This is a genomic window from Pseudomonas koreensis (assembly GCF_036668835.1).
Classification (GTDB): Bacteria; Pseudomonadota; Gammaproteobacteria; order Pseudomonadales; family Pseudomonadaceae; genus Aquipseudomonas; species Aquipseudomonas koreensis_I.
The window spans coordinates 55,617-167,506 of record NZ_JAZEVW010000009.1 but is presented as its reverse complement, the minus strand read 5'-3'; the positions used below and the strand labels follow the sequence as shown (position 1 = coordinate 167,506).

106 protein-coding genes (2 of these 106 cut by a window edge) are annotated in these 111,890 nt (G+C 60.5%); 60 read left to right on the top strand and 46 right to left on the bottom strand.

The features are described from left to right. The 4 genes from V6F91_RS22785 to V6F91_RS22770 form a co-directional block, all read right to left on the bottom strand. Window positions 1–480, bottom strand: partial view of a tetratricopeptide repeat protein gene (locus V6F91_RS22785; protein ID WP_093098052.1) — the 5' portion only. The gene continues 75 nt to the left of window position 1, outside the view; 480 of the gene's 555 nt are visible here — the first part of the coding sequence; it begins with the start codon at window positions 478–480; its stop codon lies off the left edge, out of view. Window positions 481–705: 225 nt separating this feature from the next. Then, a complete protein-coding gene (gene hemL, locus V6F91_RS22780) occupies window positions 706–1,989 on the bottom strand; it encodes a glutamate-1-semialdehyde 2,1-aminomutase (protein ID WP_090286579.1) in 1,284 nt (427 codons plus the stop codon). A 17-nt stretch (window positions 1,990–2,006) separates the two neighbouring features. After that, the gene (thiE, locus tag V6F91_RS22775; RefSeq protein WP_332768385.1) at window positions 2,007–2,630 is read right to left on the bottom strand and encodes a thiamine phosphate synthase; all 624 of its coding nucleotides are present in this window, start codon (window positions 2,628–2,630) and stop codon (window positions 2,007–2,009) included. Window positions 2,631–2,648: 18 nt separating this feature from the next. Further along, a complete protein-coding gene (locus V6F91_RS22770) occupies window positions 2,649–3,446 on the bottom strand; it encodes a hydroxymethylpyrimidine/phosphomethylpyrimidine kinase (protein ID WP_090288646.1) in 798 nt (265 codons plus the stop codon). 303 nt (window positions 3,447–3,749) lie between these two features. On the opposite strand from V6F91_RS22770, the gene V6F91_RS22765 reads away from it, so the two are divergent. The 4 genes from V6F91_RS22765 to V6F91_RS22750 all read left to right on the top strand — a co-directional run bounded on the left by V6F91_RS22765 (window position 3,750) and on the right by V6F91_RS22750 (window position 10,248). Next, window positions 3,750–6,101, top strand: coding sequence for a 7TM diverse intracellular signaling domain-containing protein (locus V6F91_RS22765; RefSeq protein ID WP_332768382.1), 2,352 nt, complete (start codon window positions 3,750–3,752; stop codon window positions 6,099–6,101). A 98-nt stretch (window positions 6,102–6,199) separates the two neighbouring features. Further along, window positions 6,200–7,849, top strand: a complete 1,650-nt coding sequence (locus V6F91_RS22760) for an acyl-CoA dehydrogenase family protein (RefSeq protein WP_332768380.1) — start codon at window positions 6,200–6,202, stop codon at window positions 7,847–7,849. A 192-nt stretch (window positions 7,850–8,041) separates the two neighbouring features. Beyond that, complete coding sequence (amn, locus tag V6F91_RS22755; RefSeq protein ID WP_208939649.1) at window positions 8,042–9,541, top strand: AMP nucleosidase; 1,500 nt, start codon at window positions 8,042–8,044, stop codon at window positions 9,539–9,541. 71 nt (window positions 9,542–9,612) lie between these two features. Beyond that, window positions 9,613–10,248 carry a pseudouridine synthase gene (locus V6F91_RS22750; protein ID WP_332768378.1) on the top strand — a complete coding sequence of 212 codons (636 nt, stop codon included), beginning with the start codon at window positions 9,613–9,615 and terminating at the stop codon, window positions 10,246–10,248. Here V6F91_RS22750 and V6F91_RS22745 read toward each other — a convergent pair. Next, window positions 10,243–10,452, bottom strand: coding sequence for a DUF2788 domain-containing protein (locus V6F91_RS22745; RefSeq protein ID WP_007909655.1), 210 nt, complete (start codon window positions 10,450–10,452; stop codon window positions 10,243–10,245). The genes V6F91_RS22750 and V6F91_RS22745 overlap by 6 nt on opposite strands. 281 nt (window positions 10,453–10,733) lie before the next feature. Next, a complete protein-coding gene (locus V6F91_RS22740) occupies window positions 10,734–11,213 on the bottom strand; it encodes an Lrp/AsnC family transcriptional regulator (RefSeq protein WP_007909658.1) in 480 nt (159 codons plus the stop codon). Window positions 11,214–11,664: 451 nt separating this feature from the next. Here V6F91_RS22740 and V6F91_RS22735 point away from each other — a divergent pair, with 451 nt between their 5' ends. Further along, window positions 11,665–12,684: a DUF6515 family protein gene (locus tag V6F91_RS22735; protein WP_332768376.1), complete on the top strand. Its 1,020-nt coding sequence runs from the start codon at window positions 11,665–11,667 to the stop codon at window positions 12,682–12,684. Between the two features lie 27 nt (window positions 12,685–12,711). Here the strand turns inward: V6F91_RS22735 and V6F91_RS22730 are convergent, their stop codons facing one another. Together V6F91_RS22730 and V6F91_RS22725 are read right to left on the bottom strand one after the other, a co-directional pair. After that, window positions 12,712–13,614: a cation diffusion facilitator family transporter gene (locus tag V6F91_RS22730; protein ID WP_332768374.1), complete on the bottom strand. Its 903-nt coding sequence runs from the start codon at window positions 13,612–13,614 to the stop codon at window positions 12,712–12,714. Window positions 13,615–13,626: 12 nt separating this feature from the next. Then, the gene (locus V6F91_RS22725; protein ID WP_332768372.1) at window positions 13,627–14,046 is read right to left on the bottom strand and encodes a polyribonucleotide nucleotidyltransferase; all 420 of its coding nucleotides are present in this window, start codon (window positions 14,044–14,046) and stop codon (window positions 13,627–13,629) included. 101 nt (window positions 14,047–14,147) lie between these two features. On the opposite strand from V6F91_RS22725, the gene hrpB reads away from it, so the two are divergent. The 3 genes from hrpB (at window position 14,148) to V6F91_RS22710 (ending at window position 17,808) form a co-directional block, all read left to right on the top strand. Continuing rightward, the gene (gene hrpB / locus V6F91_RS22720; RefSeq protein WP_332768370.1) at window positions 14,148–16,667 is read left to right on the top strand and encodes an ATP-dependent helicase HrpB; all 2,520 of its coding nucleotides are present in this window, start codon (window positions 14,148–14,150) and stop codon (window positions 16,665–16,667) included. A 129-nt stretch (window positions 16,668–16,796) separates the two neighbouring features. Next, a complete protein-coding gene (locus V6F91_RS22715) occupies window positions 16,797–17,369 on the top strand; it encodes a hypothetical protein (RefSeq protein ID WP_332768368.1) in 573 nt (190 codons plus the stop codon). A gap of 13 nt (window positions 17,370–17,382) precedes the next feature. Beyond that, entirely contained in the window at window positions 17,383–17,808 is a 426-nt protein-coding gene (locus V6F91_RS22710) for a hypothetical protein (protein ID WP_332768366.1), read from the top strand. Window positions 17,809–17,820: 12 nt separating this feature from the next. Here the strand turns inward: V6F91_RS22710 and V6F91_RS22705 are convergent, their stop codons facing one another. The 3 genes from V6F91_RS22705 to V6F91_RS22695 form a co-directional block, all read right to left on the bottom strand. After that, entirely contained in the window at window positions 17,821–18,741 is a 921-nt protein-coding gene (locus V6F91_RS22705; protein WP_332768364.1) for a hypothetical protein, read from the bottom strand. A gap of 56 nt (window positions 18,742–18,797) precedes the next feature. Next, window positions 18,798–19,877: an endonuclease/exonuclease/phosphatase family protein gene (locus tag V6F91_RS22700; RefSeq protein ID WP_332768362.1), complete on the bottom strand. Its 1,080-nt coding sequence runs from the start codon at window positions 19,875–19,877 to the stop codon at window positions 18,798–18,800. A gap of 75 nt (window positions 19,878–19,952) precedes the next feature. After that, window positions 19,953–20,627, bottom strand: a complete 675-nt coding sequence (locus tag V6F91_RS22695) for a YciC family protein (protein ID WP_332768360.1) — start codon at window positions 20,625–20,627, stop codon at window positions 19,953–19,955. A gap of 177 nt (window positions 20,628–20,804) precedes the next feature. Here V6F91_RS22695 and V6F91_RS22690 point away from each other — a divergent pair, with 177 nt between their 5' ends. From V6F91_RS22690 to V6F91_RS22670, 5 genes are all read left to right on the top strand, one after another. Continuing rightward, a complete protein-coding gene (locus tag V6F91_RS22690) occupies window positions 20,805–21,542 on the top strand; it encodes a DUF2076 domain-containing protein (RefSeq protein WP_332768359.1) in 738 nt (245 codons plus the stop codon). A 139-nt stretch (window positions 21,543–21,681) separates the two neighbouring features. Continuing rightward, window positions 21,682–22,161, top strand: coding sequence for an NYN domain-containing protein (locus V6F91_RS22685; protein ID WP_332768357.1), 480 nt, complete (start codon window positions 21,682–21,684; stop codon window positions 22,159–22,161). Window positions 22,162–22,196: 35 nt separating this feature from the next. Next, the gene (locus V6F91_RS22680; RefSeq protein WP_332768355.1) at window positions 22,197–22,802 is read left to right on the top strand and encodes a 3'-5' exonuclease; all 606 of its coding nucleotides are present in this window, start codon (window positions 22,197–22,199) and stop codon (window positions 22,800–22,802) included. A gap of 273 nt (window positions 22,803–23,075) precedes the next feature. Further along, complete coding sequence (gene yedA, locus V6F91_RS22675; RefSeq protein ID WP_332768353.1) at window positions 23,076–24,011, top strand: drug/metabolite exporter YedA; 936 nt, start codon at window positions 23,076–23,078, stop codon at window positions 24,009–24,011. A gap of 52 nt (window positions 24,012–24,063) precedes the next feature. Then, window positions 24,064–25,401: a DEAD/DEAH box helicase gene (locus tag V6F91_RS22670; protein WP_332768351.1), complete on the top strand. Its 1,338-nt coding sequence runs from the start codon at window positions 24,064–24,066 to the stop codon at window positions 25,399–25,401. Between the two features lie 69 nt (window positions 25,402–25,470). Here V6F91_RS22670 and V6F91_RS22665 read toward each other — a convergent pair whose 3' ends face one another. Both V6F91_RS22665 and V6F91_RS22660 read right to left on the bottom strand, forming a co-directional pair. Then, window positions 25,471–26,718, bottom strand: a complete 1,248-nt coding sequence (locus tag V6F91_RS22665) for a TIGR03862 family flavoprotein (RefSeq protein ID WP_332768349.1) — start codon at window positions 26,716–26,718, stop codon at window positions 25,471–25,473. A 293-nt stretch (window positions 26,719–27,011) separates the two neighbouring features. Continuing rightward, window positions 27,012–27,932, bottom strand: coding sequence for a histone deacetylase (locus tag V6F91_RS22660; protein WP_332768347.1), 921 nt, complete (start codon window positions 27,930–27,932; stop codon window positions 27,012–27,014). A 96-nt stretch (window positions 27,933–28,028) separates the two neighbouring features. Between V6F91_RS22660 and V6F91_RS22655 the strand changes: the two genes are divergently transcribed. From V6F91_RS22655 to V6F91_RS22645, 3 genes are all read left to right on the top strand, one after another. Further along, window positions 28,029–28,598: a GNAT family N-acetyltransferase gene (locus tag V6F91_RS22655; RefSeq protein ID WP_332768345.1), complete on the top strand. Its 570-nt coding sequence runs from the start codon at window positions 28,029–28,031 to the stop codon at window positions 28,596–28,598. Between the two features lie 109 nt (window positions 28,599–28,707). After that, on the top strand, window positions 28,708–29,577 hold the full coding sequence (gene tesB, locus V6F91_RS22650; RefSeq protein WP_208939671.1) for an acyl-CoA thioesterase II: 870 nt from the start codon (window positions 28,708–28,710) through the stop codon (window positions 29,575–29,577). After that, the gene (locus V6F91_RS22645) at window positions 29,574–30,167 is read left to right on the top strand and encodes an HAD family hydrolase (protein WP_332768343.1); all 594 of its coding nucleotides are present in this window, start codon (window positions 29,574–29,576) and stop codon (window positions 30,165–30,167) included. Before tesB ends, V6F91_RS22645 begins: the two co-directional genes overlap by 4 nt. A gap of 37 nt (window positions 30,168–30,204) precedes the next feature. Here the strand turns inward: V6F91_RS22645 and V6F91_RS22640 are convergent, their stop codons facing one another. Both V6F91_RS22640 and ypfJ read right to left on the bottom strand, forming a co-directional pair. Further along, window positions 30,205–31,158 carry an alpha/beta fold hydrolase gene (locus V6F91_RS22640; protein ID WP_332768339.1) on the bottom strand — a complete coding sequence of 318 codons (954 nt, stop codon included), beginning with the start codon at window positions 31,156–31,158 and terminating at the stop codon, window positions 30,205–30,207. After that, the gene (gene ypfJ, locus V6F91_RS22635; RefSeq protein ID WP_258447935.1) at window positions 31,159–32,043 is read right to left on the bottom strand and encodes a KPN_02809 family neutral zinc metallopeptidase; all 885 of its coding nucleotides are present in this window, start codon (window positions 32,041–32,043) and stop codon (window positions 31,159–31,161) included. It abuts the gene before it with no gap. 375 nt (window positions 32,044–32,418) lie between these two features. On the opposite strand from ypfJ, the gene V6F91_RS22630 reads away from it, so the two are divergent. Then, a complete protein-coding gene (locus tag V6F91_RS22630; protein WP_090286526.1) occupies window positions 32,419–33,297 on the top strand; it encodes a DMT family transporter in 879 nt (292 codons plus the stop codon). 142 nt (window positions 33,298–33,439) lie between these two features. Here V6F91_RS22630 and V6F91_RS22620 read toward each other — a convergent pair whose 3' ends face one another. Beyond that, window positions 33,440–34,777 carry an MFS transporter gene (locus V6F91_RS22620; protein WP_332768335.1) on the bottom strand — a complete coding sequence of 446 codons (1,338 nt, stop codon included), beginning with the start codon at window positions 34,775–34,777 and terminating at the stop codon, window positions 33,440–33,442. A gap of 272 nt (window positions 34,778–35,049) precedes the next feature. On the opposite strand from V6F91_RS22620, the gene quiC reads away from it, so the two are divergent. Together quiC and V6F91_RS22610 are read left to right on the top strand one after the other, a co-directional pair. Further along, the gene (quiC, locus tag V6F91_RS22615; protein ID WP_332768333.1) at window positions 35,050–36,951 is read left to right on the top strand and encodes a 3-dehydroshikimate dehydratase QuiC; all 1,902 of its coding nucleotides are present in this window, start codon (window positions 35,050–35,052) and stop codon (window positions 36,949–36,951) included. A gap of 101 nt (window positions 36,952–37,052) precedes the next feature. Beyond that, complete coding sequence (locus V6F91_RS22610) at window positions 37,053–37,730, top strand: TetR/AcrR family transcriptional regulator (RefSeq protein ID WP_332768331.1); 678 nt, start codon at window positions 37,053–37,055, stop codon at window positions 37,728–37,730. Window positions 37,731–37,760: 30 nt separating this feature from the next. Here V6F91_RS22610 and V6F91_RS22605 read toward each other — a convergent pair whose 3' ends face one another. From V6F91_RS22605 to V6F91_RS22590, 4 genes are all read right to left on the bottom strand, one after another. Next, complete coding sequence (locus V6F91_RS22605; RefSeq protein ID WP_332768329.1) at window positions 37,761–38,615, bottom strand: shikimate dehydrogenase; 855 nt, start codon at window positions 38,613–38,615, stop codon at window positions 37,761–37,763. Next, window positions 38,602–39,060 (bottom strand): type II 3-dehydroquinate dehydratase, encoded by a 459-nt coding sequence (gene aroQ, locus V6F91_RS22600; protein ID WP_332768327.1) that lies wholly within the window; start codon window positions 39,058–39,060, stop codon window positions 38,602–38,604. The genes V6F91_RS22605 and aroQ overlap by 14 nt, the downstream gene beginning before the upstream one ends. Before the next feature lie 193 nt (window positions 39,061–39,253). Beyond that, entirely contained in the window at window positions 39,254–40,333 is a 1,080-nt protein-coding gene (trmA, locus tag V6F91_RS22595; RefSeq protein ID WP_203419580.1) for a tRNA (uridine(54)-C5)-methyltransferase TrmA, read from the bottom strand. After that, window positions 40,330–41,625: an NCS2 family permease gene (locus V6F91_RS22590; RefSeq protein WP_090286510.1), complete on the bottom strand. Its 1,296-nt coding sequence runs from the start codon at window positions 41,623–41,625 to the stop codon at window positions 40,330–40,332. The genes trmA and V6F91_RS22590 overlap by 4 nt, the downstream gene beginning before the upstream one ends. A gap of 222 nt (window positions 41,626–41,847) precedes the next feature. Here V6F91_RS22590 and V6F91_RS22585 point away from each other — a divergent pair, with 222 nt between their 5' ends. After that, entirely contained in the window at window positions 41,848–42,297 is a 450-nt protein-coding gene (locus V6F91_RS22585) for a DUF4879 domain-containing protein (RefSeq protein ID WP_332768323.1), read from the top strand. Between the two features lie 66 nt (window positions 42,298–42,363). Continuing rightward, window positions 42,364–42,915 (top strand): DJ-1 family glyoxalase III, encoded by a 552-nt coding sequence (locus tag V6F91_RS22580; protein ID WP_332768321.1) that lies wholly within the window; start codon window positions 42,364–42,366, stop codon window positions 42,913–42,915. Window positions 42,916–42,920: 5 nt separating this feature from the next. On the opposite strand, the gene V6F91_RS22575 is transcribed toward V6F91_RS22580, so the two are convergent. Further along, window positions 42,921–43,208: a HigA family addiction module antitoxin gene (locus tag V6F91_RS22575; protein WP_090288641.1), complete on the bottom strand. Its 288-nt coding sequence runs from the start codon at window positions 43,206–43,208 to the stop codon at window positions 42,921–42,923. A 115-nt stretch (window positions 43,209–43,323) separates the two neighbouring features. Beyond that, window positions 43,324–44,562, bottom strand: coding sequence for an MFS transporter (locus V6F91_RS22570; protein WP_332768318.1), 1,239 nt, complete (start codon window positions 44,560–44,562; stop codon window positions 43,324–43,326). 392 nt (window positions 44,563–44,954) lie between these two features. Here V6F91_RS22570 and V6F91_RS22565 point away from each other — a divergent pair, with 392 nt between their 5' ends. From V6F91_RS22565 to V6F91_RS22555, 3 genes are all read left to right on the top strand, one after another. Next, window positions 44,955–46,400, top strand: coding sequence for a cytochrome ubiquinol oxidase subunit I (locus V6F91_RS22565; RefSeq protein WP_208939685.1), 1,446 nt, complete (start codon window positions 44,955–44,957; stop codon window positions 46,398–46,400). Between the two features lie 3 nt (window positions 46,401–46,403). Beyond that, entirely contained in the window at window positions 46,404–47,411 is a 1,008-nt protein-coding gene (gene cydB, locus V6F91_RS22560; protein WP_332768315.1) for a cytochrome d ubiquinol oxidase subunit II, read from the top strand. Window positions 47,412–47,495: 84 nt separating this feature from the next. Beyond that, on the top strand, window positions 47,496–47,663 hold the full coding sequence (locus V6F91_RS22555; protein ID WP_150706869.1) for a DUF2474 domain-containing protein: 168 nt from the start codon (window positions 47,496–47,498) through the stop codon (window positions 47,661–47,663). A gap of 74 nt (window positions 47,664–47,737) precedes the next feature. On the opposite strand, the gene V6F91_RS22550 is transcribed toward V6F91_RS22555, so the two are convergent. Both V6F91_RS22550 and V6F91_RS22545 read right to left on the bottom strand, forming a co-directional pair. Beyond that, window positions 47,738–48,865: a class I SAM-dependent methyltransferase gene (locus V6F91_RS22550; protein WP_332768311.1), complete on the bottom strand. Its 1,128-nt coding sequence runs from the start codon at window positions 48,863–48,865 to the stop codon at window positions 47,738–47,740. A 174-nt stretch (window positions 48,866–49,039) separates the two neighbouring features. Further along, window positions 49,040–49,753, bottom strand: a complete 714-nt coding sequence (locus V6F91_RS22545) for an autoinducer binding domain-containing protein (protein WP_332768309.1) — start codon at window positions 49,751–49,753, stop codon at window positions 49,040–49,042. Between the two features lie 319 nt (window positions 49,754–50,072). Here V6F91_RS22545 and V6F91_RS22540 point away from each other — a divergent pair, with 319 nt between their 5' ends. Then, window positions 50,073–50,849, top strand: coding sequence for a ferredoxin--NADP reductase (locus tag V6F91_RS22540; RefSeq protein WP_332768307.1), 777 nt, complete (start codon window positions 50,073–50,075; stop codon window positions 50,847–50,849). A 46-nt stretch (window positions 50,850–50,895) separates the two neighbouring features. On the opposite strand, the gene mscL is transcribed toward V6F91_RS22540, so the two are convergent. Continuing rightward, complete coding sequence (gene mscL, locus V6F91_RS22535) at window positions 50,896–51,309, bottom strand: large-conductance mechanosensitive channel protein MscL (RefSeq protein WP_203419572.1); 414 nt, start codon at window positions 51,307–51,309, stop codon at window positions 50,896–50,898. A gap of 286 nt (window positions 51,310–51,595) precedes the next feature. Between mscL and katB the strand changes: the two genes are divergently transcribed. The 3 genes from katB to radA all read left to right on the top strand — a co-directional run bounded on the left by katB (window position 51,596) and on the right by radA (window position 55,157). Further along, the gene (gene katB / locus V6F91_RS22530) at window positions 51,596–53,137 is read left to right on the top strand and encodes a catalase KatB (protein ID WP_332768304.1); all 1,542 of its coding nucleotides are present in this window, start codon (window positions 51,596–51,598) and stop codon (window positions 53,135–53,137) included. 61 nt (window positions 53,138–53,198) lie between these two features. After that, entirely contained in the window at window positions 53,199–53,744 is a 546-nt protein-coding gene (locus V6F91_RS22525) for an ankyrin repeat domain-containing protein (protein ID WP_332768302.1), read from the top strand. 45 nt (window positions 53,745–53,789) lie between these two features. After that, window positions 53,790–55,157: a DNA repair protein RadA gene (gene radA / locus V6F91_RS22520; RefSeq protein WP_095181861.1), complete on the top strand. Its 1,368-nt coding sequence runs from the start codon at window positions 53,790–53,792 to the stop codon at window positions 55,155–55,157. Between the two features lie 118 nt (window positions 55,158–55,275). Here radA and V6F91_RS22515 read toward each other — a convergent pair whose 3' ends face one another. Beyond that, window positions 55,276–55,644 carry a PilZ domain-containing protein gene (locus tag V6F91_RS22515; RefSeq protein ID WP_332768297.1) on the bottom strand — a complete coding sequence of 123 codons (369 nt, stop codon included), beginning with the start codon at window positions 55,642–55,644 and terminating at the stop codon, window positions 55,276–55,278. A 161-nt stretch (window positions 55,645–55,805) separates the two neighbouring features. Between V6F91_RS22515 and V6F91_RS22510 the strand changes: the two genes are divergently transcribed. From V6F91_RS22510 to yjiA, 3 genes are all read left to right on the top strand, one after another. After that, complete coding sequence (locus V6F91_RS22510) at window positions 55,806–57,872, top strand: carbon starvation CstA family protein (RefSeq protein ID WP_332768295.1); 2,067 nt, start codon at window positions 55,806–55,808, stop codon at window positions 57,870–57,872. Between the two features lie 15 nt (window positions 57,873–57,887). Further along, window positions 57,888–58,085, top strand: coding sequence for a YbdD/YjiX family protein (locus V6F91_RS22505; RefSeq protein WP_003228401.1), 198 nt, complete (start codon window positions 57,888–57,890; stop codon window positions 58,083–58,085). A gap of 160 nt (window positions 58,086–58,245) precedes the next feature. Continuing rightward, complete coding sequence (gene yjiA, locus V6F91_RS22500) at window positions 58,246–59,217, top strand: GTPase (protein ID WP_332768292.1); 972 nt, start codon at window positions 58,246–58,248, stop codon at window positions 59,215–59,217. A gap of 110 nt (window positions 59,218–59,327) precedes the next feature. Here the strand turns inward: yjiA and V6F91_RS22495 are convergent, their stop codons facing one another. The 5 genes from V6F91_RS22495 to morA all read right to left on the bottom strand — a co-directional run bounded on the left by V6F91_RS22495 (window position 59,328) and on the right by morA (window position 67,722). Continuing rightward, a complete protein-coding gene (locus V6F91_RS22495) occupies window positions 59,328–60,026 on the bottom strand; it encodes a GntR family transcriptional regulator (RefSeq protein WP_332768290.1) in 699 nt (232 codons plus the stop codon). Window positions 60,027–60,047: 21 nt separating this feature from the next. Beyond that, the gene (locus V6F91_RS22490; protein WP_332768288.1) at window positions 60,048–60,752 is read right to left on the bottom strand and encodes a FadR/GntR family transcriptional regulator; all 705 of its coding nucleotides are present in this window, start codon (window positions 60,750–60,752) and stop codon (window positions 60,048–60,050) included. A 49-nt stretch (window positions 60,753–60,801) separates the two neighbouring features. Beyond that, the gene (locus V6F91_RS22485) at window positions 60,802–62,115 is read right to left on the bottom strand and encodes a C4-dicarboxylate transporter DctA (RefSeq protein ID WP_332768286.1); all 1,314 of its coding nucleotides are present in this window, start codon (window positions 62,113–62,115) and stop codon (window positions 60,802–60,804) included. A gap of 276 nt (window positions 62,116–62,391) precedes the next feature. Beyond that, window positions 62,392–63,645 (bottom strand): serine hydroxymethyltransferase, encoded by a 1,254-nt coding sequence (glyA, locus tag V6F91_RS22480; RefSeq protein ID WP_332768284.1) that lies wholly within the window; start codon window positions 63,643–63,645, stop codon window positions 62,392–62,394. Window positions 63,646–63,873: 228 nt separating this feature from the next. Further along, window positions 63,874–67,722: a cyclic di-GMP receptor MorA gene (gene morA / locus V6F91_RS22475; protein ID WP_332768282.1), complete on the bottom strand. Its 3,849-nt coding sequence runs from the start codon at window positions 67,720–67,722 to the stop codon at window positions 63,874–63,876. A 287-nt stretch (window positions 67,723–68,009) separates the two neighbouring features. Between morA and ettA the strand changes: the two genes are divergently transcribed. Together ettA and gdhA are read left to right on the top strand one after the other, a co-directional pair. Beyond that, entirely contained in the window at window positions 68,010–69,674 is a 1,665-nt protein-coding gene (gene ettA / locus V6F91_RS22470; protein ID WP_003228391.1) for an energy-dependent translational throttle protein EttA, read from the top strand. A 350-nt stretch (window positions 69,675–70,024) separates the two neighbouring features. Next, complete coding sequence (gene gdhA, locus V6F91_RS22465) at window positions 70,025–71,362, top strand: NADP-specific glutamate dehydrogenase (protein ID WP_332768280.1); 1,338 nt, start codon at window positions 70,025–70,027, stop codon at window positions 71,360–71,362. Here the strand turns inward: gdhA and V6F91_RS22460 are convergent. The 4 genes from V6F91_RS22460 to V6F91_RS22445 all read right to left on the bottom strand — a co-directional run bounded on the left by V6F91_RS22460 (window position 71,359) and on the right by V6F91_RS22445 (window position 74,935). After that, entirely contained in the window at window positions 71,359–71,853 is a 495-nt protein-coding gene (locus V6F91_RS22460) for a GreA/GreB family elongation factor (protein WP_332768278.1), read from the bottom strand. The genes gdhA and V6F91_RS22460 overlap by 4 nt on opposite strands. A 68-nt stretch (window positions 71,854–71,921) precedes the next feature. Further along, window positions 71,922–72,278, bottom strand: coding sequence for a hypothetical protein (locus V6F91_RS22455; protein WP_332768276.1), 357 nt, complete (start codon window positions 72,276–72,278; stop codon window positions 71,922–71,924). Window positions 72,279–72,496: 218 nt separating this feature from the next. Continuing rightward, entirely contained in the window at window positions 72,497–74,350 is a 1,854-nt protein-coding gene (locus V6F91_RS22450) for a DUF4105 domain-containing protein (protein ID WP_332768274.1), read from the bottom strand. A 96-nt stretch (window positions 74,351–74,446) separates the two neighbouring features. After that, on the bottom strand, window positions 74,447–74,935 hold the full coding sequence (locus V6F91_RS22445) for a DUF3015 domain-containing protein (RefSeq protein WP_007909797.1): 489 nt from the start codon (window positions 74,933–74,935) through the stop codon (window positions 74,447–74,449). Between the two features lie 300 nt (window positions 74,936–75,235). On the opposite strand from V6F91_RS22445, the gene V6F91_RS22440 reads away from it, so the two are divergent. After that, window positions 75,236–77,674 (top strand): Lon protease family protein, encoded by a 2,439-nt coding sequence (locus tag V6F91_RS22440; RefSeq protein WP_332768273.1) that lies wholly within the window; start codon window positions 75,236–75,238, stop codon window positions 77,672–77,674. Window positions 77,675–77,997: 323 nt separating this feature from the next. Continuing rightward, window positions 77,998–78,318, top strand: coding sequence for a hypothetical protein (locus V6F91_RS22435; RefSeq protein ID WP_090286459.1), 321 nt, complete (start codon window positions 77,998–78,000; stop codon window positions 78,316–78,318). Here the strand turns inward: V6F91_RS22435 and V6F91_RS22430 are convergent. Beyond that, window positions 78,315–80,144: a hypothetical protein gene (locus V6F91_RS22430; RefSeq protein WP_332768271.1), complete on the bottom strand. Its 1,830-nt coding sequence runs from the start codon at window positions 80,142–80,144 to the stop codon at window positions 78,315–78,317. The genes V6F91_RS22435 and V6F91_RS22430 overlap by 4 nt on opposite strands. A gap of 161 nt (window positions 80,145–80,305) precedes the next feature. Here V6F91_RS22430 and V6F91_RS22425 point away from each other — a divergent pair, with 161 nt between their 5' ends. The 3 genes from V6F91_RS22425 (at window position 80,306) to V6F91_RS22415 (ending at window position 81,974) form a co-directional block, all read left to right on the top strand. Then, window positions 80,306–80,794: a TIGR00645 family protein gene (locus V6F91_RS22425; protein WP_090286455.1), complete on the top strand. Its 489-nt coding sequence runs from the start codon at window positions 80,306–80,308 to the stop codon at window positions 80,792–80,794. A gap of 134 nt (window positions 80,795–80,928) precedes the next feature. After that, window positions 80,929–81,234 carry a DUF6482 family protein gene (locus V6F91_RS22420; protein WP_090286453.1) on the top strand — a complete coding sequence of 102 codons (306 nt, stop codon included), beginning with the start codon at window positions 80,929–80,931 and terminating at the stop codon, window positions 81,232–81,234. Window positions 81,235–81,356: 122 nt separating this feature from the next. Beyond that, window positions 81,357–81,974 (top strand): FKBP-type peptidyl-prolyl cis-trans isomerase, encoded by a 618-nt coding sequence (locus V6F91_RS22415; protein WP_093098187.1) that lies wholly within the window; start codon window positions 81,357–81,359, stop codon window positions 81,972–81,974. Window positions 81,975–82,108: 134 nt separating this feature from the next. Here the strand turns inward: V6F91_RS22415 and V6F91_RS22410 are convergent, their stop codons facing one another. From V6F91_RS22410 to V6F91_RS22400, 3 genes are all read right to left on the bottom strand, one after another. Then, window positions 82,109–82,366: a hypothetical protein gene (locus V6F91_RS22410; RefSeq protein WP_332768267.1), complete on the bottom strand. Its 258-nt coding sequence runs from the start codon at window positions 82,364–82,366 to the stop codon at window positions 82,109–82,111. A gap of 192 nt (window positions 82,367–82,558) precedes the next feature. Then, the gene (locus V6F91_RS22405; RefSeq protein ID WP_332768265.1) at window positions 82,559–82,900 is read right to left on the bottom strand and encodes a zinc ribbon domain-containing protein YjdM; all 342 of its coding nucleotides are present in this window, start codon (window positions 82,898–82,900) and stop codon (window positions 82,559–82,561) included. 183 nt (window positions 82,901–83,083) lie between these two features. Next, window positions 83,084–84,052: a polyprenyl synthetase family protein gene (locus V6F91_RS22400; RefSeq protein ID WP_090286445.1), complete on the bottom strand. Its 969-nt coding sequence runs from the start codon at window positions 84,050–84,052 to the stop codon at window positions 83,084–83,086. Between the two features lie 241 nt (window positions 84,053–84,293). On the opposite strand from V6F91_RS22400, the gene rplU reads away from it, so the two are divergent. The 5 genes from rplU (at window position 84,294) to V6F91_RS22375 (ending at window position 88,049) form a co-directional block, all read left to right on the top strand. Then, the gene (rplU, locus tag V6F91_RS22395) at window positions 84,294–84,605 is read left to right on the top strand and encodes a 50S ribosomal protein L21 (RefSeq protein ID WP_007924746.1); all 312 of its coding nucleotides are present in this window, start codon (window positions 84,294–84,296) and stop codon (window positions 84,603–84,605) included. A 35-nt stretch (window positions 84,606–84,640) separates the two neighbouring features. Further along, entirely contained in the window at window positions 84,641–84,898 is a 258-nt protein-coding gene (gene rpmA, locus V6F91_RS22390) for a 50S ribosomal protein L27 (protein WP_016773121.1), read from the top strand. 193 nt (window positions 84,899–85,091) lie between these two features. Beyond that, the gene (gene cgtA / locus V6F91_RS22385) at window positions 85,092–86,315 is read left to right on the top strand and encodes an Obg family GTPase CgtA (RefSeq protein WP_332768261.1); all 1,224 of its coding nucleotides are present in this window, start codon (window positions 85,092–85,094) and stop codon (window positions 86,313–86,315) included. A 137-nt stretch (window positions 86,316–86,452) separates the two neighbouring features. Further along, the gene (gene proB, locus V6F91_RS22380; RefSeq protein WP_090286441.1) at window positions 86,453–87,571 is read left to right on the top strand and encodes a glutamate 5-kinase; all 1,119 of its coding nucleotides are present in this window, start codon (window positions 86,453–86,455) and stop codon (window positions 87,569–87,571) included. A gap of 10 nt (window positions 87,572–87,581) precedes the next feature. Next, complete coding sequence (locus tag V6F91_RS22375; RefSeq protein WP_166216509.1) at window positions 87,582–88,049, top strand: CreA family protein; 468 nt, start codon at window positions 87,582–87,584, stop codon at window positions 88,047–88,049. Window positions 88,050–88,152: 103 nt separating this feature from the next. Here V6F91_RS22375 and V6F91_RS22370 read toward each other — a convergent pair whose 3' ends face one another. After that, a complete protein-coding gene (locus V6F91_RS22370; RefSeq protein ID WP_332768259.1) occupies window positions 88,153–88,506 on the bottom strand; it encodes a helix-turn-helix domain-containing protein in 354 nt (117 codons plus the stop codon). Window positions 88,507–88,609: 103 nt separating this feature from the next. Between V6F91_RS22370 and V6F91_RS22365 the strand changes: the two genes are divergently transcribed. Then, a complete protein-coding gene (locus tag V6F91_RS22365; RefSeq protein ID WP_332768258.1) occupies window positions 88,610–89,362 on the top strand; it encodes an NADPH-dependent F420 reductase in 753 nt (250 codons plus the stop codon). 128 nt (window positions 89,363–89,490) lie between these two features. Here the strand turns inward: V6F91_RS22365 and rpsT are convergent, their stop codons facing one another. Beyond that, complete coding sequence (gene rpsT / locus V6F91_RS22360; protein WP_003228351.1) at window positions 89,491–89,763, bottom strand: 30S ribosomal protein S20; 273 nt, start codon at window positions 89,761–89,763, stop codon at window positions 89,491–89,493. Between the two features lie 252 nt (window positions 89,764–90,015). Here rpsT and murJ point away from each other — a divergent pair, with 252 nt between their 5' ends. The 6 genes from murJ (at window position 90,016) to ispH (ending at window position 97,521) form a co-directional block, all read left to right on the top strand. After that, entirely contained in the window at window positions 90,016–91,554 is a 1,539-nt protein-coding gene (murJ, locus tag V6F91_RS22355) for a murein biosynthesis integral membrane protein MurJ (protein WP_332768256.1), read from the top strand. Window positions 91,555–91,683: 129 nt separating this feature from the next. Continuing rightward, on the top strand, window positions 91,684–92,622 hold the full coding sequence (gene ribF, locus V6F91_RS22350) for a bifunctional riboflavin kinase/FAD synthetase (RefSeq protein ID WP_332768254.1): 939 nt from the start codon (window positions 91,684–91,686) through the stop codon (window positions 92,620–92,622). Window positions 92,623–92,635: 13 nt separating this feature from the next. Further along, window positions 92,636–95,467 (top strand): isoleucine--tRNA ligase, encoded by a 2,832-nt coding sequence (gene ileS, locus V6F91_RS22345; protein ID WP_332768252.1) that lies wholly within the window; start codon window positions 92,636–92,638, stop codon window positions 95,465–95,467. Then, the gene (lspA, locus tag V6F91_RS22340; protein WP_332768250.1) at window positions 95,460–95,972 is read left to right on the top strand and encodes a signal peptidase II; all 513 of its coding nucleotides are present in this window, start codon (window positions 95,460–95,462) and stop codon (window positions 95,970–95,972) included. The genes ileS and lspA overlap by 8 nt, the downstream gene beginning before the upstream one ends. Continuing rightward, window positions 95,965–96,417: an FKBP-type peptidyl-prolyl cis-trans isomerase gene (fkpB, locus tag V6F91_RS22335; protein ID WP_090286424.1), complete on the top strand. Its 453-nt coding sequence runs from the start codon at window positions 95,965–95,967 to the stop codon at window positions 96,415–96,417. Before lspA ends, fkpB begins: the two co-directional genes overlap by 8 nt. A gap of 159 nt (window positions 96,418–96,576) precedes the next feature. After that, window positions 96,577–97,521, top strand: coding sequence for a 4-hydroxy-3-methylbut-2-enyl diphosphate reductase (gene ispH / locus V6F91_RS22330; RefSeq protein ID WP_095139301.1), 945 nt, complete (start codon window positions 96,577–96,579; stop codon window positions 97,519–97,521). Here ispH and V6F91_RS22325 read toward each other — a convergent pair. Continuing rightward, window positions 97,493–98,047, bottom strand: a complete 555-nt coding sequence (locus V6F91_RS22325) for a GspH/FimT family pseudopilin (RefSeq protein WP_332768246.1) — start codon at window positions 98,045–98,047, stop codon at window positions 97,493–97,495. The two genes, ispH and V6F91_RS22325, sit on opposite strands and share 29 nt — an antisense overlap. Before the next feature lie 130 nt (window positions 98,048–98,177). On the opposite strand from V6F91_RS22325, the gene V6F91_RS22320 reads away from it, so the two are divergent. From V6F91_RS22320 to thiO, 7 genes are read left to right on the top strand one after another with little or no spacing between them, the layout of a single operon-like run. Further along, the gene (locus V6F91_RS22320; RefSeq protein WP_332768244.1) at window positions 98,178–98,651 is read left to right on the top strand and encodes a GspH/FimT family pseudopilin; all 474 of its coding nucleotides are present in this window, start codon (window positions 98,178–98,180) and stop codon (window positions 98,649–98,651) included. Continuing rightward, the gene (gene pilV / locus V6F91_RS22315) at window positions 98,648–99,097 is read left to right on the top strand and encodes a type IV pilus modification protein PilV (protein ID WP_332768242.1); all 450 of its coding nucleotides are present in this window, start codon (window positions 98,648–98,650) and stop codon (window positions 99,095–99,097) included. The genes V6F91_RS22320 and pilV overlap by 4 nt, the downstream gene beginning before the upstream one ends. Then, window positions 99,094–99,807 carry a PilW family protein gene (locus tag V6F91_RS22310; protein ID WP_332768240.1) on the top strand — a complete coding sequence of 238 codons (714 nt, stop codon included), beginning with the start codon at window positions 99,094–99,096 and terminating at the stop codon, window positions 99,805–99,807. The genes pilV and V6F91_RS22310 overlap by 4 nt, the downstream gene beginning before the upstream one ends. Before the next feature lie 10 nt (window positions 99,808–99,817). Continuing rightward, entirely contained in the window at window positions 99,818–100,297 is a 480-nt protein-coding gene (locus V6F91_RS22305; RefSeq protein WP_332768238.1) for a pilus assembly PilX family protein, read from the top strand. Continuing rightward, complete coding sequence (locus tag V6F91_RS22300) at window positions 100,284–103,373, top strand: pilus assembly protein (RefSeq protein ID WP_332768236.1); 3,090 nt, start codon at window positions 100,284–100,286, stop codon at window positions 103,371–103,373. Before V6F91_RS22305 ends, V6F91_RS22300 begins: the two co-directional genes overlap by 14 nt. Before the next feature lie 15 nt (window positions 103,374–103,388). Beyond that, entirely contained in the window at window positions 103,389–103,790 is a 402-nt protein-coding gene (locus V6F91_RS22295) for a type IV pilin protein (RefSeq protein WP_332768234.1), read from the top strand. Between the two features lie 57 nt (window positions 103,791–103,847). Then, entirely contained in the window at window positions 103,848–104,948 is a 1,101-nt protein-coding gene (thiO, locus tag V6F91_RS22290; protein ID WP_332768232.1) for a glycine oxidase ThiO, read from the top strand. A 129-nt stretch (window positions 104,949–105,077) separates the two neighbouring features. Here the strand turns inward: thiO and V6F91_RS22285 are convergent, their stop codons facing one another. The 4 genes from V6F91_RS22285 to V6F91_RS22270 all read right to left on the bottom strand — a co-directional run bounded on the left by V6F91_RS22285 (window position 105,078) and on the right by V6F91_RS22270 (window position 109,385). Further along, a complete protein-coding gene (locus V6F91_RS22285) occupies window positions 105,078–106,424 on the bottom strand; it encodes a sigma-54 dependent transcriptional regulator (RefSeq protein ID WP_332768230.1) in 1,347 nt (448 codons plus the stop codon). After that, the gene (locus tag V6F91_RS22280; protein WP_332768228.1) at window positions 106,421–108,010 is read right to left on the bottom strand and encodes a sensor histidine kinase; all 1,590 of its coding nucleotides are present in this window, start codon (window positions 108,008–108,010) and stop codon (window positions 106,421–106,423) included. The genes V6F91_RS22285 and V6F91_RS22280 overlap by 4 nt, the downstream gene beginning before the upstream one ends. After that, window positions 108,000–108,242, bottom strand: a complete 243-nt coding sequence (locus V6F91_RS22275) for a PP0621 family protein (protein ID WP_090286400.1) — start codon at window positions 108,240–108,242, stop codon at window positions 108,000–108,002. Before V6F91_RS22275 ends, V6F91_RS22280 begins: the two co-directional genes overlap by 11 nt. Window positions 108,243–108,368: 126 nt before the next feature. After that, complete coding sequence (locus V6F91_RS22270; protein ID WP_258447967.1) at window positions 108,369–109,385, bottom strand: outer membrane protein assembly factor BamD; 1,017 nt, start codon at window positions 109,383–109,385, stop codon at window positions 108,369–108,371. Window positions 109,386–109,536: 151 nt separating this feature from the next. On the opposite strand from V6F91_RS22270, the gene rluD reads away from it, so the two are divergent. The 3 genes from rluD to clpB form a co-directional block, all read left to right on the top strand. Beyond that, the gene (gene rluD / locus V6F91_RS22265; protein ID WP_332768221.1) at window positions 109,537–110,499 is read left to right on the top strand and encodes a 23S rRNA pseudouridine(1911/1915/1917) synthase RluD; all 963 of its coding nucleotides are present in this window, start codon (window positions 109,537–109,539) and stop codon (window positions 110,497–110,499) included. After that, a complete protein-coding gene (gene pgeF, locus V6F91_RS22260; protein ID WP_332768219.1) occupies window positions 110,496–111,218 on the top strand; it encodes a peptidoglycan editing factor PgeF in 723 nt (240 codons plus the stop codon). Before rluD ends, pgeF begins: the two co-directional genes overlap by 4 nt. 131 nt (window positions 111,219–111,349) lie before the next feature. Further along, window positions 111,350–111,890, top strand: the beginning of a protein-coding gene (gene clpB / locus V6F91_RS22255) for an ATP-dependent chaperone ClpB (RefSeq protein WP_090286393.1). It continues 2,024 nt past the right edge of the window; the window shows 541 of its 2,565 coding nt (coding positions 1–541); its start codon is at window positions 111,350–111,352; its stop codon lies beyond the right edge, outside the window.

Genomic DNA, 111,890 nt, shown 5'->3' with positions numbered 1-111,890 from the left:
GAGTACCTGAGTCGCGGTTTCGAGGTCTTCGCGGGACATGTTTTCGGAGACTTCATCGGCCGTGTCCAGCGCCTCTTCGGCACCGTTGACCGCCGCCATCTTCAGCACGATGTACGCCTGGATGTTGTTGGCCTGCACGCCTTCGCCGTGGAAGAACATGGTGCCGAGCTTGAACTGTGCCTGAGCGTGGCCTTGCAGCGAGGCCTTTTCGAAATAGCTCAGGGCTTGATTGAGATCGCGCGGCGCGTTCTTGCCGTCGTAGTAGAACTCACCCAACTCGTATTGTGCTTGCGCATCCCCTTCGTCCGCCGCTTTCTGGCAGGCGGCCAGTGCCTGCGTGACGTCTTGCGGCTGAGTATTGAGGGTGCAACGACCCATCGCCGGGATCAACAACGAGTTGCCGCCTGCTTGTGCATGCGCGAGCAGGGGCTGAAGGAGCAACAGGCAGCCCAATGCAAGGGTGCGGCCGGTGCGGTTCATGGGAATCGACTTACCTCTGAAGGGCGCGCGGACCCGTCGGGGGATCCAATAAGCGCGCATTATGAAATAAGCAGGGCCAACCTTACAAAGTCTTTACTCGTTTTTCTGCTGCGTGGGGGATATATCGCCCACTTTCTACAAGTTTTTTAGCAGCGGCGTGGGAAAAACGGCAGGGGTGTAGGTGAAAGCTGACGCTGGCGATAGCCAACGTCAGCGGTACAGCGATTACTTCAGCGCGGCGAAGGCGCGCTCGGCGGCGTCCAGCGTCAGTTGCAACTCGGCTTCGCCGTGGGCGATCGAGGTGAACCCGGCTTCGAAGGCGCTCGGAGCGAGGTACACGCCACCTTCGAGCATCAGGTGGAAGAAGCGCCCGAACAGTGCCGCGTCGCTGGCCATCACGTCGTCAAAGGTGACGATGTCGTCGGCGCCGCTGAAATACAGACCGAACATGCCGCCGGCCTGGGTGGTCACGAACGGAATGCCGGCGGCATCGGCACGCTGTTGCAGACCGTCGAGCAGGCGCGTGGTGTAGTCGGTCAGCTCGGCGTGGAAGCCCGGACGGCTGATCAGACGCAGGGTAGTCAGGCCCGCGGCCATCGCCAGTGGGTTACCCGACAGCGTACCCGCCTGGTACACCGGGCCCAGTGGCGCGATGCGTTCCATGATTGCGCGCTTGCCGCCAAAGCAGCCGACCGGCATGCCGCCGCCGATGATCTTGCCGAACGTGGTCAGGTCCGGGGTGACCCCGTAGTAGGCCTGCGCACCGCCGAGAGCGACGCGGAAACCGGTCATCACTTCGTCGAAAATCAGCACCACGCCATGCTTGTCGCACAGCGAACGTAGACCTTCGAGGAAACCCGGGGCCGGTGGCACGCAGTTCATATTGCCGGCCACTGGCTCGACGATGATGCAGGCCACATCTTCGCCGACTTCGGCAAGCATCTGCTCAACCGCTTCGATGTCGTTGAATGGCAAGGTCAGGGTGTGTTTGGCAAACGCCGCTGGCACGCCAGCCGAACTCGGCACGCCCTGGGTCAGCGCGCCGGAACCGGCCTTGACCAGCAAGCTGTCGGAGTGACCGTGGTAGCAGCCTTCGAATTTGATGATGCTGTCACGGCCGGTGTAACCACGGGCCAGACGGATCGCGCTCATGGTCGCTTCGGTGCCGGAGCTGACCATGCGCACCATGTCCATCGACGGCACCAGCGAGCAGACCAGATCGGCCATCTCGGTTTCCATCGCGGTCGGCGCGCCGTAGGACAAACCGTGTTGCAGCTGATTACGCACTGCATCGAGTACGTCCGGATGGCTGTGGCCAAGGATCATCGGACCCCACGAACCGACGTAATCGACATAACGCTTGTCGTCTTCATCGGTGACGTAAGCGCCTTCGGCGTGCTTGAAGAACAACGGCGTACCGCCGACGCTTTTGAACGCGCGCACCGGCGAGTTGACGCCGCCGGGGATGTGTTTCTGGGCATTGGCAAACAGGGTTTCGGAACGAGACATGATCGGGCTCTCAATCTTCAGGCTTTGAACAATTCATTGAACGCGCGGGCGCGGCGGGTCACTTCGGCGGTATTTTCGGCACCGAACAGGCCGTGGACTACCGCCAGCAGATCGACCCCATGGGCGACCAGTGGCGCGGCGTTATCGAGGGTGATGCCGCCAATCGCGCAGACCGGCAGATGCAGCGTGCGTTTGGCTTCGTCGAGCAGCCCGAGGCTACAACTCGGCGCGCCGGGTTTGGTGCTGGAGTTAAAAAAGCGGCCAAAGGCGACGTAGCTCGCACCTTCCTTGGCGGCTTGCCCGGCGAGGGCGAGCTGGTCGTGACAGGTCGAGCCGATGATCGCTTTCGAGCCGAGCAGGGCGCGGGTCGGCGACAGTGGGCCGTCGGTCTGGCCCAGATGGACGCCGACATTGAGGCGCGCGGCCAGTTCGGCGTCATCGTTGATGATCAACTGGGTCTTGTAGCGCTCGCACAGATTGCGCAGCGCTTCGGCCTCGCGCAAGCGGCGGGCCTCGTCGCTGCTTTTGTCGCGGTATTGCAGCAGGGTGACGCCGCCTTCCAGCGCCGCCTCCACGTAAGACAGAAACTTGCCCGCCAGCAGTGTGCTGTCGGTAATGGCATACAGGCCACGTAGTTTCATCGGGCAGACCTCACGGCGTTACGAGCAGAAATCCAGCGGCAGGCGACGCGGGACGAACTGGCCTTTGCCAAGTTGTTCGGCATCGCGCAGGGTGCGCCAGGTGTAATCCAGTGCGCTGCGCACGGCGCTGGCCAGGTGTTCGCCTTGGGCCAGGCGACCGGCGAGGGCGCTGGCCAGCGTGCAGCCGGAGCCGTGATAGCTGCCGGGCAGACGCTGGCAAATAAAGGTTTCACGCAGACCGTCGCGGCTGTACACGCGGTTGTGGATTTCAGTTTCGTCGCCATGGCCGCCGGTGATCAGCAGGTTCTTGACGAATGGCAGGAGTTTTTCAGCGCACTCGTCGGCGGTGCCATCAGGCAGTTCGGCAAGGATGCGCGCTTCGGGAAGGTTGGGCGTGGCAATGATCGACAGCGGCAGCAGCCGCTCGCGCATCGCATAACCGACTTCGTCCTTGCCCAGGCGTCCGCCGCCGCCGGCGCGCAGCACCGGGTCGCAGACCACCGGCAGATGCGGGTGCGCCGAGAGCAGTTCGACAACGGTGTCGACCATCTCCAGCGAACCAAGCATGCCCAGCTTCACCGCCGCGACTTCGGAATCGTTGAGCACGGCATTGGCCTGGGCCAGTACCCACTCACGGTCGAGGACGCGAAAGTCTGTGACATTGACCGTGTCTTGCACGGTCAGGGCGGTGACGGCCGGAGCCGCATGGCAACCCTGCGCGAGCAGGGCTTCGATATCTGCCTGCAGGCCGGCGCCACCACTGGGGTCGTGGCCGGAGAGACAGAGGACAACGGGGCGGGAGCTGTAGATATTCATGGTGCGCGAGCTTACCACCAAAGCTGATTTTCGGGTTCAGTGCCGTTGCCCCTGGCCGATATGCTGGCCAGAGAAACCGACCACATTGTGACAAGTTGACCGACTCAACAGCTCTAGTCCGCAGCTTTGCTCTGAAACGCCCGTTCTAGAGCCTTTGTAGGAAAAGTTTCGATGGTGCTTAATGGCCATCAACGGCTATGCTAGGCTGGATCCAAACCAATAACAGGTAATACCGGTTTTACGTCTACTCAAAGGGAATGGGGGGCTTCCTGACACAACCGGACGAGCCACGCTGGGGCTTCAATGCGCTATTTGCTGATGTTGCTGTTCTGCTTGCCCCTCATGGCGAGCGCCGTCGAGTTCGACGAATTCACCCAGAGCCTGCCACTGGGCCGATCGCTGCAAGTGTTCGAAGACCCGAGCGGTCAGGCGAGCCTTGCCGACGTCCGTGCACGGGCAGCCGCTGGCCAGTTCAAGGCGCACGACAAGGCCACGCTCAACGCCGGTTATTCGCGTTCGGCGTTCTGGCTGAAAATTGACCTGCATTATCGTCCGAGCAACCCCGCCGCCCAGCGCACCTGGTTGCTGGAGCTGGCCTATCCACCGCTTGATCATCTCGATTTGTACTTGCCCGACGCCGCCGGTGACTATCGTCTGGTGCGCCAGACCGGCGATGCCTTGCCCTTCGCCAGCCGCGAGATCCGCCAGAACAACTACCTGTTCGATCTGCCGTTCAAGCCCGATCAGCAACAGACGTTGTACCTGCGACTCGCCAGCGAAGGTTCGATCCAGGCGCCGGTGACGTTGTGGTCGAGCACCGCTTATCTCGAAGATCAGCCCGTGCGCCTGTACGTGCTCGGCATCATTTATGGCGTGCTGCTGGGGATGCTGGTGTACAACCTGTTCATCTACCTGAGCGTGCGCGACACCAGTTACCTCTATTACATCTTCTATATCGGCTCATTCGGCCTTTATCAGTTGTCGGTCAACGGCGCGGCGGTCGAATATTTCTGGCCGGACAACCCGTGGTGGGCCAACGCCGCCACGCCATTCTTCATCGGCTGCGCCGGCCTGTTCGGCAGCCAGTTCGCCCGCAGCTTCCTGCAGACGCATACCCACAGCCGCTGGCTCGATCGCCTGCTGATCGGACTGATTGCCTTCAGTGCCTTGGTGATCGGCCTGTCGCTGATGACCAGCTATGCGCTGGCCTTGCGTCTGGCAACGACCTTGGCGCTGACCTTCACCGTGGTGATTTTCGCCGCGGGGATTCTCGCCTGGTGGCGCGGTCTGCGCGTGGCGCGCTATTTCATCATTGCCTGGTCGGCGTTCCTGCTCGGTGGCATCGTCAATACGCTGATGGTGCTGGGCCTGCTGCCGAACGTATTCCTGACCATGTACGCCAGCCAGATCGGTTCGGCCATCGAAGTGGCGCTGCTGTCGCTGGCGCTGGCCGACCGCATCAACGCCATGCGTGAGCAGCAGGCGCAGACGCTGTACGACGCCGGGCAGAAGCTCGAAGTGCTCAACCAGCAGCTGGCTCACAGCAACCAGCTCAAGGACGAATTCCTCGCCACCCTGACCCATGAATTGCGCACGCCCATGAACGGTGTGATCGGCTCGCTGGAATTGATGCAGACCGTAGAGATGGACCCGGAGCTCGAGCAATATCAGCAGACGGCCGCCGGTTCCGCACGCGACATGATGCGCATGGTCAACGGCATTCTCACGCTGACCGAGTTGCAGGCCGGCAAGCTCAAGGCGTTCTCGGGCAGTTTCAGCCTGCGCGCCGTGATCGAGGCGCTGCGCGTGCAATTCGAGGGCAACGCGGCGAGCAAGTCGCTGGACTTCAAGGTCGATGTGCTGCCGACGCTGCCGGATCGCCTGCACGGCGACAGCGCCAAACTTGCGCAATGCCTGGAGTGCCTGCTGGATAACGCGATCAAGTTCACTCGCGTCGGTGGTCTGGCGCTGCGCGTGACCGGCAAACCCTCGACGGATAATCATCTGGCGCTGTCGTTTGCGGTAATCGACACTGGCATCGGCTTTACCGATCTGGGGGAGGCGACGATGTATCAGCGCTTCTTCCAGCTCGACGGTTCGATGACCCGCGAATACGGCGGCCTCGGTGTCGGCCTGGCGATCTGTCGGCAACTGGTCGAACTGCTCGGCGGCAAGCTGACCCACCGCTCCGAGCCGGGACGCGGCAGCCGTTTTCAACTGGACGTCGAGTTCGAATTGCCGGTGATCGAACCGGCGCCGGAATTCACGTCCACGCAAGAGCGGATTCGTTTGCCGCAGGACTGCACGGTGTTGCTGGTGGACGACAACAGCGTCAATCAACTGGTGATGCGCGGCATGTTGCTCAAGCTCGGCTTTCGCGTGCGCACCGCCGACAGCGCTGCTGCGGCGCTGACCTGTTTGCAGCGCGAGAGCGTCGACGCCGTGCTGATTGACTGCCAGTTGCCGGCCCATGACGGCGCCTCGCTGTGCTGCCAGATTCACGCCTTGCCAGGCTGCGCGCACCTGCCGGTGTTCCTGCTCGCTCTGAACGCCGAGCGCGACCTGTGCGCTACCGGCGTGGCCATCGATTACCTCAACAAACCGGTGAAATTCGAAGAGTTGCAGTCCGCGCTGGAGCGTCGCGTGCTGTGCTGAGAACAGGGTAAAAGCGCCGCAAATTCGGCGGATATGCCACTTTGATCGGCGTGGGGGCGGTGCTTAACTGACTTCCTGCCCAATCAAGGAGCGCCGCGATGAACCTGCATCAGTTCGCCGAAACCCACGAAGTCACCAACCAGCCACCGTCGCTGGACGGCACCAATCTGTACCGCATCGACCTGCCGTTGCAGGAATGGTCGCGCCGGTTTGGCGCCGGCTGGGCGGAGTCGCGGATCGATGCCTACGGAGCGCTCGCCGGTGGCCCGCTGATGGAGGCCGGCTTCCTCGCCAACCAGAACAAACCGGTGTTCGCCAGCCACGACCGCTATGGCCATCGCATCGATCTGGTGGAATTTCACCCGGCGTATCACCAACTGATGCGCAGCGCGATCGAACACGGCCTGACTTCATTGCCTTGGGCACAGCCGCAGGATGGCGCTCACGTCGCGCGCGCCTCGATGACCTATCTGCACAGCCAGGCTGAGGCCGGCAGCGGTTGCCCGTTGACCATGACCTTCGCCAGTGTGCCGGCCCTGCGTTTGCAGCCGGACCTGGCCGAGCAATGGCTGCCGAAAGTCCTCTCCACCGAATACGACCCACGCAACGTCGGCATGGCGCACAAGGCCGGCGTGACCATCGGCATGGCGATGACCGAAAAACAGGGCGGCACCGACGTGCGCGCCAACACCACCAAGGCTTATCCGGTCGGCGCCAGTGGCCCGGGCCAGGCGTATGAACTGGTCGGGCACAAGTGGTTCTGCTCGGCACCGATGTGCGACGCCTTTCTCACCCTGGCGCAGACCGACAAGGGCTTGAGCTGCTTTCTGCTACCGCGCCATCGCCCGGACGACACGCGCAATCAGTTCTACATCCAGCGTCTTAAAAACAAACTCGGCAACCAGTCCAATGCCTCCAGCGAAGTCGAATTTCGTGGTGCGCTGGCGTGGATGATCGGTGAAGAAGGGCGCGGCGTGCCGACCATCATCGAGATGGTGGCGATGACCCGTTTCGATTGCATGGTCGGTTCCAGCTCGCTCATGCGCCAGGCGCTGACCCAGGCCAGCCATCACTGCGCGCACCGCAAGGTCGGCGGCAAATTGCTCAGCGAGCAGCCGTTGATGCAGAACGTGTTGGCCGATCTGGCGCTGGAAAGTGAAGCCGCGCTGGCGCTCAGCCTGCGCATGGGCAAGGCGCTCGATCATCTCGATGATCGCCACGAAGCGCAGTTTGCGCGGCTGGTCACGGCGGTGGGCAAATACTGGATCTGCAAACGCGCGCCGGGAATGATCAACGAAGCCGCCGAGTGCATGGGCGGTGCCGGTTATGTCGAGGACAGCATTCTGCCGCGGCTGTACCGCGAAGCCCCGGTGAATTCGACCTGGGAAGGCTCGGGCAACGTGCAGTGCCTCGACGTGCTGCGCGCATTGTCGAAAGAGCCGGGTGTGCTCGATGTGTTGTTCAGCGAACTGGGCGATGGTCATGGCGACAAGCGCCTGGCCGCGCATATCCAGCAGTTGCAGGCGCAGTTCAAGGACACCAGCGACATTCAGTATCGGGCGCGGCAGTTGACTGAAGATATCGCTCTCGGTTTGCAAGCCAAACTGTTGCTCGAGGCCGGTAACGCGGCGGTCAGTGATGCGTTCATTGCCAGCCGTTTGAGCGGCGGCGGCCGAGTCTACGGCGCGTTGCCGCGTGGGCTGGATGTCGAGGCCATCGTCGCGCGCTCGACTCCAGAAGGCTTCTGATCCCATCTCCCAAACACCCCCAAAACCTGTGGGAGCGAGCTTGCTCGCGAAAGCGGTACATCAGTCGACATAAATGTTGAATGACAAACCGTATTCGCGAGCAAGCTCGCTCCCACAGGGGATCTTCATTGATTTAAAGATTTCGGTACACACACAACGCCACTGTTCCCGTGACGCGACGATGCAGGCAAGATGAAGCTCTGCAAGTCAGAACACAGGAAGCTGATCGTGACCGAAGCGTTTATTGTCGTTCAAACCGCCGAACAAGCCGTGGATCGTCTGGCCGAGCTGCATGAGCGGGCCACCACTGCGCTGAATTCGGCGCTCAAGCGTTACCTCAAGGACCGCGTCGAACCCGACGCCGCACAGCGTGCCCTGTTTCGTTATCCCGAACTGCGTCTGACCTATCACTGCCAGGGCGAAGTCCCGCAGACCACTCGCGCCTACGCCAAGGTGCAGTTGCCCGGCACCTACAGCGTCACCGTCACTCACCCGGCGGCATTTCGCAAATACCTGCTCGAACAACTGACCCCATTGATGCACGATTTCACCGTGACCGTCGAAGTCGGCGTCAGCCAGCAGAACATTCCCTATCCGTACGTGGTCGAGCAGGGCGATGAGCTGGCCGGTTCCGGCGTTACCGCTGCGGTGCTGGCACGGGTGTTCCCTAGTACCGACCTGTCCGCGGCCACCGATGGCATCGCTGACGGTCTCTACGATTGGGAAAACACCGATCCGCTGCCGTTGGCGCTGTTCGACGCCGCGCGTGTGGATTTCTCGCTGCGTCGATTGGTGCACTACACCGGCAGTGACTGGCGCCATGTGCAACCGTGGATCCTGCTGACCAACTATCACCGCTACGTTGACCAGTTCATCGTTCATGGCCTGGAGCAACTGCGCAACGACCCGCGTTTCGTGCGCATGGTCTTGCCGGGCAACGTGATTATCGAGAAGGGCATGGACCACGGCGAAGCCTCGGCCATCGCCGCCGGTGTGGTCTGGCACCGTTATCAGATGCCGGCCTATCACCTGATTGCCAACGATGGCCACGGCGTGACGCTGGTCAACATTGGCGTCGGCCCGTCCAACGCCAAGAACATCACCGACCACCTCGCCGTGCTGCGTCCGCATTGCTGGCTGATGATCGGCCACTGCGGCGGGCTGCGTCAGTCGCAGACCATTGGCGATTACGTGCTGGCCCACGCGTATATGCGTCGCGACGGCATTCTTGACCGCGTAGTACCGCCGAACATCCCGATCCCGGCGCTGGCCGAAGTGCAACTGGCGCTGCAGCAGGCAGCGGCGAACGTCACCGGCGAGAAGGGCGACGACCTGAAAAAACGCCTGCGTACCGGCACCGTGCTGACCTACGACGACCGTAACTGGGAGCTGCGCTGGGCGCAGGAGCGGCCGTTGATCAACCTGTCCCGTGCTGTCGCTGTGGACATGGAAAGCGGCACGATCGCCGCGCAGGGTTATCGCCTGCGGGTGCCGTACGGCACATTGCTCTGCGTCTCGGACAAACCGTTACACAGCGAAATCAAGCTGCCGGGCTCGGCTAACGCGTTCTATGAACGCGCAGTCAGCCAGCACTTGAAAATCGGCATCGAAGCGGTGGATCTGCTGCGCACCGAACTCAACTCGTTGCACTCACGCAAACTGCGAAGCTTCGATGAGCCGCCGTTCCGTTAACGGTTAGTCGTGGTCATTTGGCGGTCGGGGCACTAGCATTGTCAGCCCTGATCGCTAAATGTTTTCTTCTTATGTCCCGTCCTCCTCGTCCACCTTCCCGCCGCCCTGGCGCGAAGCCTCAATCGTCCTCGCCGCGCCGTGTTGCCAAGGCACCACCGGCCGAGCCGAAACTGATCCTGTTCAACAAACCGTTCGATGTGCTGACACAGTTCAGCGACGGTGAGGGGCGGGCGACGCTCAAGGATTACATCGATGTACCCGGCATTTATCCGGCCGGACGTCTTGATCGCGACAGCGAAGGCTTGTTGCTGCTGACCAATGACGGGCAGTTGCAGGCGCGCATCGCTGATCCGAAACACAAACTGGCGAAGACTTATTGGGTGCAGGTCGAAGGCGTGCCGACTGCGGAGCAGTTGCAGCGTTTGCGCGACGGTGTCGAGTTGAACGACGGCATGACCCTGCCCGCCGAAGCGCGGCAACTGGACGAGCCGCAGTTGTGGCCGCGCAATCCACCGGTACGCTTTCGCGCGACCATACCGACTTCATGGCTGGAACTGGTGATTCGCGAAGGGCGCAATCGTCAGGTGCGGCGCATGACGGCGGCGGTCGGCCTGCCGACGTTGCGTCTGGTGCGGGTCAGGATTGGTGACTGGACAATCGATGGGCTCGATCAGGGCCACTGGAAAGAAGTGCCGGCGCGCTTATAACGCGCCGGATTCGATCAGGCCGATCACCACACTCTTGATGATGAACGCGGCCACGCCCAGGCCTAGCACGAAAAACAGAATGAACGAGCCAAAGCGCCCGGCCTTGGACTTCTTCGCCAGATCCCAGACGATGAAGCCCATGAAAATGATCAGGATGCTGACCAGACCGGTCATCATCCATTCTTCTAACAGTGCTGGGTCCATTGGCAATCTCCGGCGCGGGGCAGGCTGAAAGGGCGGCGGGGAGTATACGGCATGGTGGGTGGAGTGGCATTGATCTGGGTCTGATCCGCAATGGTTGCCCTCACCCTAGCCCTCTCCCGGAGGGAGAGGGGACCGACCGGGGGATGGTTTTGATCTACGCCGACATGATCTGGCCGCTGTGAATCCATAATCGACTCGATCTATCAGGTCGATGTATAGCGCCAGACATCTCGGTCGGCCCCCTCTCCCTATGGGAGAGGGCTGGGGTGAGGGGCTTTGAGTCAGCTACGCAAATGAGTCAGCGGCAATTCAGTGCTGTTCAAAACCTGATTCAGCACAAAACTCGACCGCACACTTGTAACCCCCTCGATGCGGGTCAAATGCCCCAACAGCAACTTCTGATAGTGATCCATATCCGGCACCACCACCTTCAACTGGTAATCCGCATCCACGCCCGTCACCAGACTGCACTCCAGCACTTGCGGCAACGTGCGAATCGCCGCTTCGAAATTTTCGAAGCGCTCCGGTGTGTGCCGGTCCATGCCGATCAGCACATAGGCCGTCAGGCTCAGCCCGAGCATCTTGCGATCAAGCAGCGCAACCTGGCGCGAGATGTAGCCGTCGTCTTCCAGTTGCTTGACCCGACGCGAGCAAGGCGAGGGCGACAGACCGATGCGCTCGGCCAGCTCCTGGTTGGAGATGCGGGCGTCGCGTTGCAATTCCGCCAAAATACTCAGGTCGTAACGGTCGAGTTTGCTCATCAATCTGTCCTTGGCTGTAACTATTGCGGCGGATTATCTATCCAGGGTTAAAAATTGCGCAAGGGGTGTTTATTTGAGCAATCTTCGCAATCATCTGTCGCGGCGTCCGGCCTATTCTTATCACCAGAATCACTGCTCGGTAACACAGTCCACGCGGCCCGCCCAATCCGGCCCGCCGCGGCCGCCACCCCCACCGGGGTTGTGCCGGCCCCCGAGCTGCACACTGTCCAGAAGACGGCGTGAGGTGAGCCGACGTCAAAAGCGTCGAGCCAGGACGCAATTCTCTGAAAGGGAGGCCGACGGGTCTCCCTTTTTTCTTGCCGGCGATTTCATCTTTGCGCCTCAATAAATAAGTCGCGCGACTGATAACCTGTCGCAGAACCCGGTGGGCCTGTTGCGAGTCTTAGCAACAGGCCCTCCCAATGACAGGCTCCCCGCAGTGAGGAACAACATGAATTCGCGCATCTGGCGTCTGGCCGGTGTTGGTTTGCTGTGTGTGAGTGTCAGTGCGCAAGCGCTGGCCGACGAGCCGCAGAATCGGGGACCCGATGGCGACGGTCGTGGCCAGCAGCATCAGGGCAACGATCAGGGCCGTGGCGGTGATCAACGCGGGCCGGGCAATGCGCCGCGGAACAACGAAATCATTCGTGGCGACAACAGCCGCCAGTTCGAACACAACGGTAATGACCAGGGTTGGCAGAATCGCGACCAGAACCGTCCGGCGTACAACCCCAATCCGGTGCGCCAGCCGCCACCGCCGCCGCAACTGCCGGCCAACAGTCTGCCGATCCAGCCGCGTCCCGACACCGTGCGCCAGACCCAGGAACCGCGTCAGGGTTACTACCGCGACGAGCGTCCGCAGAACGGTTACCACAATCAGCAATGGCAGACCCAGAACCGTCCCGATGACAACCGCTGGCCGGGTCGTCCGAACGGTCATGGCAATGGCTGGGGCCCGGGCCCGCAATACCGTCCGGGCCATGTGATCGACCGTTTCCCGGACCGCGATTACCGCGTGCCGTATCGGGGTCAGGATTATTTCTATTCCGGTGGCTACTGGTATCGCCCGCAAGGCCCGCGCTACATCGTCGTGCAGCCGCCGCGCGGCATTCGCATCCAGTACTTGCCGGATTACGCCCGTGAGGTATGGATCGGCGGCTCGCTGCTGTTCCTCGCCGCCGGCTCCTATTACGCCTATCAGGAAGCGACGCAAGATTACGTGGTGGTCGAGCCGCCGGCACAGCAACCGCCGCAACCACAGGCGCAAGGTTATGACGTCGAAGCTTATCCAGCGAGTGGCCAATCGCCGGAGCAGGTTCAGCAGGACGGCTATCAGTGCTACCAATATGCGGTGCAGCAAAGCGGTTTCGACCCGCGCACCGCGACCTACCAACCGGCGCCCGAAGTGGTTCAGGCGTACCGCCAGGCACAGGGCAACTGCCTGAGCAGTCGCGGCTACCAAGTCAGATAGGGGCAGCTGCAAGCTTCAAGCTATTAGCTACAAGCTTGAAGCTAATAGCTTGTGGCTGCTTTTTACGGGATCTGCGTGCACCAACACTTCGGCCCGTGGGTAGGCCTTGTGGATGGCGTCGGCGGCTTGATCGCTGATGCCGTGAGCGACTGACAGCGTCAACTCTCCCGGCAACTCCAGATGCAACTGCACGAACCAGTGGTTGCCGGAGATCCGCGTGCGCAAGTCATGCGCGCCCAGCACGCCTGGCACACTGCACGCCAGTTCAAGCATGTGCTGGCTGACGTCGGTCGGCAGTTCCTCGTCCATCAATACTGAAAAACTTTCGCGGGCGATCTGAATCGCGCTCCACAAAATGTACGCGGCAATGCCCAGGCCGAACCACGCATCCAGTTGCTCGAAGCCAAACCCGGCCAACACCAGTGCCAGCAGGATGCTGCCGTTGAGCAGCATGTCCGAGCGATAGTGCAGCGAGTCGGCGCGCACGGCATTGGAGCCGGTTTGCTTGATCACCCGGTGCTGCAACACCAGCAAGGCTGCAGTCAGCAGCAGCGAAAACACGATGACGCCGATGCTCAACCAGGGCGCACCGAGTGGCTGCGGCGTCTGCAAACGCTCGTAGGCCTGAAACGCGATCAGCAGCGCACTGCCGCCGATGAACAACGCTTGCGCCATGCCCGCCAGGGATTCCGCTTTGCCGTGGCCATAACGGTGATCGTCATCCGCCGGGCGCAGCGCGTAGTGCACCGCGAGCAGATTGAGCATCGAGGTGACGCCGTCCAGCGCCGAGTCGGTGAGGCCGGCGAGCATGCTCACCGAACCGCTGAGCCACCAGGCGATGGCTTTGGCAATGATCAGCGTGCACGCCACCGCCACCGAGGCGCGAGTCGCCAGGCGCAGCAGGCGAGCATGTTCGGGGCTGGAGGTCATCGATCTTCCTTTCTATGCCGCAGGTTGCAGGCCGAACATCGCCAGTTGCTGGGTGCTGCCCTTGTGCTGGATCAGGCGCGGGTCGTCGAGTGGAAAGTCTCGGCCCAACTCGCTTTCGAGAATCGCCTGCAACTTGTGCTTGTCGACCTGACCGTCCGCGCCGATGGCTGGCTTGAGCTTGGCCGGGTCGATCTGCGCGGTGTGGCCCGGTTCGAAATAGATCGCGCCGGTGGCGAAGTCGACGGCAAACGCGATCAGTCCGGGAATGATGTAGAACAGCAGGCCGACAGCATCGAGCGCGGCAATCGCTGGGTCGATCTTGCCGTCGATCTGGCCGCGACGGTCCGGGTAGAAAATCGACCCGCACGCAGTGATCTGCGTGAGCAGGGTAGCGACCAGAACACCGCCGATCAGGCGAAAAGGTAAGCGCATGGAAATGTCTCCTGAGAGCTGAACAATAACGGCTACTGTTTTGAGTTCAGACTACGCCAAACAGTTCGCCGTTATACTCGCCGATCTGTTTGGGAGCCAGCATGATTTCTTTGCCGATCGACGATGTTTTACCCGCCCTGCGTGAAGCCCTCGCGTCACGCCACGAAGCCGTGCTCGAAGCACCGCCCGGTGCCGGTAAAACCACCCGCGTGCCGCTGGCCTTGCTTGATCAAGCGTGGCTCGCCGGGCAGACCATTCTGATGCTTGAACCGCGCCGTCTGGCCGCGCGTGCCGCTGCAGAACGTCTGGCCAGCGAGTTGGGCGAGCAGGTCGGGGAAACCGTCGGTTACCGCATTCGTCTGGACAGCAAGGTCGGCCCGAAGACGCGCATCGAGGTGGTCACCGAAGGCATTCTTACCCGCCGCTTGCAGGATGACCCGGCGCTGGAAGGCGTGGGTCTGCTGATTTTCGATGAGTTTCACGAGCGCAGCCTCGACGCCGACCTGGCGCTGGCCCTGAGTCTGAACGGTCGCGAGCTGTTTCGCGCTGAACAGCCGCTGAAGATTCTGCTGATGTCGGCCACGCTCGAAGGCGAGCGTCTGGCCGGGTTGCTCGATGACGCCCCGATCCTGCGCAGCGAAGGGCGCATGTATCCGGTGACGATGCGTTGGGGCCGACCGTTTCAGCCCGGCGAATATATCGATCAACGCGTCACGCAAACCGTGCTGGAAGCCCTCCACGATGAAACCGGCAGCCTGCTGGTGTTCTTGCCGGGGCAGGCGGAAATCCGTCGCGTGCATCAGCAATTGGCCGACGCCATCGGCTCGCGCAGCGATGTGTTGCTCTGCCCGCTGCACGGCGAACTCGACCTCAATGCCCAGCGTGCGGCGATCGATCCGGCGCCGCCCGGTCAGCGCAAGGTGGTGCTGGCGACCAACATCGCCGAGACCAGCCTGACCATCAACGGCGTACGCGTGGTGATCGATGCCGGGCTGGCGCGAGTGCCGCGTTTCGATCCCGGCAGCGGCATGACCCGCCTCGACACCCTGCGCATCTCAAAAGCCAGCGCCACCCAGCGTGCCGGCCGTGCCGGGCGACTCGAACCGGGCGTTTGCTACCGCTTGTGGTCGCAGGATCAGCACGAACAGCTCGCCGCTTATGGCAGCGCCGAAATTCTCTCGGCGGATCTCGCCAGCCTCGCCCTGCAACTGGGCCGCTGGGGTGTAACGCCGAATGAACTGGTGTGGCTGGATGTGCCACCCGCGGCGGCGTATGCCCAGGCGCAGGATCTGCTGCAGCGCCTCGGTGCGCTGCAAGGCGAGGCGCTGACCCCGCATGGCCAGGCCATGGCCGAACTGCCGGCGCATCCGCGTATCGGCCATTTACTGTTGCGCGGTCAGGCGTTGGGCCTGGCGAACATGGCTTGCGATGTCGCAGCGCTGCTTGGTGAGCGCGATATCCTGCGCGGCGCCGGCGCGGACTTGCACAGTCGTCTGGCCTTGCTTTCGGGTGAAGACCGCGCGACGCGTGGTGCGCAGGGCGGGGTGCAACGCGCACGGCAATTGGCGCGGCAATATCGCGGTTACCTGCGCGGCAAGGCCAGCGCGCCGGTCAGTGATCCCGAGCACCCGCGCTGGCTCGGCGCGTTGCTGGCGTTGGCCTACCCGGACCGCGTCGCCCAGCAACGGCGCGCCGGTGGTGCCGAATATCGCTTGGCCAATGGTCGCGCCGCGCTGTTCGCCGAAGCCGACAGCCTGATGAAACAGCCGTGGATCGTCATCGCCGACCTCGGCAGCCGTCAGGGCCAGCGCGAGGAGCGGATTTATCTGGCGGCGGATTTCGATCCGGCGCTGTTCGACTCGGTACTCGCCGAACAGGTGCACAGCGTCGATCAACTGGACTGGGACGAGCGCGAAGGCGTACTGCGTGCCGAGCGTCAGCGCAAGGTCGGCGAGCTGATCCTCAGCCGCGAACCGTTGACCGGTCTGGATGAAACTGCGCGCAGTCAGGCGCTGGTCAATCTGGTCCGCCGCAAAGGTCTCGAGCTGTTGCCGTGGACCCCGGAACTGCGCCAGTGGCAGGCACGGGTGGCGCTGCTGCGCCAGCTCGATCTGAGTCATCAGGACGACAGCCAGTGGCCGGATGTCAGTGACGCAACGCTGCTCGACACTCTGGAAGACTGGCTGATGCCGTATCTGGGCAAAGTCTCGCGACTCAGCCATTTTGCCAACCTCGACTTGTCGAGCATTGTGCGCAATCTGCTGCCTTGGCCGCTGCCGCAAAAGCTCGACGAGCTGGCGCCGCACCATTTGAGCGTGCCGTCGGGCTCCTCGATTCGCCTGGATTACAGCGAGTCGCCGCCGATTCTCGCGGTGCGCTTACAGGAGCTGTTCGGCCTCGACGACACACCGCGAATTGCCGGCGGGCGGCAAGTGGTCAAGTTGCATCTGCTGTCGCCGGCGCGCCGTCCGGTGCAGGTGACACAGGATCTGGCCAACTTCTGGCGCAGTACCTATGCCGAAGTGAAAAAGGATCTGAAGGGCCGCTATCCGAAGCATTACTGGCCGGATGATCCGCTGGTTGCCGAAGCCACTGCGCGGGCAAAACCCCGGGGCACCTGACCCGCAATGGCAGCGCGCCATTAGCCCATCCGTGCTAATTGCCCTTGTTTGTGCAGGCTCGCAAAATCGCGGCCTGAACAATAACAAGTGTTGCTGCCTGCAACTTGTGCCCAAGGAACGGAACTGCCCATGTCATCTTTTTTCAAGTTCAAGAAGTCGCTCTTCTTGTCGGCTGCGCTGCTGGTCGCCTCTAGTTCGGCAATGGCCGAAGAGCCCAATGCGATTGGCGACTGGTGGATCATTTACGGCAACGGCGTTGCTCAGAAAAACATCATGTACGTTGCGGATGCGACTTCGGTGGTGCCTTCGGAAAAAACCAAAGGCGCGACCATGATCGCGGTGACCCTGGTCTACGAAGAGCCCGGCAAACCGATGATCGACGTCTACAACCTCGAAGCCCAGTGCTCTACGGGCAAAGTACGTTTTATTAACGGCCAGTCCATCGAACGTCTCGCTTATACCCTGCGTCATCTGAAAGTTGCCAATCAATGGCAGACCCCGAAAGAGTTCTGGGTTCAGCAGGCGCTGAAGTTTGCCTGCGCGCCGGGCAGTCGGGCTAAAAACGACATGGCCGCCGTGGGCAAGATGGAATACCTGCAGATGATCGAGATGCTCCAGCAGATGTTCTTCAAGCTCGCGCCGATTCAGCAAAAGAGCCAGATGATGGACAACATCGACAGTCTGCTCGAACTGAAAAAATAAGCCGGGACTTCACATGACTTGCACACGCTCATTACTGACAACCCTGTTGGCGGGATTGCTCTTGACCGGCTGTTCCACCATCGCGCAGAGCCGTTGGGAAGGCCGCGACCTTCAGGAGGCACTGAACCTGTTTGGTACGCCCGATTCGATGCAAAAGGAAACCGGCCCGAACGGCGAACCTTTGGCCGTGCTCACCTGGTTCAAGTCCGCGAGCTGGAGCACCACCGAAGCGGCCGGCACATCAATGAACCACACCGGCAATGGCATGGTTTACACCGAGCACTATCAACAGGTCGGGCACAGCTCAACCTGCAAGTTGCAGGCAAAGATCAATCAACAGAAAAAGATCGCCCAGTTCCTGATCGAGGATGGGCGGATACTGCACGGCAAGTGCGCCAATGTTCGCTATGTTCCCGGCTATGTCCCTCCGGGCCTCTGAAGCGATCGACGATCATGGTGATGCGAAAACCGTCTCGACCCAGCCTTGCAAGGTGTATTTGCGATAGATCTGTTCGGGCACGTCGACGTATGGGGCGCAAACGAACGCTGACGGAATCACCGGATCGGCCTCGTCGATCACCAGAATGTTCGCCGGGTTGTAGAAGTCATAGTCGACCACGCTGGGGTTGGTGGTAATGACTTTCTTGCGTGCGGCCATGGCTTCGAAAAAACGGAAGCTCAACCCGGCCTGACCGGGTTTGGCGATGTCGAGGATGATCCACGAGCGCTTGACCAGCGCGCCGACCGTGTCCAGTGGCAGGCGTTGCTCGAAAAACGTGATCCCGGGATGCGCGCCCGGGATCGGTTTGCACTGCACCAGAAACTTGTAGTCGCTGACGCCAAGCCGATCGAACGCTCTTGCCAGGCCTTCGAGCGCCGGGACACGGTCCTTGCCGGCCATGACCACGAAGGCGCTGTAGTCACCTTCGCCCGCGCTCGCGTCGTAGTCGTCGTAAATGAAGTTGTGCAGTTTCTTCAGGCCGTATTGCTGCGCATTCTGCGGATCGAACGAAAATACCTCATCATAGACGGCCAGCGCTTCGCGGCTCATGGGCCAGCGACTGAAGCTGTCGTAGAGGTAGGCGATCTTGCGCGAAGACGCGTCCAGGCCGATAGCCAAATGCTCTGAGTCTATTTGTGCCGGGTTGATAACGAGGGCAACGTCAAACGGCCCGTGTGCCTCTACTGCCTTTTTGAACTGGCGTAATTTGGCCCAGCGTCTGAGCGGGCGGCGCAGAATTTTCGGCGCCCGGTTGAACGCATCGGCCATCAACGCCGTATCGATGAAGCACACATCGTTGTCGGCCCGTAAATGATCCGCCAGCTTGCGCGCATAACCGCCAATGTCCTTGCACACCAATAAGATTTTCATGGCTTTCCATGTCGTGAATTGGGGACCGTCGACTACACCGGTCGTTCGCCGTGCAGCTAAGGCGCGGCGGGCAACAAGAAGCGCGCAATCACCGGCAGGTGATCGGAAATGCGCAACGTATCGTCCTGGCGCACTCGCGCTTCGATGCGTTTGATCTTCGGGCTGTAGAACAGGTAGTCGACGGTACGATCCGGGCCGTTCAGACCGGGATCGTTGGGGTAATGGGTCAGCCACATCGCGCGATCGATGCCGCTGGCTTCATTGTTGGTAGGGATCATCGGGTACTTGTCCCACAGCAAGTGCAGCTCGCTGTCGGCCAGGTAGGGCCTGCGCTGCTCGGCCGAAAGACGCCGGTACTGGCCCAGCGGCAGCAGGTTGAAGTCGCCGCCAATCAGCCATGGCAAGCCCTGGCTTTCGTATTTGTCGAGTACCTTGGCCACCGCACTCACTTGCGCTTGCAAGGTCGCGTCCGGTTGGCTGGCCTGTTCCAGATGAGTGTTGAAAAGGGTCAATTGCCCGCCATCGCTCAGCGGCAGTTTGCTGACCAGCAAGGCATCCTTGGGCTGGAACTGGCGGCTGATGACATTGGCGTCCGCCACCGGCAGTTGCAGGCGCTCGGCGTGTTCGATGCGATAGCGGCTGAGGGTTGCCAACTGCCGGCCGACGCTGCCGAACACCTGCGGCTCGGGGACGAAGTCGGCTTTCCAGTCAAACGCGCTGACGCTGCACGGATACAGATCGGCGACCCGTTCCTGCAACAACTTAAGCTGGTCCTGGTAGTCGCTGGCCTTGGCGCCGTCGTCAAGTTCCTGCAACAGCACCACGTCGGGCTGCTCGTCGCGAATTACCCGCGCCACTTCATCGAGGCTGAACGCCATGTCTTCTGCAGTCGGTGCTTCGTCGTTGCCCTGGGCCAGGTCATTCCAGAATACGTAGCGCTTGCCGGCGAGGTATTGCACGTTCCAGGTCATGACCTTCAGCGCCTGGCCCGGCACCAGCGTCGGTGCTGTAGCGGTGCAACTGACCGGCAGGGTTTCTCGGGCGTCGGGGCGCCAGGTCAGGCTGAAGATCAGCGTGCCGATCACCACGATGGCCAGTACAACCAACAACAACGAGTAGCGCAGTAGACGGGTCATGGCTCGGCTTATAGCGTTACAGAAAGTGGCCCCGAGCATACCTGACGGTCGGCGCGAAGCCCAAGCGCTGCGCGGTCAGATCGTTCCGTCACGCTTGTCAGGCAATTCGCTGATCAGCATGAACAGGCGGAACAGGACGACGCTGGTGAACAACTGCAGGAAGCTGTGAGCACTGTCGATCAGCATTGCAATCAACGGATTCTGCGGTTCGGGATAGACCGCCAGTGTTGCGCCTTTGAGCAGCCACAGCGGCGTCATCACACAGAGGATGCACAGCAGGATTCGCCAGAAATGTCCGCGGGTCAGGCGCAGGCTTTCCTTCATCGCCTGCAAAGGGCCCATGCCGCGCAGCACCAGCAGGTACTCGCCAAACGCGAGCATGACCATCAGGATCAGGCCCGGCAGGAAGTACAGCGACAGGCCTAGCAGAATCAGCAGTGTATTGAGCGCCGTCAGCAGGGCGAAGCGCGGCCACAGGGTCGCGGCCATCGCCAGCAGGTCACGGTTGCGCGGCGACTCGCCACGGCTGCGCGCATCGAGAAACAGAATCAGTGCAGCGGTGTACAACGGGTACACCAGCAGGCCGACAATGATGCTGACTGCAGAAAAACCTTCGGGCCCGCTGGCGTGATCGACCGCCTGTTGCAGAAACGCCTCGAAAATCACCAGCGGCAGACACAACTGCACGATGCGGCCCAGATGGCGTTTAAAAAAATACAGGGAGTCGCGCAGTACTTCGAAGGCATTCATCAGTCGGTATCGCAGGTCGAAAACAGTGGCTCACTTTAACCGATGCTGTGCGCAGCGACACAAACGTAAACATTCGGTAAAGGTCATTGAAACGTTTTGTCACTGTCTCCATTACAGGAGAGCACCGCGCCCAGAGTGGGCACGGGCACGTTATTACCGGCAATCTACGAGGTCGCCATGAACAGCGAAGAGCAAACCCTGATCGATGGACTGTTTTCCCGGCTGCAACAGGCCGAAACGGAGGCAGCCCCGCGTGACGCCCAGGCCGAGGCGCGGATCAAGGAACACCTGACGCGCCAGCCGGCGGCAGGCTATTTCATGACCCAGGCGATTCTGGTGCAAGAGGCGGCGCTCAAGAGCCTCAATGAACAGAACCAGCAACTGACTCAGCAGGTCCAGCGTCTACAGGCCGAATTGCAATCGGCCAAGGCCCAGAGTGGCGCGCCGGCGGCGAGCGGAGGCGGTGGTTTCCTGTCGAGTATCTTTGGCGGCGGCAGTTCGCGCCCGGCACCATCGCAAAGTGCCGCCCCGGCAGCCACTGGCGGCTGGCGTGAACCGGCGCCGCAGCAGAGCTTCCAGGCTCCAGCGCCCCAGCAGAACTTCGGCACCGCGCCGCCCAACTACGCGCAACAAGCGGCGCCTGCGGCAGGCAACAGCTTCCTTGGCGGCGCTTTGAAAACCGCGGCGGGTGTAGCCGGCGGCGTGATGCTCGCGCAAGGCATCAGCAGTCTGTTTCATCACAACCAGCAACCGCAGGAAATCGTTGAGGTGATCAAGGAAGAACCGGCTCAGGTCGCCGACCAGAGCAATAACGGCTGGGGCGATGATCAACGCGTGGCCGATAACGGTTTCACCGACACCGATTACAACAACGACAGCTCGTCGTTCTTCGATGACGACGATTCCTTCGTCTGACTCCACCATTCGTCCGGAGCCCCTCGGGGCTTCGGGCCGATTATTCGCGGAACCTTCCCTCGGGCTGGCATACTGAGCGCCTTTTTCGGGCCCAGGGCCTGATCCCGCTTCGTGCGCGTGCGCACCCACAGGAACTCCGGTGAAAAAAATCGCAGTGTTCGCCGACGTGCAGAACCTCTACTACACCGTGCGTCAGGCCTATGGTTGCCATTTCAACTACGCCGCGTTGTGGGCCGACATCAGCAAGGGCGGGCAGATCGTCGAGGCCTACGCCTACGCAATCGACCGCGGCGACAGCAAGCAGCAGCAGTTCCAGCAGATCCTGCGCAACCTCGGTTTCACCGTGAAGCTCAAACCCTACATCCAGCGCAGCGACGGTTCGGCCAAGGGCGACTGGGACGTGGGCATCACCCTCGACATCATGGACGCCGCCGACCATGTCGACGAAATCGTCCTGGCGTCCGGTGACGGCGATTTCGACATGCTGCTCGAACGCATCATCAGCAAACACGGCGTGCAAGCGGTGGCTTACGGTGTACCCGGCCTGACCGCCAACTCGTTGATCCGCGCCGCCAGCCGCTACGTGCCGATCGAAGGCGCGCTGTTGCTGAAGAATTAAGCTCAAGCATTGATTTGAACGGAGTTGAACCCGGTTTGGAACGCATTGCAGTCATCGACTTTGAAACCACTGGCCTTGCGCCGAACAGCAGCTGCCGCGCCACGGAAATCGCCGTGGTCATGCTGGAGAACGGCCGCATCGTCGAGCGTTACCAAAGTTTGATGAACGCTGGCGTACGCGTCCCGGCGTTCATCGAACAACTCACCGGTATCAGCAACGCCATGCTGCGCAGCGCGCCGTCCGCCGAGCGGGTGATGGAAGAAGTCAACGAATTCGTCGGCTGCACGCCATTACTGGCGCACAACGCCTCGTTCGACCAGAAGTTCTGGGATTTTGAACTGGGGCGGATCAAGCGCACACGCTTGCAGAACTTTGCCTGCTCCTTGTTGCTGGCGCGGCGCCTGATGCCGGCGGCACCGAATCACAAGCTCGGCACCCTCACCACCTTCGCCAGCCTGCCACACACCGGCCAGGCTCACCGGGCCATGGCCGACGCCGAAATGGCAGCCAACCTGATGGCGCATCTGGCCGACGAGTTGCGGCACAAACATGGCGTGCGCGAGCTGAACCATGACCTGCTGTGCAAATTGCAGAAAGTCCCGGCTGCCAAGGTCACCGAACACCTGCTGCGCTATCGCTGATCCCAGGCACTACGAGCGATCGTTCCCACGCTCTTCGTGGGAATGATCCAAACCCGTGGGAGCGAGCCTGCTCGCGAAAGCGACTGTTCACTCAACATGGATGTCTGCTGATGCACCGCCTTCGCGAGCAGGCTCGCTCCCACAGGGACCTTATGGGGCTCGGCTGCTTTCATTCAAAAGTGTACCGGCGCGATAAACAGGTTTTGTAACTTATTTTTGCGCAGCAGCCTTTCTAGAATAAGCCATTTCCTGACACTGACTGTCGAGCTGCCCATGCCTGCCTTGCGCCGTTTTTCCTTGCCGCTGATTGCCGCGTTTTTTGCGCTGTATGTGATCTGGGGATCGACCTATCTGGTGATCCGCATTGGCGTTGAATACTGGCCGCCGCTGATGCTGGGCGGGGTGCGCTTTGTGATTGCCGGCGCGTTGATGTACGCCTTCCTGCGCTGGCGCGGGGCGCCGGCGCCGACCTGGGCGCAGTGGAAGGCGGCGGGGCTGATCGGGATTTTGCTGCTCAGTTTCGGTAATGGCGCGGTGAGCGTGGCCGAGCACACCGGTGTGGCTTCCGGCGTGGCGGCGCTGGCGGTGGCGACGGTGCCGCTGTTTACCTTGTTGTTCGGCTATTTCTGGGGCGCGCGTAATACCCGTCTCGAGTGGGCCGGGGTGGCGCTGGGGATTATCGGCATCGCCATGCTCAACATGGGCACCAACCTGCAATCCAGCCCGCTTGGCGCCGCATTGTTGATTTTCGCCGCGGCGACCTGGGCGTTCGGTTCGGTGTGGAGTAAATATCTGCCATTGCCGCAGGGGGCCATGGCCAGCGCGGTGGAAATGCTGGTCGGCGGTGTCGTACTGCTGATCGGCAGCGCGGTGAGCGGTGAACACCTGCAAGCGCTGCCGCCGGTCGAAGGCTGGCTGGCGCTGGCCTACCTGATTTTCTTCGGCTCGATCATCGCCTTCAATTCCTACATGTACCTGCTCAAGCATGTGCGCCCGGCGGCGGCAACCAGTTATGCCTACGTCAACCCGGCCGTCGCCGTACTGCTGGGGATCGTGTTTGTGGGCGAGACCATTGGTGTCGAAGAAGCGCTGGCGATGCTGGTGATCATCAGCGCCGTATTGCTGATCAGCCTGCCGCAGTGGCGTCGTCCGAAGCAAGTGCCGGTCGAGGAGGCGCAAGCCGATCCGACGGAAGCGCGTACGAATTAGGGTAAACTGCGCGGCATTGCATCCCCGCGTCACTTTTTCCTACGGTAATCCCATGACTTTCGCCTCCCTTGGCCTGATCGAACCCTTGCTGCGCTCCCTCGAGACGCTCGGCTACCAGACCCCGACGCCGGTGCAGGCGCAAGCCATTCCGGCCGTGCTGGCCGGTCGCGACCTGATGGCGGCGGCGCAGACCGGCACCGGCAAGACTGCCGGTTTCGCCTTGCCGCTGTTGCAGTTGCTGGCCATGGAAGGGCCGAAAGTCACCGCTAATTCGGCGCGTGCGCTGATTCTGGTGCCGACCCGCGAACTGGCCGAGCAGGTCCACGAGGCCGTGCGTCAGTACGCGGAAAATCTGCCGCTGCGCACTTATGCGGTGTACGGCGGTGTCAGCATCAACCCGCAGATGATGAAGCTGCGCGGCGGCGTCGATGTGCTTGTCGCCACGCCCGGCCGCTTGATCGACCTGCTCCGCCAGAACGCGCTGAAACTCAATCAGCTGCAAACTCTGGTGCTGGATGAAGCCGACCGTATGCTCGACCTGGGCTTCTCCGAAGAACTGGCGAACATTTACCGCATGCTGCCGAAAAAGCGCCAGACGCTGTTGTTCTCGGCCACCTTCTCCGATGACATCCGCCTGCTGGCCGGGCAGATGCTCAACGATCCGCTGAGCGTCGAAGTCAGCCCGCGCAACGTGGCGGCCAACACGGTCAAGCAGTGGATCGTCACGGTCGACAAAAAGCGCAAGGCCGAGCTGTTCGTGCACTTGATGCGCAAGAACAAGTGGAAGCAAGTGCTGGTGTTCGCCAAGACCCGCAACGGTGTCGATGCGCTGGTGGAAAAACTCCAGGGCCTGGGCGTCAACGCCGACGGTATCCACGGCGACAAACCACAGGCGACCCGCCAGCGTGCGCTGGACCGGTTCAAGCTCAGCGAAGTGCAGATTCTGGTGGCGACCGATGTGGCCGCCCGTGGTCTGGACATTGAAGATCTGCCGCTGGTGGTGAACTTCGACCTGCCGATCGTCGCCGAGGATTACATTCACCGTATCGGTCGTACCGGGCGCGCGGGTGCGACCGGTGAGGCGATCTCCCTGGTGTGTGCCGATGAAGTGAACATGCTCTCGGCGATTGAGATGCTCACGCGCCAGACCTTGAAGCGTCAGAACGAGCCGGACTTTGAACCGGAGCACCGCGTGCCGGATACCGATGCTAGCGGTCAGGTGATCAAGAAGCCGAAGAAACCGAAAAAGCCCAAAGCGTCCGGCGGTGGTGGCAAGCGTAATCTGGGCAAGTGGGTGGACAGCGGTGATTCGCAGGCGCCGGAACCGTCGATCAAGCCTGTGCGCAAGGTGCCGGTGTTCAATACCGGGCCGCGTAAGCGCAAGCCTTAAAGGCAGCTTTGAGTGGCAAGCTGCAAGCTGCAAGTTAGAAGCGCTTTGCTTTGGCTTGCAGCTTGAAGCTCAAAGCTTGCCGCTGCTTTTAAGCCATTGCAGCATTCCCAACCCCGCCGCCCGCCCACTGGCGAAACACCCAGTCAGTAAGTACCCACCCGTCGGTGCTTCCCAATCAAGCATTTCGCCGGCGCAGAACACCCCCGGCAGCGCCTTGAGCATCAAGCGCTCATCCATCGCCTCGAACGTCACCCCGCCGGCGCTGCTGATCGCTTCGTCCAGCGGACGGGTTTTCACCAAGGTCAGCGGCAGCGCTTTGATCGCGCGGGCCAGCAGCACCGGATCGGCAAACGTCTCGGCATCGGTCAACTCACGCAACAGCGCCGCTTTCACCCCATCAATCCCGACCTGACTGTGCAGATGCTTGGCCATCGAGCGCGAACCGCGTGGTTTGCTCAACGCTGCCTGCAATTTATCCACAGGGCGGCCGGGTAGCAGGTCGATGTGGATAACCGCTGCGCCATAGCGATTGATCGCCTCGCGGATTGGCGCCGACAGGGCATAGATCAGGCTGCCTTCGATCCCGGTCGCCGTAATGACGCATTCGCCCAAGCGAGGAACGTCGTCGTCCAGGCCGATGGCGATGTTTTTCAGCGGCGCACCGGCGAATTTGTTCACCATCAATTCGCTCCAGGCCTGAACCTCGAAGCCGCAATTACTCGGCTGCAACGGCGCCAGATCCACGCCGCGCTGCTCCAGCGGCAACATCCAGGCGCCATCCGAGCCCAGGCGCGACCAACTGCCGCCGCCGAGGGCCAGTAACGTAGCGTCGGGGCTGACGCGGATTTCACCGTTCGGACTGTCGACGCGCAAGGCGCCGTGCTCATCCCAGCCGAGCCAGCGGTGGCGGGTGTGGATAACCACGCCGCTGTCGCGCAAGCGCTTGAGCCAGGCGCGCAGCAGCGGGGCGGCTTTCATGTCGGTGGGAAATACGCGACCGGAACTGCCGATGAAGGTTTCGATGCCCAGCGCATGAATCCACTGACACAACGCATCAGCGTCGAAACCGCGCAGCAGCGGGGCGATGTGCGGTGCGCGTTCGGCGTAGCGCGAGAGGAAGGTCGGGTAAGGTTCGGAGTGGGTAATGTTCATGCCGCCGACCCCGGCGAGTAGAAACTTGCGCCCCACCGAGGGCATGCCGTCGTACAGATCGACGCGGACTCCGGCCTGGCTCAGCACTTCGGCGGCCATCAGGCCGGCGGGGCCGCCGCCGATGATGGCGACGTGAGCAGTAATGGGGGCGGAGTTCTGGGTCATGGGCGGTGCGCTGCGGTATGGCGGGATGAGGCGCGCATTCTAACAGCGCCGCTCCTTGTGGTAGAGCCCATGTGGGAGCGAGCCTGCTCGCGAAGGCGGTGGGTCAGTCAATTTGATGTTGAATGTGCGAACGCTTTCGCGAGCAGGCTCGCTTCCACAGGTCCAGTGGTGAATTCTATGCTGGTCAAAAAACAAACAGTTCGCTGTACACCTCGCCCCGTATGGCCTGCAACCCCTTTCACTCAGGTTATCCACAGGCAGTTCCACAGCGATTGTGGGTAACGCAGCACACCTCAGTGACAACCGTGTGAATCCCACACGCGCTGCGCGCTGTGGTGGAGGATACCGTGGCGACGGGCGAGGGCGTGGCGGTCCTTGCTGTAGCCGCCGCCGATTACCCCGACCACCGGAATGTCGCGGCCGAGGCAATGGCGCATCACGTTTTCATCGCGGGCGGCAACGCCTTCGTCGGTCAATTGCAGATAGCCGAGAGCATCGTCCTTGTGCACATCGACGCCGGCGTCGTACAGCACCAGATCCGGTTGATACAGCGGCAACAGGTAGTTGAGCGTGTCATCGACAACCTGCAGATAATCAGCATCACCCATGCCTTTTGGCAGCGGAATGTCCCAGTCGCTGTCGGCCTTGCGTGCGGGAAAATTCTTCTCGCAGTGCAGGGAAACGGTAATCGCCTCCGGTGTGTCGTGGAGAATCCGCGCGGTGCCGTCGCCCTGATGTACATCGCAATCGAAGATCAGGACGCGATTGACCCGGCCGCTTTGCAGCAGGTACTGGCTGATGATCGCCAGGTCATTAAAGATGCAGAAACCCGCCGGATAATCGTAATGCGCGTGATGGGTGCCGCCCGCCAGGTGGCAGGCCAGGCCGTGCTCCAGAGCTTTCTCCGCCGCGAGGATCGAACCACCGACCGCGCGCACCGTGCGCCGCGCCAAGGCCTCGTTCCATGGCAAGCCGAGACGCCGTTGGTCTTCGCGGGACAACTCGCCGCTCATGTAGCGTTCGATATAGCTGCGGTCATGGGCGAGGGCGAGGATATCGTTGGGGCAGATCTGCGGCCGCAGCAGATCAGCGTCGCGGGTCAGGCCCGTGTCGACCAGGTGATCGCGCAGCAGGCGGAACTTGTCCATCGGGAAGCGGTGATCCGCCGGGAACTCGGGGCTGTAGTCTTCGTGGTAGATCAGCGGCAAAGGCATGGTGATGTCTGATATTGGCGGGTCATTCGGGAATTCGGCGCAGCGCTGACGATCCTACCAGCGATGTAGACTGGCGGCATGGAAATGGAGAACACGATGGAGCCAATACTGGAACTGCAAAGCGCACGCTTGCTGATGCGACAGTGGCATGACGAGGATTTGCCGGCGTTTGCGGCAATGTGTGCCGATCCGCAGGTGATGCGCTACTTTCCGGCACCCTTGACCCGGCTGGAAAGCGCGGCGGTGATCGGGCGCGTACGCGGGCATTTTTCCGAGCACGGCTTTGGCCTGTGGGCGCTGGAGCGCAAGGACACCGGCGAATTCATCGGTTTCACCGGGCTCGGCGTGGTCGGCTTTGATGCGCCGTTCACCCCCGCCGTGGAAATCGGCTGGCGCCTGGCCAAGGAACATTGGGGCCTGGGTTATGCCAGTGAAGCGGCGTGGACCGCGTTGCGCGCCGGTTTCGACCAATTGAAGCTGGAAGAAATCGTCTCGTTCACCGCGCAAAGCAACCTGCCCTCGGAGAAGGTCATGCAGGCGATCGGCATGCACCACGATCCACAGGATGATTTCGATCACCCCAAGCTTGCCGCCGACCATCCGTTGCGTCGGCATGTGCTGTACCGCATCAGCCGCGAACAATGGTTGCAAACCTTGCATGAATAAGCCGACACGGACGTTTACAATGGCCGCCAAATCATTGGCCCGCGCCAGAATCTGAATCGGCCGCCGCAGCCAAGACTGCGCGGCACTGCTTTGTGTGAGGAGAGTCTGAATGAGCCAAGTGTTGGAAGATCTGGTCGACTTGCTGACCCTGGAACCGATCGAGGAAAACCTTTTCCGTGGCCGCAGCCAGGATCTGGGTTTCCGTCAGTTGTTCGGTGGTCAGGTGCTCGGCCAGTCGCTGTCGGCGGCCAGTCAGACCGTTGAAGAAGCGCGCCATGTGCATTCAATGCACGGCTATTTCCTGCGCCCGGGCGACGCCAAGTTGCCGGTGGTGTACTCGGTGGATCGCGTGCGCGATGGCGGCAGTTTCAGCACCCGGCGCGTCACGGCGATCCAGAAGGGCCACCCGATCTTCACCTGCAGCGCTTCGTTCCAGTACGACGAAAAAGGCTTCGAACACCAGAGCCAGATGCCCGTGGTGGTCGGCCCGGAAAACCTGCCCTCGGAGCTGGAACTGACCCAGCAACGCGCGCACCTGATCCCCGAGCACATGCGCGAAAAACTGCTCTGCCCGAAACCGATCGAAGTGCGCCCGGTCACCGAAAAAGACCCGTACAACCCGCAACCGGCCGATCCGGTCAAATATGTCTGGTTCCGCGCCGACGGCGCCCTGGCCGACATTCCGGCGCTGCACAAATACCTGCTGGCCTACGCCTCGGACTTCGGTTTGCTGACCACCTCGATGCTGCCGCACGGCAAGTCGGTTTGGCAGAAAGACATGCAGGTCGCCAGCCTTGATCATGCGCTGTGGTTCCACAACGATCTGCGCGCTGACGACTGGTTGCTTTACGCCATGGACAGCCCATGGGCCGGCAATTCCCGTGGCTTTTCCCGTGGCAGCGTGTACAACCGCGCCGGGCAACTGGTCGCCTCGGTGACGCAGGAAGGCCTGATCCGTCATCGCCAGGATTGGGCATGAGCCTGGCCGAGGTTCGTCATTGGGTGTTCGACATGGACGGCACCCTGACGGTGGCGGTGCATGACTTCGCTGCGATTCGCGTGGCGCTGGCGATTGCGCCGGAAGATGACATCCTCACCCACCTCGCCGCATTGCCGGCCGCTGAAGCCGCGGCGAAACACGCCTGGCTGCTCGAACATGAGCGCGATCTGGCGCTGGGTTCGACCCCAGCGACTGGCGCGGTGGAGCTGGTGCGCGAGCTGCACGCACGCGGCTATCGCCTCGGCATTCTCACCCGCAACGCGCGGGAACTGGCGCATGTGACGCTGGAGGCGATCGGTCTGGCCGACTGCTTCGAAGTGGAGGATGTCTTGGGCCGTGATGAAGCACCGCCGAAACCGCATCCCGGTGGCTTGCTGAAACTGGCAGAGGCGTGGGATGTGCCGGCCAGCGAGATGGTCATGGTCGGGGATTACCGCTTCGATCTCGATTGCGGGCGAGCGGCGGGGGCGCGGACGGTGCTGGTGAATCTGCCAGATAACCCGTGGCCGGAATTAACCGATTGGCATGCGCGCGATTGTGTGGAATTGCGGCGGATGCTTCAGGCCTGAGCCCTTCATTGCCTGACTGGGCCCTTTCAGCAAAAACTCACTGATCGAACAACGCCTTCTGCCCCTCTGCCGAGGTCAACATCTCATCGCCGTTATGCCCGACCCCTGGCACCTCAACCAGCCGCTGATTCACGCCTTCCGGGTGCCGGCGCAGCAGGTAACCGAAATACAATTTCCCGCGCATCAGCCGATAAGCGCCTTGCGCCTCGGCGGCGCAGCTCTTGTCCAACGCCGGATGTTCGGGGTCGGTGTCCTGCTGGCCGAGCAGATAAATCACCTCGCGTTTGACGTAACGGCTTTCCACCTGCAACGGCGTTTGCCCACCGGCGTACACCGGCATGTCGGCGAGGCCATATTTCCAGCGATTGAAACCCGGACAGGCAGCGTGATCGAACGCCACCGGCCGCTGCTCGTTGAAATAGGCGTAGGAGGACGGATTGGCGACGACGTAGCGCAAGCGGATGCCGTTGGTTTTCAGCGCCGGCTGATCCTTGGCGAGCACGGCATAGCGTTGCACAACCTGAGCGCCGCCGGAGTGGCCGAAGATCACCACCTGCTTCACATCGGGAAACTGCTTGCGATCGCTGACGCGCGCGACGATCTCATCGAGGGCCGCGTAAGAACTTAACGGATTCGGCCCGATCGACAAGCCGCCGCCCATCCAGTCGTTGCCCTGCCAGCGCAGTAATGTCTCGGGCAGCGAATACAGGGCGACGTCGCTCTCATTGAGAAACTGCGGGGCGATTACCAGCGTGTGGCTGCTTTGCCCGGCCAGCTCGGTGGCGCTTTCGGCGCTCTTGCGGTAGGTCTCGGCGTTGCGCAAACGGCCGTGAACCACGATCACCACCCGCTCGATTTTCTCCGGCGCCGGGCCGATGCCCACCGCCATTTCCCCGGCCTTGAGTTGCAAGCGACCGGGGCTGATCGCGTCGACACCCGCAGCTTGCGCGGTGCCAGCAACGATCAGTAACGCCAAAAGCCATTTATGCATTTACAGGTTTTTCGCCGCGAAGGTGTCGCACTGGCCGACCTGGCCCTGCGCGAATCCGGTTTTGAACCAACGCACCCTTTGCGCTGACGTGCCGTGGGTAAACGAGTCTGGTACGACCCGGCCCTGACCCTGCTGTTGCAGGCGATCATCACCGATTGCATTGGCGGCATTCAAGGCTTCTTCGATATCACCGGGTTCAAGCCAGTTAAGGCGCTTTTGCGCGCTGTAGGCCCAGACACCGGCGAGGCAGTCTGCTTGCAGTTCCTGCCGCACCAGCAGGCCGCCGTCACCTTCCATCTGCCGACCTTGCTGGCGCGCGGTCTGCATTTTCGCCGAGACGCCGAGCAGCGTTTGCACATGATGGCCGACTTCGTGCGCGATCACGTAGGCTTGGGCGAAGTCGCCGGCGGCTTTGAAGCGTTGCGACATTTCTTGGAAAAACGCCATGTCCAGGTAGACTTTCTGGTCGGCGGGGCAATAAAACGGGCCGCTGGCCGAAGTCGCCATGCCGCAGGCGGAATTGACCCGATTACTGAACAGCACCAGCGTCGGGTCTTTGTATTGCCGCCCGGCCTGCTGGAAAATCGCGCCCCAGGTGTCTTCGGTATCGCCAAGGATCGAGCGCACGAATTCGGCTTGCTCATCGTTGGCCGGCGGTGCCTGGCGGGTTTGCGAGGTCGGCGCCGACTGCTCCATTTGCCCGGTCAACTGGCCGAGAATCTGCAACGGGTCCTGGCCGGTGATCCAGCCGATGCCGACGATCAGCAGGATCGCCCCAAGGCTCAGGCCTTTGCCGCCACCAAAACGCATGCCGCCGCCACCGCCTGAGTCATCACCCCGGGCATCGACGACGTTGTCACTGCGTCGGCCTTTTTTCCATAGCATGTGGGAATCCTCTTTTATTGCCGGTGATGAATCAGATGGTGATGAGTGTTGCCGCTGTGTGAGTGTGGCGCCAGTCCGGTCGTCCGTCCATTCACCAGTGCCCGCGTCGTGCGGCTTGTTATTGACGGTCGGCAGGGCCGCAAATTCAATCCACAGCAGAATTTCTCCGGGCATTTTCGTGAACTGGCACTTTAGACAGCAGTCTGTGATGGGGCAGGCCCGCTGCGCGCCGACATGGCCGGAATCTTGCCTCACACTTTTGCTTAACGGCGGATTCCCGGCGTGGATTTTTCTGGCTCGGTTCGGCTTGCTGAAAGCTCGGCCAGCTATGATTGCCGAAGCCGATCGCCACCGTACTGTTTTCAGAGATTGCCAATGACTGTCAGCACTCCGCTCTCCGGCGTCAACCAGCCCTTCAAGGGGATCCTGCTGATTGTCGTGGCGACGTTTCTGTTTTCCAGCCACGACGCATTGTCGAAATACCTCTCCGGTTTTTATCCGATCGTGATGGTGGTGTGGGCGCGTTATGTCGTGCACACCTTATTGATGGCGGGGATTTTTCTGCCGCAATCCGGGTTGCGCGTGCTGCGCACCAAAAAACCGCTATGGCAACTGGCACGCGCGCTGTGCCTGCTCGGCACCAGTCTGTTTTTCACCACGGCGCTGCTTTACATCCCGTTGGCGGAAGCCACGGCAGTCAACTTTCTTGCACCGGTATTGGTCACGGCGTTGTCGGTGCCACTGCTCAAAGAACGGGTCACGCGCGGGCAGTGGATTGCGGTGATCTGCGGTTTTATCGGCGTGCTGATCATCGTCCATCCCGGCGGTGAATTGTTCACCCCGGCGATCTTGTTGCCGTTCTGCTCGGCGCTGTTCTTCTGCTTCTATCAACTGCTGACGCGCAAGCTCGCCGAAGTCGACAGCCCGACCACCAGCAACTTTTTTGCCGGGTTGTGCAACACCTTGGTGATGAGTGCGCTGGTGCCGTTCTTCTGGCAGGTGCCGACCCTGACACATGCCGCGCTGATGCTGGCGCTGGGCAGCTGCGGGATGACCGCCCACCTGTTTCTGACCCAGGCGTTCCGCCATGCCGCGCCGGCGCTGCTGGCGCCGTTCGGCTATTGCCAGATCGTGTTTGCCGGATTGCTGGGCTGGTTACTGTTCAGTCACACGCCGAGTTTGTTGACGGTGGTTGGCATTGCAGTGATCTGCTGCAGCGGGTTGGCGGCGGCGTGGCAGCAGAGCCGCCGCTGATCAGCAAACGCCTTGGGCCTTTGGGAGAACCTGTGGGAGCGAGCTTGCTCGCGAAAGCGGTGTGCCCGTCAGCCTGTTAGTTGGCTGACTTGACGCCTTCGCGAGCGAGCTCGCTCCCACAGGGTTGATGTGTTTAGCGGGGTTATTCGCTGACAGTCGGAATCTTGCGCGGTGCCATGAAGTACATCCACGTCAGCGCAAGGAAATACATCGCCGGAATCAGGGTGAACAGCACGGTGTAGTTATTGTTGGTGACGGTGAGGATGTGGCCGACGATCTGCGTCATGAACATCCCGCCGATGGCCGCGCACATGCCGCCGAATCCGAACACCGTGCTCATCATGTGCTTGGGCGTGTAGTCCATCACCAGGCTCCAGATGTTCGCGGTCCAGGCCTGGTGCGCACCGATCGCCAGCGAGATCGCCGCCACCGCTACCCAAAGATTCGCCGAACCGGCAGCCATGATCACACCGATGATGCAGCAGGCAAACAGCAACATCGACAGCAGCCGCGCCTTGATCGAGTTCATCCCGCGACCGATCAGGAACGACGAGAGAATGCCGCCGCCGACACTGCCGAAGTCGGCCGTGACGTAGATGATGATCAGCGGAATGCCCATCTGTGTGACGTTGATGCCCAGGTTGTATTGCTGATTGAGGAACGGCGGCAGCCAGTACAGGTAGAACCAGAACACCGGCGCGGTCAGCGAGTAGGCGAGGGCGAAGGCCCAGGTGCCACGCATCCGCAGGATCTTCGAGAACGGCACGCGGGCCTGTTCCGGTTCGACTTCCTGCTGGATGTAGTCGAGCTCCGACTGTTTGACGCTCGGGTGATCTTCCGGGTTGAAATACTTCAAACCCCAGAACAGCAGCCAGATTCCGCCCAGTGCCGACATGCACAGGAACGCCGCCTGCCAGCCCCAGACGTGCAGCACCAGCGGCAGCAGCATCGGCGTGAACATCGCGCCGACGTTGGTGCCGGCGTTGAAGATGCCGGTAGCGACCGCACGTTCGCCGGCCGGGAACCACAGGCGCGTGGTTTTCACGCAGGCCGGGTAGTTCGCCGCTTCGGTCAGGCCGAGGATGAACCGGCAGACCATGAAGCCGACCGCCGACGTCGCCAAGCCGTGGGCGCCGGTGGCCAGGCTCCACAGCAGCACCGCGCAGAAGAACACGCGCTTGACGCCAACGCGGTCGATCAAGCGCCCTTGCAGGACGAAACCGATCGCGTAGCCGACCTGAAACCAGAAGTTGATGTTGGCGTAATCCATCGCCGTCCAGCTCATTTCCTTGGCAAGGATCGGCTGCATGACGCCGAGGGCGGCGCGGTCGATGTAGTTCAGGGTGGTGGCGAAAAATACCAGCGCCAGCATGCCCCAACGGGTCTTGCCGACGGCCATGGCGCCGCGGATCTTGTCGCCGATGCCACCCGTGGCAGTGCTCATGGCCGGAGCCATGCGGGAAGTCTGTGAAGGAATCATGTGTTCCACCCGTTTTTGGATTTGTTATTTGGTGTGCTTTTGCTTGCACGCTGCGACCGGTGGTTCAGATCCGGACTCAATGTGCGGTCGATGTTGGGCAGTGGACAAAAAATCGTCAATTCGCCAAACCGCCATTGTGTTCGATAATCGCACGCAAAACTAACCGGGTAGTACACTTTAAATTGCTGCCGGAAACGATGCAGCCAATAATTTGCTCATCCTATAAAAGCGGCGCGGCTCACGCAGCCGCCGTCTCCAGCGGGAGTTCAAACATGCAGCGTTCCATTGCCACCGTTTCCTTGAGCGGCACCCTGCCGGAAAAACTCGAAGCCATTGCCGCCGCCGGGTTCGACGGGGTGGAGATTTTCGAAAACGACCTGCTGTATTACGACGGCAGCCCGCGCGAAATCAAGCAGATGTGCGCCGACCTCGGCATCGCCATCACGTTGTTCCAGCCGTTCCGTGATTTCGAAGGCTGCCGCCGTGATCGGCTGGCGCGCAATCTGGAACGCGCCGAGCGCAAGTTCGACCTGATGCAGGAACTCGGCACCGACCTGGTACTGGTTTGCAGCAACGCCGCGGCCGACAGCGTCGGTGATCAGCAAATTCTCGTCGATGACCTGCGCCTGCTGGCCGAACGTGCTGGCGCGCGAGGTTTGCGCATCGGTTACGAAGCGCTGGCCTGGGGTCGCCACGTCAACACTTATCAACAGGTTTGGAACATCGTGCGTCAGGCCGATCATCCGAGCCTGGGTGTGCTGCTCGACAGCTTCCACACCTTGTCGCTCAAGGGCGATCCAGCGGCGATCGCCGAAATTCCCGGCGACAAGATCTTCTTCGTGCAAATGGCCGACGCGCCGATCCTGCAGATGGACGTGCTGGAGTGGAGCCGGCATTTCCGCTGCTTCCCGGGTCAGGGCGAATTCGATCTGCCAGGCTTTCTCGCACCGATCATCCAGAGCGGCTACAGCGGGCCGTTGTCGCTGGAAATTTTCAATGACGGTTTTCGCGCCGCACCACCGCGGGCCAATGCCGCCGACGGTCTGCGCTCGCTGCTGTACCTGGAAGAGAAGACCCGCCAGCGTCTCGAGCAGCAAGCCGAACCCGTGGCCAATCGCGAGATTCTGTTCGAAACGCCGGAGGCCAGCCAGTACAACGGCATAGAGTTTCTTGAGTTCGCCGTCGACGAGGCGCTGGGCGCCAAGCTCAGCCATTGGCTGGAGCGCCTCGGCTTCGTCAAGGCCGGGCAGCATCGTTCCAAGAGCGTGAGCCTGCTGCGTCAGGGCGATATCAACCTGATCCTCAACTCCGAACCGTATTCCTTCGCGCACAGCTTTTTTGAAGCGCATGGCCCGTCGCTGTGCGCCACGGCGGTACGCGTCAATGACAGCGTCAGTGCGCTGGCCCGTGCCGTCGCCTACAAAGGCCAGCCCTATCGTGGACTGGTCGGCCCCAACGAACTTGAACTGGCGGCGGTCCGTGCGCCGGATGGCAGCCTGATCTATCTGGTGGATGAAGAAGCGGACGTCTATGGCACCGATTTCAATCTGCTCCCCGCCGCGCAGGCCCGTGGCGGTCTCAAACGGATTGATCACATGGCCATGGCGCTGCCTGCCGACAGCCTCGACAGCTGGGTGCTGTTTTACAAGAGCCTGCTGGACTTCGAAGCCGATGACGAAGTGGTCTTGCCTGATCCGTACGGTCTGGTGAAGAGCCGCGCCTTGCGCAGCCGCGACAGTTCGATCCGCTTGCCGCTGAACATCTCCGAGAACCGTAACACCGCGATTTCCCATGCGCTGTCGAGTTATCGCGGTTCTGGCGTGCATCACATTGCCTTCGATTGTGACGACATCTTCGCCGAAGTCAGCCGCGCCAAAGAGGCGGGCGTGCCGTTGCTGGACATTCCGCTCAACTATTACGACGACCTCGCCGCGCGTTTCGATTTCGATGACGAGTTTCTCAGCGAGCTGGCGTACTTCAATGTGCTGTATGACCGCGATGCACAGGGCGGCGAACTGTTTCACGTCTACACCGAACCGTTCGAGGGGCGGTTCTTCTTCGAGATCATCCAGCGCAAGAACGGCTATGCCGGATATGGCGCGGCCAACGTCGCCGTGCGTTTGGCGGCGATGGCTAAATCACGCAGCGGCGCGGTGCGCCAGGCGAAGTTGTAGGAAATTCGTAAATGCGGTGTTAAACGCAGGCTGCGCGGCTTCCTTCACTGTGTCGCGCGGCCCATAATCGGCGCTTGTGCAGTGATGGCCGTGAGCCCGCAATGACCGTGAATTCAGAACTGTCCGTCGCCCCGGACGCAGCCGCCGCAGAGCCGCGCAAGGGCCGCAAGAACAATCCCGAAAAGACCCGCGAAAACATTTTGCAGGAGGCGATCGTCGAGTTCGTCCAGCAAGGCTTGTCCGGGGCGCGCGTCGACGCGATTGCCGAGCGTATCCACACGTCCAAGCGCATGATCTATTACTACTTCGGCAGCAAGGAGCAGTTGTACGTCGAGGTGCTGGAAAAACTCTACGGCGACATCCGCAGCACCGAAAACCGCCTGCACCTGGACGAACTGTCGCCGGAAATGGCGATCCGCCGATTGGTGGAATTCACTTTCGATCACCACGACCACAATGTCGATTTCGTGCGCATCGTCAGCATCGAAAATATCCACAATGCCGAATACGTGAAACGCTCCGATGCGATCAAGGCGTTGAACAATACGATCCTCGATACCCTCGGCGCGATCTTGCAGAGAGGTGCTGACGAAGGGCTATTCCGCCGCGGGATCAATGCGCTCGACGTGCATCTGCTGATCAGTTCGTTCTGCTTCTATCGCGTGTCGAACCGCCACACGCTGGGCGAGATCTTCCAGATTGATCTGCCCGATCCGGACATCAAACAGCGCCACCGCGAGATGATTTGCGAGTCGGTGTTGCGTTACCTGCAGGCCTGAATCGATCTCCCACAAGAGTTACCCTGTTGTTCAGTCATTCATGCTCTGAAAATGCGCCAGCATGCGTTGCGCATCCGCCGCTACGCCGCTGAACAGTTCAAACGCTTTCACTGCCTGAAATACGGCCATGTTGCCGCCATCCAGCGTGCGGCAACCAAGGGCGCGGGCGTTGCGCAGCAGTTCGGTTTCCAGCGGGAAGTAGACGATCTCCGCCACCCACATGTCCGCACGCAGCAACTCGACCGGCACCGGCATGCCCGGCAGTTTGGCCATGCCCATCGGCGTGGTGTTGACCAGGCCGTCGGCAAGACTCATCGCATTCGGCAGATCGCGTCCGGCTACGGCGCGGCCGGCGCCGAAATGCTGATTGAGGTTGTGTGCCAGACTCTCGGCGCGCTCAACGTCGACGTCGAAAATGCTCAGTTGCCGTACGCCTTCGCTCAATAACGCGTGGGCCACTGCCGCGCCAGCGCCGCCAGCACCCGTCTGCACCACACGCTCGCGCGCCGCATCCTTCAGGCCCCGGCGAAAACTTTCGGCAAAACCGAGGCAGTCGGTGTTGTGACCGACACGTTTGCCATCCTTCAACACCACCGTATTCACCGCACCGATTCCGCGCGCTTCCGGCGACAGCTCATCGAGCAGCGGGATGATCGCCTGCTTGCACGGGAAGGTGATGTTCAGGCCGGTGTAGTTCATGCGCTCAGCGGCGAGCAGCAGGTCGGGCAGGGCGCCACTGTCGAGGTGCAGTTGATCAAGATCGATCAACCGGTACAGGTAACGCAAACCCTGCGCGTCACCTTCATGCTCATGCAGCGCCGGCGTACGGGAGGCCTGGATACCGGCGCCGATCAGCCCGGCGAGTACCGTGTTAGCGCGCGACATGTTTCGCCCCCTGCAACCGCTGACTGAAGTGCTCCAGCGCCAATCGGTAACCATGGCTGCCAAAACCGCACAGCACCGCCGTGGCAATCGCCGAGACGAACGAGTGATGGCGGAACGGCTCGCGCGCATGCACATTGGACAGGTGCACTTCGATCACCGGCAGCTCACTGGCCACCAGCGCATCGCGAATCGCCACCGACGTGTGCGTCCACGCCGCCGGGTTGATCACAATCCCGGCACAACGGCCGCGGGCAGCGTGAATCCAGTCGAGCAATTCGCCTTCGTGATTGGTCTGGCGAAACTCCACTGTCAGGCCGAATTCCTCAGCGGCACGCCCGCACAATGCAGAAATGTCAGCCAAGGTTTCATGACCATAAGTCGCCGGCTCACGGGTGCCGAGCAGGTTCAGGTTCGGGCCGTTGAGCACCAGAACGATAGGGGACATGGGGGCAAACTCCACTTATTGTTTTTGGCTTTGGCCGAAGGTTTCGGCCTGTGGAGATAAAATGTACTAAATGGTTACCATGGTCAATTGAACAAAAAGTACTGTGGCGTTATGTGTTCGGTGATCGCACAAACAAAACAGCACGCACAAAAAAGCCGTCATCACGACGGCTTTTTCGTATCCGGCATCAGCATCACCGGCGGGTCAGCAACACACCCGATTCCATGTGATGGGTCCACGGGAACTGGTCGAACAGCGCGCAGCGGGTGATGCGGTGCGTGTCGTGCAACTGGGCGATGTTGGCGGCCAGGGTTTCCGGGTTGCAGGAGATGTACAGGATGTTGTCGAAGCGCCGGGTCAGCTCGCAGGTGTCCGGGTCCATGCCGGCGCGTGGCGGGTCGACGAAGACGCTGCCGAACTCGTAGCTTTTCAGGTCGATGCCGTGCAGGCGGCGGAACGGGCGCACTTCGTTGAGGGCTTCGGTCAGTTCCTCGGCGGACAAGCGCACCAGAGTGACGTTATCCACAGCGTTTTCGCTGAGGTTGCTCAACGCGGCGTTGACCGAGGTCTTGCTGATTTCAGTGGCCAGCACTTTGCGCACACGGGTGGCGAGCGGCAGGGTGAAGTTGCCGTTGCCGCAGTACAACTCCAGCAGATCGTCAGGGCGATCGCCCAGCGCTTCGTACGCCCAGTTGAGCATCTTCTGGTTCACCGTGCCGTTGGGCTGGGTGAATGCGCCTTCCGGCTGTCGGTAGCTGAAGGTGCGGCCGCCGACGTCGAGTTTCTCGACCACGTAATCGAGGCCCAGCACTTCGCGTTTGCCCTTCGAACGACCGATGATGCTGACGCCCAGATCAGCCGACAGCTGCGTTGCAGCGGCATGCCAGTGCTCATCCAGCGGGCGGTGATAGCAAAGGGTGATCATCGCATCGCCAGACAGCGTGGTGAGGAATTCCACCTGGAACAGCTTGTGGCTCAGCGCTGAACTGGCCTGCCACGCAGCCTTCAGTTGCGGCATCAATTGATTGATGCGCAGGCTGGCAATCGGAAATTCTTCGATGAGGATCGGCGTGCGTTTGTCGTCTTGGGAAAACATTGCGTAGTGCCGCTCACCGGCCTCGCGCCACAGACGGAATTCGGCGCGCAGGCGGAAGTTCTGCAGCGGCGAATCGAATACCGCCGGCTCGGGAGCATCGAACGGCGCCAGCAGATCACGCAAACGCGTGACCTTGGCTTGAAGTTGTTCGGCGTAAGCCTGGGAATCGAAAGTCATGCGTTGAACCAACCCAACTTGATCACGAACAGAATCGACAGGATCACCAGTGCCGGGTTCAGCTCGCGAGCGCGGCCCGACAGCAGTTTGATCACGGTCCAGGAAATGAAGCCGAACGCGATGCCGTTGGCGATCGAGTAAGTGAACGGCATGGCCAGCGCGGTGACCACGACCGGCGCGGCGACGGTGATGTCGTCCCAGTCTATTTCCGCCAGGCCAGAAGTCATCAGCACGGCGACGAACAGCAGGGCCGGTGCGGTGGCGAAGGCCGGAACGCTGGCCGCCAGTGGCGAAAAGAACAGCGCCAGCAGGAACAGGATCGCCACGACGATGGCGGTCAGGCCCGTGCGGCCACCGGCACTCACGCCGGCGGCGGATTCGATGTAGCTGGTGGTGGTCGAGGTGCCCAGCAGCGAACCGGCCATGGCCGCGGTGCTGTCGGCGATCAGCGCACGGCCCATTTTCGGCATGTGGCCGTCCTTGCCCATCAGGCCGGCGCGCTTGGCGACGCCGATCAGGGTGCCGGAGTTGTCGAACAGGTCGACGAACAGGAAGGCGAAGATCACGCTGACCAGACCAATATCCAGTGCGCCTTTGATGTCCAGTTGCAGGAACGTCGGGGCCAGCGAAGGCGGCATCGAGGTCACGCCGCCGAAAGGCGTGAAGCCCATGGCGATCGACACGATGGTCACCGCGAGAATGCCGATCAGCACCGCGCCGCGCACTTTCAGTGCTTCAAGCCCGACGATCAGGGCGAAGCCTAGGGTGGCGAGAATCGGTGCCGGGGCTTTCAGGTCACCGAGGCCGACCATGGTCGCCGGATTACTGACGACGATGCCGGCGTTGTGCAGGGCGATCAGCGCCAGGAACAGGCCGATACCGGCCGCAATCGCCGAACGCAGCGGCAGCGGGATGCTGTTGATGATCCACTCACGAATGCGAAAGATCGACAGCAGGAAAAACAGCACGGCGGAGATGAACACTGCACCCAGCGCCACTTGCCAGGTGTGGCCCATGTGCAGAACCACGGTGTAAGTGAAGAAAGCGTTCAGGCCCATGCCCGGTGCGAGGGCGATCGGGTAGTTGGCGATCAGGCCCATGACCGTCGAGCCGATGGCGGCCGCCAGACAGGTGGCAACGAACACTGCACCCTTGTCCATGCCGGTCTCGCCGAGAATGCTCGGGTTGACGAACAGAATGTAGGCCATGGCCAGAAACGTGGTGATGCCCGCGAGAATCTCGGTGCGCACGTTGGTGTTGTGTGCCTTGAGTTGAAACAGCCTTTCCAGCATGTCTGCTCCCCGTGGCGCGCGTGGCGCCGTGAATGTATCGACCTCAACAGCAAAGCACAGACCGTCGCTAGCGCCTGGAAAATTGTGCTGGGCCGGAAAAAGCCGCGCATCATACCAGCAGCGTGAGCAATATGGCGGTTGTCGGTATCGATCGTCGGCGAAGTTTTACCTTGGGGCCGACTGCGCCATACTGCGCGCTGAATTTTTCCGGGTGAGCGACGCATGAGCAAGGGCTGGGTGGCAGATTGGGGCTTGATGGCGGTGCTGATGGCTGCGGCTCCGATGACATGGGCCGCTTCGGCGGCAGCGTTGACGCAGGTAAAAGTCATCAAGGTGCAATCGCCGAGCTGTGGTCTGGAAGACATCGCCGATAACCAGCCGCAGACCCAATGCAATCACAGCGGGCCGAGCATCAAGGTCTATGTGCTGGAAGTCGGTTACGGCCAGAACCAGCCGCAGGCCACGCTGGACGGTTTCGAAGTCAACGGCAGCCGTGCTCCGGTATGTGCGTTCGATAACGGCAATCTGACCGAGTGCACGCCTGGGCGCAAAACCGTCGGTTCGCTGTATACCTTCGATCTGGCCGGCAAACAGGAAGGCACCTTCAGCTTCAGCAACACCTCGATCAACGCCCCGCGCAATACGATGTCGACCCAGCTTCACATCAAGTAACGGCTGGCGCTGCGCGATCCGGGGGAAGCTGACTACGCTTGAAGGATCACCCTGTGGATAACGCCCATGACTTCAAGAGTGCTGATTACCCTCGCCGAGGGCATCGATGATCTGCAAAGCGTGACCCTGATCGATGTGCTGCGTCGCGCCGAAATCGAAGTGGTCGCAGCCAGTATCGAAGGCCGACGCATGCTCACCTGCGCTCGCGGTACGCGCCTCACCGCCGACGGCATGCTGGTCGATGTGCTGGCGCAAAGCTTCGATCTGATTGTCCTGCCCGGCGGTGCCGTCGGCTCCCGGCACCTGGCGGCGCATCAACCCTTGCAACAATTGCTCAAGGATCAGGCCAGCGCCGGACGCCTGTTCGCCGCCATTGGTGAATCGCCGGCCGTCGCCCTGCAAGCCTGCGGTGTGCTGCGCCAACGGCGCATGACTTGTCTGCCCGGCGCCAGCCATCAGTTGTCGGGTTGTACGTTTGTTGACCAATCGGTGGTGGTCGACGGCAACTGCATCACCGCGCAGGGTTCCGGCGCCGCATTGGAGTTCGCCCTGATGCTGGTCGAGCAGCTGGGTGGCAAGGGGTTGCGGGCGAAAGTGGCCAGTGATTTGCGGGCTTGAAGTCGTCAGGCGTGGGCCGCGAGGCGCTCGATGGCCGGCTGCTCCCGATGCTCTGCTTGCCACAGATCATAGTCAGTTTGAACGCCTAGCCACATGCGCGCCTTGCCAATGCCTGCACGCTCAAGTCGCACGGCCAGATCCGGGCTGATCGGCGCATGTCCATGCAATACACGCGAAAGATGTGGGCGCGCAAAGCCCAGATGCCGCGCCAATTCGGTAACGCTGATACCGAGTTCGGGTAAAACATCCATCAACAATGTTTCACCAGGGTGTGGCGGGTTGTGCATAGGCATAAGGTGATTTGACCTGAGGTGCGAGTGTAAGGCGATACATTACACTCAGTGCGGTAACCATGTACCGCACTCTGTCGGCTTGTTTGTGCTTTTCCTGCTGAGGTTGTCGGTGAAATCAGACCTTCGTCTCTTCCACCGGCACATGCATCCGGTCCCGATTCGCCAAGGTCGGGAACAGTTTGATCCACGTTCCGGTTACCACCAGCGTACCGATCCCGCCCATCACCACGGCCGGTACGGTGCCGAACCAGTGGGCGGTGAGGCCGGATTCGAATTCGCCGAGCTGGTTCGAGGCGCCGATGAACAGGCCGTTGACCGCGCTGACCCGGCCGCGCATTTCGTCGGGGGTTTCCAGTTGTACGAAGGAGGCGCGGATGACCATGCTGATCATGTCCGCCGCGCCGAGCACCACCAGTACCGCCAGCGAGAACCAGAACGAGGTCGACAGGCCGAAGGCGATGGTCGCGACGCCGAACACGCCGACTGCGGTGAACATCACGCGGCCGACATTGCGTTCCACGGCAAACCGCGCGAGGTACAGCGACATCGCCAGGGCGCCGACCGCCGGTGCCGAGCGCAACAGGCCGAGGCCCCACGGGCCGGTCAGGAGAATGTCCTTGGCGAATACCGGCAACAGCGCCGTGGCGCCGCCGAGCAACACCGCAAACAGATCCAGCGAAATCGCCCCAAGAATGTCCTGACGGCTGCGAATGAAACGAATGCCCGCGAGCAACGAATCCAGCGTGGCTTTGCCCTTGTTCAACGGCGTTTGTCGCGCGGGCAGATTTAACATCAATGTGCAGGCAATCACATAGAGCAGCACGGTCGGGCCGTAGACCCAGACGCTGCCGAACGCGTAGAGCAAGCCGCCGAGGGCTGGCGCGATGATCGTTGCCGACTGCTGCGCCGACTGCGCTGCTGCCACGGCCCGCGGAAACAGCGCGCTGGGCACGATGCTTGGCAGCAATGCCTGGGTGGTCGGCATCTCGAACGAACGCGCCGCACCGAGGAGGAAGGCGAGGATGAAGATCATTTCGCGGGTGACGTGATCGGTGGCGCTGCCGATCGCCAGTGCGAGGGCGATCATCGCCTGCAGCGACTGACAAAGCGCTGCAACCTTGCGCCGGTCATAGCGGTCGGCGACATGCCCGGTGTGCAGCATGAACAGCACGCGCGGGGCAAACTCGACCAGACCGACCAGACCCAGGTCGAGGACGTTGCCGGTCAATTGATAAAGATTCCAGCCGATCGCCACGGTGAGCATCTGAAAACCGCTGGCGGTGAAAATCCGCGCAAACCAGAAAGCGAGAAACGGACGATGGTGACGTAACAGCAGGGGCTCTTGGCTGGGCATCTGAAGGCAGGTCTGGCTCGAGGGGAAACGCGAGATTATCACCAGTCTGTAACAGGAAGTTGCTACCTGCGAAAAATTTACTTAGCCAGACATCGAATTGTCCCGCCTGCCTGCGAAGCCACTGGGCAAATGCCCTGCCAACGCGCTGAGGCAACTTGTCACGCGGCAAACGACCACGCCGTTCAACGGCGAAAATGGGACTACTCTTTTAACGTTGCTTGATCCAGATCAACACCTCACGAGGGTTTGATCTGACGGCCAGTTGGCCAGACTCCCTGCGTTGCGATGGCTGTAAAAAAGAACGAATCCAAATTCGCCGCACTCCATATCCGTGGGGGCAGTGGTGCAGGCCTCCGGGTCTGCCACCCGTATTACCTGACAGAGGAAGCCATATGTTCGGTTTAGAGGCTCTCGATCTCGCCCGAATTCAGTTCGCATTCACCATCTCGTTTCACATCCTGTTCCCGGCCATCACCATTGGCCTGGCGAGTTACCTGGCGGTGCTCGAAGGTCTGTGGCTGAAGACTCGAAACGACACCTACCGTGACCTTTACCACTTCTGGTCGAAGATCTTTGCCGTCAACTTCGGCATGGGCGTGGTCTCCGGTCTGGTCATGGCCTACCAGTTCGGCACCAACTGGAGTCGCTTCTCGGACTTCGCCGGCGCCGTCACCGGGCCGTTGCTGACCTATGAAGTGCTCACGGCGTTCTTCCTCGAGGCCGGTTTCCTCGGCGTCATGCTGTTTGGCTGGAACAAGGTCGGTCGCGGATTGCATTTCTTTTCCACGGTAATGGTAGCGATCGGCACGCTGATCTCGACGTTCTGGATTCTCGCCTCCAACAGCTGGATGCAAACCCCGCAGGGCTTCGAGATCGTCAACGGCCAGGTGATCCCGACCGACTGGCTGGCCATCGTCTTCAACCCTTCGTTCCCGTATCGCCTGCTGCACATGGCGACCGCCGCGTTCATCGCCACGGCGTTCTTCGTCGGCTCGTCAGCGGCCTGGCATCTGTTGCGCGGCCGGGATAATCCTGCGATCCGCACCATGCTTTCGATGGCCATGTGGATGGCATTGATCGTTGCGCCGATCCAGGCGGTCATTGGCGACTTCCATGGTCTGAATACGCTCAAGCATCAACCGGCGAAAATCGCGGCCATTGAGGGACACTGGGAAAACCACGGAGACGAAGCGACGCCGCTGATCCTGTTCGGCTGGCCGGACATGAAAGAAGAACGCACTAAATTTGCCGTAGAGATTCCCTACCTCGGCAGCCTGATCCTGACCCACTCGCTGGACAAGCAAGTACCGGCACTCAAGGAATTTCCGCCAGAAGACCGGCCGAATTCGACCATCGTGTTCTGGTCGTTCCGGGTCATGGTCGGCCTCGGTTTCCTGATGATCTTCACCGGTCTGTGGAGTTTGTGGCTGCGCAAGCGTGACTCGCTGTATACCTCGCGGCCGTTCCTGCATCTCGCGCTGTGGATGGGACCGTCCGGCCTGATCGCGATTCTGGCCGGCTGGTTCACTACTGAGATCGGCCGTCAGCCGTGGGTGGTCTATGGCCTGATGCGCACCGCGGACGCGTCCTCCAACCACAGCTTCCTGCAGATGAGCATCACCCTGATCATGTTCGTCGTGGTGTATTTCGCCCTGTTCGGCGCCGGTCTCGGCTACATGATGCGCCTGGTGCGCAAAGGTCCGAAGCTCAGCGAGGGCACCGACACGCCGGATGGTGGTCCAGGCAAGAAGCGCACTCCAGCGCGTCCGTTGTCCGCTGCCGACGATCCGGGCGAAGGCGAACACGAAGACAACACTCGCTTGACCAAGGAGATTTGAGCCATGGGTATTGATCTTCCGTTGATCTGGGCCGTGATCATCATCTTCGGCATCATGATGTACGTGGTCATGGACGGTTTCGACCTGGGCATCGGGATTCTTTTCCCGTTCGTTCCGGGCAAGACCGACCGTGACGTGATGATGAACACCGTCGCCCCGGTCTGGGACGGCAACGAAACCTGGCTGGTACTCGGCGGCGCGGCGTTGTTCGGCGCGTTCCCGCTGGCCTATTCGGTGGTGCTTTCAGCGCTGTATCTGCCGCTGATCTTCATGCTGATGGGGCTGATCTTTCGCGGTGTGGCCTTCGAGTTCCGCTTCAAGGCCAAGGATGAAAAACGTCATCTGTGGGACAAGGCGTTCATCGGTGGCTCGATCGCGGCGACATTTTTTCAGGGCGTGGCGCTGGGGGCGTTCATCGATGGTTTGCCGGTGATCAACCGCCAGTTCGCCGGCGGTTCGATGGACTGGCTGACCCCGTTCACCCTGTTCTGCGGCGCCGCCCTGGTGGTCGCCTATGCCTTGCTCGGCTGCACCTGGCTGATCATGAAGACCGAAAGCAAGCTGCAAGAGCAGATGCACGATCTGGCGCGGCCATTGGCCTTCGTGTTGCTGGCGGTGATTGGCGTGGTCAGCCTGTGGACGCCACTGGCGCACCCGGAAATCGCTTCACGCTGGTTCACCATGCCGAACCTGTTCTGGTTCATGCCGGTGCCGATTCTGGTGCTGGTGACACTGTATGGCTTGATCCGCGCTGTGGCGCGTAACGCCAACTACACGCCGTTTCTGCTGACGCTGGTGCTGATCTTTCTCGGCTACAGCGGTCTGGGCATCAGCCTGTGGCCGAACATCGTGCCGCCATCGATTTCGATCTGGGACGCCGCGGCACCGCCGCAAAGTCAGGGCTTCATGCTGGTGGGCACGCTGTTCATCATTCCGTTCATCCTGGGTTACACCTTCTGGAGCTACTACGTGTTCCGCGGCAAGGTGACCCATGAAGACGGTTATCACTAGTCTGCTGCCGGGCTCCTCTTGTAAGAGCGAGCCTGCTCGCGAAGGCGTCCGCAGTGACGCCTTGGCTTAACGGAGATCGATGCAATGACCGGCAAACATTCCCTGCACGACATTGAACAAGCCGAAAAAAAACCGCTGTGGCAGCGGCTCGGCTGGCTGGCCCTGATCTGGGTCGGTAGCGTGGGGGTGCTGTTTATCGCTGCCAGCCTGATGCGTATGTTCATGAACGCAGCAGGCCTGACCACGCACTGAAATCATCCTGTCCCAGCGCCTTCGGGGAAGGATTTGCCAACCCTCCTTGCGGAGGGTTCTTTTCGTCTGCGGATTTATTTGCGCGCTTTGAGGATGACAAACTTCGGCGTCGCCGCCACTTGCTCGACGCCACGGAACAGGCGCGCGAGTTTGCTGTGGTAACCCAGATGGCGGTTGCCGACGATGTACAACGCACCGCCAACCACCAGCGCTTCGCGCGCCTGCTGGAACATGCGCCAGGCGAGGAAGTCGCCAACCACCTGCTGCTGATGGAACGGCGGGTTGCACAGCACCACATCCAGCGATTGCGCCTCTTGCCCGGCCAGGCCATCGGCGGCACGCACGATCACCTCGCGGTCGCCCAGTGCGGCCCGCCAGTTTTCCAGGGCCGATTGCACCGCCATATATGATTCATCGACCAGCGTGTAATGCGCATCCGGGTTCTGCAAAGCGCTGGCGATGGCCAGCACGCCGTTGCCACAGCCCAGATCGGCGACTCGGGCCTGGCCGAGGTTTTTCGGCAAGTGCGGCAGGAAGGCGCGGGTGCCGATGTCCAGACCTTCGCGGCAAAATACGTTGGCGTGGTTGAGCAATTCGATCGGCGGCTCGTCGAGGCGATAGCGCGTCGGGTAGGGCGAGACGGCCACCGCAGCCTTGGTTTGCGGCGTGGCAATCAGCAGGCGGGCCTTTTTCACCGCGAGCGAGGCTTGTACCGGGCCGATGTAACGCTCGAGCAGGTCACCGGCGGCGCGCGGCAGGTGCTTGACCATCGCAGCGGCGATCACCTCGGCGCCGGGCGCGAGTTGCCCTTGCAGGCGGATCAGTTGTTCTTCCAGCAGCGCGAGGGTTTTCGGCACCCGGATCAGCACCCGGTCGAACGGCCCGACCAATGGCTCGCTGGCCGCAATACCGCGCACGGCATCGAAAGCATGACCGTTGCGCAGCAGGTTTTTCTCCAGCCCCTGAAAACCCAGAAACGAGTCGCCGCTGCTGCTGACCTTGACCTTGCCGAGCAGGCTGGCAGCCAGCGCGCCGAAGCTGTCGTTGAGCACCAGCACGCGAGTGTCGGCCGTCGGTTGCTGCGCCGCGAGATGATTGAGCAGGTATTCGTCGGCGGCATCGAAGGCTTGCAGCGGCTCGTTCTGCTGCTCAGGCTGGCGGATCAGGTCGAGTTGGGCGAAGGGCGTTTCAAGCAAAGGCATGGGGCGGGACTCAGGGATGATCAACGGATATTCCGCAGCCCTGGCGTGTGCGGCGGAACCGACCGAGTGTAAGGCAACGCATTCTGCTGGCGTCATCACTCAGGAAGGTTACGAATGTTACGTTTATTTCTTTGGCATTACCCGTGTGATTACAAGGAAAGCGCGGCTGAGCGATCAGATGATGCCGGCTCTGGCGGCTGCGATAACGGCGGAGATCTTGTTGCAAACGTTGAGTTTGATGATCAGGTTCTGCACATGGTAATTCACGGTGCGTTCGCTGAGGCTAAGGATTTTCGAGATTTCATAGGCGGTCTTGCCAACGGCTGACAGTTTCAGGACCTGCAGTTCTCGCGTGGAGAGCTGAGGTTGGCGGGGCTTGAGCGCTTCTGCCGGAAGGGTCCGGGCGAACAGTTCACTCAAATGGCTGCTGGCGTAGAACATGTACCCAAAATGCTCATACAGCTCCAATGGGCTGATGGAGCAGTGTCGGCGCGCCAGGCTGATAATGCTGCACAAACCGCTCGGTTCATGATGAAACGATTGCGACCAGCCATTCTGCAATCCATGTTTTTGCAAACCCAGCCATATGTCGTGGGACTCTGTAAACAGCGATTCGGTCCAGACTATGGGTGACATGGAGTGATTGCAGTGTGATATCAAAGGGTCGGTTTTTATGTAACTGTTCTGTTCATATTGACTGTTCCACTCTTCAGGATAGTTATTGATTTGCAGGGGCTTGAGCTGCATGTCGCGGTGTAATGGAACAACTGAAATCGCACAAAAATTAAATCCGAGATTTTCGGCAAATCGCAGCAGTATCGGATAAGCAGCATCAATGCCCTTGGCAAACGTCAATTGTTTCAGCTGTGATTCCTTCCATGTTTCCATTGGGAAACGCTCCAGGACGTTACGGGGGGGGCGCCTAATGGATCCAAAAGATCCGGCACGCATCGAAGTGTAGGACGTTTCATACACTGAGCTATGAATTTTTTTGGTATTGCACAGTAAGATATTTGGATAAAGCGTTCTTAATAATTGATGTATTACATTGACGTTATCATCTTAAGTAATCACTCCAATTCTGATCGCCGCGATCACTTTCGAGTGAATCTCTCGTTCGGCGCGGGCTCAATACCATTATCAATCGTCGGTGTTTAACCGCGTCTTTTTGCGCGAGACTGGCAGCAACCGTTCAATGGAGTACCCCATGACCGCCAGCGCAGAGAAATACACCACGCAAACCTTGCTCGACGTCAAACCTCTGACCCCGAATCTGTTTACCCTGCGCACCACTCGCGATGCCGGGTTTCGTTTTCGCGCCGGGCAGTTCGCCCGGCTCGGTGTGGCCAAGGCCGATGGCAGTGTTGCCTGGCGCGCGTATTCGATGGTCTCGTCACCGTTTGACGAGTTTCTCGAGTTCTTCTCCATTGTCGTGCCGGGCGGTGAGTTCACCAGCGAACTGAGCCGGCTGCAGGTGGGCGATACGTTGCTGGTCGATCGCCAGGCATTCGGCTACCTGACCCTTGATCGTTTCGTTGACGGCCGCGATCTCTGGCTGCTGTCGACGGGCACTGGGGTGGCGCCGTTTTTGTCGATCCTGCAGGACTTCGAAGTGTGGGAAAAATTCGAGCGCATCATTCTGGTCTACAGCGTGCGCGAGGCCCGCGAGCTGGCTTATCAGGAACTGATTGCCGGCCTTAACCAACGCGACTACCTCAGCGAATACGCGCACAAGTTGCAGTTCATCGCGACGGTGACGCGTGAGGCGCACCCTGGGGCCCTGCATGGGCGCATTACCACGCTGATCGAAAGCGGTGAACTGGAGCGTGCGGCAGGCGTGGAACTGTCGGCGGAACATTCACGGGTCATGTTGTGCGGCAATCCGCAGATGATCGACGAGACCCGTGCGCTGCTTAAACAGAGGGACATGCGCCTGAGCCTGACGCGCCGGCCCGGCCAGGTCGCCGTGGAAAATTACTGGTAACGAAACGGCACCCGCAGGTGCCGTTGTTTTGTTAAAGGCGAACGATTCAGGGCCGCTCGTTCTGCGCCTTGAGCAGGTCGCGGATTTCGCCCAGCAGTTGCTCTTCCTTGCTCGGGATCGGCGGTGCGGTCGGGGCTACGGCTTCTTCGCGCTTGAGGCGGTTGATGGCTTTGACGCCCATGAAGATAGCGAAAGCGACAATGATGAAGTCCAGCACCGTCTGGATGAACTTGCCGTAAGCCAGCATCACTGCGGGCGTGTTGCCCTCGGCGGCTTTGAGCGTGATGGCCAGATCACTGAAGTCCACCCCGCCGATCAACAGGCCGATTGGCGGCATGATCACGTCACCGACAAACGACGAAACGATCTTGCCGAACGCCGCACCGATGATGATACCGACGGCCATGTCGACCACATTGCCTTTGACCGCGAAGGCCTTGAACTCGCTAAGCACGCCCATAGTTATTTCCTTGTTACAGATGAGTTTGGTGAAGGCAGTGTAAATCAGCGAAACGCGTCCTGCGCGAAACACCTTCTTACAATCCCCGTTTTTATCGACACATCAATAGACGATTAGTTTGCAAAGTGCCAGCAATCGCGCGCGAAATAGCGCGTAAATCTCTGACCGGGAAGCCATTTTTCTCAATCACGGCGTTACGTTCTTTCTATTTATGTTCCTCGTCGCAGGCCTCTAGCCTTGGGATGGCGCACCTGGATGCGCCGCAAAACAACCAGAGGATCCTGATATGACTTCCGCATTTGGACTGGGGGCTTTTCCCCGTCGCCGCACGCTTGGTGTACTGACCGCCAGCCTGCTGAGTTTCTCCGTGACTGCAGCGCCACTGACACGCGATAACGGCGCTGCCGTCGGTGATAACCAGAATTCGCAGACCGCTGGCGCCAACGGCCCGGTTCTGCTGCAAGACGTGCAACTGATCCAGAAACTGCAGCGGTTTGATCGCGAGCGCATTCCCGAGCGCGTGGTGCACGCCCGTGGTACGGGTGCTCACGGCACATTCACGGTGACCAACGACCTCAGCGACCTGAGCAAGGCCAAGGTGTTCGCCGCCGGCCAGACCACACCAGTATTCGTGCGTTTCTCGGCGGTGGTGCATGGCAATCACTCGCCGGAAACCTTGCGTGACCCACGCGGTTTCGCCACCAAGTTCTACACCGCTGACGGTAACTGGGACCTGGTGGGCAACAACTTCCCGACTTTCTTCATTCGCGACGCGATCAAGTTTCCCGACATGGTCCACGCGTTCAAGCCTGATCCGCGGACCAACCTGGACGACGATTCGCGCCGCTTCGACTTTTTCTCTCATGTACCGGAAGCCACTCGTACGTTGACCGAGTTGTATTCGAACGCGGGAACACCGGCCAGTTATCGGGAGATGGACGGCAACGGTGTTCATGCCTATAAGTTGGTCAACGCCAAAGGCGAAGTTCACTACGTCAAGTTTCACTGGAAGAGCTTGCAAGGGCTCAATAACCTGACGCCAGAACAAGTCGCGAAAGTTCAGGGTCAGGATTACAGTCATATGACCAATGATCTGGTGAGCAATATCAATAAAGGCAACTTCCCAAAATGGGACTTGTACGTTCAAGTTCTGAAACCGCAGGATTTGTCCAAGTTTGATTTTGATCCATTGGATGCCACCAAGATCTGGCCGGGTATTGCTGAGCGAAAAGTTGGACAAATGGTCTTGAATCGTAATCCGGCGAATGTCTTCCAGGAAACCGAACAAGTTGCAATGGCTCCGGCTAATGTCGTTCCGGGTATCGAACCTTCCGAAGACCGTTTATTGCAGGGCCGAGTGTTCTCCTACGCCGATACACAAATGTATCGCCTGGGCGCCAATGCTCTGCAATTGCCAATCAACGCGCCGAAAGTTGCGCTGAACAATGGTAATCAGGACGGTGCCATGAACTTTGGCGCCAGCAGCAGCGGTGTGAACTATCAGCCAAGCCGTCTGCAACCGCGTGAAGAGACCTCAAGCGCGCGTTACAGCCAACTGGCGCTGTCGGGCAGCACTCAGCAGGCGAAGATCCAGCGCGAGCAGAACTTCAAACAGGCCGGCGATCTGTATCGCTCGTTCAGCAAGAAAGAGCGTCGCGACCTGATCGACAGCTTCGGTGGCTCGCTGGCCAGCACTGACGATGAAAGCAAGCACATCATCCTGTCCTTCCTGTACAAGGCCGATCCGGAATATGGCACCAACGTGACGCAAGTGGCCAAGGGCGACTTGAGCCGGGTCAAGGCCCTGGCGGCAAAACTGGTCGACTGATTAGTGCAGTAACACCCCGCGGGGCCTGCATCAGGCCCCGTTCCGTTCAAGGAGACTGCTGATGCGAACCTGCTTTTTCATATTGGTCGCGTGCCTGTCGCTTAACGTATGGGCGGCACCGGTCGACCAGAGGCCCGAGGCGATCCAGGCACAATTGCGCGACTACTATTTCGACGCGGCGCGGCGCGGGGATGTGCCGATGCTCGAGGCGTTCATCGAATCGGGCTATTCCCTCGACACCCGCGACAGCAAGGGATACACCGCGCTGATCCTCGCCGCTTATCACGGTCAGGCGCCCGCGGTGGAACGCTTGCTCGCTGCCGGCGCCGATGCGTGCGCTCAGGATCAGCGCGGCAACACGGCGCTGATGGGCGCGATCTTCAAGGGCGAAGTACAGATCGCCCGGCGCTTGATGGCTACCGATTGCAGCCCCGATCAACGCAACGGCGCCGGGCAGACGGCGGCGATGTATGCCGGGTTGTTCAAGCGTCTGGAATTGCTCGATGCGCTCAAAGCCAAGGGCGCCGACCTGAACGCCGAAGACCCGTTGGGCAACAGCGCCGCACGTCTGGCCAGCGGTGAAATCCGCACTCCGGCGCCGCGCTGATCTGCGGCCTGTGGGTTATCATCGCGGTTTTTGTCGGGGGTTCTGATGGCCAAGGCCAAGCGCATGTACGGCTGCACCGAGTGCGGCGCAACCTTTCCCAAGTGGGCCGGCCAGTGCGGTGAATGCGGCGCGTGGAACACGCTGACCGAAACCATGATTGAAAGCGGCGGCGCCACGGCACCTACCGGGCGCACCGGTTGGGCCGGGCAACAAGCGCAGATCAAGACCCTGGCCGAAGTCAGCATCGAAGAAATCCCGCGTTTTTCCACAGCGTCCGGTGAACTCGATCGCGTGCTCGGGGGCGGTCTGGTCGACGGCTCGGTGGTGCTCATCGGCGGCGATCCGGGCATCGGCAAGTCGACGATTCTGCTGCAAACCCTGTGCAACCTCGCCAAAAGCATGCCAGCGCTGTACGTCACCGGCGAAGAATCCCAGCAGCAAGTAGCCATGCGCGCACGCCGCCTCGGCTTGCCGCAGGACCAGCTACGCGTGATGACCGAAACCTGCATCGAAACCATCATTGCCACCGCCCGCCAGGAAAAACCCAAGGTGATGGTAATCGACTCGATCCAGACGATTTTCACCGAACAGCTGCAATCGGCGCCCGGCGGCGTTTCTCAGGTGCGCGAAAGTGCGGCGCTGCTGGTGCGTTACGCCAAACAGAGCGGTACGGCGATTTTCCTGGTCGGCCACGTCACCAAGGAAGGCGCATTGGCCGGTCCCCGTGTGCTTGAGCACATGGTCGACACCGTGCTGTATTTCGAAGGCGAATCCGATGGGCGCCTGCGCTTGTTGCGCGCGGTGAAGAACCGTTTCGGCGCGGTCAACGAGCTGGGCGTGTTCGGCATGACCGACAAGGGCTTGAAAGAAGTCTCCAACCCTTCGGCGATCTTTCTCACACGCGCTCAGGAGGAAGTCCCGGGCAGCGTGGTCATGGCGACGTGGGAAGGCACCCGGCCCATGCTGGTGGAAGTGCAGGCGCTGGTCGACGACAGCCATCTGGCCAATCCGCGCCGGGTGACGCTGGGTCTGGATCAGAACCGCTTGGCAATGTTGCTCGCGGTTCTGCATCGCCATGGGGGGATTCCGACCCACGATCAGGACGTGTTCCTCAACGTGGTCGGCGGGGTCAAGGTGCTGGAAACCGCCTCCGATCTGGCGCTGATGGCGGCGGTCATGTCGAGCTTGCGCAACCGGCCGCTGCCGCATGATCTGCTGGTATTTGGCGAGGTCGGTCTGTCCGGCGAAGTGCGCCCGGTGCCGAGCGGGCAGGAGCGCTTGAAGGAAGCGGCCAAACATGGTTTCAAGCGCGCGATCGTGCCCAAGGGCAACGCGCCGAAGGAATCGCCGGCAGGGTTGCAGATCATTGCCGTCACCCGCCTCGAACAAGCCCTCGACGCATTGTTTGAGTGAACTGCGAACCTGTGGGCGCGAGCCTGCTCGCGAAGGGGGCGTGTCAGCCGGCATCATTGTTCAATGACATACCGTCTTCGCGAGCAGGCTCGCTCCCACAGGGGATTTGTAGTGATGGCTAGATCTCGATCAGGGCGCCCAGTTCGCGCTCAAGCTCGGCCTCGTCAGCCAGATTCAGCTCGATCAGCCGCCGCAAGCGCTGGATCGACTCCAGGCTGATATGTCGGCAGATGAACCCCAAATGGCCGTCTTCCTCGTGGGCCAGTTGCACGTCCATCTCTATGTCGACGTCATCGCTCAGATGAATGTCGACGAAAAAATCCTTTTCCCGATCGCCGAGCCATGGTTCCGGCCGCTCGATCAGCAATCCCTTGAGTGACAGGTCGATCAGTTTGACCGGCCAGATGTACTCGCCTTGACTCAGCTCGGTTCTGGCATCGAACGCAATACGTTTGAAGCGACGACGGTTGGCTGGGTGCTCGCTCATGGCGCAATCCTCCGAAGGTTGCCTGACTATAGACCCGCCTTGTCCGAGCGTGCCAGCGCGCGTGGGGCCAGATAGACCAATGTCGGGGTATGGCCTTTGCCGCCAGTAGCGCTAAACTCGGGGTGGCTGTCTTTCTTGTCCACCCTGGCTGGAATAAAAAAATGAAAAATAATAATAGCCTGCTACGCCACTTACCCTGGCTAGTGCTGGCAATCGTAGGAGCGTGCGCCCTGGGCGTAGTGGCATTGCGCCGCGGCGAGGCGATCAACGCCTTGTGGATTGTGGTCGCTGCCGTGGCCATTTATCTGGTTGCGTACCGTTACTACAGTCTGTTCATCGCCAACAACGTGATGCAGCTCGACGCGCGACGGGCCACCCCCGCCGTGCTCAACAACGACGGTCTGGACTACGTGCCGACCAACAAACACATTCTTTTCGGTCACCACTTCGCGGCCATCGCTGGCGCGGGGCCGCTGGTCGGCCCGGTACTGGCGGCGCAGATGGGCTACCTGCCCGGGACGCTCTGGCTGATTGCCGGTGTGGTGCTGGCGGGCGCGGTGCAGGACTTCATGGTCTTGTTCATGTCGACCCGACGCAACGGCCGTTCCCTGGGCGACATGGTGCGCGAAGAAATGGGCCGGATTCCCGGGACCATCGCGCTGTTTGGCTGCTTCCTGATCATGATCATCATCCTTGCGGTGCTGGCGCTGATCGTGGTCAAGGCACTGGCGGAAAGCCCATGGGGCATCTTCACCGTGATGGCGACCATCCCGATCGCGATGTTCATGGGCATCTACATGCGCTACATCCGCCCGGGCCGCATCGGCGAGATCTCGGTAGTCGGCGTATTGCTGCTGCTCGGTTCGATCTGGCTGGGCGGGCAGATTGCTGCCGATCCGGTATGGGCCAAAGCCTTCACCTTCACCGGTGTGCAGATTACCTGGATGCTGGTCGGTTACGGTTTTGTCGCCGCGTCGCTGCCGGTCTGGCTGATTCTCGCGCCGCGTGACTACCTGTCGACATTCCTCAAGATCGGCACCATCGTTGCGCTGGCGATCGGCATCCTGATCACCATGCCCGAGCTGAAAATGCCGGCGCTGACCCAGTTTGTCGACGGCACCGGGCCGGTGTGGAAGGGCGGTCTGTTCCCGTTCCTGTTCATCACCATCGCCTGCGGTGCGGTTTCGGGTTTCCACGCGCTGATCTCTTCGGGCACCACGCCGAAGCTGCTGGATAACGAAACCAATGCCCGCTACATCGGTTACGGCGGCATGCTGATGGAATCGTTCGTGGCAATCATGGCCATGGTTGCCGCTTCGGTGATCGAGCCGGGTGTGTACTTCGCCATGAACAGCCCGGCCGCCGTGGTTGGCAGTGATGCCGCGTCAGTGGCGCAGATGGTCACCAGTTGGGGCTTCGCGATCACGCCTGAAGCGTTGCAAGCGGTTGCCCATGACATCGGTGAAACCACCATTCTGGCTCGCGCCGGTGGTGCGCCGACCCTGGCAGTGGGTATTGCGCAGATCCTGCACAGTGTCCTGCCGGGTGAAAACACCATGGCGTTCTGGTACCACTTCGCAATCCTGTTCGAAGCGCTGTTCATTCTGACCGCAGTCGACGCCGGTACCCGTGCCGGTCGTTTCATGCTGCAAGACCTGCTTGGCTCCTTCGTTCCGGCGCTGAAACGTACCGAATCGTGGACCGCCAACCTGATCGCCACCGCCGGCTGTGTGGCGATGTGGGGCTGGTTGCTGTACCAGGGCGTGATTGATCCACTGGGCGGCATCAACACCTTGTGGCCTCTGTTCGGCATCTCCAACCAGATGCTCGCCGGTATCGCGCTGATGCTCGGCACCGTGGTCCTGATCAAGATGAAGCGCCAGCGCTACATCTGGGTCACCCTGCTGCCGGCGACATGGCTGCTGATCTGCACTACCACGGCTGGTTTCATCAAACTGTTCGACGCCAACCCGGCGATCGGCTTCCTGTCGCTGGCCAAGAAGTACAGCGATGCGCTGGCCAATGGTCAGGTGTTGGCACCGGCGAAAAGTGTCGAGCAGATGCAGCACGTGATCTTCAACGCCTATACCAACGCCACGCTCACCGCGCTGTTCCTGTTCGTGGTGTTCAGCATCCTGTTCTATGCGCTCAAGGTCGGCATCGCCGCCTGGGGCAAAAAAGAGCGTACGGATAAAGAATCGCCATTCCAGGCCCTGCCGGATGCGTAACCAGAGGATTGCAGCATGTTCAATGACCTGAGTCGCCTCGGTAAATACCTCGGTCAGGCCGCACGCCTGATGGTCGGCATGCCCGACTACGACACCTACGTCGAGCATATGCAAACCAAACACCCGGACAAACCGGTGATGAGCTACGAGATGTTCTTTCGTGAACGCCAAGAGGCTCGTTACGGTGGCAAGGGTGGGCCGAAGTGCTGTTGAGCTGACAGCCAGAGGCCAGTGCTAACCCTGTGGGAGCGAGCCTGTCGCGAATACGGAGTGTCAGTTGATGAATAGTTGACTGGCACACCGCTTTCGCGAGCAAGCTCGCTCCCACAGTTGTTTTTGCGTTGTTCATTCATTTTGTGAAGGAGATCGAGTTTTGTCCTCTCCCATTCCGGTCACGGTCCTTAGCGGTTTCCTCGGCGCCGGCAAGACCACGCTGCTGCGCCACCTGCTCAAAGCCGAGCACGGCCTGAAAATCGCCGTGATCGAAAACGAATTCAGCGACGCCGGCATCGACACCCAGTTGCTCGGTGACGAGCCGGTGCAAGTCATGACCCTGGCCAACGGCTGCGTCTGCTGCACCATTCACACCGACCTGACCAAGGCGCTGTACCTGCTGCTCGAGCGGCTGGACAGCGGCGAGATCGCGTTTGATCGTCTGGTCATCGAGTGCACCGGCCTGGCCGATCCGGCGCCGGTGGCGCAGACGTTTTTCATCGATGAAGAGCTGCGCGAGCGTTATCTGCTCGACGGCATTATCACCCTGGTCGATGCCGCGCATGCCGACGTGCATCTGAGCCAGACCATCGCCCAGGCGCAGATCGGTTTCGCCGACCGCCTGCTGGTGAGCAAGACCGATCTGGTTGACAAAGCCACCTTCAATGCACTGAGCGAACGCCTGACGCGGATCAACCGCCGTGCGCCGATCCGCGTGGTCGAGCATGGCAACATCGATCTGGCCGAACTGCTGGATGTGCGCGGCTTCAATCTGAATGCCGATCTTGGCGGCGGCTTGAGCCTGCGCCCGGTGGGCAAGGCGCCGTCGATCGATCGTATTTCCAGCCTGGTGCTGCGTACCGATCAGCCGCTGGATATCGATCAGCTCAGCGAGTTCATGAACGAACTGCTCGAAGAACACGGCAAGCAATTGCTGCGTTACAAAGGTGTGCTGAACATTGCCGGGGAGGATCGGCGGTTGGTGTTTCAGGGCGTGCTGAAACTTTACGGTTTCGACTGGGACACCGAATGGGCCGAGGGTGAGAAGCGCGAAAGTGTGATGGTGTTTATTGCCGATGATCTGCCGGAAGAGCAGATTCGGGCGGGGTTTGCGCGGGTGGCGGCAGCCTGACGGGTTTTCTGAGCCTGTGATGCAGCTATCGCGAGCAGGCTCACTTCTACATTGGAAACGCGTTCCCTTGTAGGAGTGAGCCTGCTCGCGATGGCCATCTAACCAACAACCTATTGTCCAAGGTCCGACCCCAGCAGTGTCTGCTCAAGCTGATCGAGATGCTGATTCATCAACATCATGGCTTCAGCGACTCGGCCGGATTCCACCGCCTCGACCAGCGCCAAATGCTCCTGCCACGCGCAACAGTTGTGTGAAGAACCCTCGCACCGCGCAACCGCGAGCGACGTCAGCGGCACCAGACTGCCTAGAAATTGCGCCAACGGTGCATTCCCCGCCATTCCTGCCAACTGCAAATGAAACTCCCCGGCCAAGCGGATCGCCGCACCGCGTCGACCCTGCTCGACCGCCAGACGTTCACGTTCGATCAGCCCGCGCAGACGTTTGATCCCATCAGCCGGTGAACGCTGGCACGCCAGGCGCACCAGCGTGCCCTCTGTCAGACGCCGCGCATGCAAGGCCTGCCGGGTCTGCTCAGCATCAGGCGCAGCGATGCGTGGTCGATGATTGGCCCGCAGCACCACGATGTGCTCATGAGAAAGCTGCGTCAGCACCCGGCGCACGTCGGCCCGGCTGGCACCGAACCATTGTTTCAGGCTGTCTTCGGTAAAACGGCTGGCCGGGGTGATCAGCTGCTCCAGAATCGCCTCGAGCAGGCGCGGATACAGATCGTCCACGGCGGCGCGCAGGCGAGTGAAGGGCAGTGAGGCGCCTGCAGAGTGAGCGTGCGGCGTTGCGGCGACACTGTTCATGACCGGTCTCCAAAAAGTAATTCAGTGGGGCAGGTTGTCTTCCGGGATATTCAGCTCGACGCCCATGCGCTGGCCCTCCCGCAGAATGTGCCGACGCATTTCGGCGCTGGCCTGCGCGCTGTTCTTGCTGCGAATCGCGCGAACGACCGCTTCGTTTTCTTCCAGACGTTCGGCCAGATGCTCGGGAGAATTGCGCAGCACTTCGGCGCTTTGTTTGAGCGCATTGCTGGTCTGCTGCACGACGCTCTGGAAAATCGGGTTTGAGGTCAGGGTGAACAGTTCTTCGTGAAAGGCGATGTAAGCGCTGACCCCGGCTTCGCTGTCGCCCGCTTCCAGGGCTTCGCGCATGTCCATCAGGGTCAGGCGCAACTGCCCGACTTCCTTGCTGCTGATCGATTGCGCGACCAGACCGACAATGAATGGCTCGAGGGTGTAGCGCAGTTGCAGCACGTCTTCAAGGCTGGCGCCGGCGACTGCACGGTCATGGCTCGGGTTGTCGTTCAGTTGCGCATCGAGCACGACCACGCCTTTGCCCGGCATCGAACGCACCAGGCCCAGGGTTTCCAGAACAATCACGGCTTCGCGCAGGCTGGGCCGGCTGATGCCCAATTGTTCGGCCAGTTCACGCTGGCCCGGCAGCATTTCACCGCAGCGCCACTGACCGCGGGCCAGCGCCGCGCGGAGTTTTTCCACCACTGAGTTGACGACGGTTGAAGTTGTAATCACGTATTGGCTCCCTGCGCCGTGCCTGCCGATCAGCAGGCACGGCGATCAATCAAAATTCTTTGGCCGCCGCCTGGGCGACGGTTTTTCTCGGCTGAAAGTTATAGCCCTGTTCGCCGTTGAGCACTTTGTTGGCCCGTTGCACGTCGATGTCCTTTTCCCAGCGGGCGATGGCGACGGTGGCGACGCAGTTGCCGATCAGGTTGGTCAGCGCGCGGCCGATGCCCATGAACCAGTCCACCGCGAGCACCAGCACCAGACCGACCACCGGGATCGCCGGAATGGCGGTCAGCGTTGCCGCCAGAATCACCAGCGCCGAACCGGGAATGCCGTGGGCACCTTTGGAGGTGATCAGCGACACCAGCAAAATCGTCAGCAGATCGGTCATGGCCAGCGGTGTGCCGGTGGCGTTGGCGATGAACACGATGGCCAGGGTCAGGTAGATCGAGAAACCGTCGAGGTTGAACGAGTACCCGGTCGGAATCACCAGCCCGACGGTGGAACTGCCGATGCCCAGGTGTTCGAGCTTGCGCATGATCTGCGGCAGCACGGCGTCAGACGAGGCGGTGCCCATGACGATCAGCAGTTCTTCACGCAGGTACTTGAGCAGCGGCCACATGCGCAAGCCGGAAGCGCGCATCACCAGACCGAGAATCACGCTGACGAATGCAATGCAGGTCAGATAGAACAGGCCGACCAGACTGCCCAGATGCTGCAGCGAATCCAGGCCATATTTGCTGGTAGTGAAGGCGATGGCGCCGAACACGCCGATCGGCGCCAGACGCACGATCATGCCCATGATGCGAAAGATCACATGGCTCAGTTCGTTGATCAGCCGCGAGATCCCCGACGCCGCCTCGCCGACCAGATTCAACGCGCTGCCGAACAGCACCGAGAACAACAGCACTTGCAGGATGTTGTTGTCGGCGAAGGCACCGATCACCGAGGTCGGGATCAGGTCCATCAGGAACTGCGTGGTGGTGTGCATGTGCTGGCCGCGCTCGGCGAGGTCGCCCATGTCGGCGCGCGACAGTTGCTCCAGATGAATATTCGCGCCGCTGCCGATGCCGGTGCTGAAGGCGAACACCAAGCCGATCACCAGGGCGATGGTGGTCAGCACTTCGAAGTAGATCACCGACTTGAGGCCAATGCGCCCGACCTTCTTCAGGTCGCCCGCGCCACTGATGCCGCTGACCACCACGCAGAACACGATCAGGCCGATGAGCATCTTGATCAGTTTGATGAAACCGTCGCCAAGCGGTTTGAGCTGGGCCGAGTATTCAGGGAGGGTCAGCCCGCAGACGATGCCGAGCATCAGTCCGAGAACCACTTGGAGGAAGATTGAACGCGAGCACCATCTGAGCATGGGAGGAATCCTGGGTCGGTGTCCTGGCTGCCGCACGCTTGGCGCATCGGATTCAGGACTTAATTATTGTGGTCTTACCGGTATGTCCAGTGCAGGCGCAGTCTAGGCGCGGGTTTTCCATGATCGCAAGTGAAAAGTGACGAATTGGCATGACCGGTCTGACCAGTTGTGCGCCGAGTCCCATTCTTGAGCAGTTCAGGCGTATGAAAAAAACGGGCGAAAAAAAACCGGCCAATCACTTGGCCGGTTTTTCCTGCAGCGGGTTTAACGTCGCGATTACGCGCCGTAGACCGGCAGTTTCTTGCAGATGGCTTTGACTTTCTCACGAACGGCGTCGATCACCGCTTCGTTGTTCAGGTCTGCCAGGATGTCGCAGATCCAGCCGGCCAGCTCTTTGCACTCAGCCTCTTTGAAGCCGCGAGTGGTCACAGCCGGGGTACCGAAACGCAGGCCGGAAGTGACGAACGGAGAACGTGGATCGTTAGGCACGGAGTTCTTGTTCACGGTGATGAACGCTTTGCCCAAAGCGGCGTCGGCGTCTTTACCAGAGATTTCCTGCTTGATCAGCGACAGCAGGAACAGGTGGTTTTCAGTACCGCCCGAAACCACGTCGAAACCGCGCTCGATGAATACGCTGGCCATGGCCTGGGCGTTTTTCACCACTTGTTGCTGGTAGGTCTTGAACTCAGGCTGCAGCGCTTCCTTGAAGCAGATCGCCTTGGCGGCGATCACGTGCTCCAGCGGGCCGCCCTGGGCGCCCGGGAATACTGCGGAGTTGAGCTTCTTCTCGATGTCGGCGTTGGCGCGCGCCAGGATCAGACCGCCACGTGGACCGCGCAAAGTCTTGTGCGTGGTGGTGGTGACCACGTCAGCGAACGGCACCGGGTTCGGGTAGACGCCAGCGGCGACCAGACCGGCCACGTGAGCCATGTCGACAAACAGGTAGGCGCCGACTTTGTCAGCGATGGCGCGGAAGCGTGGGAAGTCGAGGATCTGCGAGTAGGCAGAGAAACCAGCGACGATCATTTTTGGCTTGTGCTCGACCGCCAGGCGCTCGACTTCGTCGTAGTCGATCAGGCCGTTGGCGTCGATGCCGTACTGCACGGCGTTGTACAGCTTGCCCGAGGAGGAAACGCTGGCGCCGTGGGTCAGGTGACCACCGTGGGCCAGGCTCATGCCCAGAATGGTGTCACCGGCCGATAGCAGGGCCAGGTACACAGCGGCGTTGGCTTGCGAACCGGCGTGCGGTTGAACGTTGGCGTAATCGGCACCGAACAGTTCCTTGGCACGGTCGATGGCCAGTTGCTCGACCACGTCGACGTACTCGCAACCACCGTAGTAGCGCTTGCCCGGGTAGCCTTCGGCGTACTTGTTGGTCAGGACCGAGCCTTGAGCTTCCATCACCGCTGGGCTGGTGTAGTTTTCCGAAGCGATCAGCTCAATGTGTTCTTCCTGACGCTGAGCTTCTTGCTCCATGGCGGCAAAAAGGTCGGCGTCGTACTTGGCAATAGTCAAATCACGGCTGAACATGGCGGTCCTCAAGGATCGGGGGGGCAGAAAAGGGGGGCATTCTAACCCAAGCGCTTTTATAAGGGCTATGAAACACAGTCAGGTTGTGGATAAGCGGGCTTCAAGCAGCAAGCTACAAGCTACAAGCTACAAGTCAAAAGCGCTTCGGCTTCCACTTGCAGCTTGCAGCTAACCTCTTGCAGCTCCTCTTCATGTTCGACTGACCTGAGCCGCCCGAAGCGGCTCAGGTCAGTCGAACATGAAGAGCGCATCATTGCTGAACTGCGCCTCGAACCGTCCCGCCGGCATCGGCCGCCCAAACAGGTAGCCCTGCACCTCGTCGCAACCGTGCTCACGCAGAAAGTCCAGTTGCTCGTGGGTTTCCACGCCCTCGGCGATCACCGCCAGGTTCAGGCTGTGGGCCATGGCAATGATTGCCCGGGCGATTTGCGCGTCCTGTTCGCCGGAGGGCAGGCCATCGACGAAGGTGCGGTCGATTTTCAGCACATCAATCGGGAACTGCTTGAGGTAGTTCAGCGATGAGTAACCGGTGCCGAAGTCATCGACGGCGATGCTCAGACCGAGGTTTTTCAGGCCGGCGAGAATCTGCATCGCCTCGCTGACTTCGCGCATCAGGATGCTTTCGGTCAGTTCCAGCTCCAGACACGCCGGTGGCAGACCGGTCTCGCGCAGGATCGTGGCGATGCGCGTGCCGAGCTGGCCGTCGGAGAACTGCCGCGCCGAGATGTTCACCGAAACCTTCGGCACGCGCACGCGTTGCTGATGCCAGGTTTTCAACTGGCGGCAGGCTTCGCTGATCACCCAGTCGCCGACGTCGACCACCAGCCCGAGTTCTTCCAGGACCGGAATGAAATCCCCCGGTGGCACCAGTCCGCGACGGGGATGGCGCCAACGCAGCAGCGCTTCGGCACCGGTCAGGCGTTTGCCGTCACCGCTGAACTGCGGCTGGTAATACAGAACGAATTCGTTCTGCTCCAGGGCGTGACGCAAGTCGCTTTCCAGCTCCAGACGCTCCAGCGCACTGGCGTTCATGTCGGCCTGGTAGAACTGGAAGTTGTTCTTGCCACGCTCCTTGGCGTGGTACATCGCCGTGTCGGCGTTCTTCATCAACTGGCTGAGTTCGTTGCCGTCTTGCGGGCTCAGCGCGATGCCGATACTCGCGGTGACAAAGAACTCACGGCCTTCGAGCACGAACGGCCGCACCAGACTGCCGAGGATTTGCTCGGCGACGTGAATCGCCCGGTTCAGGGCCAGTTCGCGGCTGGAACGATGTTGCAGCAGCAGGGTGAATTCGTCGCCGCCCATGCGCGCCACGGTGTCGTCTTCACCGACACAAGCCAGCAGGCGCGTGGCCATGTCCTTGAGCATGCGATCGCCAGCGGCGTGGCCGAGGGAGTCGTTGATTGGCTTGAACCGGTCGAGATCGAGGAACATCAGCACCACCCACGACTTCTGCCGTTCAGCCGCTTGCAGCGCGGTGTGCAGGCGATCCTGAAACAGCGTGCGATTGGGCAGATGGGTCAGGGCGTCGTAGTAGGCGAGGCGATGAATGCGCTGTTCGCTGGCCTTGCGCTCGCTGATGTCGCTGAAGAAACACACGTAACTGGCCAGATCGCCCTCGTCGTCGAGCACCGCCGTAATCCCGACCCACGCCGGGTAGTGCTCGCCGTTACGGCGTTTCATCCAGACTTCGCCCTCCCAGGTGCTGTGCTCGTGCAGTTGCTTGAGCACGTAGCGCAGGTGCGCGTCCTGCTGTTCGTCGACGGTGAGCATGTTCGGCAACTGGTCGAGCACTTCGCCCACCGCATAGCCACTGACGCGACTGAACGCTTCGTTGGCCTGGACGATGTAACCGGCCGGGTCGGTGATCAGGATCGCCGAGGTCGAATGCTCGAATACCGTGGCGGCCATGCGCAGGTCTTTTTCGGCGCGGCGTTGCTGGCTGATGTCGCGGCCGACACCGAGCACCCCTTCGAAGGCGCCATGTTCGTCCCAGACCAGCACCAGGCGCAGTTCGATCGGGATCTTGCGGCCATCGGCGCGCAGGCAGTCGAACAGGAACAGTTGCGTCTGCACCTGACTGCGCAGCAGGGTCAGTTGTTCGGGCTTGTCCAAGGCTTTGCTGACGCGATCCATCAGCGTGTAGATGCCGTTCAATTGCTGCGGATTGGCGATGGTCGATTGCCAGCCGTTCTGGAAAATCCACTCGACGTCGTAACCCAGCACCGCTTGCACCGACGGGCTGACATAGTTCAGCGAGAGTTTGCTGTCGGTGGAGAAGATCACGTCGCTGATGCTTTCGGCGAGCATTCGGTAACGCTGTTCGCTGTCGCGCAGGGACTCGCTGGCCTCGATCTGCTCAGTGATGTCCTTGGCCACACCGATGATCCGCGTGACCTGATCGTGTTTGTCCCGCGCCAGTGCCTGTTCGCGAATGTCGAAGCGCCGCCATTTGCCGTCGCGATGGCGGAAGCGCAACTGACATTGCAGCAACTGGCTGTAGCCAGCGTGGCGCTGCAGCTGCCGCGAGCGATGGTAGTAGTCGGCATCTTCCGGGTGCAGGAGGATTTCCCAGAAGTACTCGCCCATCTGGTGCAGTTCGCTGCGGTTGTAGCCCAGCGTCTGGCCGAGGTGATGGTTGCTGAAAATCATCCGCTGGCTGATCACGTCCTGCACATACAGATGGTCCGGGACGGTGCGCACCACGTCCGACCAGAAACCCTCGCGCTCGAGCAGCGACAGTTCGATCAGCTTGCGGCTGGTGATGTCGTTGATGCTGAGGATCACCGCTTTGTAATCGTCTTGCTCGTTGGGCAGGCGCAGCACCATCCACAGATGTTGGTCGCGACCGTTGCCGTCCGGCAGTTTGATTTCCAGTTCCAACTGATCCTGTCGCAGCAAAACCGCCTCGAGAATTTGCTGGCCGATGAGGCAGTGCTGATGCGGTTGGCCGGCGATCAGCAGTTGCCAGGCGTGCTCGCAGGAATTGACGTTGAGCAGTTGCAGCGCGACCTGATTGACCTCGGTGACGCGCAGCTCCTGAAGCAACTGTTGGCGTTGCTGCGGCTGGTCGAGCCAGGCTTTGAGCTGGTCGCTGCTCTGGATCTGCGCCTTGTCGAACGCCTGCTTGAGACCCGACAGATCGAGCACGCAGAGGGCCACCCCGGTGCCTTCGAAAATGTCCTGATATCGGCGGCGCCCTTCATGCAGCTGGCGCTGACGCCGACGCATGTTCAGCAGCGCGATCACCGGCAACATCGAAAACGCCAGGCCGAGCAGGCATTTGCCGATGAACGCCGGCAACAACTCTTCGAGTACCCGCTGGCGGTCGAACAGGCCGCGCAACTGCCAGTCGCTGCTGCTCAGTGGCACGGTCAGCACGGTGTTGGCGAGGTCGTCCGGGGTCAGGACGCCGGGTTTCGCCGAAGGCTGGGCTTTATCGCGGCTGATGATCTGATGGTTGATGCGGTTTTCCACCAGCCACAGCGGACGCAGGCCGGCTTCACCCTGTTTGGTCAGTGAATCGAAAAACGTCGGCGTCAGGCGCAGAGCCCAATAACCACGCGTGCTGCCGCTGGCCTGGTGCAACAACAGGTGCACCACCGAGCCATCGTCGGCGTTGCTGAAATAATGCGCTTGGGCATGGCTGCGGCGGACCAGTTCGGTGAGGTAGTCGGCGTCGTCGCTGTTTGCGGCGCTGTCGCTGATGATCCGCCCGGAAGGGCTGAGCAAGGCCATGCTGCGCAGATCCGGCAGCGATTGCTGGAGTTTGCGCAACAGCGCCTGCTGTTCGTCGGCTGATTGCGGTTGTTCGACGATCGGTAGCAGATTGAGGGCGATTTGCGCGTTCAGCGCCATGTTCAGGCTGACCTGGGCGGCGAGGTCGGCGGTGTAGTCGATGGTGTACTGGCGCTGGTTTTTCTGGGTTTCGCGCAGTTGATCGAGCAGTTGCCAGAACAGCAGCGCCAGCAATAGAAGCACGAGCGTCGCCAGCGCACCCTTTAAAGTGCCGCGCAGGGACGAGCCGGGCGCCGCTGGGGTGCTGCTCACAGAAGCTGGCGGAGTGACGTTGGACAAGCTGTGATCCTGCGGTTTGGCTGGACTGGCGCGACGTGCACTATAAGCCGGACGCCCAAAGGGCGGCTAGCATGCCTTGACTCGTGGCGAAGTGCCAGCCCCTCGCGGCTGGACTGCCTGTGAGCATTCAGGTAGCTTTGCCGGTTAGACCGGGGGCGTTCCAGCCCCTACAATCAGACTTTTTCCAGCGCGCACGCATTGATCGCGATCACGTGAACGACGCGCACAGTCTGGCCAGGCATCGCCTGCGCTCCAATCATTCATCTGTCACTGACCCAAGGTTCTCCATGGCTCAATACGTCTTCACCATGCATCGGCTGGGCAAAGTTGTACCGCCGAAGCGGGAAATCCTCAAAAACATTTCGTTGTCGTTCTTCCCCGGCGCCAAGATCGGCGTGCTCGGCCTCAACGGTTCGGGCAAGTCCACGCTGCTGAAAATCATGGCCGGCGTCGACACCGAGTTCGAAGGTGAAGCGCGTCCGATGCCTGACCTGAACATCGGTTACCTGCCGCAAGAGCCGCAACTCGATCCGACCAAGACCGTGCGTGAAGTGGTCGAAGAAGCGGTGAGCGTGATCAAGGATGCGCAAGCGCGTCTGGACGAGGTCTACGCCGCTTACGCCGACCCGGATGCCGACTTCGACAAACTGGCCGCCGAACAGGCCAAGCTCGAAGCGATCCTGCAGGCCAGCGACGGTCATAACCTGGAGCGTCAACTGGAAGTCGCCGCCGATGCGCTGCGTCTGCCCGCCTGGGACGCGAAAGTAGAACACCTGTCCGGCGGTGAAAAACGTCGTGTGGCCCTGTGCCGTCTGCTGCTGTCCGCGCCGGACATGCTGCTGCTCGACGAACCGACCAACCACCTGGATGCCGATTCCGTGGCCTGGCTGGAGCATTTCCTCCACGACTTCCCGGGCACTGTGGTTGCGATCACGCACGACCGTTATTTCCTCGACAACGTCGCCGGCTGGATTCTTGAACTCGACCGCGGCGCGGGCATCCCTTACGAGGGCAACTATTCGGGCTGGCTCGAAGCCAAGTCCGATCGTCTGGCCGCTGAATCCAAACAGCAGTCGGCCCACGAAAAAGCCATGAAGGAAGAACTGGAGTGGGTGCGCAAAGGCGCCAAGGCCCGCCAGTCGAAATCCAAGGCTCGTCTGCAACGCTTCGAAGAAATGCAGTCGCAGGAATTCCAGAAGCGCAGCGAAACCAACGAGATCTACATCCCGGCCGGTCCACGCCTGGGTGACAAGGTCATCGAATTCAAGAACGTCACCAAGGGCTACGGTGATCGCGTGCTGATCGACAACCTGTCGTTCTCGATGCCCAAGGGTGCCATTGTCGGCGTGATCGGTGGTAACGGTGCCGGTAAGTCGACCCTGTTCCGCATGCTGATGGGCAAGGAAACCCCGGATTCCGGCACCATCGAAGTCGGCGAAACCGTGCAACTGGCCTGCGTTGACCAGAGCCGCGAAGACCTGGACGGCAGCAAGACCGTGTTCCAGCAGATTTCCGACGGCTCCGACCAGATCCGCATCGGCAACTACGAGATCCCGTCGCGCACCTACGTTGGTCGCTTCAACTTCAAGGGCGGCGATCAGCAGAAGTTCGTCAAGGACTTGTCCGGTGGTGAGCGCGGTCGTCTGCACCTGGCGCTGACCCTGAAGGAGGGCGGCAACGTCCTGCTGCTCGACGAACCGTCCAACGACCTCGACGTGGAAACCCTGCGTTCGCTGGAAGAAGCGCTGCTGGACTTCCCGGGCGCCGCCATTGTGATCTCTCACGATCGCTGGTTCCTTGACCGTGTCGCCACGCACATCCTGGCGTACGAAGACGACTCGCAAGCGGTGTTCTTCGAAGGCAACTACACCGAGTACGAAGCCGATCGCAAAAAGCGCCTCGGCGAAGCGGCGGCCCAGCCACACCGGGTACGCCACAAGAAACTGGCCTGATTCGGGTTGGTTGCAGAAAGAGCGGAGCCTTCGGGCTCCGTTTTTTTTGCCCTGGGTTTTTCCAGATAAACCGAGTTGCGGCTTTCGCGAGCAAGCTCGCTCCCACAGGGGTAACGCATTTTAAATGTGGGAGCGAACCTGCTCGCGAAGACGGTGTAACTGTTGGTGCAAGTCTTGAATCTGTGCTCCCCACTCAGGTGCAAAAACGGATCAAAAACCCCTGGTATTTATATCCTGTGCACCATTTAATTTCATAACTGCGACATTCTGCTCTGTTCCTGTGCGCAACTCGTTTGTTACAGTCCGGCCCAATCTCTTCCAACGACAATAAATTTGCCGAGACTTTACCCATGACCGAATCCGTCGAATCCTTCCTTGCTCGCCTGAAAAAACGCGACCCTGATCAACCCGAATTTCATCAGGCGGTGGAAGAAGTGCTGCGCAGCCTGTGGCCGTTTCTCGAGGCCAATCCGCGTTACCTGACGTCGGGCATTCTGGAGCGCATCTGTGAGCCGGAGCGGGCGGTGGTGTTTCGTGTGTCGTGGGTCGACGATCAGGGCAAGGTCCAGGTCAATCGCGGTTTCCGTATTCAGATGAACAGCGCCATCGGCCCGTACAAGGGCGGTCTGCGTTTTCACCCATCGGTGAATATGGGTGTGCTGAAATTCCTCGCCTTCGAACAGACCTTCAAGAACTCGCTGACGTCGTTGCCCATGGGTGGCGGCAAGGGCGGTTCGGACTTCGATCCGAAGGGCAAAAGCGACGCAGAAGTCATGCGCTTCTGCCAGGCGTTCATGAGCGAGTTGTATCGTCATATCGGTGCGGATGTGGACGTGCCGGCCGGTGACATTGGCGTCGGTGCGCGGGAGATCGGTTTCCTGTTCGGTCAGTACAAACGCCTGAGCAATCAGTTCACCAGCGTCCTGACCGGCAAAGGCATGACGTATGGCGGCAGCCTGATTCGCCCGGAGGCCACCGGTTTCGGTTGCGTGTACTTCGCCGAGGAAATGCTCAAGCGCCGCGGGCAGGGCGTTGAGGGCAAGCGGGTGGCGATTTCCGGTTCCGGCAACGTCGCGCAATACGCCGCGCGCAAAGTGATGGATCTGGGCGGCAAGGTGATTTCCCTGTCCGATTCCGAAGGCACGCTGTTCTGCGAAGCCGGCCTGAGTGAAGAACAGTGGCAGGCGTTGCTGGAACTGAAGAACGTCAAACGCGGGCGCATCAGCGAACTGGCGGCCGCGTTCGGTCTGGAGTTCCGCGCCGGTCAGCTGCCATGGTCGCTGCCGTGCGACATCGCGCTGCCATGCGCCACGCAGAACGAACTCGACGCCGAGGCGGCGCGCACGCTATTGCGCAATGGCTGTGTGTGCGTGGCCGAGGGCGCGAACATGCCGACCACGCTGGAGGCTGTGGATATCTTTATCGCGGCGGGCATTCTGTTCGCCCCGGGCAAGGCCTCGAATGCGGGCGGTGTGGCCGTAAGCGGTCTGGAAATGTCACAGAACGCCATGCGCCTGCTGTGGACGGCCGGCGAGGTCGACAGCAAGCTGCACGCGATCATGCAGTCAATCCACCACGCTTGCGTGCATTACGGCGAGGACAATGGCCAGGTCAATTACGTCAAAGGCGCGAACATCGCCGGCTTCGTCAAAGTCGCTGATGCAATGTTGGCCCAAGGCGTGGTTTAAGCCGGTTCGATGCGGATCACTTCGATGATCTGATCACCGGCGGGGCGCTGCCACAGCACCTCGTCGTTGAGCCGTGCGCCGAGCAGCGCCCGGCCCAGCGGCGAGGCCCAATTGATCAGCCCCTGACTCGCATCGGCCTGATCTTCACCGACCAGTTGCACGCGGTGTTCGGTGTCGTGTTCATCGGCATACGTCACCCGACTGCCGATCTGCACCTTGTCGGTGGAAGTCGCAGCCACGGCCACTTGGGCTGAGCCCAGACGTTGCGTGAAATAGCGCAGATCCCGTTGCAGATCCGCCAGCCGTTGTTTGTCGGCCTGCTCACCTTTGGCCGATTGTTCGGCCTGCGCGTTTTGCAGCGCGGCAACTTTCGCCTGCAACTGCGCCAGACCTTGCGGCGTCACGTAATTGGGTTGCGTGCTGACCTGCCGCTCGACCGGCTGATCGGCCTGTGCGGCGGCGTTGTCTTCGTTGACGAATGCGCGACTCATGGTGTCCTCCTCTAAAGGATTTAGGCCATGTTCGCCGGCATTTGGTTTCACTGGATGTCCGAGAACGACTATTGCGAGCGATAGGCCCGTCCGGCACCCTGGTCTTTCTGTTGTTGCCAGGCGCGCTCGCGTTCGTCCCAATGTTCGTTGCGATAGTCTTCACGGCTCTTGTTTTCCAGCATCGCCTGGCACTGGCGGAAACCATCGGTCCAGCCATCGGCGTACTGCCTGTCCTTGAGATAGCGCGGCACGTTCTTGCGAAACTCGCCGCTGATCGAACCAGCGGCTTGCCGGCCACTGACGCAACCGTCATCGAAACCATCGGCGAACGCCGGTGGATAACCCTTGGCAATCAAATCGTCATGGGTCGACTGACAGCCGCCCAGCACCAGCAACACGCCCAGCACACCCGCACACCGCCACATTGCACTCTCCCGCGCCGATACCCGGCTCATAAGGAAAGTCTAGAAGGGGATTCATGAGGCGGCTGTCGAAGACCCGTGAAAAATCCATTAACACCACAAATCCCCTGTGGGAGCGAGCTTGCTCGCGAAGGCGTCCTGTCAGGCGATTCTAATATCGACTGACCCACCGCTTTCGCGAGCAAGCTCGCTCCCACATTGGTTCTGTGTTGTGTTCGAAGTCAGTAGTGATACCACTTCACTTCGAGCATGACTTCGGTCTCGGGCGTGGCGAGATGGCTGAATTCACGCTGCGCACTCAAGCGCAAACCCAGGTTGCGCGACAGCTCCCATTGCTGATTCAGGCTCAGACTGCGGCGCACTTCGCCGTTGAAGAAGTAATCGCCCTTGGCCTCCAGACTGAGGTTGCCCAGCGGGTTTTTCCACAGTACGCCGGTATTGAAACCGCCGGCCGGGGAGACGAACTCGGCGAAGTCATTGTTGTGCTCCACGCGTACGGTACCGAGTGCAAAGCCCAACACATCCTCACCCAACTGCCATGTACCACCGCCACCGCCGTTGACGTGGCTGACCAGCGTTTCGTCGTCATGCTTGCCCGGGACGCGTTCGAGGCCACCGGTGACTTGCCACGACAATGGCTGCAGCAGCTCATTGCGCGGTGTCAGCGAACGAATGGTCGCCAGATCCAGTTGCTGCAATTGCCAATCGTTGCCTTCGTACTGGCGCAGCTTCAGTTGCAGGATCTCGATCTGCGCGCCGAGCGGGAAGCTCTCGGCGTTGTCGTTGAGATCGTGATAGGCCATGCGCAAACCGTATTCGCCGAACGCACGATCACCGCGGGTGCCGAGGCCGGCCTGCCAGGTACGGGACTCGTGGCCGTCTTCGGGCAGACCTGGTTGCGGAATGTTCAGCTCCGGCGCCGGATTCTTGTTGATAGCGCGCAGCAGTTCGAAGCTGCGTTGCGCCCGTTGTGGATCGCGTTCCTGGCCGTTGGCGCGGTAGCGCTCCAGGCGATACGCCGCATCGACGATCAGCGCCTGACGCTCGCGGGGCAGCGCCTTGAATGTCGGTTCTTGCAAGACCTTTTGATCGGCACTGACTTTCAGCACCCATTGCTGTTCGTCATCGCTCAGCGGTTCGGCGCGGCTGAGTAATTCGCGCTCGCGGGACGGGCGGTATTCGATGTGCTCGACCAGCCCGGCTTCCTTCACCGCTTTCACGGTGTCAGTGGGGATCGCGGTTAGCGGGAACTGTTCGGTCAGGCGCAGGCTTGGCCGCGCGACTTGTAGCAACTCGAGCAAGCGATAGGAGCAGTTTTCGTCGAAAAAGAAATAGTCGAACTGGATCTGCTTGAGCTCCCAGACATGCTCGACCATGCGCGCGGTTTCTTCCTGGGTCAGGTTCAACCGGTATTCCCACAGGTCGCGATTCTCGAGGCTGCGGTATTCGGAGAGCTTTTCCTGATAGGGCACCAGCGCAAACAGCCCCGGATAGCCGCCCATCAAGCCTTTCCAGGCGTAGAGAATGCTGTTGTCGGAGCCTTCGATATAGGCGCCGAAGTTGATCGCGTAGCTGAGCAGTGAGGTCTTGTCGGCCTGCACATCGGCCTGATCGATGCGCAACAGGGTATGGCCGAACATCGACGAAGGGCTGTTGAGGTAGGCAGCCGGGAAAATCATCACCGCGCTGTGCGGCGAGACGTCCTTGAACCACTGCTTGTACTCGGCGCACTCCGGCGTCGGCAGATCGTTGAGGTTGAGCTGGGCTTTGAGCCAGCGTGTGCGCGCCGGGTAAACGCACTGTGCGTGCTGCTCGCCAAGGCTGGCCGGCGCATACAGCGCCTGCACGGTCGCGGCCAGTTCATGATCGGGGTGCTCGTTGCCGTCGGGCGCGAGAAAGAACTTCTTGTCGCTGACATAGCTGCGCCAGCCGCCGAGCTTGGCGGTTTCATAGTGACCGAGGGAAATCCAGAAGCGGTCGTTGGCCAGTTGCTGCAAACGTTGAGGGTCGATGTGGGGCGCGGCGGACAGCGGGGCGCAGACACAGAGCGCCAGCCAGGCAAGGCGTTTGAGCATAGTCGGCAACTTGAACAGGAAAGAAATAAAAGACCCAAAGAGGGGCGGGCCAAAAAAACAAAACCCGCTTCCCGAAGGAAGCGGGTGGGGTCGAGCTTAAGCCTGAGTCGCGTACTTGGCCAGACGTGGGTCCGATTTCAGTACTGCCAGGGTGTTGGTATGCACGTCTTCTGCGGTCACGTCAGCCTTGCTGAAGATCTGCTGGAAGTGCTCGTGAGTGACAGCGGCGAAATGCGCGCGATCTTCTGGTGCCACGCCCAGTACCACAGCGTAAGTCGTCAGCGCTTCGCCGTTGCCTTTGGCCATGTCTTCGGACAGCTCGTTCATCATGCCATTCATGGCGAACCAGGATTTGCCGCCGTAGGTCAGCGACGCGTTGGTCGAGCAACCGTTGGTGCCGGAGGTCATACCGAAGGTAGCGTTACCGGAAGTGCCGTTGGTGGTGGAAGCGAGGAAGTGAGCCGGGGTGCCACGCTGACCTTCGAACAGCATGTTGCCCCAACCGCAATCCGGGCCGCCTGGAGCTTGCGCCATTGCGTTGATGGATACAGCGGTGAAGAGAGTACCGAGAAGAATCCGTTTCATAGCTTTTTTCTCTTTATGTGCATACCAATGGACAGGGTTCTGACTTTCCGGTGCTGCATGAAACAGCGCCGAATATAGCCAGTGGGCCAGTATTAGTTCCAGCCGCGCAGTTTGGAGTTTAGGCACGTTCCGAGGGTTCCGTGGTTTTTTGCAAAATATTTGGAATAAACCCCGGTTTTACGAGGCGCGCCGCCGGGCTGTGCGGTTGTCTATGCTTTGTCAGGTGGCGCGCCTTGCCAGTGGGGCACGGGCAGCGCCAGAATGCCGCTATCTGCCCCGCCCGATTGTTAAGGAAGCCCGATGCCTGATCCTGTTGCTGCCAGCTTGCGTCTCGCGCCCGAAGCGCTGACCCGTCCGTTTTCCGCTGAACAGTTCAGCTTCACTACCACCAATGATCTGGAGCCCTTTCGCGGTGTGCTCGGCCAGGAACGCGCGGTCGAAGCCTTGCAGTTCGGTGTGGCCATGCCACGCCCCGGTTACAACGTATTCGTCATGGGCGAGCCCGGCACCGGGCGTTTCTCGTTCGTCAAACGCTACCTGAAAGCCGAAGGCAAGCGCCTGCAGACCCCGGCGGACTGGGTCTACGTCAACAATTTCGACGAGCCGCGCGAGCCGCGTGCACTGGAGTTGCCATCGGGCACCGCCGGCGCCTTCATCGGTGACATAAACGGTTTGATCGACAACCTGCTGGCGACTTTTCCGGCCGTGTTCGAACACCCGTCCTACCAGCAGAAGAAAAGCGCCATCGACCGCGCCTTCAACCAGCGCTACGACAAGGCCCTCGACATCATCGAGCGCCTGGCCCTGGAAAAGGACGTTGCCCTGTATCGCGACAGCAGCAACATCGCCTTCACGCCAATGCTCGATGGCAAAGCGCTGGACGAAGCCGAATTCGCCCAGTTGCCGGAAGCCGAGCGTGAGCGCTTCCACGATGACATCTCCGGCCTCGAAGAACGCCTGAACGAAGAACTCGCCAGCCTGCCGCAGTGGAAGCGCGAATCGAACAATCAACTGCGTCAGCTCAACGAAGAAACCATCACCCTGGCCTTGCAGCCTTTGCTGGCGCCGTTGTCAGAAAAGTACGCGGAAAACGCCGCGGTCTGCGGTTATCTGCAAGCGATGCAGGTGTACTTGCTGAAAACCGTGGTCGAGCAACTGGTCGACGACAGCAAGACCGACGCCGTCGCGCGCAAATTGCTCGAAGAGCAATACGCGCCGAGCCTGGTGGTTGGCCATCCGGCCAGCGGCGGGGCGCCGGTGGTGTTCGAGCCGCACCCGACTTACGAAAACCTGTTCGGCCGCATCGAATACACCACCGATCAGGGTGCGCTCTACACCACTTATCGTCAGTTGCGCCCGGGCGCCTTGCACCGCGCCAACGGCGGTTTCCTGATTCTTGAAGCGGAAAAAATGCTCAGCGAGCCGTTCGTGTGGGATGCGCTCAAGCGCGCCCTGCAATCGCGCAAACTGAAAATGGAATCACCGCTGGGCGAAATGGGCCGTTTCGCCACGGTGACCCTCAATCCGCAGCACATTCCGCTTCAGGTCAAAGTCATCATCATCGGCGCACGGCAGCTGTACTACACGCTGCAGGACCTCGATCCGGACTTCCAGGAAATGTTTCGTGTACTGGTCGACTTCGACGAAGACATCCCGATGGTCGACGAGAGCCTGGAACAGTTCGCCCAGCTGTTGAAAACCCGCACTTCGGAAGAAGGCATGGCGCCGCTCACAGCCGATGCGGTGGCACGTTTGGCGACCTATAGCGCGCGGCTGGCCGAACACCAGGGACGTTTGTCGGCGCGTATCGGCGATTTGTTTCAACTGGTCAGCGAGGCGGACTTCATCCGTCATCTGGCCGGCGATGAAATGACCGATGCCGGGCACATCGAGCGGGCCCTGAAAGCCAAGGCCACCCGCACCGGCCGAGTGTCGGCGCGGATTCTCGACGACATGCTCGCCGGGATCATCCTGATCGATACCGATGGCGCGGCGGTCGGCAAGTGCAACGGTCTGACCGTGCTTGAAGTCGGCGACTCGGCGTTCGGCGTGCCGGCGCGGATTTCCGCCACGGTGTACCCGGGCGGCAGCGGCATCGTCGACATCGAGCGCGAGGTCAACCTCGGCCAGCCGATCCACTCCAAGGGTGTGATGATTCTCACCGGCTATCTGGGCAGCCGTTATGCGCAGGAATTCCCGCTGGCGATTTCCGCGAGCATCGCGCTGGAGCAATCCTACGGTTACGTCGATGGCGACAGTGCGTCGCTGGGCGAGGCCTGCACGCTGATCTCGGCGTTGTCGAAAACTCCGCTCAAGCAGTGCTTTGCTATCACCGGTTCGATCAACCAGTTCGGTGAAGTGCAGGCGGTCGGCGGGGTCAACGAGAAGATCGAAGGCTTCTTCCGCCTCTGCGAAGCGCGCGGACTGACCGGCGAGCAGGGCGCGATCATTCCGCAGGCCAACGTCGCCACGCTGATGCTCGACGAAAAAGTCCTCGCGGCGGTGCGGGCCGGACAGTTCCACGTTTACGCGGTGCGTCAGGCCGACGAAGCGCTGAGCCTGCTGGTCGGCGAACCGGCCGGCGAGCCGAATGAGGATGGACAATTCCCGCAAGGCAGCATCAACGCGCGGGTGGTGGAGCGTTTGCGCGACATTGCCGAGATGATCAGCGAAGAGGATCTGAAGGAAGCCGAGAAGGAACTGGCGCAAGAGGCGCTGGCCGAAGCCAAACCTGCCTGATTGTTATATGGCCAACCCTGTGGGAGCGAGCCTGCTTGCGAAAGCGCTGTATCAGTCGACAATGAGTTGGCTGACACTGCGCATTCGCGAGCAGGCTTGCTCCCACATTGTTTTCCAAGATTGGTTTTTGCAGCGATCTTCGGCAAATGTGTCACGACTCTGACGTCAATATTCACACAATGACCATTCGGCGCCTTCTGGTTTCATTCGGCTTGCGAAGGACACTTTTCTTCTATCCTCAAGTCAAGGATATCGACAGTATCACTGGATCGAGCCAGTCCTCCCGTGGGGGCTGAATACCGGCTTTACCGAGGGTCGCCGCCATGTCGCGCAACCTCTGCCTCACCCGTCAATGCCTGGGTCTCGTGACCCGGATCGAATGCGCCGTCAAGCCGCTGGCCGGCGATAACGGCATGTGGACATTGCTCTTCGCCGCCGGCATGGCGGGCGAACAACCTTCTGCGATCAAAGCCCAGGGCCCGTTTCACGGCCCGGTGGCGGCCGAGTCGATTCTCGACACGATCGTTGAAAGCCTGACCTTGCATGGTTATGAGCTGGCCGACGATCCGCAAATCTGGAGCCTGCATTTGCAGGCCCAACTGCGCCAGATCAACGGCGGCCGAGGCCGCAGCCTTAACAGCTAAGGCGCGGTTGGCGGCAACGGCGTTTTGTCGAGCTTGACCTCGAAACCGTATTGCACTGTGCTCAGGTCGGTTCGCTGATAGGTCTCCACGTGCGTCGGCCGACCATAGAAATAATGCACGCCGAACAGTGCCGGGCCTTCCGCGCTCGCATCGTGGCTGACCGAGAGAATCCGCTTCAGGTAATGACCGCTGTCGTCCTTGACGTAAAAGCGCCATTCATTCGGGGCGAACAGTTTCTGATCGACCACCAGCGTGTTGTCCTTGATCTGCAAGCCTTTGGGTAAAGACTTGGTGTCGTACGCCTGCTTGTTCACCGTGGCGAGAAACAGTGGCATCGAACCGACCGCAATCGCCGGTGTTTCCGGGAACAGGTTGAGGTCGTAAGTGATGGTCGCTTGCAATGGGTCGACCTGATACGCCTCGGGCGGCAGTTCGATCGGCTCGTCGAGTTTGCCGCCACGCTTTTCCGTAAAGAACGTGACCGGGCTGACGCCAGGATTGAGCTCGTCGCCGAGCAATTCATCATTGAAGCTGCGGCGGTGCGAGAACTCGATGCGCGCGGCACTCGGCTCCTCCACCGATTGATGAATACGCACGCCAGCCTTCAGTTGCGCCTCGGTCAGCGTCGCGCCTTTGAGCCAGTTGGCGGCCAGATCGTCGTAAACCACCACCGGCAGGTCCAGCGGCTGCACGGCTTTTGCCGTGGTGTGCGGGTTGAAGGTGCGAACCGGCAGGTTCAGGTCTTTGCGCGTGACCGTTGCCGAGGAAAAGTCCAGCACGCTGACTTCCAGCGTTTCGATCGGGCCGTGGAAATACACCTTGTTATAGCGGCGCGGATGGTCCTTCTCGAACACTTGCTGGTCGTCGCTGAGCTGTTTTTCCAGGCTGTCGCTCCAGGTCTTCTGCTGCTGCAATTGCGCCAGTTGTTTTTGGTAAAACGCCACCTGCTCCGGGCTTTCGTTGATCGAGCCGGCGCGCACCAGATATTGCCCACTGGCGTCGCGGGCCTGGACGATCAGCGGATTGAGGCGAGTCTGGGCCACTTCCGCGGCCAGCGGTAGGCTGTTGCTGACTTCGACCTCGGCGTAGTTTTTTTCAAGCTTCAGCAATTTGACGCTGAGGTTGTCGTTGCTGCGGGTCTGGCCGAGGTCTTTCTGCGTCAGGTCGAAACTGTACAGGCGCCGCGGCGCGATGACTTCGACCTGGCCTTGCAGGCTGACCGGTTGCGGCAAGGTTTTCTTATCGACGTTCAGGCCGTCGATGAACGGGTAAGTCACGGTCAGGTCGTCGGGGTTGGTGACGTTGGAGCTGGACGGGCTGAGCTGAATGCCGGGATCGGTCTCCGACCATTCCGGTTGCCAGGCGATCACGCGTTGGTTGCTCAGCGTCACCGAGCGCCATTCGATGGCATGCGGAAACAGGAAGCCGCCCGGGATGTTCAGGTTGAAGGGGAAGACCGGCTGCAGGTCGGTGAGGTAATCGGAACTGGCATCCTTGTGCAGCACGAACAGACCGTTGATGAACGTATCGACCAGTGCCTGCGGGGTAGGGTAGTGCTTGAGCACGGCGAGAGCGTCTTCGCCGTATTCGGTGTGCGGCGCAAGGTCGTCGAGCTTGAGTCGGGCGCGATCGAGCAATAGCAGCGAGCCGCCGAGTTCAGTGATGGCGTCCTTGAGCTTCGGATCGCTGATCGCGTCCAGCGACTGTTCGAAGGTGGCGGTCTTTTCGTCAAGGTTGACGACGCGTTTTTCATCGCCGGGCGAGCAACCGCTGATCAGCAAGGCAAGGCAGATTCCGGCAGTCATTAACGGCAATCGCACATCCATTTCCACGCGTCCTGTCCACTGTCGCTGGGCTGTCGATGGTTTGGACACTAGCAGAAAAACTTTGTCACACACACGCAGGTGACGGATTTTCGGGCTGTTTCTGGCTGTCACAGCGCACTGTTATACTCGCCGCCATTTCCAGCCCCCTTGTGTGAGATTCAATGGAACGCTTTATCGAAAATGCAATGTACGCCACGCGCTGGCTGCTGGCGCCGATCTACATCGGCCTGTCCCTTGGCTTGCTGGCGCTGGCGTTGAAGTTCTTCCAGGAAATCGTGCATATCCTGCCCAACGTCTTCGCCATGGCCGAGTCGGAACTGATTCTGGTGCTGCTGTCGCTGATTGACATGGCGCTGGTCGGCGGCCTCCTGGTGATGGTGATGATTTCCGGCTACGAGAATTTCGTCTCGCAACTGGACATCGACGAAGGCAAGGAAAAGCTCAGCTGGCTTGGCACCATGGACTCTTCATCGCTGAAGATGAAAGTCGCGGCGTCGATCGTGGCGATCTCCTCGATCCATTTGCTGCGCATCTTCATGGATGCCAAGAACGTCGATCCTGAGCACCTGATGTGGTACGTGATCATTCACATGACCTTCGTCATCTCGGCGTTCGCCATGGGTTACCTGGACAAGGTCACCAAGCACTGATCAACCGTTGATCAAGGCAAAAAAGAGCCGCCCGTCTGTTGTGAAACAGACGGGCGGCTTCGTTTGTAGCTTGTGCTTTGCGCCGCGGAGGCCTATCCCTGTAGCTTCTGGCTTGTCACTGCTTGAGGTGTTCGATGAACCTGCAAGAGCTGAACGCGTTCGCCATCGCCGGCAAGGTCGATGAATTGAATCTGATTTCCATGGAGGGCGGGATCTATTTGCTGGAAGCGCGCATGCATGGGGCCGCTCATCCGTTGCATGATCCTCTGGGCAAAACCCTGACTCTTCGTTCCGTGGAGCACGCGCGGGACATGCTGCATGCCTTTCCGGTGCTGCCGTTCAATCTGGTGCACACCTCGGTGCATGATGAAATGTGTGGTTTGGGCGGTGGCATCAATGAAAGCCTGAAAGTGCCGCTTGCCTGGCGCTCCGCACTGTAGGCCCGGCGCCCCACGTCCGGGGCATCTGTGCTAGTCTGCTCGCCCTTTTGGTTCCGGGCGCGCCGGGACGCGCTGTGCTCGCACGGCACGTCTTGTGGCCGTCCGCACAGCGGAGCAGTGTCATGTCCGAAGTAAATCTGTCCACCGACGAAACCCGCGTCAGCTACGGCATTGGCCGTCAGCTGGGTGACCAGCTGCGCGACAACCCGCCACCGGGCGTCAGCCTGGACGCGATTCTGGCTGGCCTGACCGACGCGTTCGCCGGCAAGGAAAGCCGTGTGGGTCAGGAAGAGATGTCCGCCAGCTTCAAGGTGATCCGCGAAATCATGCAGGCTGAAGCGGCTGCCAAGGCTGAAGCTGCTGCTGGTGAAGGCCTGGCTTTCCTGGCGGAAAACGCCAAGCGTGACGGCATCACCACTCTGGCCTCCGGCCTGCAGTTCGAAGTGCTGACCCAGGGCGACGGCGCCAAGCCGACCCGTGAAGACCAGGTGCGCACGCACTACCACGGCACGCTGATCGACGGCACTGTGTTCGACAGCTCCTACGAGCGCGGCCAGCCTGCAGAATTCCCGGTCGGTGGCGTGATCGCCGGCTGGACCGAAGCTTTGCAACTGATGAATGCCGGCAGCAAGTGGCGCCTGTACGTGCCAAGCGAACTGGCTTACGGCGCTCAAGGCGTCGGCAGCATTCCGCCGCACAGCGTTCTGGTGTTCGACGTCGAGCTGCTGGACGTTCTGTAATTCCGGGCCTGCCTCACGGCGGGCTAACTAATGTAGGAGTGAGCCTGCTCGCGATTGCGTCCTGTCAGTAGTTGATTGGCTATCTGACACACCGCTACCGCGAGCAGGCTCACTCCTACAGTTTTTACCGCGTTTCATATTTCGATCTTGTTGTGCAGTTCACTGCTGGGGCGCAAGGCCCGGGCATAGCAGAACAGGAACAGATTGCGCACCAGCTCCTTGAGCACCAGCGGCTCGCTGGAATTGAGGCCGCTGACGTCCAGATCGCCTTGATCGTGCAGCTCATGCAATGCTTCTTCTTCAAGCACCGCACAGACTTCGCCGGTTTCCCGATGGAGGATTCTGAGGTAGGGGTGCGGGCGATCCAGCCAGGCGTCGATCAAATAAGTCATGGGTCGTTTCTCCTTGAAAGGTTTCAATGAGAATAATTCTTATTCGTAAAATAGCAAGTGCCTATTGGCGGATGATGATCTTTGTGTGGGAGCGAGCCTGCTCGCGAAGGGGCAAAACTGAGGTTTCTTTGAGGCGCAGCGCAGAGGGTGGAGCTCCATCCCACGGCTGGCGCGGGATGGATGACGCAAGGCTCAGACTTTTCTGACGAACTCGGATTTGAGCTTCATCGGGCCGATACCGTCGATCTTGCAATCGATGTCATGGTCGCCATCGCACAGGCGGATGTTCTTGACCTTGGTGCCGACCTTGACCACCAGCGAGGTGCCCTTGACCTTGAGGTCCTTGATCACGGTGATGGTGTCGCCGTCCTGCAGGACGTTGCCGACCGAATCTTTCTTCACGTCATCCGTGGACGCCACTTCGGCTTCGCCAGCGGCAGACCACTCGTGGGCGCACTCAGGGCAGACCAGTTGCGTACCGTCTTCGTAGGTGTATTCGGAATTGCATTTCGGGCAGGGTGGCAACGTGCTCACTAAGGTTCCTTGGGTATCAGGAGGGTAAAAGGGCGCACATTGTATAGGGTTTTACGCTCGGCAGGGCATAAGCCAGAAACAACTGTGGGAGCGAGCCTGCTCGCGAAAGCGGTATGGCAGTCAACATCTTTATCGACTGGCAGATTGCTTTCGCGAGCAGGCTCGCTCCCACAAAGGGCAGAATCAGTGCGTGCGGGCGACCGCAAACTCGCTCAGTTCCACCAGCGCATCGCGGTATTCGCTGGCTGGCAGCGCCTCGAGGCAGGTAATCGCACGGGCCACGTAATCGCGGGCCAGTTGCGCGGTGTACTCCAGCGAACCGGAAGCTTCCACAGCGATGCGGATGCTTTCCAGGTCTTCGATCCCGCCTTTCTGGATCGCCTGGCGCACCAGCGCAGCCTGTTCCGGCGTGCCTTCGCGCATCGTGTAGATCAACGGCAGGGTCGGTTTGCCTTCGGCCAGATCGTCACCGACGTTCTTGCCTAGAGTCTCGGCGTCGCCCTTGTAATCCAGCAGGTCATCAACCAGCTGGAAGGCCACACCCAGATGATCACCGAAGGTGCGCAGGGCTTCGCTCTGCTCGGCGGTGGCACCGGCCAGCGCCGCTGCGCTGTGGGTCGAGGCTTCGAAGAGCATCGCGGTCTTGCCGCGGATGACTTCCATGTAGGTTTCTTCGGTGGTGCTGGCGTCACGCACCTTGGACAGCTGCAACACTTCGCCTTCGGCAATGATGCGCGTGGCCTGGGAGAGGATTTTCATCACCGGCATCGAGCCCAGTTCGACCATCATTTCGAACGAGCGCGAGTACAGGAAGTCGCCGACCAGTACGCTCGGAGCGTTGCCCCACATGGCGTTGGCGGTCGAACGGCCACGGCGCATGCCGGACATGTCGACCACGTCGTCATGCAGCAGGGTCGCGGTGTGCAGGAATTCGATGGTGGCGGCCAGCAGACGCATGTCGTCGCCTTCGCGACCCAGGGCCTTGCCACACAGCAACACTAATAAAGGACGCAGACGCTTGCCGCCAGCCGAGGTGATGTAATCGCCGATTTTCGATACCAGCGGTACTCGGGAAGTCAGCTGCTTCTTGATGATGCCGTCGACGGCGCTAAAATCGTCCGCCACCGCGCGGTAGAAAGCTTGGGGTTGCATCAGCGAGAGTCGCTCCAGAAGGGTTGCGCGGCATGCTAGGACCCCCACCCAGACCTGTCAAGGCGCGATAGACGGCTACTTGCAAGCCTGGTGCGGCTTGCGTACAATCGCGCACCCTGAACTTCCTGGGCAGCACCTGCCTTACGCAATTGCACTTGGGCCGTTCCAGCCCCATGCAGCCATGCCAGCCAATACCTCTTCTTATAAAGAGCTGGGTGAGCAGGATTATCGGAGAAATACCATGTACGCAGTAATCGTTACCGGCGGTAAGCAATACAAGGTCGCTGAAGGTGAATACCTGAAGATCGAAAAACTGGAAATCGCTACTGGCGAATCCGTGACTTTTGATCGCGTTCTGCTGGTCGCCAATGGCGACGACGTGAACATCGGCGCACCAGTTGTTGCTGGCGCAACCGTCAAGGCTGAAGTGATCTCCCAAGGTCGTCACGATAAAGTCCGCATCATCAAGTTCCGTCGTCGTAAGCACCACATGAAGCGTATGGGCCACCGCCAGTGGTTCACCGAGATCAAAATCACCGGTATTCAGGCTTAATTACAGCCTAATTCCTCACTAGGAGAATTGAACTCATGGCACACAAAAAAGCTGGTGGTAGTACCCGTAACGGTCGCGACTCAGAAGCCAAACGCCTTGGCGTGAAGATGTATGGCGGCCAGGTCATCAAGGCCGGCAACATCATCGTGCGTCAGCGCGGCACCCAATTCCACGCTGGCTACGGCGTTGGCATGGGTAAGGATCACACTCTCTTCGCTAAAATCGAAGGCGTGATCAAGTTCGAAGTAAAGGGCGCCTTCGGTCGTCGTTACGTGAGCGTAATCGCGGCTTAATCGCGAGATCGCTGGAGAAGCCCTGTCTTGCGACGGGGCTTTTTCGTTTGTGGGGTGAGTCTCTTGCAAAGCTGTTTGTATGGGCTGTCGGCGTGCGATGCAGGTCGTGTCTTGGGGTCGCTGCGCTCATTTTTGCAAGAGTCTTATGTCTTGATTGTTTTTCGGCTCGTCCGTACGGCGAGAGGCGTTGGTTATGAAGTTTGTTGATGAAGTATCGATTCGCGTAAAGGCTGGTGATGGCGGCAATGGCGCCATGAGTTTCCGTCGGGAAAAATTCATCGAAAACGGTGGCCCGAACGGTGGTGATGGCGGTGATGGCGGTTCCATCTACATGATGGCCGACGAAAACCTCAACACCCTGGTCGACTACCGTTACACCCGGCACTTCGATGCCGAGCGTGGCTCCAACGGTGGCAGTACCGACTGCACCGGCAAAAAAGGCGAAGACCTGATCCTGCGCGTGCCGGTCGGCACTACGGTGATCGATTCCGCTACCCAGGAAGTCATCGGTGACCTGACCAAGGCTGGTCAGAAGCTGATGGTGGTGCAGGGCGGCTGGCACGGTCTGGGCAACACCCGGTTCAAATCCAGTACCAACCGTGCACCGCGCCAGACTACGCCGGGCAAGCCGGGCGAGCAGCGCGACCTGAAACTGGAAATGAAAGTGCTGGCCGACGTCGGTCTGCTGGGTTTGCCGAATGCCGGTAAAAGTACCTTTATCCGTTCGGTCTCGGCCGCCAAGCCGAAAGTCGCCGATTACCCGTTCACCACGCTGGTGCCAAACCTCGGCGTGGTCAGCGTCGATCGCTGGAAGAGCTTCGTCGTTGCCGACATTCCGGGGCTGATCGAAGGCGCTTCCGACGGTGCCGGTCTGGGCATTCGCTTCCTCAAGCACCTGGCGCGCACGCGTCTGCTGCTGCACCTCGTCGACATGGCGCCGCTGGATGACTCCAGTGCTCCGGACGCGGCGGAAGTGATCGTCAACGAGCTGATCAAGTTCAGCCCGTCGCTGGCCGAGCGTGATCGCTGGCTGGTATTGAACAAATGCGATCAGATCCTTGAAGAAGAGCACGACGCTCGCGTCAAGGAAATCGTCGATCGCCTGGAGTGGACCGGTCCGGTGTACGTGATTTCGGCGATCGCCAAGATCGGTACCGAGCGTCTGTGTCACGACATCATGCGTTACATGGAAGATCGCGCCGATCGCCTGGCCAATGACCCGGCCTACAAGGAAGAGCTGGCCGATCTCGATCAGCGCATTGAAGACGAGGCGCGCGCGCAGCTGCAGGCGCTGGATGACAAGCGTGCCCTGCGTCGCAGTGGCGTGAAATCGGTCCATGACATCGGCGACGATGACTGGGACGAAGAAGATGTGGATGACGAAGACGGTCCGAAAATCATTTACGTGCGTGACTGATTCGTTGCAGTAAACTTAAGCGCCGCTCAATCGAGCGGCGTTTTGGTATCTGGAAATCGATCGTTGGTCAGCAATCGCCACGATTAACGTCATGGGTGGTGTCAGGTCGTGCTGCCCTCAAGCTAAGGTTGAAGATGATGCGGAGCAAGGTGACAGGTGCGCAGCGTTGGGTCGTGAAGATCGGCAGCGCTTTGCTGACAGCGGATGGCAAAGGGCTCGATCGTGCGGCAATGAGTGTCTGGGTCGAGCAGATGGTGGCCTTGCATGAGGCTGGCGTTGAGTTGGTGCTGGTGTCCTCCGGGGCGGTGGCGGCCGGCATGAGTCGTTTGGGCTGGACTGCGCGACCCAGTGCGATGCACGAGCTTCAGGCGGCCGCGGCAATCGGTCAGATGGGCCTGGTGCAGGCATGGGAATCGAGCTTCGCCGAGCATGGCCGGCACACTGCGCAGATCCTCTTGACGCACGATGACCTCTCCGACCGCAAGCGCTACCTCAATGCCCGCAGCACCCTGCGCGCGCTGGTCGAGCTGAAAGTCATTCCGGTGATCAACGAAAACGACACCGTGGTCACTGACGAAATCCGTTTTGGCGACAACGACACGCTGGCGGCGCTGGTGGCCAACCTGGTCGAAGCGGATCTGCTGGTGATCCTCACCGATCGCGACGGCATGTTCGACGCCGATCCGCGCAACAACCCCGATGCGCAGATGATCTTCGAGGCGCGCGCCGATGATCCGAGCCTCGACGCGGTCGCGGGCGGCACCGGTGGTGCGCTGGGGCGTGGCGGCATGCAGACCAAGTTGCGCGCGGCGCGTCTGGCGGCGCGTTCCGGTGCGCACACGATCATTGTCGGTGGGCGCCTGGAGCGAGTGCTCGATCGCCTGAAGGCCGGCGAGCGCATCGGTACCTTGCTCTCGCCTGAGCGCGGCATGCTCGCGGCGCGCAAGCAGTGGCTGGCCGGGCACCTGCAAACCCGTGGCACGCTGGTGCTGGATGACGGTGCGGTGTCGGCGCTGTCACAAGGCAACAAGAGTCTGCTGCCGGTGGGCGTCAAACTGGTGCAGGGCAGCTTCCGTCGCGGTGAGATGGTGGTCTGCGTGGCGCCGGACGGTCGTGAGATCGCCCGCGGCCTGGCCAACTACAGCGCGCTGGAAGCACAAAAAATCATCGGTCAGTCGTCGGATGCGATTGTCGGTTTGCTTGGTTACATGGCGGAGCCGGAACTGGTTCACCGTGACAACCTGATTCTGGTTTAAGGAAAACTCGATGCGCGTAGCAAAAGGATTGTTGGGTCTGCTGATGGCGCTGCCATTGCTGGCCTCGGCCGAAGAAATCGGTCAGGTGTCGACGGTGTTCAAGTTCGTCGGTCCGAATGACCGCATTGTGGTCGAAGCCTTTGATGATCCCAAGGTCGAGGGCGTGACCTGCTACCTGTCGCGCGCCAAGACTGGCGGTGTGAAGGGTGGTCTGGGTCTGGCTGAGGATCGCGCGGAAGCGTCGATCGCCTGCCGCCAGGTGGGGCCAATCAAGTTCAAGGGTGAGCTGAAGGATGGCGACGAGGTGTTCAAGGAGCGCACTTCGTTGGTGTTCAAGACCATGCAGGTGGTGCGGTTCCTCGACAAGAAGCGCAACACGCTGGTGTACCTGGTCTACAGCGATCGCTTGATCGAGGGCAGTCCGCAGAATGCCGTGACGGCGATTCCGATCCTGCCGTGGGTGCCGGTCCAGCAGTAAGCGCTGCAAATCCAAACGATGTGCGAGCCGGTCCGGCAATTTTGTGCGGGCCGGCTCGCTGCATCCCGGCGTTTGGATTGGGTCGGTTGCAGTCTGAAGCGCTTCAGAGCTGAGCGCGCCGCATCTCTGCCCATTCAATCAGCGCCTGGATGGACGGCCCGAGGGCGTGGCCAATGGGCGTGAGCTGATATTCCACTCTGGGTGGCACCTGCGGGTACACCGTGCGCAACACAATACCGTCCTTTTCCAGTTGCTTGAGCTGCTGAATCAGCATCTTCTGGTTGATCCCGTCGATCAGCTTTTCCAGATCCGAGAAGCGCAGCGCGCCCTTTGCCGCGAACAGTTGGCAGAGGATGATGATTTTCCATTTCCCTTCCAGTATGCGAAGCGTCTCAGTCGTTGCCTCGGCCCAGATCTTTCGATTTTGCGGGTCTTCGCAGTTCCACTCTCGATCCATTTCTTCCTCGCAGGTGAGTTACCCACCTTTTGGTCGGTACTTACCATTATCACACCAGCCCCCTAACATCGGTGCAGCTAATCATTAAAGAGGGGTTTGAATCATGAAAATCGGCATCATCGGCACCGGCAATATTGGCGGTGTTCTCGCCCGCAAGCTTAAGGCTGCCGGTCATGAGGTCCGTGTGGCGAACTCTAGAGGCGTTGATGGCGTGCGTGCGTTCGCTGAAGAGATTGGCGTCGAGCCTGCAGATATTCGAGGCGCGATAGAGGGCGCGGATGTGATCGTTTTGTCGATACCGCTGCCGGCGTTGAGCACATTGCCTGCTGATCTGTTTGCTTCTGTGCCACCCGGCGTCCCGATCGTCGATACCAGTAATTACTACCCCGGTTTGCGCGATCCGAAAATCGAGGCGATCGATCAGGGAGTGACGGAAAGCATCTGGGTTACCCGGCAAATCGGGCGTCCTGTGATCAAGGCTTTCAACAACCTGCTGGCCTATACCTTGGCTGAGCTGGGGCGTGCGCGAGGTGCTGAGGGTCGTCTGGCGGCAGCCGTGGCGGGGGATGATCAAAAGGCCAAAGGGACGGTCATGTCTTTGGTGGATCAGGTTGGTTTTGATCCGGTGGATGGCGGTACGCTTGACGAGTCCTGGCGGCAGCAGCCGTGCACGCCATGCTATTGCTGTGACTACGACGCGCAAACCATGCGCAAGGCTCTGGCGTTAGCGGTCAAGGGGCGGGCGTCAGCCATACGAGATGAATTGCCCCGGCACTTCCAGTTGCTCGGTCCGAACCCGAGCCATGACGATGTCGTGGCGATGAATCGTTCTTTCAATTCGCTGGATCGACGTTAGTCGGGCGCGAGCGATGCGAGGCGGCGGTTGGCTTCTGGAAGGCTGGGCGCGGTCTCGCTCTCGGCGCAGATCAAATCACAGGCAATAAAAAACCGACCCTGAGGTCGGTTTTTTAATGACTACGTCGATTAAGCAGCTTCTTTCAGCGCTTTGACGTGGCCATTCAGACGGCTCTTATGACGAGCAGCCTTGTTCTTGTGGATGATGCCTTTATCGGCCATGCGGTCGATAACTGGCACAGCCAGAACGTATGCAGCTTGAGCTTTTTCAGCGTCTTTTGCGTCGATGGCTTTAACTACATTCTTGATGTAGGTGCGAACCATGGAACGCAGGCTGGCGTTGTGGCTGCGACGCTTCTCAGCCTGTTTTGCACGTTTTTTGGCGGAAGGTGAGTTGGCCACCGTCGAGCTCCTCGAAAGACTTTTTAGGAAATAGCAAACAAAATAGGCCGCGAATCATGCCGATGAAGACTTGTCTTGTCAAGGGCACTTGAATCGTTCCGCTAAGTGGTAGGTATAAAGAGGCGGGATATTTATTTCCGGCGCTTGACCTGTAAACTCGCGAGCTTTGGCTCTGTGCTGTTGCGGCGCGGAGTATCGCACAAGTAGGCGCATTGTTCGCCTGCTGTTTATCGACAGGCACCCATTCTCTCAATGAATCTGCTCAAATCGCTGGCCGCGGTCAGCTCTATCACCATGCTTTCCCGGGTTCTGGGTTTTGTACGGGACACGTTGATCGCGCGCATATTCGGCGCCGGTATGGCCACGGACGCCTTCTTTATTGCGTTCAAGCTGCCCAACCTCCTGCGGCGAATCTTTGCCGAGGGTGCTTTTTCCCAGGCCTTCGTGCCGATTCTCGCCGAGTACAAAAGCCAGAAGGGTGAAGAGGCGACGCGTACATTCATTGCTTACGTGACCGGCCTGCTGACCCTGGTGCTGGCGCTCGTCACGGCATTGGGTATGCTCGCTGCGCCTTGGGTGATCTGGGCGACGGCGCCGGGTTTTACCGACACGCCGGAAAAATTCCAGCTCACCTCTGATCTGCTGCGGGTGACCTTTCCTTATATATTGCTGATCTCGTTGTCCTCGCTGGCCGGCGCCATCCTCAATACCTGGAACCGTTTTTCCGTGCCGGCGTTCGTGCCGACGCTGCTCAACGTCAGCATGATCGTGTTTGCGCTGTTCCTTACGCCGTACTTCGATCCGCCGGTCATGGCCCTTGGCTGGGCGGTGCTGGTTGGTGGTCTGGCGCAGCTGCTCTATCAACTGCCGCACCTGAAAAAGATCGGCATGCTCGTGCTGCCGCGCCTGAACCTGCGCGATACCGGCGTATGGCGGGTGATGAAGCAGATGCTGCCGGCGATTCTCGGGGTTTCGGTCAGCCAGATTTCGCTGATCATCAACACGATTTTCGCCTCGTTTCTGGTCGCCGGCTCCGTGTCGTGGATGTATTACGCCGACCGTTTGATGGAATTGCCGTCCGGTGTCCTCGGTGTGGCGCTCGGTACGATCCTGTTGCCGACGCTGGCAAAGACCTACGCCAACAAGGATCGCCACGAATATTCGCGGATTCTCGATTGGGGCCTGCGCTTGTGCTTCGTGCTGGTGTTGCCGTGCGCGCTGGCGTTGGGGATTCTCGCCGAGCCGCTGACGGTTTCGCTGTTCCAGTACGGCCAGTTCAGCGGTTTCGACGCCGAAATGACCCAGCGTGCTTTGATTGCCTATTCGGTCGGCTTGCTGGGGATCATCGTGATCAAAGTGCTGGCGCCGGGCTTTTATGCGCAACAGAACATTCGCACGCCGGTGAAAATCGCCATCTTCACCCTGGTCTGCACGCAGTTGTTCAACCTGGTATTGATCGGTCCGCTGGCCCATGCCGGTCTGGCGCTGGCGATCAGTGCCGGGGCCTGCCTGAATGCCGGGCTGCTGTTCTATCAATTGCGCAAGCAGAAGATGTATCAGCCGCAGCCGGGCTGGGGCAAGTTCGGCTTCAAGCTGGTCGTGGCGGTTGCGGTCATGTCGGCGGTGTTGCTGGCGGGCATGCGTTTCATGCCGGCTTGGGACGAGGGGCATATGCTAGAACGCTTCCTGCGTCTTGGCGCTCTGGTGGTTGCTGGCGTGGTGGCCTATTTCGGCATGTTGCTACTGCTCGGTTTCCGTCTGCGTGACTTCAATCGCAAGGCCCTGAGCTGAGGTTTCAGCCTTTATCCACAGGCGTGGGCCGGCAGTTTTGTCGGCTCGATCACTTTGCGTTACGGTGTTGCCTGTCGTCGGCCGTCGGGTGTGGTTATAATCGACCACTTTATGAGCAAGAAGCGCGTTATGCAGCTGGTTCGAGGCCTCCACAACTTGCGCCCCCAGCATCGGGGCTGCGTCGCCACTATTGGCAACTTTGACGGTGTTCACCGTGGTCACCAGGCTATCCTGGCCCGGCTGCGTGAGCGTGCGCTCGAGTTGGGCGTACCCAGCTGCGTGGTGATTTTCGAGCCGCAGCCACGGGAATTCTTTGCCCCCGACACCGCGCCGGCACGTCTGGCCCGCTTGCGCGACAAGCTGCAACTGCTGGCTGCCGAAGGCGTCGACCGGGTGTTGTGCCTGGCGTTCAACCAGCGCTTGAGCAAGCTCAGCGCCAGTGAGTTCGTCGACACCATCCTGGTGGATGGCTTGGGCGTGCAGCATCTGGAGGTCGGTGACGATTTCCGTTTCGGTTGCGATCGCCTCGGCGATTTTGATTTTCTGCTGCAGGCCGGGCAGATGCACGGTTTCAGCGTTGAAGCCGCGCAAACCGTCGAGCTGGACGGCATTCGCGTCAGCAGCACGCAAGTGCGCAACGCCCTGGCCGCGGCCGATTTCGCTTTGGCCGAACGCTTGCTCGGCCGCCCTTACCGGATCGCCGGTCGTGTGCTGCATGGCCAGAAGCTGGCCCGGCAACTGGGTACGCCCACTGCCAATGTGCAACTCAAACGTCGTCGCGTGCCGTTCACCGGGGTGTATCTGGTGAATGTCGATATCGACGGCAAGACCTGGCCCGGTGTCGCCAATATTGGCGTGCGGCCCACGGTACAAGGTGATGGCAAGGCCCACCTCGAAGTCCATCTTTTAGATTTTGCCGGCGATCTGTATGACCGGCGTTTGACGGTGGTTTTCCACCAGAAGCTGCGTGAAGAGCAGCGTTTCGCCTCCCTGGAGGCACTGAAAACGGCGATCAACGCGGATGTCGCCGCCGCCCGTGCACTAGCCGCACCTAGCGCCCATCGCTAATAAAGAGCCTTAAATGACCGACTATAAAGCCACGCTAAACCTTCCGGACACCGCCTTCCCAATGAAGGCCGGCCTGCCACAGCGCGAACCGCAGATCCTGCAGCGCTGGGACAGTATTGGCCTGTACGGAAAGTTGCGCGAGATTGGCAAGGATCGTCCGAAGTTCGTTCTGCATGACGGCCCTCCGTATGCCAACGGCACGATCCACATCGGTCACGCACTGAACAAGATTCTCAAGGACATGATCATCCGCTCGAAGACCCTGTCGGGCTTCGACGCGCCGTACGTTCCGGGTTGGGACTGCCACGGCCTGCCGATCGAACACAAGGTCGAAGTGACCCACGGCAAGAACCTGGGCGCGGACAAGACCCGCGAACTGTGCCGTGCCTACGCCACCGAGCAGATCGAAGGGCAGAAGTCCGAATTCATCCGTCTCGGCGTGCTGGGCGATTGGGCCAACCCGTACAAGACCATGGACTTCAAGAACGAGGCCGGTGAAATCCGCGCCCTCGCCGAAATCGTCAAGGGTGGTTTCGTCTTCAAGGGCTTGAAGCCGGTGAACTGGTGCTTCGACTGCGGTTCGGCGCTGGCTGAGGCGGAGGTCGAGTACGAGAACAAAAAGTCCTCGACCATCGATGTCGCGTTCCCGATCGCTGACGAAGCCAAACTGGCTGCCGCGTTCGGCCTGCCGTCGCTGAGCAAGCCTGCGGCGATCGTGATCTGGACCACCACCCCGTGGACCATCCCGGCCAACCAGGCGCTGAACGTTCACCCGGAATTCAACTATGCGCTGGTGGATATCGGCGACAAGTTGCTGGTACTGGCTGAGGAACTGGTTGAAGCCTGCCTGACCCGTTATGGCGTCGAAGGCTCGGTCATCGCCACCACCACCGGTAAACAACTCGAACTGATCAACTTCCGTCATCCGTTCTACGACCGTCTGTCGCCGGTATATCTGGCTGACTACGTCGAACTGGGCGCCGGCACCGGTGTGGTTCACTCCGCTCCGGCCTACGGCGTGGACGACTTCGTGACCTGCAAGAAGTACGGCATGGTCAACGACGACATCCTCAACCCGGTGCAGAGCAACGGCGTTTACGTGCCGTCGCTGGAATTCTTTGGCGGCCAGTTCATCTGGAAGGCCAACCCGGCCATCGTCGACAAGCTGACCGAAGTCGGTGCGCTGATGCACACCACCGTCATCGAACACAGCTACATGCACTGCTGGCGCCACAAGACTCCGCTGATCTACCGCGCGACTGCGCAGTGGTTCATCGGCATGGACAAGGAGCCAACCAGCGGCGACACCCTGCGTGTGCGCTCGCTCAAAGCCATCGAAGACACCAAATTCGTCCCGGCCTGGGGCCAGGCGCGACTGCACTCGATGATCGCCAACCGTCCGGACTGGTGCATCTCGCGTCAGCGCAACTGGGGCGTGCCGATCCCGTTCTTCCTGAACAAGGAAAGCGGCGAACTGCACCCACGCACCGTCGAGCTGATGGAAGAAGTGGCCAAGCGCGTTGAAGTCGAAGGCATCGAAGCCTGGTTCAAGATGGACGCGGCCGAACTGCTTGGCGATGAAGCGCCGCTGTACGACAAGATCAGCGACACCCTCGATGTCTGGTTCGATTCGGGCACCACGCACTGGCACGTCCTGCGCGGTTCGCACCCGATGGGTCACGAGAGCGGCCCGCGTGCCGACCTGTACCTGGAAGGCTCGGACCAACATCGTGGCTGGTTCCATTCATCGCTGCTGACCGGCTGCGCCATCGACAACCACGCGCCGTACCGCGAGCTGCTGACCCACGGTTTCACCGTCGACGAAGCTGGGCGCAAGATGTCCAAATCGCTGGGCAACGTGATCGCGCCGCAGAAAGTCAACGACACTCTGGGCGCCGACATCATGCGTCTGTGGGTCGCTTCGACCGACTACTCCGGCGAAATGGCCGTGTCCGACCAGATCCTGCAACGCAGCGCCGACGCCTATCGTCGTATCCGTAACACTGCGCGCTTCCTGCTTTCCAACCTGAGCGGCTTCAACCCGGCCACCGACCTCCTGCCGGCGGAAGAAATGCTCGCGCTGGATCGTTGGGCGGTCGACCGTACCTTGCTGCTGCAACGCGAGCTGCAAGAGCACTACGGCGAATACCGTTTCTGGAACGTCTACTCGAAGATCCATAACTTCTGCGTGCAGGAGCTGGGCGGTTTCTACCTCGACATCATCAAGGACCGTCAGTACACCACTGGCGCCAACAGCAAGGCCCGCCGTTCGGCGCAAACCGCGCTGTTCCACATCTGCGAAGCGCTGGTGCGCTGGATCGCGCCGATCCTCGCCTTCACCGCTGACGAACTGTGGGAATACCTGCCGGGCGAGCGTAACGAATCGGTCATGCTCAACACCTGGTACGAAGGCCTGACCGAACTGCCGGACAACGTCGAGCTGGGCCGCGAATACTGGGACCGTGTGATGGCGGTCAAGGCAGCGGTCAACAAGGAAATGGAAATCCAGCGCGCGGCCAAAGCCGTCGGTGGCAACCTGCAGGCCGAAGTGACGCTGTACGCCGAAGACGCGCTGAGTGCCGATCTGGAAAAACTGAGCAACGAACTGCGCTTCGTGTTGATCACTTCGACCGCCAGCGTTGCGCCGTTTGTTCAGGCTCCAGCGGACGCGGTTGCGACCGAAGTCAGTGGTCTGAAACTGAAGATCGTCAAATCGGCCTTCCCGAAGTGCGCCCGTTGCTGGCACTGCCGCGAAGACGTCGGCGTGAACCCGGAGCATCCGGAAATCTGCGGTCGTTGCGTCGACAACATCAGCGGCGCTGGCGAGGTTCGTCACTATGCCTGATGCCATTGGCCGTTTCGGACGGTTGAGCTGGCTATGGTTGAGCCTGCTGGTTCTGGTCATTGACCAGGCCAGCAAGTTCTACTTCGAAGGCAAGCTCGAGATGTTCCAGCAGATCGTGATCATTCCCGATCTGTTCAGCTGGACTCTGGCCTACAACACCGGCGCGGCATTCAGCTTCCTGGCTGACAGCTCCGGCTGGCAGCGCTGGCTGTTCGCCCTGATCGCCATCGTGGTCAGCTGTGTGCTGGTGATCTGGCTCAAGCGCCTGGGCCGCAACGACACCTGGCTGGCCATCGCGCTGGCGCTGGTGTTGGGCGGCGCGCTGGGCAATCTGTACGACCGCATCGCCCTGGGCCATGTGATCGACTTCATTCTGGTGCACTGGCAGAACCGCTGGTACTTCCCGGCGTTCAACTTCGCCGACAGCGCGATCACCGTAGGTGCGATCATGCTGGCGCTGGACATGTTCAAACCGAAGAAAACCGAAGAGACCGCTCATGACTGAACAGGTATCGGCTGAGCAACGCATCGGCCAGAACACGGAAGTCACTTTGCATTTCGCACTGCGCCTGGAAAACGGCGACACCGTCGACAGCACGTTCGACAAAGCCCCGGCGACCTTCAAGGTCGGCGATGGCAACCTGCTGCCGGGTTTCGAAGCGGCACTGTTCGGCTTCAAGGCCGGCGACAAGCGCACGCTGACCGTCGAGCCGGAAAACGCCTTCGGCCAGCCGAACCCGCAAAACGTCCAGGTCATCCCGCGTTCGCAGTTCGCCGACATGGAGCTGTCGCCGGGCCTGCTGGTGATCTTCAACGATGCGGCCAATACTGAACTGCCGGGCGTGGTAAAAGAGTTCGACGACGCGCAAGTGACCGTCGACTTCAACCACCCGCTGTCCGGCAAGACGCTGACCTTTGACGTGGAAATCATTTCTGTCAAAGCGATCTGAGTGATAATGCAAAACCAATGTGGGAGCGAGCCTGCTCGCGAATGCTGACTGACATTCAACGTTAATGTTGTCTGACACACCGCTTTCGCGAGCAAGCTCGCTCCCACACTGTTTTCCACAGAATTCGCTATTTCTTGCGCGCAAGACACGAGGCACAGCATGCAAATCAAACTCGCCAACCCCCGTGGCTTCTGCGCCGGCGTGGACCGGGCGATCGAAATCGTCAACCGCGCTCTGGAAGTCTTCGGACCGCCGATCTACGTGCGTCATGAAGTGGTGCACAACAAGTTCGTCGTCGAGGACCTGCGCAGTCGTGGCGCGATTTTCGTCGAGGAACTCGATCAAGTGCCCGACGACGTCATCGTGATCTTCAGTGCCCACGGCGTTTCCCAGGCCGTGCGCAATGAAGCCGCCGGTCGTGGCCTGAAAGTCTTCGACGCCACCTGTCCGCTGGTGACCAAGGTGCATATCGAAGTCGCCAAATACAGTCGCGATGGCCGTGAGTGCATCCTGATCGGTCACGCCGGGCACCCGGAAGTCGAAGGCACCATGGGCCAGTACGATGCCAGTAATGGCGGCGCGATCTACCTCGTCGAAGACGAAAAAGACGTGGCAGAACTGCAAGTGCGCAACCCGGAAAAACTCGCGTTCGTCACCCAGACGACCCTGTCGATGGACGACACCAGTCGCGTTATCGACGCCTTGCGCACACGGTTTCCGGCAATTGGCGGCCCGCGCAAGGACGACATCTGCTACGCCACGCAAAACCGTCAGGACGCGGTCAAGCAATTGGCCGACGAATGCGACGTAGTGCTGGTGGTCGGCAGCCCGAACAGCTCCAACTCCAATCGTCTGCGCGAACTCGCCGAACGCATGGCCACCCCGGCCTACCTGATCGACGGCGCCGAAGACCTGCAAAAGAGCTGGTTCGATGGCGTCGAGCGGATCGGCATCACCGCCGGTGCCTCTGCCCCGGAAGTGCTGGTGCGCGGGGTGATCCAGCAGTTGCAAGCCTGGGGCGCCACCGGCGCCGATGAGCTGGCCGGGCGCGAGGAGAACATCACTTTCTCGATGCCTAAAGAGCTGCGCGTGCGTTCGATCTGACCCGCTTGGCTTGCTGACACAGCGCCTGTTCCGCCTTCGCGCGGCTCAGGCGCACGCGACCGGTCGCGGCCAGCACAATCTGCTGCTGGCTGACCGGCTCGTGCATCGAGCAGACGTGTAACGTCCCTGCCTGAAACGCCCGCCCGGGCATCAGCGGTTGTCCCAGACTGCTGAAGCGCACATATCGACTGACTGCCCAATTGCCGACAATCGGCACCTGCATGGCACTTGCCTGTTCCACCAGCAGCGGATTGCTGACGTCTTTGGCGCCTTTGCCACTGATGTCGAGAATGATCCGCCAGCCCTGACTCCAGTCGCCGTTGATGCCATGAATCACCACGCTCTGATTACGCGTGATGGCCAGGCTGCGGGCGTTGCGGATGCCCTCGAACAAGGACTGCGCCGCCTGCTCGCGGTGGCTCGACTCTTTAAGGCTGGCAAGCGCGGGGCTTACCAGCAGCAGAACAATTGCGCCGATCGCCAGTCCCATAAGCAATTCGATCAGGCTGAAACCGTGTTGAGACATGAAGACTCCCTCCGTGGAACGTGATGGATGGCGCGCTCCGTGCGCCGGGCAGGGCAAATCAACCGACACAGGTCGGCTGAATGTTCTAGCGTGTAGAAGCAGGTATAGCCGACGGCAACGGAGGGCATCGATGGATCTTCGTACAAAAGGTTTCACGCTGATCGAGTTGCTCGTGGCGATCGCCGTGTTTCTGGTCCTGATCACTTTGGCGGTCCCGGCTTTTACCCGTTCGATACAGGGCAGCAAGGCCGATACCGAGATGGGTGACTTGCAACGAGCGATCAACTTTGCCCGCCTTGAGGCGATCAACCGCGGTGTCACCACCCGTTTGCGGCCAACGGCTGGCGGTAGCATCTGGGCCGGTGAGCTGGCGGTCTACGACAGTACTGGCAATCCGGCCAATGTGTTGCGGGTTGTTCCAGCGATGAGCAGCGGCGCGACTCTGACGCTACCCTCAGGAGTGACCGCACTGGATTTCAATAATCTCGGCGGTCTGGCGGCGCCGTCGACGGCGGTGGTCATCAGTTACACGCTGGGTACGCAAAGCAGGACGCTGAACGTGTGTTTGAACGGACGAATTCAATTGGGTGGAAATTGCGGATGAGGGCAGGGAGTCAACGGACGCAGCGAGGAATGACGCTGATCGAGGTGCTGGTCGCGTTGCTGATTCTCACGGTCGGCTTGCTTGGCGCGGCGGCAGTGCAACTCAATGCGCTGAAGTACACCGACAGCTCGCGGATGACCAGCCAGGCCAGTTTCATCGCCTACGACATGATGGACCGCATCCGCGCCAATTCCGCTGCCGACTACACCGCCACGCCGCCGACTTCGGGCAATCTTTCGGTCGCGCGGGATCAGGATCTCTACGATTTCACCACCAACATTGCCAACTTCGGCGGCCCGACCGCCACGGGCAGCATCACCCGCAATCAGCGCGTGTACACCATCACCATCACCTGGAACGACGCGCGCGCCGCCAACACCGCAACGGCCACACGCAGTTTCGTCCTCAGCAGTCGCGCGGCGGTTGATCCGGTGGTGTCGCCATGAAGCGTCAGCAACAGGGTTTCGGCCTGATCGAGTTGCTGGTCGCCCTGGCGCTGGGCCTGATCGTGGTACTCGGCGTGGTGCAGATTTTCATCGCCGCAAAAAACACCTACGTCAGCCAGAACAGCGCCGCGGCGATGCAGGAAGATGCGCGCTTTGTATTGAGCAAGATGATTCAGGAAATCCGCATGGTCGGCATGTTTGGTTGTCTCGGCACCATCACCGATTCCAGCAGTGCCGGCGATTTCAACGCGGCGCAGCTCGCGCCGATCAATTGGGACAATGCCAACCTGAAACTGACTCTGGTCACCGCCGATGTCGGCAACGCTGGCGGTACGCCGACCTGGACGGTGCTCTCCGATTGCCGCAACAGCGCCGTCGCGTATACCGGATTACGAACCGCGGCCAGCGGGCAGATCGCGTTTCCGATCCGGCGGTTGATCTACAGCTTCAGCAACAATCAGATCCTGATGGGCACCGGCAGCGGCAACCCGGCCCAACAGGTGCTGGTCAATAACGTCAGCGCTTTCAACGTGATGTTCGGCCTGGCCAGTTCGGCGACGGATATCGCGGCGTCAACCTACAGCGCCAACCCCAGCGATGCGGCGCGCATTCGCAGTGTGCGGCTGAGCCTGACCCTCACCGATCCGAACAATCGGGTCGCCAGTCAAACCTTCAATGTGGTTGCCGCCTTGCGCAACCGCTTGCAGTGAGGGGACGACCATGAGGATCTCTCTGCATCAACGGCATGCGCAACGCGGCATGGTCTTGCTGGTAAGTCTGGTGTTTCTGTTGCTGCTGACTTTGATTGGTCTGTCATCGATGCAGAGCGCCAACCTGCAGGAAAAAATGGCTGGCAGCGTCAGCCTGCGTAATCAGTCGTTCCAGGCTGCCGAGGCCGCGCTGCGCATTGGCGAAAGCGCCGTGCAACTGGACAGTTATTCGCTGGCGGTGTGCAGCGGTACTACGCAATGTGCGCCACCGGCAGAATCGACGGTGGTCAGCGCAGCGGGGCTCAACTCGGCATCGGGAGTGACCTGGGTCGCTGCCGGCAACGGCTTTTATGGCGTGCAGAACATCGGCACGACATTGACCGCCGTCAACGTACCGAGCAACACCTCGGCGACCCTGTACCGGGTCACTGCTGTCGGCATCGCCGGTAGCTCGCGCAGTGTGCTGGAGAGTGTGTATGCGAAGTTTTGAGCGCTGCCGGACGTTGCTGCTCGGCATGCTCCTGAGTTTCTATCTGAGTACGCCGGCCTACGCCTTCACGCCCTCCGACTCGCCTTTGCTGAGCGCAGCCGCCGTGCCGCCGAACGTGATGCTGCTGATCGACGATTCGGGGAGCATGAACAGCATCATTTATGCCGCCGGTTTTGATCCGAACGTCAACCGCACACCGGCGCGGCAGTGCAATGCCTTTCTCGGATTGTGCTCCGCGCTGAATGCTCCGCAGATCACCGGCGACCTGGTGTTTCTCTCGAGCCTGCCGAACTCGGGTTGCTCCGGCGGCGCCTATGCGTTTTACAACAACAGTCCAACACCGTTGTGCCTGAAACTGCCTGACCCGGTGGGCAACGAGAACACCCGCTATTCCGCCGATTACATTTCCTACATCGTCAGTCTGGCGATCAGCAACGGCACCCGCGACTTCACCACCGGGGCGATTCCCAATGATTACCGGATGAACGTGGCGCGCAACGTCTCGACCGCGCTGGTCAGCAGCAACCGTACCTTGCGCATGGGGTTGGCGACATTCAACCCGGCCACCAGCGCCAACCCCGGTAACGGAGGTTTCATCCCTCGCGCGATTACCGATTTGTCGCCGGTGGCGGGCAGCGTGACCCAGGCGCAAGCCGATACCAACTACAACGCGCTGATTTCATCAATCAACGGTTTGAACGCGGTGGCCAACACGCCTTTGGCGGAAAGCTATTACGAGATCACCCGTTACATGCGCGGCATCGCACCTTTCTACAACGGCACGCCGAGCACCTACACCAGCCCGATTCAATATCGCTGCCAGAAAAACTACGGCGTGGTGATAACCGACGGCTTGCCGACCTACGACCGAACCTTCCCGACCAACGACCCCTTGGGCGGTAATCGATTGCCGAACTGGGATGGCGTCAACAATGACGGCGACAACCTCAACGGCGATGGTGAGGGCGATACGCTGTATCTGGATGACATCGCCAAGTTTGCCTTCGACATCGACATGCGCTCGACCGGCACCGATGCGGCCGGCAAAAGCTGGAACGCGGTGGATTTTCCCAAGCAGAACATGAACACCTACACCGTGGGTTTCGCTGCCGATAACGACATGCTGTCCGACGCCGCCAGTTATGGGCAGGGCCGGTATTACCAGGCCACCGACAGCTCCGGACTCAACGCGGCATTATCGTCGGCCTTGAGTGACATCACTTCCAAGGCCGGCTCCGGCGGTGCCGGTGTCGCCAGTAGCAGTTCGTTGAGCAGTGGCAGCAGTTTTTATCAGACTACTTACGACCCCAAGGATTGGCGCGGGACAATCAGATCGTTCGGCTTTACCTCGACCGGCACGGTGAATACGTCCAGCGCGCAGTGGACCACCGACACGACCATCGTACCGTCCGCCACGGCACCGACTTTCCAGTCGTGGAACACCGTGAGCAACGCGCCGATATCCCTAGCCTTCGGCAACTTTTCGCCCGCGCAGCAAACCACGCTCAATCAGGGCTTGCCCACCGGCATCACTGGCAATGATCTGGTGGAATGGAGCAAAGGCACCAACAAGGCCGGGCTCAAAGTGCGCAGCGTGTTGCTCGGCGACATCATCAATTCGCCGCTGGTGCTTGCGTCGCCTGCGGACAAGACCGCGTCCGATCTGTCCGCCGATACCAGTTACACCACTTACCTGGCGACCAAAGCGGCCAACATGAACAGCAGTCTGGTGGTCAACGCCAACGACGGCTTCGTCAACGTGATCAATTCGGCGAACGGCACGCGCCGTTATGCTTACATGCCATCCAGCGTGCTGCCGTCGTTGCGCCTGATCGCCGACACCAACTACGTCAACGGCGTCAGCCACAAGTTTCTCGTGGATGGACAGATCGGAGTTTTCGACGTGCAGTCCGGCACTACCTGGAAGACCCTGGCGATTGGCGGCACCGGTGCCGGCGGTAAAACCTTCTACGGGCTGCAACTGTTCGACGCCTCGGCGGGTAACGTGATCCGTGCGCTGTGGGAAGTCAGTGCGCCGGTCAGCGCCAACACGGCCAGCGCATTCAATGACCTGGGTTACGCCTACGCACGACCGGAAGTGGCACGCTTGGCCGATGGTCGCTGGGCCGCGTTCATTGCCAATGGCTACGGCAGCAATTCCGGCGTCGCGGCGCTGTACGTGCTGGATGTGCGCGATGGCTCGTTGATCAGGAAAATCGTTATCGACAATACGGAAACCACCAATGGCCTGTCTTCGGTGGAGCTCAGGGTCAATTCGTCGAATGTGGTCCAGGCTGCCTACGGCGGAGACCTGAAGGGGCGCATGTGGAAATTCGACTTGAGTGCGACGGCCCCGGAAAGCTGGGGCGTGGCGTTTGCCGGCAAACCGTTGTTCACCGCACCGGGCGGGGCGACGCAACCGATCACCGCGCAACCGCTGCTGGCGGATAACCCGCAGGGTGGCAAGCAGGTGTTCTTCGGCACCGGCAAATTCAACGAAACCGCCGACAAGAGCAACAAGGATTTGCAAGCGTTCTATTCGGTATGGGACGCCGATGGCGGTTCGGGACAAATTACTGTCAGCAGCTTGCAGGCGCAGGCGATTACCGGGTCGTTCTCCGGCAGCACCGGGCAGTTCGTGACCACCACGCAGAATGAGACGACGTATCCGGGCGAGAAGGGCTGGTACTTGCCGCTGGTGTATAACAACGTGCTGACCGGCGAGCGGGTGATCAATCAGGCGAGCATTGTGCTGGGGCGCGTCGTGTTTACCACGGCCAGCGTCGATACCACCGATCCTTGTTCGAGTTTGGGGACTGGCAAGCTAATCGAACTCGATGCGTTCAGCGGTAAGATGCTCAACTATGCGGTGCTCGACACTACGAACGATAGGGTCGTGGACGGTAATGACACTATCTCCAGTGGGGTGGTATTCACCGGCGGTATTCCGACCCTAAATTTTATCTCCCAAAATGCTGAGGATAAGGTTGCGGGCGATACAAGTGGCAAACTTACGATGATCAAGGAAAAGGGCGGTGGCGGCAGCCGTCGTATCATGTGGCGACAAATCCAGTAAGCGAGAATTTGAGGCATGCGCAGAGCCAACCGAGGTTTCACCCTGATCGAAATCATGATCGTGATTGCGATCATCGGGATCGTCATTACCATCGCCGCACCGAGCTACACCGAGTACCTGAAAAAGGGCCGTCGCGCCGAAGTGGTATCGCTGCTCTCGGAACAGGCGCAGATCCTCGAACGGTTTTACACCCGCAACAATGTCTACACCGGCGTCACCGGACTCAGTGCCGGCAATGACTTTTACACCCTCACGCCGACGATCACTGACCAGACCTTTGTGCTCACCGCAACACGCAAGAGCGGCACGTCGATGGCCACTGACAAGTGCGGCGATTTCACCCTGAGCAACACCGGTGTCAGGAGCATGAATAACGCGACCACCGGGCTGACCACCAAGGATTGCTGGGGCCGCTGAGGCGCTTTCTTTCGGGTGCCTTTTGCGCCCACTGTCTTTTTTACGGTTGGATCAAACATGACCAGGCAACAGCAAGTGGTGATTGTCGGTGGCGGGGTGATAGGCCTGCTCACCGCCTACAATCTCGCCTCCGAAGTGCGCAGCGTGGTGCTGCTGGATCGTTCGAATCTCGGCCAGGAATCGTCCTGGGCGGGCGGCGGTATCGTGTCGCCGTTGTATCCGTGGCGCTACAGCCCGGCGGTTACCGCGCTGGCGCACTGGTCGCAGGATTTTTATCCACAGCTCGGCGCGCGGCTGTTTGCCGACACGGGTGTTGATCCGGAGGTCCACACTACCGGTCTGTACTGGCTGGACCTGGATGACGAAGCCGAAGCACTGGCGTGGGCCGAGCGCGAAAACCGCCCGTTGCGCTCTGTGGATATCTCGGCGGCGCATGACGCGGTGCCGGTGCTGGGCGGCGGTTTTTCGCGAGCGATCTACATGGCCGATGTTGCCAATGTGCGCAATCCGCGGCTGGTGAAATCCTTGAAAGCAGCGTTGCAGGCGTTGCCCAACGTGACCATTCACGAGCAGTGCGAAGTCAGCGGGTTCGCCCGTGACGGTGAGCGTGTGATTGGGGTTGAAACAGCCGGTGGTGTCATCGCTGGCGATCAGGTGGTACTGACCGCCGGGGCGTGGAGCGGCGACTTGCTCAAGACCTTGAACCTGACGCTGCCAGTGGAGCCGGTCAAAGGGCAGATGATTCTCTACAAATGCGCAGCAGACTTTCTGCCGAGCATGGTGCTGGCCAAGGGGCGTTATGCAATTCCACGTCGCGACGGGCATATTCTGATCGGCAGTACGCTGGAGCACGCAGGCTACGACAAGACGCCAACCGACGTCGCCCTTGAAAGCCTCAAGGCTTCGGCGGTCGAGCTGTTGCCGGCGCTGGCCGATGCCGAAGTGGTCGGGCACTGGGCCGGGCTGCGTCCGGGCTCGCCGGAGGGAATTCCTTACATCGGCCGGGTGCCGGGGTTCGATGGCTTGTGGCTCAATTGCGGGCATTACCGCAATGGATTGGTGCTGGCGCCGGCGTCTTGTCAGTTGTTTGCCGATGTGATGTTGGGCAGGGCGCCGATTATTGATCCGGCGCCGTATGCGCCTGAGGGTCGTATCTAATCAGACAGTTCTTTTGCTTCTGTCGGATCGCTTTCGCGAGCAGGCTCGCTCCCACAATGTCCTTTGGTGTACATGAAAGTGGGTACACCAAAAATCAATGCAGGAGTGAGCCTGCTCGCGAAGGCGCCCTCAATCCAGGCCGAGTTTCTTCAGCCGGTAACGCATCGACCGAAACGAAAGACTCAGGCGCTGCGCCGCCGCCGTGCGGTTCCAGCGCGTCTCTTCCAGCGCCTGCAAGATCAGCTTGCGCTCGACGTTTTCCAGATAATCTTCGAGATTGTCGATTTGCGTCAGATCGGCAATCGCACCATCAGCAGCACAGTTGCCTTCACTGAGGCGTAAATCACCGACCTCGATCGTACGGTTCTCGCACAGGGTATGCGCCCGTTCAAGAACGTTTTCCAGTTCCCGCACATTCCCCGGAAAGCGGTAATTCTTCAGCGCTTCCAGGGCTTGCGGATGCAGACGCGCAGCGGGATGGCCGGTGTCCTTGGCCAAGCGCTTGAGCATGTGCGCTGCCAGTGCTTCGATGTCATCGCGCCGCTCGCGCAGAGACGGCACCCGCAGCTCAATCACGTTCAATCGGTAATATAGATCCTGACGAAAGCGCTCAGTGGCGACCTCGGTATCGAGGTCCTTGTGGGTGGCGCAGAGAATCCGCACGTCGACCACGGTTTCAAGCTGGCCGCCGACGCTGCGCACGGCTTTTTCCTGGATCGCGCGCAGCAGTTTGACCTGCATCGATAATGGCAAGTCCGCCACTTCATCGAGGAACAACGTGCCGCCATGGGCCGCTTGAAACAGCCCTGGCTTGTCTTCGACCGCGCCAGTGAAACTGCCTTTGCGATGACCGAAAAATTCGCTCTCCATCAACTCCGACGGAATCGCCCCGCAGTTGACCGGCACGAACGGCTGGCTGGCGCGCGGCCCTTGTTCATGGATCAGCCGAGCGACCAGTTCCTTGCCGCTGCCGGATTCACCGCTGATGTACACCGGCGCCTGACTGCGCGCGAGTTTGTCGATCTGCTTGCGCAGATTACGCATTGGCGGTGAATCGCCGAGCAAATGCCGATCGATCGGTTCGCAATGGGCTCCCGCGGCGGGCATGCGCAAGGCACTGCTGACCAGTTCGCGCAGGCGGGTAAGATCGACCGGTTTGGTCAGAAAGTCGAACGCCCCGGCCTTGAGCGCGTTGATGGCGGTTTCCAGGCTGCCGTACGCGGTGATCATCGCCACCGGTACTTGTGGGTAACGTTGCTGGATGTGCTGCACCAGCTCAAGCCCTGTGCCGTCGGGCAAACGCATGTCAGTCAGGCACAGATCGAACGCCTCGCGCTGCAACTGTGTTTGCGCTTCGGCAAGATTGCGCGCGCTGTAGGTGTCGAGTTTCATCCGCCCCAAGGTGATTTCCAGCAGTTCGCGGATGTCCGGTTCGTCGTCAACGATGAGGATTTTTTGCCGTGGGCTTGTATTCAACTTTGTTTCCGTCCGTGAGCAAAGGTGATGCGAAAGCAGCCGCCGCCTTGGCGTGATTGAAAGTCTAGGCGCGCTTGGTTGCTTTCGCACAGCTCACGGGACAGATAAAGCCCAAGGCCGGTGCCCTGGCTGCTGGTGGTGAAGAACGGTTCGAACAGATGCGCCTGTTCCTCGGCCGGTACGCCGGGGCCGTTGTCCTGCACTTCGAGCACCGCCAACTGACTCTCGGGATCGGTGAAGAGCGCCAGCCAGACCTCGGCCTGATCGTGCAGCAGGGCGCTGTGACGCCAGCCGTTGCGCAGCAGGTTGTCGAGGATTTGCCGCAGCTGGTTGGGGTCCATCAGGGTGGTGAAGTCCCCGGAATTGATCCGCAGATGAATGTGCTGACGCTCGCTGGCCTGCTCGCGGCTTTCGGCAACGAAGTTCTCCAGCCACGGTTTGAGGTCCAGCCGTTGCGGGGCACTTTGCTGGCGGCGGGACAGTTGCAGAACGTTTTCGATGACTCGGTTCATGCGCTGGGAGTGATCTTGAATAATCTGCGTCAGACGCCGATCGGCGCTATCGAGTTCCTCGGACTCGGCCAACAGCTGCGCGGCGTGGCTGATCGCCCCCAACGGATTGCGAATTTCGTGAGAAATGCCGGCGGTCAATCGCCCGAGCGCGGCGAGCTTCAATTGCTGCGCCTGCTGGGTGATTTGCGCAAGGTCTTCGAGAAACACCAGTGTGCGCGGATTCGGGCTCTGCTCTAGCGCGATGAAATTCGGTTGAAGTTCTATGCCATTGCCGGGGACTTTCAGGCTCTGCGGGCGCAGGGTCGGGTTGTTCATCCACAGTTGCAGGCGCTCGACCAGCGTCGGCGAAAACTCGTCGATCAAGTGGCCCTGCAGGTGCGATTGCGCGAGCAGGATTTGCGCGCTCTGGTTGGCCAGCAGCACCCGGCGCTGATGATCGAGAACGAGAATGCCGGTACGCATGCGTTGCAGGATCAAGGCATTCAGAGCTTCAAGGCTAACCACTTCGCTGGCGCGCTGCTCGGCCAGGGTTTCGCTGACCTCGAGGCGACGGACCAGCCCCTGCACCAACAGCGATGCGGCAAAGCACAAAGCGCCGAGCGTGCCGGCCTGCAAGTATTCATTGGCGCTCAGTGAGTGGTTGATACCGAGCAGGAAACTCGAGCCGACAATGCCCAGCGCGGCGATGGCCGCAATCAACAGGCCGATGCGCCGGCGCAGCAGGGTGTTGCTGATCGCCACGGAGACAATCAGCAAGTTGCCCAGCGCACTGCCAACGCCGCCTGCTGCGAAGAACAAACCGCACAGAAGCAGCACGTCGACCAGTGCCAGGCTGAACAATTGCCCGGGCCGACGGGTGTTTTCGAGAAACACCACCAGCAGAATATTCAGAACCAGATACAGCCAGCTGCCGCCACGCAGCAAATCGTCGTTGGCCGACGTCAGCAAGCGGTTGTCCATGTTGCTCGAGATCAGCAACACCAGGGTGATGCCGACGCTCAGACGGTACAGGTGATAAAGACGCAGCAGACGCTGCGCCTGTTTGCTGTCGGTGTTGGCAGCCTCAGCGACCACTGGCGCCCGGGCCTTGCTCGAGATGAGCCTGGCTGCAATACCACTGTTGCTGATTGCCCAGCGCGCGATCGCGGGGCAAGTGCACGCCGCAATGGGCGCAGCGCACCATGGGCGCAGCGTCCTGCTCGCGAGAGTTGCGCTGGGACTGATTGGAGGCGGCGGGTGCCTTGAATTTACGCCAGAGCCAGATGGCGGCGAAGATCACGGCGATCCAGAACAATAAACGAAGCATGATGAGCGGCTTTTCGACTGATGATCCGGCAGTTTAGCCAAGGACCCGAGCAGCGCACAGTGGATTAAAGCGCGGCCATGAAAAAGGGAGATCCGCAGATCTCCCTTTTTGTTACCGCCAGTGTGCTCAGTCAAACACGCCGAAGGTCATGTAGCTGAACCACGAACGGTCGGTGTCGGTGGATTCCGGCTCCGGCTCTTCGATCACGTCGCCGTTTTCGTCTTTCGGCTTGAGCTCGTTCGGGATCGCGTCTTTGGCGTCCTGGAACTGCTTCTGCACGTCCTGGTTGGCGCGGGTTTCGCCCGGCGGCAGCGGTGGACGCGACTCGATCAGGCCCAAAGTCGCCTTGCTCAGGAACGAACGGTTATCGGCTTCGGCAACGCGTGGCACGAACTGGCCGTCCTGCAGGCTCGGGTGATCCGGGTAATTGAGCTTCAGGGTTTCCAGACTGGTGGCCGCCAGATCGTCCAGGTGCAGACGCTGGTAGGCTTCGGTCATCACCGCCAGGCCGTCGCCGACCGATGGGGTTTCCTGGAAGTTTTCCACTACGTACTTGCCACGGTTGGCAGCGGCTACATAAGCCTGACGGGTCAAGTAGTAGTCGGCCACGTGGATTTCGTAGGCGGCCAGCAGGTTGCGCAGGTAGATCATGCGCTGCTTGGCGTCCGGCGCGTAGCGGCTGTTCGGGAAGCGGCTGGTGAGCTGGGCGAACTCGTTGTACGAGTCGCGGGCCGCGCCTGGGTCACGCTTGGTCATGTCCAGCGGCAGGAAGCGCGCCAGCAGGCCGACGTCCTGGTCGAACGAGGTCAGACCCTTGAGGTAATACGCGTAATCCACGTTCGGGTGCTGCGGATGCAAACGAATGAAGCGCTCGGCGGCGGACTTGGCAGCTTCCGGCTCGGCGTTCTTGTAGTTGGCGTAGATCAACTCCAGCTGAGCCTGATCGGCGTAGCGACCGAACGGATAACGCGACTCCAGAGCCTTCAGCTTGGCTGTGGCGCTGGTGTAGCTGTTGTTGTCCAGATCAGTCTGAGCCTGCTGGTACAGCTCGGCTTCGCTGAGGTTTTCGTCTACGACTTCCTTCGATGAGCAAGCAGCGGTCAATGCGAGGATGGCGATCAGCAGCAGGTGTTTCACTTGCATGGCGGCTTGCGTCCCTATGACGGCCGCTGTCTTGGGCGGGGCCGTCCTGTTATGATGAGCGCCCCGTTGAAAAGCCTCGGGGCAAAAGACGCCGTATTTAACCACAAGCGCGCAGCCGAAACCAAAGGCTGTGCCGACGCCCAGTCCGAGCATGTCCGATAAAATAGAACTTCGCGCAGAGGTGCCGTCCGAATTGGGCGGCCAACGCCTCGATCAAGTCGCCGCCCAACTCTTCGCTGAGCACTCGCGCTCGCGCCTTTCCGCCTGGATCAAAGAAGGTCGCCTGACTGTGGACGGGGCGGTCATCCGCCCTCGCGACATCGTGCACGGCGGTGCCATCCTTGAGCTGACTGCCGAGCAGGAAGCCCAGGGTGAGTGGATCGCCCAGGACATCGAGCTCGACATCGTCTATGAAGATGACGACATTCTGGTGATCAACAAGCCTGCGGGCCTGGTGGTGCATCCGGCTGCCGGTCACGCCGATGGCACCCTGCTCAACGCCTTGCTGCACCACGTTCCGGACATCATCAATGTTCCGCGTGCCGGCATCGTCCATCGTCTGGACAAGGACACCACCGGTCTGATGGTGGTGGCCAAGACCATTCAGGCGCAGACCAAACTGGTCACGCAGTTGCAGAGCCGCAGCGTCAGCCGCATCTATGAATGCATCGTGATCGGTGTGGTCACTGCCGGCGGCAAGATCAACGCGCCGATCGGCCGTCACGGCCAGCAGCGTCAACGCATGGCGGTGATGGAAGGCGGCAAGCCTGCGGTCAGTCACTACCGCGTGCTGGAGCGTTTCCGTTCGCACACGCATGTGCGGGTGAAGCTGGAAACCGGCCGTACGCACCAGATTCGCGTACACATGGCGCACATCAACTTCCCGTTGGTCGGCGATCCGGCGTACGGCGGGCGTTTCCGCATTCCGCCCGCGGCGAACCCGACCATGGTCGAATCGCTCAAGCATTTCCCGCGTCAGGCTCTGCACGCGCGCTTCCTCGAACTGGATCACCCGACGAGCGGTGAACGGATGAGCTGGGAATCGCCGCTGCCGGAAGATTTCGTCTGGCTGCTGACCCTGCTCAAGCAGGATCGCGAGGCATTCGTCGGATGAACTGGCTGACGCCGGACTGGCCTGCGCCGGCCAGCGTCAGAGCCTGCGTCACCACCCGCGAGGGCGGTGTCAGCGAGGCGCCGTTCGACAGCCTGAATCTGGGCGATCATGTCGATGATCGTCCGCAGGCGGTCGCCGAGAATCGTCGGCGCCTGACCGAGCACTTCTCTATACAGCCTGCCTGGTTGCAGCAAGTGCACGGGATTACCGTGGCGCAAGCTGATCCGGGCGTGGTCGCGACCGCCGATGCCAGTTGGACAGACAAACCCGGTATTGCCTGCACGGCGATGACCGCCGATTGCCTGCCAGCATTGTTCTGCAATCGCGCCGGCACACGGGTTGCGGCAGCCCATGCCGGTTGGCGCGGGCTGGCGGCGGGTGTGCTTGAAGCCACTCTCGACAGCCTCGATGTTGCACCTGAAGACGTGCTGGTCTGGCTCGGTCCGGCCATCGGTCCAAAGGCTTTTGAAGTCGGCGCGGAAGTGCGGGAAGTCTTCATCAGTCAATTGCCGGAAGCAGCCACAGCCTTTGTGCCGAGCAACAATGCTGGCAAGTTCATGGCCGACATCTATTTGCTGGCGCGTCTGCGTCTGGCTGAACGTGGCGTCACTGCGGTTTACGGGGGCGGTTTCTGCACCGTGACCGATCCGCGCTTCTTCTCCTATCGCCGTGCGTCGCGCACTGGGCGCTTCGCTTCCTTGATCTGGCTCACCCGCTAGACTTGCCTGACCTGTATCAACTCTCCGACGCTTGAATCTTGCAGAATCGACCGCATCTATAGCGGTATCTGGCAGGTTTCTTTATTCAGGATGGTTTCTTAGGTCCGGCCTGCTCAAAAGGAAGGTGACCCATGCGTATAGACCGTTTAACCAGCAAATTACAGTTGGCCTTGTCCGACGCCCAGTCGTTGGCAGTCGGCCATGATCATCCGGCCATCGAGCCGGCGCACTTGATGCAGGCCATGCTTGAGCAGCAGGGCGGCTCGATCAAGCCGCTGCTGATGCAGGTAGGCTTCGACGTCAACAGCTTGCGTAAAGAGCTGACCAAAGAACTCGATCAATTACCGAAAATCCAGAACCCGACCGGCGATGTGAACATGTCGCAGGATCTGGCGCGCCTGCTCAATCAGGCTGACCGCCTGGCACAGCAGAAGGGTGATCAGTTCATTTCCAGCGAACTGGTGCTGCTCGCGGCGATGGACGAGAACAGCAAGCTCGGCAAGTTGCTGCTCGGTCAGGGTGTGAGCAAGAAAGCCCTGGAAAACGCGATCAATAACCTGCGTGGTGGCGAAGCGGTTAATGACGCCAATCACGAAGAGTCGCGACAGGCGCTGGATAAATACACCGTCGACCTGACCAAGCGTGCCGAAGACGGCAAGCTCGATCCGGTGA

Excerpts from the sequence above, each read along its gene's own strand:
- quiC (WP_332768333.1), top strand. The coding sequence starts at position 35,050 with ATGCAGCGTTCCATTGCCACCGTTTCCTTGAGCGGCACCCTGCCGGAA.
- V6F91_RS22695 (WP_332768360.1), bottom strand. The coding sequence starts at position 20,627 with ATGAATGCCTTCGAAGTACTGCGCGACTCCCTGTATTTTTTTAAACGC.
- V6F91_RS22710 (WP_332768366.1), top strand. The coding sequence starts at position 17,383 with ATGACTTGCACACGCTCATTACTGACAACCCTGTTGGCGGGATTGCTC.
- pgeF (WP_332768219.1), top strand. The coding sequence starts at position 110,496 with ATGAACTGGCTGACGCCGGACTGGCCTGCGCCGGCCAGCGTCAGAGCC.
- V6F91_RS22705 (WP_332768364.1), bottom strand. The coding sequence starts at position 18,741 with ATGAAAATCTTATTGGTGTGCAAGGACATTGGCGGTTATGCGCGCAAG.
- V6F91_RS22670 (WP_332768351.1), top strand. The coding sequence starts at position 24,064 with ATGACTTTCGCCTCCCTTGGCCTGATCGAACCCTTGCTGCGCTCCCTC.
- V6F91_RS22365 (WP_332768258.1), top strand. The coding sequence starts at position 88,610 with ATGAAAATCGGCATCATCGGCACCGGCAATATTGGCGGTGTTCTCGCC.
- V6F91_RS22325 (WP_332768246.1), bottom strand. The coding sequence starts at position 98,047 with ATGTCTCAACACGGTTTCAGCCTGATCGAATTGCTTATGGGACTGGCG.
- V6F91_RS22745 (WP_007909655.1), bottom strand. The coding sequence starts at position 10,452 with ATGGACCCAGCACTGTTAGAAGAATGGATGATGACCGGTCTGGTCAGC.
- V6F91_RS22510 (WP_332768295.1), top strand. The coding sequence starts at position 55,806 with ATGAAAAATAATAATAGCCTGCTACGCCACTTACCCTGGCTAGTGCTG.
- V6F91_RS22660 (WP_332768347.1), bottom strand. The coding sequence starts at position 27,932 with ATGCCTTTGCCGCTGATCTACCACGAAGACTACAGCCCCGAGTTCCCG.
- V6F91_RS22690 (WP_332768359.1), top strand. The coding sequence starts at position 20,805 with ATGAACAGCGAAGAGCAAACCCTGATCGATGGACTGTTTTCCCGGCTG.
- thiE (WP_332768385.1), bottom strand. The coding sequence starts at position 2,630 with ATGAAACTACGTGGCCTGTATGCCATTACCGACAGCACACTGCTGGCG.
- V6F91_RS22450 (WP_332768274.1), bottom strand. The coding sequence starts at position 74,350 with ATGCTCAAACGCCTTGCCTGGCTGGCGCTCTGTGTCTGCGCCCCGCTG.
- V6F91_RS22585 (WP_332768323.1), top strand. The coding sequence starts at position 41,848 with ATGAGCAAGGGCTGGGTGGCAGATTGGGGCTTGATGGCGGTGCTGATG.
- V6F91_RS22620 (WP_332768335.1), bottom strand. The coding sequence starts at position 34,777 with ATGATTCCTTCACAGACTTCCCGCATGGCTCCGGCCATGAGCACTGCC.
- V6F91_RS22400 (WP_090286445.1), bottom strand. The coding sequence starts at position 84,052 with ATGCAACCCCAAGCTTTCTACCGCGCGGTGGCGGACGATTTTAGCGCC.
- V6F91_RS22415 (WP_093098187.1), top strand. The coding sequence starts at position 81,357 with ATGTCCGAAGTAAATCTGTCCACCGACGAAACCCGCGTCAGCTACGGC.
- cgtA (WP_332768261.1), top strand. The coding sequence starts at position 85,092 with ATGAAGTTTGTTGATGAAGTATCGATTCGCGTAAAGGCTGGTGATGGC.
- V6F91_RS22540 (WP_332768307.1), top strand. The coding sequence starts at position 50,073 with ATGACCGCCAGCGCAGAGAAATACACCACGCAAACCTTGCTCGACGTC.
- V6F91_RS22605 (WP_332768329.1), bottom strand. The coding sequence starts at position 38,615 with ATGTCGCGCGCTAACACGGTACTCGCCGGGCTGATCGGCGCCGGTATC.
- V6F91_RS22730 (WP_332768374.1), bottom strand. The coding sequence starts at position 13,614 with ATGACCTCCAGCCCCGAACATGCTCGCCTGCTGCGCCTGGCGACTCGC.
- V6F91_RS22430 (WP_332768271.1), bottom strand. The coding sequence starts at position 80,144 with ATGGATGTGCGATTGCCGTTAATGACTGCCGGAATCTGCCTTGCCTTG.
- V6F91_RS22700 (WP_332768362.1), bottom strand. The coding sequence starts at position 19,877 with ATGACCCGTCTACTGCGCTACTCGTTGTTGTTGGTTGTACTGGCCATC.
- rluD (WP_332768221.1), top strand. The coding sequence starts at position 109,537 with ATGTCCGATAAAATAGAACTTCGCGCAGAGGTGCCGTCCGAATTGGGC.
- V6F91_RS22760 (WP_332768380.1), top strand. The coding sequence starts at position 6,200 with ATGAACCTGCATCAGTTCGCCGAAACCCACGAAGTCACCAACCAGCCA.
- V6F91_RS22750 (WP_332768378.1), top strand. The coding sequence starts at position 9,613 with ATGTCCCGTCCTCCTCGTCCACCTTCCCGCCGCCCTGGCGCGAAGCCT.
- V6F91_RS22300 (WP_332768236.1), top strand. The coding sequence starts at position 100,284 with ATGCGAAGTTTTGAGCGCTGCCGGACGTTGCTGCTCGGCATGCTCCTG.
- proB (WP_090286441.1), top strand. The coding sequence starts at position 86,453 with ATGCGGAGCAAGGTGACAGGTGCGCAGCGTTGGGTCGTGAAGATCGGC.
- V6F91_RS22640 (WP_332768339.1), bottom strand. The coding sequence starts at position 31,158 with ATGCATAAATGGCTTTTGGCGTTACTGATCGTTGCTGGCACCGCGCAA.
- V6F91_RS22525 (WP_332768302.1), top strand. The coding sequence starts at position 53,199 with ATGCGAACCTGCTTTTTCATATTGGTCGCGTGCCTGTCGCTTAACGTA.
- V6F91_RS22590 (WP_090286510.1), bottom strand. The coding sequence starts at position 41,625 with ATGCTGGAAAGGCTGTTTCAACTCAAGGCACACAACACCAACGTGCGC.
- ypfJ (WP_258447935.1), bottom strand. The coding sequence starts at position 32,043 with ATGCTATGGAAAAAAGGCCGACGCAGTGACAACGTCGTCGATGCCCGG.
- hemL (WP_090286579.1), bottom strand. The coding sequence starts at position 1,989 with ATGTCTCGTTCCGAAACCCTGTTTGCCAATGCCCAGAAACACATCCCC.
- V6F91_RS22515 (WP_332768297.1), bottom strand. The coding sequence starts at position 55,644 with ATGAGCGAGCACCCAGCCAACCGTCGTCGCTTCAAACGTATTGCGTTC.
- radA (WP_095181861.1), top strand. The coding sequence starts at position 53,790 with ATGGCCAAGGCCAAGCGCATGTACGGCTGCACCGAGTGCGGCGCAACC.
- V6F91_RS22305 (WP_332768238.1), top strand. The coding sequence starts at position 99,818 with ATGAGGATCTCTCTGCATCAACGGCATGCGCAACGCGGCATGGTCTTG.
- thiO (WP_332768232.1), top strand. The coding sequence starts at position 103,848 with ATGACCAGGCAACAGCAAGTGGTGATTGTCGGTGGCGGGGTGATAGGC.
- hrpB (WP_332768370.1), top strand. The coding sequence starts at position 14,148 with ATGATTTCTTTGCCGATCGACGATGTTTTACCCGCCCTGCGTGAAGCC.
- V6F91_RS22575 (WP_090288641.1), bottom strand. The coding sequence starts at position 43,208 with ATGCCTATGCACAACCCGCCACACCCTGGTGAAACATTGTTGATGGAT.
- V6F91_RS22630 (WP_090286526.1), top strand. The coding sequence starts at position 32,419 with ATGACTGTCAGCACTCCGCTCTCCGGCGTCAACCAGCCCTTCAAGGGG.
- amn (WP_208939649.1), top strand. The coding sequence starts at position 8,042 with ATGAAGCTCTGCAAGTCAGAACACAGGAAGCTGATCGTGACCGAAGCG.
- pilV (WP_332768242.1), top strand. The coding sequence starts at position 98,648 with ATGAGGGCAGGGAGTCAACGGACGCAGCGAGGAATGACGCTGATCGAG.
- V6F91_RS22455 (WP_332768276.1), bottom strand. The coding sequence starts at position 72,278 with ATGTGGCGGTGTGCGGGTGTGCTGGGCGTGTTGCTGGTGCTGGGCGGC.
- V6F91_RS22565 (WP_208939685.1), top strand. The coding sequence starts at position 44,955 with ATGTTCGGTTTAGAGGCTCTCGATCTCGCCCGAATTCAGTTCGCATTC.
- V6F91_RS22460 (WP_332768278.1), bottom strand. The coding sequence starts at position 71,853 with ATGAGTCGCGCATTCGTCAACGAAGACAACGCCGCCGCACAGGCCGAT.
- V6F91_RS22545 (WP_332768309.1), bottom strand. The coding sequence starts at position 49,753 with ATGGAAACATGGAAGGAATCACAGCTGAAACAATTGACGTTTGCCAAG.
- trmA (WP_203419580.1), bottom strand. The coding sequence starts at position 40,333 with ATGACTTTCGATTCCCAGGCTTACGCCGAACAACTTCAAGCCAAGGTC.
- cydB (WP_332768315.1), top strand. The coding sequence starts at position 46,404 with ATGGGTATTGATCTTCCGTTGATCTGGGCCGTGATCATCATCTTCGGC.
- katB (WP_332768304.1), top strand. The coding sequence starts at position 51,596 with ATGACTTCCGCATTTGGACTGGGGGCTTTTCCCCGTCGCCGCACGCTT.
- V6F91_RS22295 (WP_332768234.1), top strand. The coding sequence starts at position 103,389 with ATGCGCAGAGCCAACCGAGGTTTCACCCTGATCGAAATCATGATCGTG.
- V6F91_RS22435 (WP_090286459.1), top strand. The coding sequence starts at position 77,998 with ATGTCGCGCAACCTCTGCCTCACCCGTCAATGCCTGGGTCTCGTGACC.
- V6F91_RS22485 (WP_332768286.1), bottom strand. The coding sequence starts at position 62,115 with ATGCTCAGATGGTGCTCGCGTTCAATCTTCCTCCAAGTGGTTCTCGGA.
- murJ (WP_332768256.1), top strand. The coding sequence starts at position 90,016 with ATGAATCTGCTCAAATCGCTGGCCGCGGTCAGCTCTATCACCATGCTT.
- V6F91_RS22505 (WP_003228401.1), top strand. The coding sequence starts at position 57,888 with ATGTTCAATGACCTGAGTCGCCTCGGTAAATACCTCGGTCAGGCCGCA.
- ettA (WP_003228391.1), top strand. The coding sequence starts at position 68,010 with ATGGCTCAATACGTCTTCACCATGCATCGGCTGGGCAAAGTTGTACCG.
- V6F91_RS22570 (WP_332768318.1), bottom strand. The coding sequence starts at position 44,562 with ATGCCCAGCCAAGAGCCCCTGCTGTTACGTCACCATCGTCCGTTTCTC.
- V6F91_RS22665 (WP_332768349.1), bottom strand. The coding sequence starts at position 26,718 with ATGACCCAGAACTCCGCCCCCATTACTGCTCACGTCGCCATCATCGGC.
- V6F91_RS22735 (WP_332768376.1), top strand. The coding sequence starts at position 11,665 with ATGAATTCGCGCATCTGGCGTCTGGCCGGTGTTGGTTTGCTGTGTGTG.
- V6F91_RS22445 (WP_007909797.1), bottom strand. The coding sequence starts at position 74,935 with ATGAAACGGATTCTTCTCGGTACTCTCTTCACCGCTGTATCCATCAAC.
- yedA (WP_332768353.1), top strand. The coding sequence starts at position 23,076 with ATGCCTGCCTTGCGCCGTTTTTCCTTGCCGCTGATTGCCGCGTTTTTT.
- rpmA (WP_016773121.1), top strand. The coding sequence starts at position 84,641 with ATGGCACACAAAAAAGCTGGTGGTAGTACCCGTAACGGTCGCGACTCA.
- tesB (WP_208939671.1), top strand. The coding sequence starts at position 28,708 with ATGAGCCAAGTGTTGGAAGATCTGGTCGACTTGCTGACCCTGGAACCG.
- ileS (WP_332768252.1), top strand. The coding sequence starts at position 92,636 with ATGACCGACTATAAAGCCACGCTAAACCTTCCGGACACCGCCTTCCCA.
- fkpB (WP_090286424.1), top strand. The coding sequence starts at position 95,965 with ATGACTGAACAGGTATCGGCTGAGCAACGCATCGGCCAGAACACGGAA.
- V6F91_RS22555 (WP_150706869.1), top strand. The coding sequence starts at position 47,496 with ATGACCGGCAAACATTCCCTGCACGACATTGAACAAGCCGAAAAAAAA.
- V6F91_RS22410 (WP_332768267.1), bottom strand. The coding sequence starts at position 82,366 with ATGACTTATTTGATCGACGCCTGGCTGGATCGCCCGCACCCCTACCTC.
- V6F91_RS22580 (WP_332768321.1), top strand. The coding sequence starts at position 42,364 with ATGACTTCAAGAGTGCTGATTACCCTCGCCGAGGGCATCGATGATCTG.
- V6F91_RS22725 (WP_332768372.1), bottom strand. The coding sequence starts at position 14,046 with ATGCGCTTACCTTTTCGCCTGATCGGCGGTGTTCTGGTCGCTACCCTG.
- V6F91_RS22740 (WP_007909658.1), bottom strand. The coding sequence starts at position 11,213 with ATGAGCAAACTCGACCGTTACGACCTGAGTATTTTGGCGGAATTGCAA.
- lspA (WP_332768250.1), top strand. The coding sequence starts at position 95,460 with ATGCCTGATGCCATTGGCCGTTTCGGACGGTTGAGCTGGCTATGGTTG.
- V6F91_RS22495 (WP_332768290.1), bottom strand. The coding sequence starts at position 60,026 with ATGAACAGTGTCGCCGCAACGCCGCACGCTCACTCTGCAGGCGCCTCA.
- mscL (WP_203419572.1), bottom strand. The coding sequence starts at position 51,309 with ATGGGCGTGCTTAGCGAGTTCAAGGCCTTCGCGGTCAAAGGCAATGTG.
- V6F91_RS22310 (WP_332768240.1), top strand. The coding sequence starts at position 99,094 with ATGAAGCGTCAGCAACAGGGTTTCGGCCTGATCGAGTTGCTGGTCGCC.
- V6F91_RS22420 (WP_090286453.1), top strand. The coding sequence starts at position 80,929 with ATGAACCTGCAAGAGCTGAACGCGTTCGCCATCGCCGGCAAGGTCGAT.
- ribF (WP_332768254.1), top strand. The coding sequence starts at position 91,684 with ATGCAGCTGGTTCGAGGCCTCCACAACTTGCGCCCCCAGCATCGGGGC.
- glyA (WP_332768284.1), bottom strand. The coding sequence starts at position 63,645 with ATGTTCAGCCGTGATTTGACTATTGCCAAGTACGACGCCGACCTTTTT.
- V6F91_RS22550 (WP_332768311.1), bottom strand. The coding sequence starts at position 48,865 with ATGCCTTTGCTTGAAACGCCCTTCGCCCAACTCGACCTGATCCGCCAG.
- rplU (WP_007924746.1), top strand. The coding sequence starts at position 84,294 with ATGTACGCAGTAATCGTTACCGGCGGTAAGCAATACAAGGTCGCTGAA.
- aroQ (WP_332768327.1), bottom strand. The coding sequence starts at position 39,060 with ATGTCCCCTATCGTTCTGGTGCTCAACGGCCCGAACCTGAACCTGCTC.
- V6F91_RS22655 (WP_332768345.1), top strand. The coding sequence starts at position 28,029 with ATGGAGCCAATACTGGAACTGCAAAGCGCACGCTTGCTGATGCGACAG.
- V6F91_RS22715 (WP_332768368.1), top strand. The coding sequence starts at position 16,797 with ATGTCATCTTTTTTCAAGTTCAAGAAGTCGCTCTTCTTGTCGGCTGCG.
- V6F91_RS22765 (WP_332768382.1), top strand. The coding sequence starts at position 3,750 with ATGCGCTATTTGCTGATGTTGCTGTTCTGCTTGCCCCTCATGGCGAGC.
- V6F91_RS22645 (WP_332768343.1), top strand. The coding sequence starts at position 29,574 with ATGAGCCTGGCCGAGGTTCGTCATTGGGTGTTCGACATGGACGGCACC.
- V6F91_RS22610 (WP_332768331.1), top strand. The coding sequence starts at position 37,053 with ATGACCGTGAATTCAGAACTGTCCGTCGCCCCGGACGCAGCCGCCGCA.
- V6F91_RS22440 (WP_332768273.1), top strand. The coding sequence starts at position 75,236 with ATGCCTGATCCTGTTGCTGCCAGCTTGCGTCTCGCGCCCGAAGCGCTG.
- V6F91_RS22275 (WP_090286400.1), bottom strand. The coding sequence starts at position 108,242 with ATGCTTCGTTTATTGTTCTGGATCGCCGTGATCTTCGCCGCCATCTGG.
- V6F91_RS22770 (WP_090288646.1), bottom strand. The coding sequence starts at position 3,446 with ATGAATATCTACAGCTCCCGCCCCGTTGTCCTCTGTCTCTCCGGCCAC.
- ispH (WP_095139301.1), top strand. The coding sequence starts at position 96,577 with ATGCAAATCAAACTCGCCAACCCCCGTGGCTTCTGCGCCGGCGTGGAC.
- V6F91_RS22425 (WP_090286455.1), top strand. The coding sequence starts at position 80,306 with ATGGAACGCTTTATCGAAAATGCAATGTACGCCACGCGCTGGCTGCTG.
- V6F91_RS22370 (WP_332768259.1), bottom strand. The coding sequence starts at position 88,506 with ATGGATCGAGAGTGGAACTGCGAAGACCCGCAAAATCGAAAGATCTGG.
- V6F91_RS22270 (WP_258447967.1), bottom strand. The coding sequence starts at position 109,385 with ATGCAAGTGAAACACCTGCTGCTGATCGCCATCCTCGCATTGACCGCT.
- V6F91_RS22375 (WP_166216509.1), top strand. The coding sequence starts at position 87,582 with ATGCGCGTAGCAAAAGGATTGTTGGGTCTGCTGATGGCGCTGCCATTG.
- V6F91_RS22320 (WP_332768244.1), top strand. The coding sequence starts at position 98,178 with ATGGATCTTCGTACAAAAGGTTTCACGCTGATCGAGTTGCTCGTGGCG.
- gdhA (WP_332768280.1), top strand. The coding sequence starts at position 70,025 with ATGACCGAATCCGTCGAATCCTTCCTTGCTCGCCTGAAAAAACGCGAC.